Raw genomic sequence first — 112,701 nt, forward strand, 5'->3', positions numbered from 1 at the left:
GGACGTGGTGGGCCGGGAGGTGGACGTGGCCTGGTGGTGCGGGGACCCCTAGGTGGGCCGGTCCGTCGCCTGGGGGGGGGGGGGGGGGCCGCCGGGGGGGGGGGGGGGCGGGGGGGGGGGGGGGGGGCCCCGCGCGGCCGGCGCGGTGGGTCAGGCCCGGTCGCGCTGCGGCGCGGACAGCGGCAGGGGCACCACGAGATCGATGCGGCCGGCGATCAGGGCCAGATGGATCCGGTACGGCCAGGGGTCGGCCGTGACGTCCCGGGCGAGGTCGTGCTCCCAGCCGGCGGGCACGGCGACGGCCACCGGCGTGCCCGTCCGCGCGCGGATCAGCTCGGCGTCGTGCAGGGTGCGCTCCCACCAACCGGCTCTGCCGAGGTCGGCGAGCACCAGGAACATGCGCACGCCGTGCCGGAGCAGCACCCGGGCCCGGTTCAGGAGCACCTCGAGGTCCGATCCGCAGTACAGCGTGGCGAACCGGTGCGCCTCGGTCTCCTCCCCCAGCAGGATCAGCCCGCCCGGGCCGGGACGCATCGTGCCGGTGCGCGGGACCGGGCCGCGGGCCGCCGGCACGGCCAGCCGCCCGGCGCTGTGGATGCCGGCGATGCGCAGCTGCGTGGTGACGGCGTTGCCGGAGCCCACCGGTTCCTGCTCGCCCGCCGCCCGCCGGAACGCGGTCTCCGCCTCCTCGAGACGCTGCGGGCAGCGCCGCCGCAGCCCGAGGTAGGTCATCGCCGGCGTGCGGGTCAGGAAGTTCAGCCCGAACTGCTCCAGCGGCAGGTGGAGCCGGGTGCCGTAGGTCTCCCACCAGCGCATGCTGGGCGCCGCCCAGCGCTGGGTACGCCCGACCGCGGGCCGGCGCCGGCGCTCGTACTCCGCGAACGCGTCGGCCGGGCGGTCGTGGGTGCTCAGCGCCACGCCGAGCGCGAGCGCGTCCTCGAGGGCGAGTTTGGTGCCCGAGCCGACGGTGAAGTGGGCGGTGTGCGCGGCGTCGCCGAGCAGCACGGTGGCGCCGTGCGACCAGCGCAGGTTCTCCACCACCGTGAAACGCCGCCAGCGGCTGCCGGCACTGATCAGCGAGCAGCCCTTGAGCGGGACGGCGAAGACGCCGGCCAGGTAGGCCAGTGCCTTGCCGTCGATGGTGCCGTTGGGTTGCACGGCTCGGTCGAGTCCGGAACGGCGCCAGGTGTCGTCGTCCATCTCGACCACCACGGTGCTCATGCCGCCGCCGTAGGCGTACATGTGCACCGCCATCGGCCCGGCGCTGGTGGGCTCGAAGGCCATCACCGCCGTGTCACCGATGTCGGCGGTGGTGCCGAGCCAGATGAACCGGGCCGACCCGGTGCGGGTGCGGGTGCCGAACTCGTGCCGCAAGGCGTCGCGGTGCGCCGAGGCGGCGCCGTCGGCGACGGCCACCACGTCCCCGTCGGCCTCCGCGGGCCGCAGCTCGTGGCCGTAGTGCAGGCGGGCGCCGACCGCACCGGCCTGGTGCCGCAGCACCGAAAGCAGCGACCGCCGGGAGATCGCGCTGACCTCGAAGCCGGGATAGGTCACCGCCCGCGAGCCGAGCCGCACGGTGATCCCGCGCTGCGCCACGCTCGCCGCGGCGATGAGCTGGTGGGTCTCGGGGTCGTGCTCCGCCACGGCGCGCAGGGTGCGCGCGGACAGCGAGACGCCGAAGCCGGCGGCGCCGGCGGCGCCCAGCCGGTCGTAGACATCAACGACGGTGCCCGGAGACCGGAGCCGCACCGTACGGGCGAGGAACAGTCCCGCCGGGCCGGCACCCACGATGGTGACCCGGCCGCCACCGCCTGTTGAGTCGCGCACGAGGAACCGCCTTCCGAGACGACGTCGTTGGTGATCCTCCCGGGCTGCCGGACACCCGCGCACCTTCCGCGGTGCGCAGCGGACCGGTGTCCCGGTGGCGCATCCCGGAAGGTGCCAGGGCCGCGGCGGCGACGCCACGATCGGTGCCATCCCGTCGCCGCGCCCTGGCGCGGACGACCCGTCTGCATGCCTTGAGCGGAGCACGATGGCCACCGAACGCGACATCACCCTCTCCCGAGCCGACTACCTGCGGATCCTGGTACACGGGACCACCGCGTTCGAGCTGCTGCGGGCCGGGCTCGAACTGGAGCTGTTCGAGCGGCTGGAGACCGACGGCGGGCTCGACGTGCCGGGCGTGGCCGCGGCGCTCGGCGTGCCCGAGCAGCCCGCCCGGGTGCTGCTGCTCGGGCTGGCCGGTCTGCGCCTGATCGAGCTGCGGGAGGGCCGCTACGTCAACACGGACCTGGTCCGCGCCAAGCTGTTGCGAGCCGCACCGCGCTATCTCGGGGCGCTGATCGACGTGCAGGACCGGGTCATCAACGCGGCGATGGGCGAGCTGAGCGAGGCCGTCCGCAAGGGCACCAACGTCGGGCTGCGCCATATCGACGGGCCCGGCTCGACCCTCTACGAGAGACTCGGCGCGCATCCGGAGCTGCAGCACGTCTTCTACGCCAACATGGGCGACGCGTCGCGCAAGTCCATCGGCCAGCTCCTCGACGCCTACGACCTCAGCGACGCACGCCGGGTGCTGGACCTCGGCGGCGGAGACGGCTCCAACAGCATCGCGCTGGCCACCCGCTACCCCGGGCTCGAGGCGACCGTCTTCGACCAGGGCAGCGTCGTCGAGCTGGCCGCGCAGCGCCTGAGCGACCCCGACCTGCGGCGGCGGATCCGTTTCCACGCCGGGGATCTGTTCACCGGCGAGCTGCCCGGCGGGCACGACACCATCCTCGTCTTCCACATCTTCGAGATCTGGTCGCTGGAGCGCAACGTGGAGCTGCTGCGCCGCTGCCACGCCGCGCTCGCCGAGGGCGGCCGGTGCCTGGTCTACAACTTCGTCTCCGACGACGCGGGCACCGGCCCGCTGAGCGCCGGGTTCCTGTCGGCGTACTTCCTCACGCTGGCCTCCGGCGAGGGCATGGCCTACTCCGCAGCCGACATGGAGCGCGCCGTGCTCGCCGCCGGGTTCAGCAGGGCCGAACGGCACGACGGCCTCGGCTTCAGTCACGCCCTGGTCGTCGGCCACCGCTGAGGTGGCCGCCGCCCCTACCAGACCTGGCGCGCCCAAGGAGAACCTGATGCCCACACCCGAGCCCATCGCCATCATCGGCATGTCCTGCCGGTTCGCCGGCGGCGTCACGTCGCCCGAGGACTTCTGGGAGTTGCTGCGCTCCGGCAATGACACGATCGGCCGGGTGCCGGCCGAACGCTGGCAGTTCTACGCCCGGCAGAGCCCCGCGCACGCCGCCGCGGTGCGCGACGCGCCCGCCGCCGGGTCCTTCCTCGACGACATCAAGGGTTTCGACGCGGAGTTCTTCGACATCACCCCGCGCGAGGCGGCGCTGATGGACCCCCAGCAGCGCATCGTGCTGGAGCTGGCCTGGGAGGCCCTCGAGCACGCCGGGGTGCCCCCGGGTGAGCTGGCCGGCACCGACGCCGCGGTGTTCATGGGCGTGGGCGCCGACGACTACGGCCGCCGGCTGCTGGAGGACCTGCCCACCATCGAGGCGTGGACCGGCATCGGCGGCGCGTACTGCGCGGTGGCCAACCGGGTCTCGTACGCTCTCGACCTGCGCGGGCCCAGTGTCGCCGTGGACACGGCCTGCTCGTCGTCGCTGGTCGCCATCCACCTGGCGGCGCAGGCGCTGCGCGCCGGGGAGTGCGAGGTCGCGCTGGCCGGCGGCGTGCTGGTGATGGCCGCGCCCGGTCTGTCGCTGGTGCTCGACGCGGCGGGCGCCACCTCACCGGACGGGCGCAGCAAGTCCTTCGACGCCGCGGCCGACGGCTACGGTCGCGGCGAGGGCGGCGGCGTGGTGGTGCTCAAGCTGCTGCGCGACGCCGAGCGCGACGGTGACCGGGTGCTCGCGGTGGTGCGTGGCAGCGCCGTACGCCAGGACGGGCGGACCAACGGCATCATGGCGCCGGACGCCGACGCCCAGATGTACCTGCTGCGCCGCGCGTACGCCGCGGCCGGGATCGACCCGGCGACGGTCGACTACGTGGAGGCGCACGGCACCGGCACCCGGGTCGGCGATCCGCTGGAGGCGGCCGCCATGGCGTCGGTGTTCGGCGTCGGGCGCCGCACGCCCTGCCTGATCGGCTCGGTCAAGCCCAACATCGGCCACCTCGAGGCGGGTTCCGGCGTGGCCGGGGTGATCAAGGCGGTGCTGGCGCTGGGGCACGGCACCGTCCCGGCGAGTCTCAACGTGACCCGGCCGAACCCGGCGATCGACTGGGACGCCACCGGCCTGCGGGTGGCCACCGAGCTCACCGCGTGGCCCGACGGGCCGGGCCCGCGCCGCGCCGGGGTCTCCGGGTTCGGCTACGGCGGCACCATCGCGCACGTCATCCTGGAGCAGGCGCCGGCGGCGGCGACGGCGGTCGAGACCGATGACGAGGCGAGCGTCTACCCGCTGTCGGCGGCGACCCCGCAGGCCCTGGCCGAACAGGCCGGGCGGCTCGCGGACCGGCTCACCGCCGGCGCCGGCTCGTCGCTGGCAGCCGTCGGCCACACCCTCGCGTTGCGGCGCTCGCACCTGCCCGAGCGCGCCGCGGTCGTGGCCGGCGACCGCGACGAGCTGGTCGCCGGGCTGCGCGAGGTGGCCGCGCAGGCGCGGAACGCCGTGACCGGTCAGGTCCTCCCGCACGCCGGTCGCGGCGTGGTGTGGGTCTTCTCCGGGCACGGCTCACAGTGGACCGGCATGGCCCGGGAACTCGACGCCGGGCATCCCGTCTTCGCCGCGGTCATCAACCGGCTGGAGCCGGTCTTCGCCGCGGAACTGGGCGTCTCGCTGCGCGCCGTGCTGGCCGACGACCGCAGCCAGCCCGTGGACGTGGTGCAGCCGATGATCTTCGCGGTGCAGGTCGCGCTGGGCGCGGCCTGGCGGGCGGCGGGCGTACGCCCGGACGCGGTCATCGGCCACTCGGTGGGTGAGATCGCCGCCGCCGTGACCGCCGGCATGCTCACCCTGGAAGAGGGCGCCCGGCTGGTCTGCCGCCGGTCGATGCTGCTGCGCCCGGCCATCGGCGCGGGCGCGATGGCGATGGTCAACATCGCGCCGGACGAGGCGCAGCGCAGGCTCGGCACCCGCGACGACGTGGTGGTGGCCATCGCCGCGTCACCCGGCTGGACGGTGGTCTCCGGCACCCCGGAGGCCGTGGCGGTGCTCGGCGAACAGTGGCGCGCCGACGGGTTCGCCGTGCGGATGGTCAACTCCGATGTGGCGTTCCACAGCCCGCAGATGGATCCGCTGCTCGACAAGCTCGCCGCGGCCGCGCACGACCTGTCGCCGCGCCCGCCGCGGATCCGGGTGTACAGCACCGCCATGGCGGATCCGCGCTCCACGACGGTCCGCGACGGCGCCTACTGGGCCCGCAACCTCCGCGACCAGGTGCGTCTCGCCGGGGCGGTCACCGCGGCCGCCGAGGACGGCTACCGGCTGTTCCTGGAGATCTCTCCGCACCCGGTGGTGGCTCACTCCGTCGATGACACCCTGGCCTCGCTCGGGATCTCCGACGCGTACGTGGGCATCTCGCTGCGCCGGGGCCGGCCCGAGCTGCGCAGCCTGCTGAGCTCCGCCGCCGGGTTGTACTGCCACGGCGCGGACCTCGACTGGGCCGCGCTGTGGCCGCGCCGCGAGCTGGCCGACCTGCCGGGCACCGCCTGGCAGCACAAGCCGTACTGGGTCGACGAACCGGCGGCACGCCCGGCCGTGACGACCCACGACCCGCTCTCGCACACGCTGCTGGGCCATCAGGTGAGCGTGCGCGGCACCAGCATGGTCGAATCCTGGTCCACAGTGGTCGATCTGGGGTCGAGGCCCTATCCCGGGCGCCATCCGGTCCGCGGGGTCGAGATCGTGCCCGCTGCCGTGCTGCTGGAGACCTTCTTCGCGGCGGCGTCGGCGCGGCGCGCCTGGCCGGACCTGACCGACGTGGCACTGCGGGTGCCGGTGAGCCTGACCCAGCGCCGTGACCTGCAGGTGTCGTTGCAGGACGGCTCGCTGCGACTCAGTTCGCGGATCGCCGACGGCCGGGACGACGACCGCGGCTGGCTGACCCACACGACCGCCACGGTCGCGGCCCACGCCGGGCTGCCGGACGCCGCCGGCGCCGCCGAGGCCGGCGAGGAGCTGGCGCCGGGCTACGTGGTGGACCGGCTGGCCACGCTCGGCGTCGCCGCCATGGGCTTCGCGTGGAACGTGCGTTCGCTGCGCCGGGGCCCGGACGTGCTGACCGCCGAGGTGGACCTGGACGGCGGCTCGTACGGCCCGCACCGGTGGGCGCCGATCCTCGATGCCGCGCTGTCGATCGCGTCGGTCGTCTTCCCCGGCGCGCCGGTGCTGCGCATGCCCGCGCACCTGGGACGGATCACCCTGGCGGCGACGGCGCCGCGCTCGGCCCGGATCACGGTGCGCCGCTCCGGCGCGGAGGTCGTCGACGTCGAGATCACCGACGCCGGCGGCGCGCCGGTGGCCCGCCTCGAGCAGCTGCGCTACGGCCGGATGGAGGCCGGCGACGAGGACGCCCCGCTGGTGTACACCCTCGGATGGCGCCCCGCCGCCGCGACCGCGCCGCAGGACCAGGACAGGGCGGATCTGGTCGTGCTCGGGCCGCCCTCGCCGTTACGCGCCCGGGTGGCCGCCGCGCTCGGCTGTCCCGTGGTCGACAGCCCGGAGCAGCTGAGCACGGCGGCCGGGGTCGTGGTGGTGCCGCCACCGGTCGCGGAGGACGCGGCCTGGCTGCTGGCCCGCGCCGCCGGGCACCCGGCGGTCACCCGGCTGTGGGCGATCACCGAGGGCGTCCTCGAGGGCCACGCCGCCGCGGCGGTGGAGCACGGCACGTTGTGGGGGCTGGGCCGGATCATCGGCGGCGAGCGGCCACAGCTGTGGGGCGGCGTCGTCGACATCGGAGCGGATCCGGCCGACGCCGGTGCCGTGGCCGAGGTGCTGCGCACGATTCGCGGCGAGGACGTGGTTGCCGTACGCGGTGGTGTGGCGAGCGTGCCACGCCTGCGTCCGCGCGTCGGCACGATGGTCAGCACCGATCAGGGTTGTGATCCCGGCGCCACCTATCTGGTCACCGGCGGCCTGGGTGTTCTTGGGCTGGAGGTGGCCAGGTGGCTGGCCGGGCGAGGCGCCCGTCGCCTCGTTCTCGCCGGTCGCGAGGGGTTGCCGCCGCGCGAGCGCTGGGACGGGGAGTCCGACCCGGGCGTGCGGGCCCGCATCGACGGGGTGGTCGCGCTGGAACGACTCGGCGTCACGGTCCGGCCGCTCGCCCTGGACATCGCCGACGCCGCCGCGGCCCGCCGGCTGCTCGACCCGTCCGCGCTCGGGATGCCCGCGATCCGTGGCGTCGTGCACGCCGCCGGGGTGCTCGACAACCGCCTGCTGCGGGACCTTGACGAGGGGTCGCTGCGCACGGTCATGCGTCCCAAGGTGAGCGGCGCGCGGGTGCTGCACGCGCTGTTCCCGCCGGGCAGCGTGGACTTCTTCGTGCTGTTCTCCTCCGCCGGGCAGTTGCTGGGCCTGCCGGGCCAGGCGTCGTATGCCGCCGCCAACGCGTACCTGGACACCCTCGCCGCGCACCGGCGCGCAGCCGGTGACGCGGGCAGCCTGGCGATCGGCTGGACGTCGTGGCACGGGCTGGGCATGTCGACCTCGTCCGAGGCGATCGACCTCGAACTGGCCGCGCACGGCACGGCGGACATCACCGCCGCTGAGGCGTTCGACGCCTGGGAGCTGCTGGCCGGCGGCGACGACGCGTACGCGGCCGTGCTGCGGGTGCGTCCGCCGAACGCGGGTGAGCCGCCCCGGACGCCGTTGCTGCGCGACCTCGCCGCCGTGACGGTGGTGCGGACGGCACCGGCGGAGGCCGACGCGCCGTGGGTCGAGCTCGGGGGCGCAGAGCGGCATGCCGCGCTCGTCGACGCGGTGACCCGCCGGGTGGCCGAGGAGTCGGGGCTGAGCGCCGCCGACATCGACAGTCACCGGCCCCTGACCGAGATGGGTCTCGACTCGCTCATGACCACCCGGGTCCGCCACCGGTTGCAGCAGGACTTCTCCGTGGTGTTGCCCGCCACGTTGCTGTGGGACCAGCCCACCGTCGACGGCATCGCCGCCTACGCCGGCGGTCTGCTGCCGGCGGCGCCGGGTGCCGCGGAAGGAGATTCGTGATGACCTCCGATGTCGTGCCGTGGCCCGCGGACCTGGCCCACGCGTACCGGACGGCCGGATGCTGGCGCGGCGAGCCCCTCGGCGCCCAGCTGTGGCAGTGGGCCGACGATCATCCGGACCGGGTGGCAGTGACCGACGAGACCCGCCGGTTGACCTACCGGGAGCTGGCCGTGCTCGCCGACCGGCTGGCCGAGGGCCTGGACGGGCTGGGGCTGCGCCGCGGTGACAGCGTGCTGGTCCAGCTGCCCAACGGCTGGGAGTTCGTCGTGGTGTTGCTGGCCTGTCTGCGCGCCGGCGTGGCCCCGGTGATGATGCTGCCACCGCACCGGGAGAACGAGCTAGGCGCAATCGGGTCCCATGTGGACGCCCGCGCGGTCATCGTGCCCGGCACCTGGCGTGGTTACGACCACGAGGGTCTGGCCCATCGGGTGCTGCCACGGCTGGCGGGCGGGGCACGTGTGCTGGTCTGTGGTGAGCCCCGCCGGCAGGCCAGTGTCCGCCTCGGCGATCTGCTCGAGCCGGGACCGGCCGACGATGTGCCACGGCGGCGCGAACGGCTGGATGCGTGTGCGCCTACCGGTGCCGACGTCGCGGTGTTCCTGCTGTCCGGCGGCACCACCGCGGTGCCCAAGGTCATCGCGCGGACCCACGACGACTACGAGTACAACATCCGCTGCGTGGTGGCGGCCTGCGGGTTCGACGCGCGGACGGTCTATCTGGCGGCGCTGCCGGCCGGGCACAATTTCCCGCTGGCCAATCCCGGCATTCTCGGCACGCTTGTCGCCGGTGGCCGGGTGGTGCTGGTCGGCTCGCCGCGCCCGGAGGCGGTGTTCGCCGCCGTCGAGGCCGAGCGGGTCACGGTGACGGCGGCGGTGCCGGCGGTGGTGCTGCGCTGGATGGACGCCGCCGCCACGACCCGCCACGACCTCAGCAGCCTGCGGCACGTGCAGGTGGGCGGATCGATGCTGTCGCCGGATGTCGCGGCGCGGATCCGCCCGGCGCTGGGCTGCGGGCTGCAGCAGGTGTACGGGATGGCCGAGGGCCTGATCTGCTACACCCGCCCGGACGCCGCGGACGAGGTGGCGACCACGACGCAGGGAGCGCCGATCAGCCCGTACGACGAGCTGCTCGTCGTGGACCGGGACGGCACGCCGGTGCCGCCCGGCGGGATCGGTGAGCTGCTGACCCGGGGGCCGTACACCCCACGCGGCTACTACCGGGCCGCGCAGCAGAACGCGGTCTCGTTCACCCCCGACGGCTGGTACCGCACCGGCGACCTGGTGCGGATCACCGCGGCCGGCCACGTCGTGGTGTGCGGTCGGGTGAAGGATCTGATCAACCGCGGTGGCGAGAAGATCTCCGCCGGTGAGATCGAGCAGCTGCTGCAGGAGCTGCCCGAGGTGGCCGAGGCCGCCGCCGTCGCGATGCCGGATCCGGCGGTGGGCGAACGGGTCTGTGCCGTCGTGCGGCTGCATCCGGAGCGCTCCCTGACGCTGCCGGACGTGCGGGCGTTCTTCGCCGCCCGCGGAGTGGCGGCGTTCAAGGCTCCGGAGCATCTGGTCGTGGTCGATCAGCTGCCGCACACCCCGGTGGGCAAGCCGGACAAGACCAGGCTCCGTGCCCTGGTGAACGCCTCTTTTAGTGACGCTTGAGGGGTTTCGCGGGAGATTTGTTGGCCGATCACCGATGAGTTCCCGGTCCGCGCATCGTCATAACAGATAGAACCGGTTGGGCCGACCGGTTGTTCTGCGCTCCGGAGTGCGCGTCACACACAGCACGAGAACACCTCTCATCCAGCGAATGGAGCTCACGTGTCCGTGAACAAGATCAAGCGCCGTCTCCTCAGCGGTGCCGCCGCGACCGCGATGGTGGCCGCCACCGTCACCTTCGCCGCCCCGATGGCCGGGGCCGCCGAACCCGCGGCCCTGGCCGCCGCCATCTCGGTCAGCCCGTCAACCGGTCTCACCGACGGGCAGGTCATCGCGGTGACCGCGACCGGCCTGCAGGTCGGGACGACGTACACCGTCGGCCAGTGTGGCGTGGTCGGCGACGTCTTCTCCTGCAACGAAGCGGGTCTGGTCACCGTCAGCCCCGAGGACGACGGCAGTGCCGCGACGTCGATGACCGTGGCCCGCACGTTCCCGGGCACCGTCGGCCCCGACGGTGAGCCGGGCCCGGCGGTCGACTGCACCGTCGTCGAATGCGGTATCGGCATGTTCAACGAGGTCGGCGACGCCGCTGGAACGTCGATCAGCTTCTCCTGACACACCCGCACCGAAGCGCCGGGCCGGCCTCTGCCGGTCCGGCGCTTCGCCGTGTGGGGTGCGCCCGCCGGAAGATGCCGCACGCGCCGGCTACTGCCTACCGTGACGGGACATCTGCTTCCTGGAGGCGCGCATGCCCACCCCGAGAACCGGCCGGCTGAGCCTGCCGGACGCGAGCATCTACTACGAGGTGCGCGGCGACGGCCCACCTCTGCTGCTCATCCCCACCGGGAACGGCGACGCCGCCCCGTTCGCCCCGATGGCCGACGACCTGGCCCGGCAGTACACCGTCATCACCTATGACCGCCGGGGCTTCTCCCGCAGCGCGGTCTTCACCGACGTGGACGACGCCCGCCGCGTCGACGACGACGTGTCCGATGCCACGCATCTGATCGATCAGCTCGCCGGCGGGCACGCGGACGTCTTCGGCAGCTGCTCGGGCGGCATCGTCGCGCTCGCCCTGCTGCAGAGCCACCCCGGGCGGGTACGACGGCTGGTCTCCCACGAGCCGCCGCTGGCCTCGGTGCTGCCGGACGCCGACCACTGGCTGGCCTACTACGACGACCTCTACGCCACCTACCGCAGCGAAGGGCTGGCCGCCGCGAAGGAGGCCTTCAGAGCGCACGTGGGTCTCGGTGCCGAGACCCGCCCACCGGCCGGTTCGGAGCTGCCGCCGGTGCTGCTCGAGCAGTTGCTGGAGCGGCTGCGGCGCAACCTGCTCTTCTGGTTCGAGCACGAGGTTCGCACGTTCCCCGGGCACCGCCTCGACCTGGGCGCGCTGGCGGCGTCGGCGGACCGGCTCGTGCTGGCCGCCAGCACCACCGGCCGGGACCAGTTCGCCTACCGGCCCAATCAGGCCCTGGCCGCCGCGCTGGGGATGCCGCTGCGGCACTTCCCCGGCGGCCACGTCGCCCACGTCACCCACCCGTTCGCCTTCGCCGCGGCCCTGCGCGACGCGCTGGCTGCCTGACCTCCGGGTCCGATACCGGCGCGGTGGCGGGCCTCCCTGCGCGAACGTGCCCGCGCCGGCAACGGCGCGGGCACGTTCCGCACGGCTCAGCGCCGGGTGAAGCCGGCGATGAGGATGCCGCCGACCACGATGTGCATGACCGACAGCCACAGCATGGTGCCGGTCGTGGTGGCCGTGGCGGGGCCGGCGAACGACACCAGCAGCACCACCACCGCGATGATCGTCCAGATCAGGCGGCCCTTGGTGGTGAAGCGTTCGAGCAGGGCCAGCAGACCCCAGCCGACCAGGCCGACGAGCAGCGGGGAGATGATCACCCCGCCGAACGGCACCTCGGCGGGCGGTTTGTCGGCGGCGGTCTCGGTCAGCAGTTCGGCCCCGGCGATCGGGACGGCGATGATCCAGAGCACCACGGCAGCGACGACGGCCGCGGCCACGGTCAGCGCGCGCGTTTTTGTGGTCTTGGCCCCGGTTCCCGAGGCACTTCCTGTGGACACAGTGGAATCCATTCCACATCCTTTGGCTTCGAGATGCCCCCCGGCGCGCTCAGGATATCGCACCAAGCGCAGCTCACCCACCGGCGCACCGCAATTCCCACCGCACATCCGGAGACGACACCGGCGCCGGTGGCCGCCACCCTGAAAGGGCCCTGGCACGCCTGCGGAGCGGAGACCGAGCCATGCGAGACCACGTGACCTTCGTCGATGACCGTACCGAGGAATCCGGACGCGCCGCGGGGGCGCCGCCGGCGACGGACACCGGCACCGAACGGCCCCGGGCACGCTGGCGGCGCCGCAGCATCTGACCCCGCCGCCCCGCTTGCAGAGGAGACAACGATGACTGTTCCGGCCACCGATGCACCCGCCTATCCCATCGGGCGTGAGTGCCCGTACCGGCCGTCGCCGCGCAACGACGCCCTGCGCGCGCGGGGGCCGCTCGCCAAGGTCACCCTGTACGACGGCAGCCAGGCCTGGCTCGTCACCGGTTACGCGCAGGCCCGGCAACTGCTCGCCGACCCGCGGGTGTCCATCGACCCGCACCGCGACGGTTTCCCGTTCGTCAGCCCCGACATGGCCGGGCTGGAGGACACCGGCTACACCGACGCGCTGATCGGCGTGGACCCGCCCGTGCACACCCGGCAGCGCGCCATGCTGATCTCCAGCTTCTCCGCGCGCCGGATGAAGACCCTGCGCCCGGTGCTGCAGACCATCGTGGACGAACGGATCGACGCCATGATCGCCGCCGGCCCGGGCGCCGATCTGGTCTCGGCGTTCTCCGTCCCGGTGCCGTCGATGGCGATCTGCGTGCTGATGGGCGTGCCGTACGAGGACCGGGAGGCGTTCGAGAAGCCCGCCCGGGCGCTGTTCGACCCGGACGCGGCGCACGCCGAGCAGGCGATGGCGGACATGACCGCGTACTTCGACGACGTGGTCGGTGCCAAGTTGCAGCGTCCCGGCGACGGGCTGCTCGACGATCTGATCGCCGAGCAGGTCCGCCATGGTCACCTCACCCGGGCCGAGTTGGTCCAGTACGCGATGCTCATGCTGATCGCCGGGCAGGACACCACCGCCAACGTGATCTCGCTGGGCATCATGGCGCTGCTCGAGCACCCGGAGCAGTTCGCCGCGCTGCGCGACGATCCCGGTCTCGCCGCCGGCGCGGTCGAGGAGATCATGCGGTATGTGTCGCTGATCGAGGCCATCTCCCGGGTCGCGGTCGAGGACATCGACATCGCCGGCGTGCGTATCCGCGCCGGGGAGGGCGTGCTCATCGGTGCGGCCGCCGCCAACTTCAGCACGGACCTGGTGGCGAGCCCCGAGGAGCTCGATGTGCGCCGGGAGCCCCGCCACCACCTGGGTTTCGGCCATGGTGTGCACCAGTGCATCGGGCAGAACCTGGCCCGGCTGGAGCTGGAGCTGGTCTTCCGCGAGATTCCGCGCCGTCTGCCGGGGTTGCGTCTGGCTATCCCCGCCGCGCAGGTGCGTACCAGCGTCACCGGTCCGCTGGAACGGGTGGAGAGCCTGCCGGTCACCTGGTGACCGGACAACGACGACGGGGTACCGCCACCGTGGTGGCGGTACCCCGTCGTCGTGGTGCGTCAGCGGTGGGCCGAGGTGCGTTCTGCCGCGGCGTAGTAGTCGGCCAGCTCGGCGAACGCGAGCTTCGGCTGCCAGGTGTACGCCGAGGCGGGATCGCGGTGGTCGGCACGGACCGTGCGGGTCAGCGCCATGCTGGCGGTGTCGAGGTCCCGGGCGGGGTCGGTCGAGTACGGGTGGGTGGGGTGGATGAACTCGCTGACCGCCACCCCGTGCACGCCGGCCCGCTCGAAGACGTCGAGCATCCGCAGGTGGAAGTCGGCCTGCGCCTGCTCGTCGCGGACGACGCCGGGCACGACCGTGGGTTCCGGGCCGGTGCGGTCGACGACGTCGAAGGACATGAACGCCCGCTGTGCGGCGCCCTCCCAGGTTGCCGTGCCGAACTCGGCGATCATGACAGGCTTGCCCCAGCGCTGGTAACGCTGGATCTCCCGCACGTGCTCCTCCTCGCTCACCGGGTACGCCAGCGTGTAGAAGTGCATCAGCCCGATCACGTCGACCAGGCGCCAGTCGACGTCCTCGAACGGCGCGGCGGCGTAGGCGATGGTGCCCTCGAAGGTCTGCCGAGCGGTCTTCACGGCCCGGTCCAGGTAGGTGTTGAGCCGCTGCGCCGCGGTCTCCAGATCCACGGTGGCGGTCGGCGTGAGCACCCGGTGGTCGGCGTCGGCGAAGATGTTGGCCATCCGCTCGTGGTACTTCTCGCCGGCCACGATGCCGGGCACGAACACCGACGCCACGCAGCCCACCACCAGGCTGATCTCGCCGCCCCTCGCGCGCAGGGACTCGGCGATCGCGGCGGCACGGGTGAGGTGGTCGATCACCTCGTCCTGAGGCCGGTCGACCAGCCGCGGCTGCAGCCAGACGTGCAGACCGCACTCCACCGCGGTCCGCGCGGTCTGCTCCAGGCGCTGCAGATCGCTGCCGTACACGGTGACCGAATTGCAGTGCAGCTGCTCGCGGATGGCCTTGATCTCGCCGGCCATCCGGGCCTCGCTCCAGACCACCCGGGACAGCTCGCCCTGCCCGGTGGCGAAGTTGGTGCCCGTGTCGTAGGTGACGCCGCGGTAGCGCGGCGGCCAGATGGTCCCGGTGGTCGCGCGGTCGGGTTCGCCGGTCATCGTCTCCCCTTCGTCGATGAGCCCATGCGGGCGTCATCGACCCTCCCAGCGGGCCGGGGGGCGGGGCACCTTCGCGCGTGCGCCGGCGGGCACGGCGGGAGGTGCCGGCCCGTACGCGCGGTTGCGAGACTTCCAGCATGGGCGAATTCGACGGCAAGACCGTACTGGTGACCGGGGGCGGCAGCGGCATCGGGCTGGCGACCGCTGATCTGCTGCTCGCCGCCGGTGCCCGGGTGGTGATCGCCGGGCGCCGCCCGGAGCGGCTGGAGGACGCGGCCCGTGAGCTCGGCGCGGGTGACCGGCTGCTGCCGGTCGTGGCGGACGTCGCGGACCCCGCCGCCGTGGACCGGTTGCTCAGCACCGTGCTGGCCCGCTTCGGGGTGCTGCACGGTTTGTTCGCCAACGCCGGCGTGGCCCGCTTCGGCCCGGCCGCGTCTGTGTCCGACGAGGACTACGACACGCTGATGAACACCAACTTCCGGGGTGTCTTCCAGACGGTGCAGAAGGCCATGCCGATGCTGACGCAGGACGCCTCGGTGGTGCTCAACGGAAGCTGGCTGGTGCATCGCGGAATAGCGACCACGGCGCTGTACGCCGCCGGCAAAGCCGCCGTGGTGAACCTGGCCCGCTCGCTGGCCGGCGACCTCGGCGCCCGGGGCATCCGGATCAACGCGATCAGCCCTGGTTTCATCGTCACGGACATGTTCACCGGGATTGCCTCCTCCGCGCAGGAGCAGGAGGCGTCGCGGCTGCAGGTGCCGCTCGGCCGGCTGGGTACGCCGGCGGACGTGGCGCAGGCGGCGCTGTTCCTGCTGTCGCCGCGCTCGTCGTACATCACCGGTCAGGAACTGCTGGTCGACGGTGGGCTGATCGGCTCCGTGCCGCATCGATGACCGCACGGTGCTGCGGTCACGTGGCGAAGGGTCAGTTCACCTTGGTCAGCGTGGCGTGCATGAAGGGCACCCAGGTCCCGTCCGGCAGCGGGAAGTCGCAGTCGTACTTGATGCTGCCGTCCTCCTGCAGGGCCCGGACGTAGCGGGCCGGGCCGACCAGGACGAGCTTGTCGTCCTCGAAGTCGCCCACGTAGTGGCTCTGTTCCTCGTTGTACGGGCCGAAGCTGCTGAAGTAGTGCGAGCGGAACTTGCTCGTCTCCGGGTCGTAGTCGAAGAACTCGTAGCCGACGTCCGGCATGGTGCCGCGCGGGCCCATGTCGATGGCTCCCTCCCAGTGGTGCACCAGGAAGAACCCGCCGGGCAGCCACTCGAAGGTCTCGGTACCGCTCATCTGCGCCGGCGGACCCATCGGGCCCTCCTCGGTCATGCCACTGAGCTTCCAGGTGCCGACCAGGTAGTCGAGCTGCTTGAGCTCGGGCGCGGGCTGCGGGGGCGCAGGCGGCATCGCTTCTTCGGACATGTTGGCTCCTTGCCGTCGTTTTGTCATGGGTCGACGCCGCACCGCCCGAGCCGATCGGCTCGGGCGGCGTGTCCTACCGGGGGTGAAGGACCAGGCGTCGCGACCCGGCGTGGCGGGCCGTGAGGGCCCGTCACTCGGATCTACCTGTTATGACGACGGCGGCTGTGTCAACTCATCGGTGCGCCGGGAAGTTTTTCCCCGGCGGGCCGGGTTCCCTCCTCAGAGGTACGGCTTGCGGGCAGCGATGACGGCGTAGCCGATGTCGGTGCCCCAGCCGAAGTAGTCGTGGTAACTGGCCTTGAGCTCGGCCACCATGGTTTCACCGAAGCCGGCGACGAGCTCGCCCAGCAACTCGTCGGCCCGGTCGACGTAGCGCAGACCCATGCCGTACACCCGCGGGCCGCACTGGGTGTACTCCTCGACGACGAAGCCGGCCGTGCGCAGGGCGTCGGTCCATTCGCCGAGGCTGAGCAGCTGGGCGACCTGGAACTTCTTCGCGAACTCGGTGGCGCGCTCGCCGACGAGCGCCGCCTCCCGGGTGATGTCGCTGATGCCGAGGCGACCTCCCGGGCGCAGCACCCGGCGCAGTTCGTGGAGCACCTCGCCCAGGTCGGTGGCATGCATGAGGGACTCCATGGCCACCACCGCGTCGAACGAGCCGTCGGCGAACGGCAGCGACCGGTAGTCCCCGTGATGGAAGTCGACGCTGTCACCGACCCCGGCCTCGACGGCCCGCGCGGTGGCCTCCGTCGCCTGCACCGCGCTGATGGTGACGCCGCTGACCAGGACGCCGAACTCCCGGTGCAGCTGGACGGCCGGGCCGCCGACGCCGCAGCCGGCGTCCAGCAGCCGCTCGCCGGCACGTAGCCCGATGCCGTCGCCCACCTTTCGGGTGATGCGCCGAGCCGCCTCGATCGCCGGCGTGTCGTCGTGATCGTCGAACCAGTAGGGCAGATGTTCCTGGCCGTCGATGAAGATCTTTGACAGCCCGGCGGATTCGTCGTACATCCGTCCCAGCTCTTCACCTGCGGGTGCCACTGCCTGCGGTGCGGTGGATTCCATCGTGTCTGCCCCTTCGCCGCCGATGAGGATCGCGGGTCCACCCTCGCATCGGCACCGAACGTCGATCACCTTCTCGATTGCGGCTCGATCGAGGCACGGTCGCCCGCCCGGCCAACGTCTATAGTGTTTGCGAACCGCTTGACGTCGGCTCTGGTGCGAAAGAGGAATCTATGGTAGAGGGCGAAGACGCCAGGTTCGGTCGGGGCGCGGGCCAGTCGGTGGCTACCCTCGACGAACCGACATTCTCCCGGATCGCGGAGGGTCATCGCCGCGAGCTGCAGGTCCACTGTTACCGGATGCTGGGGTCCTTCGAGGATTCCGAGGACCTGGTCCAGGAGACGTATCTGCGGGCGTGGCGGGGCCGGGGGAGCTTCGAGGGCCGCTCCAGCGTTCGGGCCTGGTTGTACCGCATCGCGACCAACGCCTGCATCGACCACATCGACCGTGCCGCCCGGACGCCGATCGCGCGCCGCCAGCCGGCGTTCTCGATGGAACCGGCCTCCGACACCCAGGGACTGACCGAGGTGCCCTGGCTGCAGCCGTTCCCGGACCGGTTGCTCGACCAGACGGCTCCGCCGGACGCCGAGCCGGACGCGCTGGTCATCTCCAAGGAGACCATCGAGCTGGCCTTCCTGATCGCGATCCAGCATCTGCCGCCGCAGCAGCGGGCCGCGCTGATCCTGCGTGATGTGCTGGCCTGGTCGGCCAACGACACCGCCGCGGCGCTGGACATCAGTGTGGCCTCGGCCAACAGCGCCCTGCAGCGGGCGCGGGCGACGCTCAAGGAGCGCATGCCGGCACGCCGTCTCGACTGGGGGCCGGCCGTCGACCCGAGCGAGGCCGAGCGGCACCTGCTCCAGGAGTGCATCGAGGCACTGGAGAAGTCCGACCCGGACCGTTTCGCCAAGTTGCTGCGCACCGACGTGCGGGTCACCATGCCGCCGGATGCCTTCTGGATCCTCGGCCGCGACGCGTTCGTGGCCGGCCTGGTGGCTCAGTTCGACCCCGAGTCGCCGGCCTACTTCGGCGAATGGCGCGCGGTCGCGACCAGGGCCAACAGGCAGCCGGCTGTCGCGACGTACGTACGCCAGCCCGGTCAGACGGAGTTCCGGGCGCAGGTGCTCAACGTGTTCCGCGTCGAGGACGGGCTCATCACCGACATCACGGCGTTCCTGCCCGACGTCTTCCCGGCCTTCGAGCTGCCGATGACGATGTAGCGTGCGACGGCCTCGCCCTCACTCACCGCCGGCGGGCGAGGGTGAGGCCGTCCGCGATCGGCAGCATGACAACGTCAAGGCGGTCGTCGGCGGCGAGCCGCGCGTTGAGCGCCGCCATCGTCTGCGCGCAGCGGCGCATCAGCGGGTCACCGGCCAGTTCAGGACTCGCGACGTAGCCGTCCAGCAGCACGTTGTCGAGCAGCAGCAGCCCGCCCGGGCGCAACAGCGGCAGGGCGAGGTCGACGTAGCCCGGGTAGTTCATCTTGTCCGCGTCGATGAAGACGACGTCGGCCCGGAAGTCCACCGGCAGGGCGCGCAGTGTCTTCGCCGCGGGGCCCAGCCGGAAGTCGATGCGTTCCGCCACACCGGCTCGCCGCCAGTGCTCCGCGGCGACGGCGTGCCAGCGGGCGTCGTTGTCGCAGGTGATGACGCGCCCGCCGGGGGTGAGGCCCCGGGCGAACGCCAACGCGGACAGCCCGGTGAAGGTCCCGATGTCCACCACGCTGCCGGCCGCTACCAGCCGGGCCAGCATGGTCAGCAGCGCGGCCTGCTCCGCCTGCACCATCATCCCCGCGGCGTCGCCGGTCGCCGCGGTGCGCGCGATCAGGCTCGCGGTGACCGGGTCCGGCGCGGTGCTGCTGCACGCCAGGTAACGAGCCAGGGCCGGGGTGACCGGCAGGTGCTTGACGTCGACCGGGCCTGCACCGGACATGCGCGGCTCCCCTTTCGGCAGGCGCGAGCGGGCGGTCCCGCCGCGTGCCCTCCAGTCTGGCCGCGGCGCTCCCCCGCCTCCCCTCACAGCGTGCCGAGAGCTGCGCAAGCACGAGGACGAGGCACCCGCGCGGCCGGTGCCATGGTGGGAACACCATCGCCATGAACCGCCCTGAGGAGCCCGCATGCGTGCGATCTGGAAAGGCGCCATCTCTTTCGGACTGGTCTCGATCACCGTGCGGCTGTATGCGGCCACCGAGGAGAAGAGCGTGCGGTTCCATCAGGTGCACCGCACCGACGGCGGCCGGGTGCGCCACCGCAGGATCTGCTCCGCCTGTGACACCGAGGTGGCCATGCTGGACATCGCCAAGGGCTACGACGCCGACGGTGGCGACATGGTGGTCCTCACCGACGAGGATCTGGCCGGGCTGCCGCTGTCGAGCTCGCGGGTCATCGAGGTGCTCGAGTTCGTGCCCGGCGCCGAAGTGGACCCGATTCTCTACAACCGGACGTACTTCCTCGAGCCGGATGCCACGGCCATGAAGCCGTACGCCCTGCTGCGGGACGCGCTGCGCGACACCGACCGGGTCGCGGTGGTCAAGGTGGCGCTGCGCCAGCGCGAGCAGCTGGCGGCGTTGCGGGTCCGGGGTGAGACGCTGGTGATGCACACCATGCTGTGGCCGGACGAGCTGCGCGCCCCGGACTTCGGTTTCCTCGACCACGAGGTGGTGGTCAAGGACTCCGAGCTGGCCATGGCGGCGTCCCTGATCGACTCGATGACCGGCAGCTTCGACCCGTCGAAGCTGACCGACGAGTACCGCGCGGCCCTGCAGGAGGTGCTGGAGGCCAAGCTGCAGGGCCGGCAGGTCACCGTGCCGGCCACGCCGAGCGCCGCCACCAAGGGCACGGACCTGATGGCGGCGCTGCAGGCCTCCGTCGAGCGGGCCAAGCGCGCCCGCGAGGCTGACGCCGCCTGAGTGGCTGGTTCAGCGCACCCGTGAACGACGCGCCAGCAGCCACACCAGGCCGACCATGAGCGTCAGGTCGATCAGGACGAGCACCAGGGTGCTCGCGTTGCGCTCCAGATGGTGTCCACCGTGCGCCTGATCGGCAGCCTCGGCAGGACCCGCGGCAGCCTCCGCGCCGGAGCCGACCGTGAAGGTGGCGAGCCCGGACACCGGGCTGCCGTCGCCGAGCTCCAGGTGGAAACCGACCCGGTAGCGGCCCGGAAGCGCGGCCGTTACCGGGACTTTGACCAGCGTGTCGGCCACGACCGGCGCACCGCGGGTGACGTCAGCCCCGCCGGGACCGACAACCGTGATGTGCACGACCCGCGGCTGCGGGGCGGCGGTGAACCGCAACGTCACCGCGGTGGGCGGGACGGTCACCGCCGTACCGTCGGCGGGCTCGACGGCCAGCAACCTCGCCGGCGCCGTCCCGCCGAAGACCAGGTAGGACACCAGCAGCACCAGGCCGAGCCCGGCGCCGCCGAGAAGCAGGCGGCGCCGGGCTGCAAGCGTGGAGATCATGCCGGCAGCGGACGGCAGCTGCACGCCATGACGCGGGACTCGGCCCGCGAGGGACGCAGGTGGAAGTACATGGCGATGACCATCGGCAGGAACACCACCGAGTTGTAGAACAGGTGCAGCTCGACGCGGGGCAGCACCAGCTGCAGGATGCTGGTCGGCACCGCCCGGCCGGCCAGGAAGTGCCCGCTCTGCGACTGGAGCAGCAGCAACAGGTGCTCGATGTGGTGCCAGAACTGCACGGCGAGGGCGACCGTCCACCAGGTGCGGCTCCGGCCGACGAACCCGGGGCGCAGCAGGAACAGGAAGAACAGCATCACGGCCGCGTAGCCGTAGTGCAGCCACTCGGAGCTGATGAGCCACGGGAACGGCATCCCGAGCACACCGCGCGCCTGCGGCGGCTTCCAGCCCAGCGCCCAGATCTGGTACGCCTGGGTGAGGTGCTCGGCCCAGTGCGCCAGGACGATGACCATGAACACGCCGAGGGCGGCCCGGTGATGGCTGCCGTTGAGCCCCCACGGGCGGCCGGCGCTGGTGGCCGGCGCTGAACGTACGGGGTGGGACACTGTGCCTCCCGGAGATCGGTGAACGCGTCGGCCCCAGCCTGCCGGTCACCGGCACGGGCGGTCTTCTCCGTGCTTGCTCCCTTTGATCCGCCCACCGGGCGGGCGGATCAGCCGCGGCTGAGGGCGTCGGAGGCGGGCGACCACCATTCCCGGTTCTGCCGGTACCAGTCGACGGTCGCCGCGAGCCCGTCCGGGAACGGGACCGTCGCGGCGTACCCGAGTTCCTCGCGGATCTTCGTGGTGTCGACCGAGTACCGGCGATCGTGGCCCATCCGGTCGGCGACCGGCTGCACACTCGACCAGTCCCGGCCCGTCGCGGTCAGCAGCCGGGTGGTCAGTTCGCGGTTGCTGAGCTCCGTGCCGCCGCCGATGTTGTAGATCTCGCCGGGCGTTCCGCGCTCCGCCACGAGCCGCACGCCCGCGCAGTGGTCGTCGACGTGCAGCCAGTCCCGCCGGTTGCCGCCGTCGCCGTACAACGGGATCTTGCGGCCGCGCAGCAGGTTGGTGACGAACAGCGGGATGACCTTCTCGGGATACTGGTACGGGCCGTAGGTGTTGGAGCCGCGGGTGATGCACACCGGCAGCCCGTACGTCCGGTTGAAGGCCAGCGCCAGCAGGTCGGAGGCCGCCTTGGAGGCCGCGTACGGCGAGGTCGGCGCCAGCGGGTGGGTTTCCGGCCACGACCCGGTCTCGATGCTGCCGTAGACCTCGTCGGTGGACACGTGGACGAACCTGGTGACGGCGGCCCCCAGCGCCGCGTGCAGCAGGGTGTGGGTGCCCACCACATTGGTGCGGACGAAGTCGGCGGAGCCGGTGATGGACCGGTCCACGTGCGACTCCGCGGCGAAGTGCACCACCAGGTCGATGCCCCGCATCGCCTGCCGCACCGCCGCCGGGTCGCAGATGTCACCGACGATCAGCCGCAACCGCGGATCGGTCCGGACCGGATCGAGGTTGCGGCGGTTGCCCGCGTACGTCAGCTTGTCGAGGACGACGACCTGCGACGGTGCCGCAGCTCCGGAGTCACCGGCCAGCAGCCGGCGGGTGTAGTGCGAACCGATGAAGCCGGCGCCGCCCGTCACGAGAACTCGCATGATGCCTGCCCGCCCTCCCCGCCGGGCTTGATCCCGGCCGATGCCAAGCGTATGAACGTTCTTCGCTCCGGCCATTTCGCTGTGTGCGCTGTTGGCCGTCGGCGCCCGAGCACAGCGCCCGTTCCGGCGGGCGAGATGCGCACTCCGCGAGACGACAGGAACGCCCCGCCCGCTTAACGTCACGACCATGGTCTCCGCAGGCAACGCCGTGGTGCTCGGCGCGAGCATGGCCGGGCTGATCGCCGCCCGGGTGCTGAGCGAGGCGTACGAAACCGTCACGATCATCGACCGCGACACGCTGCCCGACGCGGCAGCGCCCCGGCGCGGGGTGCCGCAGTCCCGCCAGCTGCACGTGCTGCTGGCGCAGGGCCGGCGCGCGCTCGACGAGCTCTTCGAGGGCCTCAGCGACGAGCTGAGCGCCGCGGGCGCGCCGCAGGTCGATCTGCACGGTCAGGTGCACTGGTGCAACGACGGCTACCCGATGCGTCGAGCCGCGTCGGACCTGGTCGGCATCGGGGTCAGCCGCGCGCTGCTGGAAGGCACGGTACGCGCCCGGGTGCGGAAACTGGACAACGTCCGCTTCTGCCCGCCCGCCGAGGCGACCGCGCTGCTGAGCACCGAGGACCGCAGCCAGATCACCGGTGTGCTCGTGACGCCGCGCACCGGCGCGGTGTACCGGATCTACGCCGACCTGGTGGTCGACGCCTGCGGCCGGGCCTCCCGCAGCCCGGCGTGGCTGGCCGGGCTCGGCTATCCGGTGCCGCCGGAGCAGCGCGTCCCGATCGACGTCACCTACGTCACCCGCACCTACGAGCGCGATCCCGGTCAGCTCGACGGTCTGCTCGGCGCGCTGACCAATGCCGTGCCGGGTCGTCCCCGCACCGGCATCGTCGCCGCGCAGGAGGACGGCCGCTTCGCGGTGGCGCTCAGCGGGGTGCTCGGTGAGCAGCCGCCCATGGACCACGAGGGCTTCACGCGGTTCGCGGAGTCGCTGGGCGTACCGGTGATCAGCCGGCTGGTGCGCGAGGCGGTCCCGGTCGGCAGCCCCGCACGGATGCGCTATCCGGCGAGCGTGCGCCTGCGCTACGAGCGGCTGCGCCGCTTTCCGCTCGGCTACCTCGTGCTCGGCGACGCCATATGCAGCTTCAATCCCCTGTACGGCCAGGGCATGACGGTCGCCGCCACCGAAGGGCTGCTGCTGCGCTCCGTCCTGCCCGGCGGCCCGGATCGGCTGGCCCGGCGGTTCTTCCGCGGCGCGGGCAAGCTGATCGACGGCCCGTGGTCCATCGCGGTCGGCACGGACCTGCGCTTCCCGCAGGTGCCCGGGCCACGCTCGGCGCGGGTGCGGCTGGTCAATGCCTACGTGCACCGGCTGCACGCGGCCGCCCGCACCGACGCCGTGCTGGGCGCCGCCTTCCTGCGCGTGCTCAACCTCGTCGATCCACCGACGCGGCTGCTGCGCCCCGCGATCGTGCGCCGGGTGCTGCGGGCGCGGAGGAACAGCGGTTGAGTGCGGGGAGCGCCATCAGCAACCGGTGACCGCCGCGGTCACCGCCTTTGCCCGCGACGGCTACGCGGGCACCACCACCGATCTGGCACTTGGGCATGCGGGTTTCTGGCGGTGGGCATGCTCCGGGCAGACCGGCGGATGAAAAAAGCGCACGTTGGGAGACGACGGTCGTGATGCCGAGTCCCGAGGATCGGGGGCATGGCTTTCAGGCAGCAAGAATTCATCCTCGCCGAGGCGGCCCCGCCTCGACGTCGTGCCGGGATCGTGCTGGGCGCCGCCGCGGCCGGTGTGCTCCTGGCGGTGCTGTGGTCGTACGAGTTCGTCGACCATGTGATCGGTGACAACGTCGCGAACACCCTGCTGGGCCACGACGCCAAGGCCACCGCGATCTCCGGTGTCGTGGCCGGCCTGGTCTTCGCGTTCGTCTCCGGGCTGGCCGGCACGTTCACCGCATGCAACATCGCCATGGCCGCCTCGGTCGGCCCGATGAGCCAGGCGGGCGCCAGCGGCGGCACTCGGGACGGACTGCGCGGGCTGTTACGGCCGGTCGGTCTGCTGGCGGCGGGAATGATCGCCGTGTCCTTCCTGTACGGCTTCGTCGGGGTGTTGCTCGGCGACCGGCTGCCGCAGCTGTCGACCGGGGTCACCGCCGGCATGCCCGTCCGGCTCGTGCAGTCGATGGTGGTGTTCGGCCTGATCGGTCTCGTCTTCGTCTGGCTGGGTCTGGCGGCGCTCGGGGTGATTCGTGACCCGTTCGCCGAGCGGCCGGCGGCACGGGTCGTCCTGCTCGGCGCCCTCGTCGGCGGCTTTCTCATCGGCCGGCCGTACCCGCTGTTCAACAAGCTGTTCCACTGGGCCGTCGAGACCGGCAACCCGCTCTACGGTGCGGGTGCGTTCGTGCTCCAGTCGCTCGGCAACATCGTGGTGGTGGCGGTGCTGTTCGCTCTCATCGTGGTGCTGAGCAGAGGCCGGTTCGTCTATTGGCTGGCGAGCCGTCCGTCGCGTACCGCAGCGGTGACCGGTGCGCTGCTGGTCGGACTGGGGATCTTCACGGTGGTCTACTGGGACGTGCGCCTGCCGGCGATGTTCGGCCACGGCTGGTTCCCGACGATGCCGTACAACAACTGACTCGTTGCGGCCGGCTCACCGGGACGAGGCCGCCTACGATGCCTCGGCCGACCGCAAGCGTCTTGCTGCCCGGGTGGTGCAGTGCCAGCACCGCACCACCCGGACACGCACCCCGCGGGCCGTAAACGGACAGGGCCGGCGATCGTCAGTTGGCGGCGCCGTCGCCAGACTCGCAGACGAAGTCGACGAAGGCCTGGAAGGTTTCACGGTCGAAGGTCAGCACCGGTCCCGAGCGGTCCTTGGAGTCACGCACATGCACGTGGTTGCCGTCGACGGCAACCTTCACGCAAGCGCCGCCGCTGCTACGGGAACTGGTGCGCCAGTCGAGTCCCTCGAAGTCCCGCTGCGTGCGCTGCAGGTTGATGTCGTCTGCGTTGTTACGGGAAGTTGTTGTCACGGCTCTCATCAGCTTTCGTTAGTTTCCGCGAGCCGGCGCTTGATCCGTTCCACCGTCTGCTCGGGGCTTTCCGCGAGGGATGCGATATTGCTGAAGGCGTCTCGGCACCGGGACACTTCACTTTCCTCGTCCTGGAAGATCTGGCCGAGTTGGCCTTCCGAATACGCGTAACTAGGAACCTTCGGGAAGTCGAGCAGGGTGAACGAACCGTCTTGAGCCTGGCTGGCGGCGACGGAGAAGGGCAGGATCTGGATCGTGATATTTGGATAGGCGGCGAAAGACAGCAGGTCACGGAGTTGATCATGCATGGCGCGACGCCCACCGAACGCGCGGTAGAGCACGCCTTCGTCGACGATCGTGTGCAATGAGGCCCGCTGCGGATCGCGCAGAACCTGCCGACGTTTCATCCGGCTGTCAACGGTGGCGTTGAGTTCGCCGTCCGAGAAGCCGGGTCGCACCGAACTCACGACCGCGTACGCGTAGTCCCTGGCCTGGAGAAGGCCCGGGATGACGGTGAGTTCGAAATTCTTGATCGAGGAAGCGCTCGCTTCGAGGCTCAGATAGTTCCTGGTCTTGTCCTCCAAATTCGGGCTTTGCCAGAAGCCGGACGTTTCGGCCGTTTTGGCCAGGACTCTGAGCTCGTCCGTGCGCTCGCGGCTCCAGCCGTAAAGATTGCTCAGAGCAATGAGGTCGCGAGATTGTGGCCGGCGCTCCGCCTTCTCCCACTTGGTGATCGTGGAGGGATCCACGTCGAGGAACTCGGCGACGTCGACGCCCCTGAGGTTCTTCGCCTCACGGGCCTCGCGCAGAGCGTTGCCCAGCTCCCGTTGCTGCATGGACGGGAGCCGTGAGACGCGGGGCTTGGCAAGCCTTCTCGGCTCGGGCAAGATCCGCCTCCCCTCGGCTACGGCACAGTCGTCAACCCTCAATATGCCAAAACTTATAGCGCCAAGTCTGCGCCTGCCAATTGGCAACACTGTAGTGGACGGTGCACACTCTCAGCTATGAGGCGCTCACGTTGGGCACCCGCATCGGCACGCGACGCTCGCATCCAGGACAACCTCTGCGTCGCGGCGGGTGGGCGGTCGGCACAGCGACCGCAAGGAAGGGCATCTCCGGTTCCCGCCGGAGATGCCCTTTAAGACCAGTCCGCCAGACAGCAGCCACTATCGAAAGGGACCAGCAATGACCAGGTTAGTCCTCGCCCCGCCGTTCGCGCACCTGAGAACGGAGGGGGACTTACCCTCGGCCGCCCGTCGGCCCGCCATCAGCGGGCCCGCACGCGACGCCCGACACGCTCCCCGCAACGAGGTGCTCCTCTACTCGGGCCCGCGCATCGTGGTCACCGACAACCGGATCATCACTCCCGGCCACACCTACCTGACCGCCGAGCTCGGTGTGCTGACCCGCCTGCTCGAATTCGCCCACCCGGCGCGGAAGGTCGCGATGATCTGCGGCGCGATCGAACTCGTGCTGGCAGTCGCTCTGACACCGGGCTTCCGGGCGGTGGGGCTGCTGGGTGTCGGCCTGGCCGCAGCAATCGGATTGGCCGTCGCGATTCTCCTGGACGGCCGGCGCAACCCACGGTGGATGGTCCTTCGCGCGATCCACCATGGTCATCTCGTGACGCTTTTCACCTCGCGGGAACACGACGAATTCGAGCAGGTCCGGCGGGCAGTCATCCGGGCGGTCGAAGCCCACCGCTGGTGAGCCGTGCCCGTCGCGCCCGGGCAGGTGCGCACCTGCCCGGGCGGATGCGCCGCCCGCGGCGTGGTGCTGCACTGCGATCCCTCGGGATTCCGGGGCTCGGAAATATAGTGTTTTCGATATCTTGTGCCTGGTGGCACGTTCCTGTTCTCCTACGGCCAGCCGTGAATCGGCCTCGACCCTAGGAGCCCCCATGAGACTCAGAACGGTGACGGCAGGACCTGCCCTAGCTGTTTTCGCCGCGGCGACGCTGGCGCTCAGCGCGCAGCCGGCGGCAGCCTCGCCCGGTGTGCGACCGTCCGGCTCATCCATGCCGGCACTCAGCGCTTCCCTGTTGGCTCCTCCGCCGGCTGTCGATGTCAACAACGTCAACGGCCACCTGCAGCAACTGCAGACCTTCGCCAGCAACAACGGCGGCAACCGAGCCACCGGCACGGCGGGTCACACCGCGACGACCACCTATCTGCAGCAGAAGCTGCAAGCGGCCGGCTTCACCGTCACCGTGCAGACCTGCACCACCTGCAACGGCTCCGCGAAGAACATCATCGCCGACTGGCCGGGTGGCAACACCAGCAACACCTACATGTTCGGAGCCCATTCCGACAGCGTGTCGGCCGGGCCGGGCATCAACGACGACGGCTCCGGGACGGCCACGCTCCTGGAAGCCGCGCTCCAGCTCGCCGCGAACAACCCGACCATGACCAACCATGTCCGGTTCGGCTGGTGGGCCGGCGAGGAGCAGGGGCTGATCGGCTCCAAGTTCTACGTCAACTCGCTGACCACGGCCCAGAAGACCGCGATCAAGGCGTACGGCACCTTCGACATGGTCGCTTCCACCAACGGCGGCTACTTCGTCACCGGCACCGACGCGATCGCCGGGAAGCTGCGTGAGTACTTCACCTCGATCAGCGTGCCCACCGAGACGTCGACCGAGTGCTGCAGCGACGACGGCTCGTTCCGCAACGCCGGCATCCCGTCATCGATCAACTCCACCGGGGCGAGCTACACCAAGACCAGCGCCCAGGTGAGCAAATGGGGCGGCACCGCCGGAAAGGCGTACGACCCCTGCTACCACAAGGCCTGCGACTCCTACCCGTCGAACATCAACAGCACCTCCCTTGGCCGCTGGGCCAATGCCGAGGAGTACGCCCTCTGGACCCTCACCACGGGCACCGCGCCGGCCAACGACTTCTCGGTGTCGCTCAGCCCGAGCGCGGGCGCGGTGACCCCCGGCTCCTCGGCCACGGCCACCGTGAACACCGCCACGACCTCCGGCGGCACGCAGACCGTCACGCTGACCAGCTCCGGCGCTCCCGCGGGTGTCTCGGTGAGCTTCAGCCCGACGTCGGTCACGTCGGGTGGATCGTCAACCATGACCGTCACGACCACCACGGCCGCTGCGCCCGGTTCATACACCATCACGGTGACGGGAACGGGCTCCGCGGTCCACAGCGCTTCGTACACGTTGACGCTCACCGGCACCGGCGGATGTGCCGGCGCCGGCCAGAAACTCGGAAATCCCGGCTTCGAAACCGCCACAACACCGTGGACCGCGTCGACCGGAGTCATCGGCGCGAACACCGGCGACGGATCGCCGCGAACCGGCACCCGGGACGCATGGCTCGGCGGCTACGGCGCGACCCGCACCCAGACGCTGTCCCAGTCGGTGACCCTTCCCACCGGTTGCAGCCTCTACACGCTGTCGTTCTACCTGAAGATCAGCACCACGGAAACGACCACCACCACCCAGTACGACAAGCTGACCGTGCAGGTCGGCACCACCACCCTGCAGGTGTTCTCCAACCTCAACGTCAGCGCCTACACCCTGCGCTCGTACGATCTGGCCGCCTTCGCCGGGCAGACCGTCACCCTCAAGTTCACCGGGACGGAAGACTCCTCGCTGAAGTCGTCGTTCGTCATCGACGACACCGCGCTCACCGTCAGCTGACAGCAACCGGACGATGCCGCAGGGCGGGCCGCCCTGCGGCATCAAGCCGGGTTCTCGAGGCTCCCGCTGTACCCGCGCGGCAGGCTCCGGCCCGGCCAACCGGCCCGACACGTCACCGGCGCCGTCCGCCGCGTGTCCGATCTGACTCCATGCGCCAACCACCGGTGCGGTGTTCGTCGCGAAACAGCAGGTCATCGTGAACCGGTTAACCATCGCCCGGCGAGCGGCACTCCACAGAGATTGACATCGATGAATAGCAGGCTTAGGTTCAGCTCGGGTAAGCGCTTACCTGCAGGCCGGAGCCTTGCGGCCGAACGGCTCCGCACATTTCCACAAGCGCCAGCCCGGCCCAACCCGCCCGTCACCGAGCGCGCGAGGGCCGGGTCCCCCGCATGCCGCCCCCGGCGGCATCCACTCCCCTCAACGGAGGAATCGCCATGCCCGAAACGGCACAGCCCGCGGCGGCCCGCCCCCACCGCCGCCGCACCGTCATCGCCGCCCTCTCGGCCGGCCTCCTGGCCCTCGGCGGCACGCTGACCCTCACCCAGGGCAGCGCGTCCGCCGCCGAGTCCAGTCCGGTCGGTTTCGCCAGCCTGAACGGCGGCACCACCGGCGGCTCGTCCAGCACCGTGGTGACCGTGACCACCGCGTCGGCGCTCAAGTCGGCGCTCAGCTCGAGCACCTCGCAGACCGTCCGGGTCTCCGGCCTGATCTCCATCTCCGGCATGTACAGCGTCGCGTCGAACAAGACGGTCATCGGGGTCGGCTCCAGCTCCGGGATCACCGGCGGCGGCCTCAACCTCTCCGGCGTCAGGAACGTGATCATCCGGAACCTGGTGTTCCGCAACGCCAGCGATGACTCGATCAACGTCCAGTCGAGCACCAAGAACGTCTGGATCGACCACAACGACCTGGCCAACGGGTACGACGGCCTGATCGACATCAAGCGCGGGTCGGACTTCATCACGGTGTCGTGGAACCGCCTGCACGACCACGACAAGTCCATGCTGCTGGGCCACAGCGACGACAACTCCGCCGAGGACCTCGGCCACCTGCGGGTGACCTACGTGCACAACTGGTTCGACGGCACCAACCAGCGGCACCCGCGAGTCCGGTTCGCCAACCCGGTGCACGTGCTCAACAACTACTACAGCAACATCGGCTCGTACGGTGTCGCCTCCACCGAGAACGCCGGCGTCTTCGTCGAGCGCAACTACTTCGAGAACGTGGCGAACCCGACGGTCACCCAGACCGGCGACTCCGCCTCCGGCAACATCAAGGTGCTGAACAACTACAAGGTCAACTCGGGCACCGAGCAGGTCCGCAACGGCGCCAGCGTCGCGGCGATCCCCTACTCCTACACCCCGCAGGCCAACAACACGGTCAAGGCCACCGTCACCGCGGGTGCCGGCACCGGCAAGATCTGAGGTACGCCGGCGGCGGCGCCCACCACGGGCGCCGCCGTCAGGTCACCGAGAAGGCCACCCCCGACACCACCGGCGAGATGAACAAGCTCCGCCGGTCCAACGGTGCCAGACTGAATACCGTGTCCGACGTTGACGACTTCCTCGCAGACGTTCTCCCCCGCCTGCGGGCCGCCGAGATCGCGCTCCACAACGAGATGCCGGTCCGCGCGGCGAGCTGTGGTCGCACGAAGACCCCGTCACCCTCTTCGGTGCCGAGGTCAACCGCAAAGGCTGGGCGGAGCTGGGTCCCACCTTCGACTGGCTCGCCACCCGGTTCTCCGAGTGCACGTCCTTGGCGTACGAGATCATTGCCGCCGGCGCCGGCGGCGACCTCGGCTATCTCGTGGCCATCGAGCGGATAACCGCGGTGGCCCATGGCAGCCCCGCGACGTACGAACTGCGAGCGACCACCGTCGTCCGCCGGGAAGAGGGAGTGTGGCGGGTCGTCCACCGTCACGGCGACCGCTACCAGCCAGGCTGAAGGTCTTCGTCGAGGCACCTGGGCGCACCTACCACCGGCATCTTGCCCAGTCATGGCTGACAGCGCGGCCGTTCGTGGTCGCAACCGCGATCACCCGGCGGTGGCGGGCAGGTTCGCGCCCGCGACAACGGCCTTCGGCAGCCGCAGGGCCAGGGCCGCGGTCACCGCGGCCAGGGCGAAGCCGGTCCACGGCTGGATCGGCTGCAGAAGGAAACCGGACAGGGCGAACACGGTGACGAGTACGGCGTAGCCGATGCCGTACCAGCGCAGTTGCCTGCTGGTGCGAGCGATCGCGCTACCGAGCACGATCGCCGAGACGATGAGCATGGACGTCGCGCCCAGCGCGGTGGCGAAGAGTGCGGGCCCGTACGCGGTGTCGGCGTTGAGTGCCGGCATGCCGGGGATGCCGTCGAGGTGGGCGCGGCCGATGCCGGGTTGCACGAACGCGGCGCTGCCGAACGCCGAGGCCATGAACACGTTGGTGATCGTGGTGAGCGTCAGGCCGATGATTGCCGCGCGTGCGGCGCGGCCGTGCACCAGCAGGGCGGTGACCGCAACGGCGCCCAGGATGGCCAGGCCGGCACCGAGGATGCTGGCACCCAGGTGACTGATGAGGAAGACGTCGGTCGTGACATAGCGCGCGTAGGCGTCGAAGTCCTCGACCGGGGGTTGGTGGGTCACGGTGCTCAGGCCCAGCAGGAGCCCGTAGACGGGCAGTGCCCATAGTCCGGCCCGGACGGCGGTAGCTGCGGTTGTGGTGGACATGGTGATCATCTCTCTTCGTCGGCCGGCCCGCTGACCGGATCGGCTGAGGTGCGGGCTTGGCGGTGCCGGCCCGGCCGTCCGCGGAGCCACTGGGTGTCGGGCGCCGGCGGACAGCCGGGGGCGCGTACCGATCAGGCGGTTGCCGGCTCCTTCCGCGGTGCGGCCGCGGCCGCACTTCTATGCTGCAGCGTGAGCGCGCTGATCAGGGCCGCCGCGGCGGCGACGCCGGCAGCGCCGAGGAACGCCGCGGAGTAGCCGTCGGTCAGCGCGGGCAGGTCGCCGAGCTTGTCGGCGCCGTGGGCGGCGGCGAGCGCGGTCATGGCGGCCAGGCCGAGGGCGGAGCCGACCTGGTAGCTGGTGTTGACGATGCCGGAGGCCAGGCCGCCTTCCTCGGGGCGGGCGCTGGACAGCGCGGTTCCCAATGAGGGGATGAACGCCAGTGCCATGCCGAGTGCCGCCACCAGGGAGGCGGGCAGCACGTCGATCAGGTAGCTGCCGGTCGGCCGGACCAGGGCGAGCCAGCCCAGCCCGGCGGCGAGCACGGCCAGGCCGGTGACCAGCGTCGGCTTGGGTCCGTACCGGGCGATCACCCGGGGTGCGAGCGCGATCATGCCGATCATGATCAGGACGGTCATCGGCAGCAGCGCCGCGCCGCTGGGGAACGCACGGTAGCCGAGGACCTGCTGGAGATAGAGGTTGAGGTAGAACCACATCGGGATCCACGCCGCGCCGAGCAGCAACTGGGCAAGGTTGGCGGCGGCCAGGTTGCGGTTGGCGAGGATGGACAGCCGCATCAGCGGTTCACGCCGCTTGGCCTGGATGGCGAGGAAGGCGCCGAGCAGGATGGCGGCGCCGGCCAGCGTGATCCAGGTCCGGGCGGTGTGCCAGCCGGTTTCGGGGGCGCGGACGATCGCGTAGACGGCGGTTGCCAGCCCGGCGGTGACGGTCAGCGCGCCGGCGATGTCGAGGCTGCCGCGGCGGGCGCCGCCCGCGGGCATGAGCGCGGGAGCGGCGATCAGGGCGACCACGGCGATCGGGATGTTGAGGTAGAACACCCACGGCCAGCTGAGGTATTCGGTGATGACCCCGCCGAGGAACACCCCGGCGGTGCCGCCGGCCGGGGCCGCCGCGCCGTACAGGGCGAGGGCCTTGGTCAGCTCCTTCGGGTCACCGCCGAACAGCATCATCAGCAACGTCAACGCCGATGGGGCGATCAGCGCGGCTCCGGCTCCCTGCACGGCGCGGGCGAACAGTTCGACCTCGGCGGTGCCGGCCAGGCCGGCGGCGGCAGAGCCGGCCAGCAGGACTGCCCAGCCGGTGACGAAGACGCGGCGGGCGCCGAACAGGTCGGACAGGCGGCCGCCGAGCAGCAGCAGCCCGCCGAACGCGACGACGTAGGCGTTGAACACCCAGGACAGTTCGCCGGGCGAGAAGCCGAGATCCTCGCGCATGCGTGGCAGGGCCACGCCGATGATCGACGTGTCCATGATGACCATGAATTGGGCGAGAGCGATGAGCCCGAGGGCCCACCACCGCTGGGGACTGCGTGACATGGCAACCACTCCTTGGTACCCCTGGGGGGTATAGTAGGTGCCAAGAGGTGTACCCCCAGGGGGTACCTGCTGTCAAGCATTGCCGGGAAACGACGCGCTCGTCACATCGGCTGCGCCGCGTCGAGGGTTCGACGGCCACCCGGCGCACTGCGTGGTCGATGCCGCCAGGAACGGCGGACCGGAAGCAGAGACCAAGCCACACGAGGCGTCGGCGGCCATCGCCCCGCTCGTGCGTTCCTGACCCAGCTCGGGGCTACCTTGACGGTGGCGGGAACCGAGCAGCATGACTGACGGGACGCGCTGTGCGGCACACCGGCGTGTCACCGCTGAGATCGATCTCCAGGTTGCACTGCCGGAGGCCGAGCGGATCCATGATCGCGGTCATGATGACCAGGCTGGAACCGTCCCACCGCACCGTCTTGCACGCCCACACCAGGTCATCACCGTCGCACGACGCAAGAACATCCTTGCTGCGAAAAACCAGCGCGTCGGCACGGGTGGCAACCTCAAGACGAACGCGCCCGATCCCGTCGTCAGCGATGCCGGCCACGGCCCGAGCCCGGTGCCGTCGATCGGGCGCCGACTTCCACGGCCCGTCCCACCGGTAGCGCAGTCCTCGCGCCTCGACGTGTGGCACCACGCCCAGGAGAAGGACCGGATCCCAGCCGCGTGCCCGCGCCAGCTCCAGGACGCCCTGGTGAACAATGCGCAGGCCCAACCGGCGCTGTCGGTCGGTCGGCAGCTGACCTCCACCATGTCCTCGGGCGAGGCGGTCAGCGCAGGCTGCGGTCTGGGATGCCACGTTTCGAGGTTCAGTCGCAAGACGGACGCCCTTGCGACCAGCGCCAGGCTCGGCAGCGCCTGGCTGTACGCCTCACCCAAGCCACGCGCGATCCGAGCGAAGGAGTCAAGGTCGGGTTCGTCGCTCCACGGGCGCTCTGGCCAGCCGCCGCTCGGCCAGACCTCTACCTTCCGGAACTTCGGCACACCCGCACCCTGAGTGACCATCTGACCGCCGGCCGGTCGCCCGCATCCTCCACGACCCTCTCGCCCTGATCGGACAGGCTCGTCCAAACGTCGGACGGCCCCGCCCTCAGGCCGACCCGTCGAGGTCGCGTGCGATCCATCCCGGTGTATCAAAACGGATGGGAGCCGCGCCGACCAATGTCGTCAACTGCCTTTCGAGATTCGCGAACTCAGCAGCGCCCAGCTGCCGTTCCCATTGTGTGCGCAACTCGTCGAAAATTGCCTCACCTTGACGCATGACCTCCAAGCCGAGCGGAGTGACCTGCAGGCGCTTGCGGCGGGCATCGCGGGGATCGGGTTGACGAACGACATAGCCGCGTTCCAGGAGAACAGCGATGGTCTTGGCCGCTGACTGTTTGGCGACCGAGAGGTGACGGCCCAAGTCGGACGCGCTGTCGGCTCCGGCCGCGATGGCGCGCATAGCGAAGTCATGGACGGGCCGCACGTCCTGGTAACCCCGACGGGCGAGCTCGGCCGTCGCGGCATCGACAAGGGCCCGAAAGCCACCCAGCAGCAGCAACGCGAGATCAGCGCCAGAACGAGACATGGCGAAAGGCTACGACACCGCGCCTGGACAAAGACAGCCTGGGTGTCTATCGTCGAGATCGACACCCAGGCTGTCTTTTTGAGGAGAAGCATGGCTACCTTCCGTACGCCACAGGACATCACGCATCACCGCGCTGACGTCAACGGCACCAGCCTGCACTACGTGAGTGCCGGCACCAGCGGCTCACCGATCCTGCTGGTCCACGGCTTTCCCGAAAGCTGGTGGGCCTTCCACAGACTGATTCCCCTGCTGGCCGCCACCCACCGGGTCTTTGCCGTGGACCTGCGCGGCTTCGGCGACTCCGACAACCCTCCGGGTGTCTGCGACAGCGCAACATCAGCCGCCGACCTCCACCACCTGATCGCTCACCTCGACATCGGACCCGTTCATCTCACCGGACAGGACATCAGCGGAGCGACCGTCTTCCGCCTGACCACCAGGCACCCCGAGGATGTGCGCAGCCTCACCGCAATCGAGATGGGCCTGCCCGGATTCGGCCTGGAGGCGCTGGCCGACGTGACGCACGGAGGCGCCTGGCACATCGGCGTCCTCGCCGCCCCCGGCATCCCCGAGCTGCTGCTCACCGGCCGCGAGAAAGAATTCCTCAGTCGATACGCATTCCCCTCCATGACCGCTGTGCCGCGAGCGATCCTGGACACCGACATCGAGGAATTCTCTCGCGGTTACGCCCGACCCGACGGCTGGCGCGGCGCCGCCGGCCTCTACCGGTCAATGCTTCGAGAAGGACCCGAGATCAGGGAACTCGCCGAGTCACCCGGCCTCAACCAGCCCGTACTCGCGGTCGGTGCCGGAGGCGGTACGTTCACCCACGCCACCATGTCGCAGGCGGCATCCACGGCAATCAGCTCAGTTCAGTTGGACGGCGTTGGTCATTACGTCGCCCTGGAAGCACCCGAGCAACTGACCGAAGCAATACTGAGCTTCGTCGACAACGTCGATAAAGCCTCATCCCACGCGTGAACCGGGAAGTGCCGGGCGAGGTTCTTCGCGGCCGGCGGTTCGCGGCACCCGCTGTTGCGGTGGATCACTCGCAGGTCGGGGGCGCAGCAGCCGTTGCCGCCGACGGCTCCCAGCTTCGCCGCCAGGGCGTTGTCCGCGGCCGTTCGCTGGTCGGGGACGCCGCCCGCGGACGGTAGAGCCGCTCGGCGTACCCAGGGAATTCCCGCCCGTCAGGAAGCCGACCACCGTCTCGTTCGCCAGGCGGCGGTAGCGCTCGTCCCACCGCCACTGCCGGGCCCGGCTGACCAGCCCCGAGTCGAACGGCAGCACCCGGCCGCCCGGTCGAACCAGGTCGGCGGCGAGGTTGCGGCTGGCGCCGGCACGGTCCTGCGTCACGTGCGCCGGCCGGCGCACGCCGTACCGTCGAGCACCGCGAGCAGCGCCTCGAGCGCGGCCGTGGTCGCGGCGGGCACAGGACTCCTTCGATGTTGATGTCCTTGGGACGATAGGCGACGGGCGGCGCGATGACGCCACGCGACCGGAAGCGGCCTGTCCGGCCACCTGTATTTGCCGACAGTCGGCAGAAGGAGAGTCAGTGAGCACCACAGAGGAACTGCCCTACTCGTTTCACGGGCTGCACCACACGCAGCTGGCCATTCCGCCGGGTGCGGAGGATCAGATCCGGGCGTTCTACGGCGACATCCTCGGCATGACGGAAATCGAGAAGCCGCCGGTGCTGGCCGCCCGCGGTGGCTGCTGGTTCCGCGGCGGGGCGCTGGAGCTCCACTTCGGAGTCGAGCCGGACTTCACCGCCGCCCGCAAGGCCCATCCCGGTCTGCTGATCGCCGATCTCGACGCGCTGGCCAAGCGCCTGGGTGACGCGGGCGTCGACGTCGACTGGGACGACAACTTCCCCGCGCACCGCCGTTTCTACGCGTTCGACCCGTTGGGCAACCGCCTCGAGTTCCTCGAACCCGAGGCGCCGGCCGGGCGGTAAGCACGCGCACGAGGCAGCAGGACAGTGAGGGCGCCCCCTGCGGGGCGTCCTCATCGCGCGTCCGGGCCAGCTCCAAGGAGCCGTACATGTTCGAGTTGCCGGACGAGATCCTGTGCCGGGGCACCGACCTGGCCGGCACCGAGGCGGAACATCACCCGGATGGACGCCGCCGCTCGGGCGACCGTCCGGTCGGCCGTCACCGGCGGCGGAGCTGCCCACGTGCATCGCCGGCGCGACAGCCCGTTCGGGTACATCGACCTGGTCAACGGGTACGGGTCCACGGAACGTCGCGTGACGCGACGGCTTCCGAATGCGCCAACGACCACGTGGACCACCCGGAGCCGGCGCCCGGCCGGAGCACCCGCATGAGCCGAACTCGGGAACCATGACGTCATAACCGTGGAGCTTCCGGTTGCTCGACATCTGAGTCAAAGTCTGAGCGAAACGGCTGTCCACTCGCGACAATGCAACCATCAACTTCGCGGAGTTCGTCCGCACTGCCGACTGTGGACAGACCGGTGAGTCTATGATCTGATGGCAAATTGATGTATGTCAGGCTAACGGGAGATGGACTCTGCATGAACTTTAAGTGGATGGGCGTTCGCCGCAATCCTGTTCCACTGGCCGCGCTGGTGGTCATTGTGGGAATACCGTCGATGGCAATGGCGTCGTCCGAGCGCGTCGACCGGACCGATGCCGCGAGAAAGGCCATCGTAGGGGGCCATGCCCGCAACGTCATCCTCCTCATCGGCGATGGCATGGGTGACAGCGAAATCACCATTGCCCGTAACTATGAGGTTGGCGCGGCCGGGCGGCTGGCGATGGACAAGCTTCCACTCACCGGCGCATACACCACTTACGCGGTCGAGAAGAGCGATCCTACGAAGCCCGACTACACGCCCGATTCAGCGTCGTCCGCCACCGCCTTCTCCACCGGTCACAAATCGTATGACGGCGCCATCTCGGTGACCCCGGACGAACGGCCGCAGCCCACCGTCCTGGAGCTGGCCAAGCGTGCGGGCCTCCGCACGGGCGACGTCTCGACCGCCGAGTTGCAGGACGCCACGCCCGCGGCGGCCGCCTCACACGTCCCCAACCGCTACTGCCGGGGGCCGCAATCCATGACCTTGTGCCCGGCAAGCTCCAAGGAGAACGGTGGGCCGGGATCCATCTCGGAGCAGCTGATCGAGACGAAGCCCGACGTCTTGCTCGGTGGCGGTATGCGGTACTTCAACCAGACGGTGCAGGCAGGCCCGTACCAGGGCAAGACCGTATTGGAACAGGCTCGGGCCAGCGGATACCGGATCGTGACTGACGGGCAGGCCCTGGCGGCCGCCACGCCGGACGCGCCACTGCTCGGGCTCTTCGCCGACAGCGACCTGGACCGGGAGTGGACCGGTCCGGTGCCGGTCCGCGAGAACACTCCGCCCGCGGCGTGCGCACCGAATGCTGACCGGGCGGCCGGCCAGCCGCACCTGGTCGACATGACACGCAAGGCGATCGAGCTCTTGAGCCGGCAGACCGAGGGCAAGAAGCGCGGCTTCTTCCTGCAGATCGAAGGTGCCGCCATCGACAAGGCCGCCCACACCGCAGATCCGTGTGGCCAGATCGGGGAGACCGTCGGCTTCGACGCTGCTGTCGCCGAAGCCCTCCGGTATCAGCGCCGTCATCCTGACACTCTGGTCGTCGTCACGGCGGACCACGGGCACAGCAGCCAGATCGTGGAGGCGGGTTCGGTCACGTCTGGCCTCACCGCCACCGTGCGCACCCGGGAAGGCGCCGACATGACGGTCAACTACAGCACTGCTCCGGCCCCCGGCTGGGAGCAGCAACACACCGGCACTCAGGTGCGGATCGCGGCCGGCGGCCCGCAGGCCGCGAACGTCCTGGGTATCACGGATCAGACCGAGGTCTTCGTCAACCTGCGTCGCGCCCTGGGAATCTGAGACGACCGCCCGGTGCGGTTCTGGACTCGTTTCCAGAACCGCACCGAGCCCTTCGGTTCCGAAGATTTCGCCCCGTCGGCCCCTTCGCCTCCGGCGACAGCAGCCGAGTCAGACCAGTTGAACGAAGAAGAAGGTGTCTCGGCTGGTGAACGGGCCGCCGTTGGCGAACCTGAAAAAATCGGCGAACCGCAGCGTCACCCCGCGGCCGTCCTTCAGCGTGCCTACGAAGGTTCCGTGCACCGCTGCGGCGTTGCCTTGAACGACCACTTCGGAGAGGCTGTGGCAGCCGTCCTTGATGACCCGCTGATCGCGGTAGAAGCGGGTCAACGCCTCGCGTCCCACCAGCGGGTCGTAGCCGGGACGGCGGTAAACGGCATCGGGGGCGAAGAGTTCCACCAACCCGGGTACGTCGCCGCCGTCCACGAGTTCGTAGTACCTGCGGATCCGGTCCTCCCGCTCCATGCCGATCTCCTTGATCAATCCGGCAGCCGCCCGTTCGAGGTGAAGACAGGTTCGATCTTCAGTTCGGCGTGGAACCAGTCCCGGATCCCCTCGAGACGCCCGAGCACCGTGGCGCGATCGTCGCCCACCGCGACCGCTGTCATCAGCGCGTCGAACGCGCTGGTCGCGGGCTTGATCTCGGTCCCGACGGCGGTATGGACGGCAAACTCGTGCACTCCGTCGAGGGGACAGCCGGTGGGCACCCGCCGCACCCGGCCCGGGATCGGCGGCACGACCAGCCAGCCGGCCAGCCGCGAGGGCTGCAGCCCGGCCGCGAAGCTCATTTCGCCCGTCGCCAGGGCGCGCAGATACTCCCGTCCCAGGGAGACGCCGAACGCCATCTTCATGGCGCTGCCGACCTTCACCCCGCCCATCCGGCTGGCGATCTCGTTCAGCAGCCACCGGCCGTCGGGCGTGTGGAAGACCTCGGCGTGGAAGATGGTCGTGTCGGGCGTCGGAAGCGCCGCCAGTGTCTGCTCGACCAACGCCACCGACGGCTCCCACCGAGGGTCGTCACGATCCAGCATCGAGCTCACGAGGGCCCCGCCGTCCCGGTAGCTGAGCGTTGTCGTGTCGCCGTGGGTGGACGGCCAGATCAGCTGCACCTTGCCCGCGTGCACGAGGCCGTCGACGTGCAGCATCGAGTTCGGCACGTACTCCTCCGCGAGCAGCGCCGCCCCGACGTCGCCGCCCAGCTCCCGACAGGACATCGCGACCCGCTGGACGTCCGCTTCGTCGCGGAGCAGTTCGACCCCGACCGACCCCGCACCCCGGCGGGGTTTCACGATGAACGGATAGCCCGTCCGCTCGGCGAAACCGAGCAGGTCGCTCACCGTCGTGACGGCCGCGAACCGGGTCACCGGCACACCCGCGGCGGCCAGCGTCTCCTTCATGACCAGCTTGTCGCGGTACGCCAGTGCGCTCGCCAGGCTCTGGCCGGGGATGCCGAGCAGCTCCCGGAGCCGGGCGGCACGAAGCACGTCATACTCCGACAGGGCAACGATCGTGTCGAACGGCCGCCGGCGGTGCAGGCGATGCGCGGCGAGCTCAACAGCCGGCGACTCGTTGTAGTCCGGCACGGCGACCAGCTGGTCGTACGGCTCGTCGTAGGATTCGGCCTGCCGGATGGCGCGATCGTCGCCGATGACCGAGACCTGCCACTCCGGCCCCATCACCTGGGCGTAGTTGGTACTGCCGAACGGGCTCCTGCTGAGCACCAGTGCTCTCATGACCGATCCCTCTCCAGGGGTGTCGATTCCTTGTTGCCGGCCGGCTCCGGCGCCGGCCCGGCCGGTGACTCCTGATCAAGATCAGGCCAGCCCCGCAACTTTCCGTCCGGTGACCGCCGCAGTCGCCGGACCCGCGGGATGAACAGCACGATGCCCACTCCGAGGATGACGAACATCGTCGCGATGCCGATCGCCCAGGTGGCGCCGACCCGGTCGGCGACCGGCCCGATGGCCGCGAAGCCCACCGGCGCCAGGGTGAAGGAGATCAGCCAGTCGTACGACGTCACCCGGGACAGCACGGCATCCGGGATGAGCTGCTGCGTCGTGGCCGTCCAGGCGCTGTTCATGAACGTCACGCCGGCGGTGCCGACCACCGCGCAGACGGTCAGCACCGCGATGGGAGCTCCCACCGCGAGCGCCGCGAGGGGCAGCAGCATCAACAGCAGCGAAGCGTGGGCGGCGACCAACGGCCGGTCCGGCCGGAACCGCATCGCTGCCCCACCGCCGACCAGTGCACCGACGGCCGCCCCGGCGCTGACGACGCCCCAGCTCGCCGCGCCGCCGGCCGCCTGGGCCACCAGCACCGGCCCGAGAACGTAGAACGCACTCGATCCCACATTCCAGACGGCGTGGCAGCAGAGCGTCACCCAGTACCACGGCCGGGCCTTCAGCTCGCCCCAACCGGCGGCGATGTCCTTCAGCAGGCTGCTCGAATCGGTTCGCTGCACGTGGGCCAGCGGCAGCATCATCATGGCTACCGCGCACACCAGGAACGTCAGCGCGTCGGCGAGATAGACCCATCCCGGACTGGTCAGGCTCACGGCCACCCCGGCCAGCGCGGGTCCGACCACCAGGGTGGCCCCCCGGGTCATCTCCAGAAGACCGTTCGCCTCCTGCAACCGCTCATCCGTCACCGTCTGGCGCACCAGGCCGGTCAGCGCGGGCTTGGTGAGCGCCGAGGCGCCGCCGTAGCAGACGGCGGCGGCCAGGAGCATCTGCATGTCCAGCCGGCCGGTCAGCAGCAGGATGCCCACCAGCGTCTGCACGACGCCCAGGAACAGCGAGGTGCCGCCGAGCAGCAGGCGACGAGGCAGGCGGTCAGCCAGCGCACCGCCGGCGAGCAGCAGCAACGTCCGGACCACCATGCTGATCGCGAGGATCAGCCCGATCTCGGCCGCACCGCCGCCGATCGACAGCACTGCGAACGTCTGCGTGACCGGCATCAGCGCATCGCCCAGCGCGGACGAGGAGCGACCGATCCACACCAGACGGAACGGCCGGTCGGCGAGCACCCCGAACTTCTTGCTGACGTTCACCGGCGGTCCCGCCGTCGTGGTTCCGCGGCCTCGGTGGTGGCCGGTGGCCTCAGCCCTCCTGCGCCTTCGCCGCGCGCCACAACTCCAGACGCCGCTCCGGCGAGGCGTCGATCGCACCTGGACAGGCGCGCTCGACGTGGTCCAACCGCGCCGTGAATCGGTTCACCGCCTCCTGCAGGGCGACCTCCGGATCGACCCGCAGTTTGCGGGCGACCTGGACGACCGCGAAGAGCACGTCCCCCAGCTCCGACGGGCTCGGATCGTCCCGGAACTCGGCCAGCTCGTCGTCCACATCCGCGAGGGCGGCCGCCAGGTCGGGCATCCCGAAGCCGAGACCTTCGCCGCGGTCCTGGGCGCTCACGGCCCTCGACAACGCCGCCGGGCCAGCTGGCTCCATGCGAACCTCCTGCTGTTCTGGTCATCATGCGGTCCGCCAGAGTCGCATCGGCAGGTGCTTCTGCCCACCCACGACGATCGACGGCAGCGGGGTCGGCGCTCCGGCCGACTCGAACCGTATCCCCGACTCGAGGATCTCCGAGAGCAGGACGGTGGTCTGGATCCGGGCCAGCGCCGCGCCGATGCAGGCGTGGGCTCCGGCACCGAACGCGAGGTGCCGGTTGGGCCGGCGGGCGATGTCGAAGACGTCGGGATCCGCGAAGACGGCCTCATCGCGGTTCGCGGATCGAAGCCACACCACCACCCGGTCACCCGGGCGGATCGCCTGGTCACCGATGCGGCCGGCGGTTGTCGCGGTCCGCATGCTGTGGGTGGCGCTGGAGGCCCAGCGCATCATCTCGCCGGCGGCACCGGGCAGCAGCTCCCGGTGGTCGACCAGCAGTTGCCACTGGACCGGGTTGTCGATGAAGGCGAGCATGCCGGTCGCCATGGACAGACCGGAGTTCTCCGCCGCGCCGGCGATGTTCTCGCAGTTGAAAAGGATCTCCAGGTCGGACAGCGGCGCACCGGCGACCTCGCCATGGACCAGGCGGCTCACGATGTCGTTGCTCGGGCTCACCGTGCGCTCGTCCATCAGCTGGAGCAGGTAGCCCATGAACTCGTGATTCGTCGCAAGCGGCCGCCCGGCGGCGAACGAGGCGTCGATCCACCGGCGGACCTGGTCCCGGTCCGCCTCCGGTACGCCCAGCAGCGCGCAGATCACCGTGATCGTGAGGCGCGCGGCCACGTCATGGGCGAAATCGCAGGTGCCGGCCTCGACGGCCTGATCCAGGACGGCCCGGGTCGACTTCCGCAGATCTTCCTCCAGGGCCCGGACGGCGCGGCCGGCGAACAGGTCGCCGACCAGCGCACGGATGTCGCCGTGCCGGGGCGGATCGGTCAACGCCAGCGCGGCGCCGCCGGCCGGGTCGTCGCCGAGTGCGAGCGGCCGCAGCATGACCCCCTTCGCCGAGCTGAACGTCTCGTGATCGAGGTACACCGCGCGTACGTCGGAATACCGGACCACGGACCAGAACCCGGGATAGCTGCCGGCGTCGTGCCAGTGCACCGGGGCGTGCCGCCGCATCCACGGCCACAGCCGATCCGCCCGGCCGTCGGCGTGCGCGACCGGATCGGTCAGGATCGACAGGTCGGGGGCGCTATCCACGACCATCGCCCCTGAACCGGGCTGCCATCGTCTCGACGTTGTCGAGGAAGGCGCGCGCGACCGAGGTGGCGGTGGCCGTGGTCACGCTCTCCCTGCGGAAGGCGACGTCCAGACGCGCGGAGCCGTCGTCCTCGCACCAGAGCTCGGCATGCAGCTCGACCGGGAGATCGAGGTAGGGCTGCCGGACGAATTCGGTGCGAGCACCGTCGAGGTCCAGACGTGGCACCGGATTGTCCTGCACGGCGAACAGTGCCTGGGCGAGCGGCGGCCGGGAACTGCGCGGCCGCTCCACCGCGTCGAGCACGCTCGTCACGGGGACGTCCTGCGTGCGCATCGCGAGATCGACGATGTCGGTGATCGCGCGGACGGCCGCGGTGTCGCCGCCCAGGGCCTCGTCGCGGAGGCGGAGGAAGACCAGGCTCAGCTGGCAGCCGACGGCTTGTTCCGTCCCGGCGCCGACCCGCTGCCGGACCGGCGTGCTGACGACAAGATCCCGCTGGTCCGTCACGGTGGCGAGCGCGGCGCCGCAACACGCCAGCAGGACCGCGAAGCGGGTCGTCCGGGCGGCCCGGGCGAGCCGATCCAGGGTCTCGAGATCCGAGGCGGACACCCGGTGGCTGAGCAGGGCGATCCCCTGGTCCTGCGGGGCGGGCGATCCGGGCCACTGCAGGTCGGACGCTCCCTTCAAGGAGAGCAGCAGCTGATCGGCCAGGTCCGGGTCGGGGCGCTCGATCCCGGCAGCGAGGGCCGCCAGCGGAACGGGCGGCGCGGTGTGCACCGGCCGGCCCGAACGAGCCAGGTTGTACGCATCGGCCAGGTGGGTCGCGAGCACCGACTCCGACCAGCCGTCGAAGGCGACGTGGTGCACCACCACGCCGAGCACCCAGGCGTCCTCGGACACCGGCAGCAGGGCCACCCGCCACAGGTCGGCCACGGCCGGATCGAGGTCCTCGTCGAAGGCGGCACGGATCGCCGCGACGCCACCCGGCACATCGGCCGCGGCGCCGAGCTCCTCCAGCGGCGGCGGCGGGATCTCCACCGTGACCGCGTGGGGATCGCGCCCCATGACATAGGCGGCTCGCAGCGACTCGTGCCGGTCGTGCACCGCACCGATCGCCGACCGGAGCGCCGTACGGCTCAATGCGCCGTGTATCACCCAGGTCAGGATGCAGTGGTTCGTACGATCGGCCGCCGACATCAGGCCACGGGTCAGGAACAAGGTCTGCATCGGGGTCAGCGGCACAGCCGACCCGCCCGCGGCGACTCGTCCGCGGCTCTCCTCGTCGGCCGTGGCCGCCAGCCACGACGCCAGCCCGGCCGGCGTGGGCTGCTGGTACAGCTTGGACAGCGGGACCGGGCGTCCGGTGTGCCGGGCGAGCCGGGCACAGGCCCGGCCGGCGTCGAGCGAGGATCCGCCGAGGTCGAAGAACGAGTCGCCGTAGGACACCTCGGGCACACCGAGGAGCGAGCGGAACACGTCGGCCACCATCCGGGCCCGCTCGTCCCGGGCCGGTCCGGGCCGGTCCGGGGACGGCCGTCCCGGCCCGCCGACGCCGGCCGCGCTCACCAGCAGCTTCGCCTCGTCGACCTTGCCGTTGGCCGTCAGCGGCAGGGCATCCACGCTGATCACGGCGGCCGGTCGCTCGTATCCGGCGAACGTCCGCCGGATGATCTCGCCGGCCCCGGCCAACGGGTCACCGGCACGCAACGGCACGCAGAACGCGATGAGGCCGTCCGGCCGGCCGTCGGGTCCCTGCCGCGGCACCATCCGGCAGGACCGGATCGGTAACAGCGACTCCAGCCGCCGTTCCAGAGCCACCGGCTCGATCCGGTGGCCGCGGACCTTGATCTGCCGGTCGGCCCGGCCACGGAAGTGCAGGATCCCGTCCTCGTCCTTGAAGCCCAGGTCCCCGGTGCGATAGACCCGCACGGACCGCCGGTTCAGGCATACCTCGACGAACTTCTCCGCGGTCAGGGCCGGGTCCCCCAGATAGCCCACGGCCAGGCCGGCCCCGCCGATGCAGATCTCACCGGTCTCACCGGCCCCGCACGGCTGGTCGCCCCGGAGAACGTAGATCTGCGTCCGGGGCACCGGCCGGCCGAGCGGGATTCCGTCCGGCAGCTCGCAGTCCTGCGGACGGATCCGGTGCATCGTGGCGAACACCGTGGATTCGACCGGCCCGTATCCGTTGAACAGGGCGATCCCGGGATGCGCGGCGAGGAAACGGCCGACCTGCCGCCGCGCCAGCGCCTCGCCTCCGATGATCACTTTGACGAGTCCGGTGAAGGCGTCCAGGTCCTCCTCCACGATCATGTTGAAGAGGCTGCTGGTCAGCCAGGTGGCGGTCGCGCCGTGCGCGCGCACGGCCCGCCGGAGATATTCCCCGGTGATGTACGGCTCGTCGTCGACGAGGGCGGTGCCGCCGTTGAGCAGCGGCCCCCACAGCTCCAGCGAGAACGCGTCCCACGGGGTCGGCGCCCCGACCGGGAACACCGTCCGTTCGCCCAGGTCACCGAGCTCGTCCGACTCGAAGAGGCGGGCCGTCGCGAGGTGCGTCGTCAGGACGCCCTTGGGTGTGCCGGTGGTGCCGGACGTGAAGAAGACGCAGCACGGGTCATCGCCCGCCACGGGCACCGGCCGGCGGTCCACGTGCCGGCCCGACGACCCGCCCGGTGACCACACCCGCTTGGGCCAGGTCGCCCGCGGGGCGCCGGCGCCCACCACGATCAGCGGGCTGTCGAGCCGGCCGCACGTCTGCTCCAGGCGCTCGACCGGCCAGGCGGGATCAAGCAGCGCGTACGCCGCGCCGGCCTTCAGCACGGCCAGCATGGTGATCACCAGATCGGTGCCGCGCACCATGACCACCGGCACCACCTGCCCGCGGCGCACGCCGGAGCTCACCAGGTCGGCCGACCACAGGTCCGCCCGGCGGTCCAGCTCCACGTAGGTGACGGTGTGCCCGTCGGCCTTGAGGGCCGGGGCGTGCGGCCGGGAGCGCGCGAGATCCGCGACGACTTCGTGCAGACCTCTGAGCTGACCTGGCATACGACCCTCCAACGCCCCCGTGAGTCCACGATGCTACGCGCAAACTCCGCATTGGCCGGTACCCTCCGCGCCGCCCGCCAATCGACCGTCCCACGTGGATTCGCCGGAACCACTATGCTGCGGAAGTCGGCTCCCGGAGATGGATCGCTGTGGATCTCCGGGACGTTCTGGACACAAAGGGGACCACATGGACGTTCGCTCGACCGATGCCACCAAGCACGAGTTCTCGCACGACACGGTCAATGTCTGGTGGATGGTGCGACCCGAGGAGATGCGCTCGATCACCGAGGGCGGATACCTCGAGTACGTCACCGAGTTCGAGGTGGCCGGTGGCGACATGGTGGAGGCACACCACCATCCGTCGCACGAGTTCTACTACGTTCTGCGCGGGCGCGGCACCATGGTCGTCGGCGACGACTCCCGGGTGGTCCACCCGGGCGACCTGATCTCGATCCCGTCGAACGTCACGCACAGCCTCACGCCGCTCAGCGAGCACGACTCGATCCGCTGTTTCACCTTTGCGATCTCGGATCCGGGCGAGTCGAGCCAGTACTGACAAAGGAGACCGGTTGATGACCGTCAAACCGCACTTCCCCCCGCTCCTGAAGCAGATTCCGCTCGATGAGGAGTGGGTGGTGAACCCGGGCTGGGCCATCGAGGCGCGCCGGCTCAAGGCCGACGGCTGCGATGTCGTCTTCGCGACGTATCCGGAAGGCATGTCGCTCGAGCCGCACCAGCACGACGACATGAACATCGTCGGAGTGGTGACCCAGGGATGCGTGCGGCTCACGATCGACGGCGTCGAGGGGAAGTACGGGCCGGGAGACTGGTTCCACGTTCCGACGTCCGTCGTGCACTCGGCCTACTACGAGTCGGAGTGCTCGCAGGTCGAGCTCGTGTATCCGCCCGACACGGTGTAGCTCGTACGGGATCGTCGTCCGGGACAGCGGTCTGCTCCCGCTCCGAGGCTGATGTCCCGGACGACGCCGGCGCTCAGGACCGTGGCCTGCAGTGGGTCGCCAGGTCAGCGAGCGACGGGCTGTCCAGCAGCTGCTCGATGTCGACCACCAGACCGTGCTCCTCCATCGCGGTGACCAGCCGGAGCGCGTCCATCGAGTTGGCGCCCAGGTCGAAGAACTCATCGGTGGACTGCACCTTGTCGACGCCGAGAATCGACTCGGTCAAGGTGATCAGCACGGTCAGCGCACGGTCCTCGGTCACAGCAGTCCCCTCTTCGGTCAGCGGCCCGGCCGGCCGCTCACCACGTCGTCACGAACCCAGTTCGCCTCCGTCCAGCCCTCCCATTCCACCAGGGCCGGCCGGAGCGGGGTCTCATAGAAGGTGTAGAGGCGCTGGACCAGCTCCACCGCCTCATCGGCGGTCCGAGGCGGCCCCAGCGGCTCGCCGAACGTCACCACCGGGGTGCCCTCCGGCCCCGCGGCGGCGTAACACGGCACGACCGGCAGCCGCTCGTGCAGGCAGAACAGGTGCCACGAACTGCCGGTCAGCAGTTCCTGGCCGAGGAAGGTGACCCGCTCCGGCGCCGGCCTCCCGCCCCGGTGCAGGTCGGGAAAGACGCTGATCGTGCGGCGGTCCTTGAGGGCCCGGCTCGCCCTGACCAGCACCAGCGGATCCTTGCCGTCCAGCGCCAGCTTGCGCTGCTCCGGCGCCGGGTCGGCGGGCACGTCGGCCGGCGTGTTCACGTCGATGATGGATGCGGTGCGCAGGCCCAGCGCCGTGACGGCCGGGCTGATCAGCGGGAACTGGCGGATATGGAACGGAGCCAGCAGGAAACGTGAGGTTTCGGCGGCCAGCTCGCGCACGGCATCGGCGCCGCTGATCACGACGCGGTCGGCAAGCTGATCCGGAAAGAAGTGGATCATCGCCTTCCAGTACAGGATGTCCGCACGCCAGTTCAGGTAGTCGGCCGTGGTCCGTTCCACCGCGCCCGGCGGGAAGGCCCGCACGGCCGCGAGCTTCTCCGGCCACTCGTGCCTGGTCTTGAAGAGCACGTCAAGGGCCGGACGTTCGGCCTGGTAGATCGCCCGGAGCACAACGGACCCCCGGTCGAGGCCCAGCGCGGTCATCGTCTCCTGAACGGTGCGGCCGGCCGGTCCGCCATGCCGGAAGAGCCCGGTCGGACCCGTCACGGGCGCTCACCCCGGCCCAGCTGCCACACGAACTCCCGGCTGAGGGGGCCGCCGTGGCGCAGGAACTTGCCCAGGTGCCGCACCTCCCCCATGCCTCCGACGAGGCTGAGCTGAGAGGCGTGACAGAAGACCGCGTCACGTTTGCGTGACCACGCCTGGTCCGAGAGGTTCGCGCTGGTCAGCAGCTCCATCCCGTACCGATCCCGCAGATTGCGGTATTCCGGGTCGTGCCGCGCGAGGGTCGTCACGACCTCGTCGGCCGGTGCTGACGTCCAGTCGGGCACGAGCGCGGGCGCGTACGGCTGATCGGCATAGATCCGCACCGTCCTGGTGCCGAGGCCGGCGAGGATGTCCAGCGCCGCGTCGCGGACGGCGATGTGGTCCGGCTGGGTGGTGCCCAGCGGCAGGTAGACCGGAACGTCACTGCCCAGCCCTCGCAGCACCTCGCCGAGCCCGGCGAAGGGGTCCGCCGCGGCCCGATAGGGCCCGTCCGGGTTGGGCAGCATCAGCTGCTCCGCACCGAGGATGGCGCACGCGCGTGCGTCCTCGGCGGACCGCACCGCATGCGCCTCGGCCCCGCTGACAAAGCCACAGTCGGCATCCCAGCCGGACACCTTCAGGGCCGGATCCGGGGGTCCTCCATGGACGGTGACGACGACCGTGGGCCCGTCGATGGCCGGCAGCAGGCCACCCATCGACAGGGCCACGTCGTCGAAGTGGGTTCCGATGACGACGGCCCCGTGGTTGCTGATCATTGACTGATCGCGTTCCTCCCCGTGAAGTGCGACCAGGTCGCACACGCGGCAATGATATGACATGCGCCCGCCCCGGCGAGGTCCCTGCCGGGTGCCGGGTCCCGGCCGCCCCTCGGACACACCGCACCGGACTGTTTCAGTACCTTGTGTCGGAGGCCACCTTCACGCTCCCGGCGCACACGCTCCAGAAGGGACATCACATGACCGATTCGCCAGCGGACAGTACGGCGAGGTTGCTCGCCCGATGGAAGTTCGAGGAAGGCGAGGGAAGCACGGTCGAAGACCTCTCGGGCAACGGCCACACCCTGCACGCCCACGGCCCGGTGAGCTGGACGCGCAGCATCGCCGGCGGGGCCGTCCAGCTGGATGGCAAGTCGCAGTATCTGTCCACCGAGCGGCCGGTGCTCCGCACCGATCAGAGCTTCAGTGTCGCCGCCTGGCTGCGGCTGGACAGCGAGGTGATCGGGGACGAGTTCAAGCTGCCCGACGGATGGTTCGCCCTGACCGCGATCAGCCAGCCCGGGCCGAGGCCGGGGGAGCTGACGCACTCGCCCTTCTACCTGGGCGCCCGGGCGATCGACGAGGTGACGCCGGACGTCGTGAAATGGTGTCTGGAGGCCACTCCGGTCGACGGCGACCCGCCCGGACCGCCGTGGCCGTTCGTCTGGGAGAACGCGTTCTCGACGCAGATCATCGACTCCTCGGCGCTGGACCGGTGGACCCTGCTGGTCGGGGTCATGGACGCCGAGAACCGCGAGATCCACCTGTACGTGCCGGGTACGGACGACCACGGTTCGGCCGAGCTGGTGGATCACTGGCCGTTCTGGTCGGCCGACGCGCCGCTGCACATCGGCAACGCGTACTGGCGGAACGCCCCGGTCGACCAGTGGCATGGTTCCATCGGTCCGGTACGGATCTACCAGGGCGTTCTCACCCGCGAGGATGCGCAGCGGATCTACCACGAGGACATCGCGGAATGAACTCCGCCACGGGGACAGGAGAGGCGCATGGATAGGACCGCGATCACGCCGGAGCTGATCCGGCAGCTGCTGTCGGAGCAGTTCCCGCAGTGGGCGCAGTTGCCGATCCGGCCGGTCGAACGACCCGGCTGGGACAACATCACCATGCGGCTGGGCGACACCATGTCGGTTCGCCTGCCCAGCGCGGAGATGTACTCCTCCCAGGTGGAGAAGGAGCATCGCTGGCTGCCCGAGCTGCGCGAGCACCTGCCGGTGGACATTCCCCGGCCGCTCGCCACGGGCGAGCCCGGGCAGCACTTCCCGCGCCCCTGGTCGGTGTACGAGTGGTTGCCGGGCCACCAGGCGACCGTCGAGCGGGTGCCCGATCCGGTCACGCTGGCGGAGGATCTCACCGGATTCCTGAACGCGCTGTACTCGATCGACGCCACGGGCGGGCCGGAAGCGGGCCTGCACAGCTTCTACCGTGGCGCCAGCCCTTCCTACTGGGACGAGTCGGCACGGACGGCGATCGACGCGCTCACCGAGGTGATCGACGCACCGCAGGCGCTGGAGGTGTGGGAAACCGCCCTGAACAGCAGCTGGACCGGCGACCCGGTATGGTACCACGGCGACATGAGCGCCGGGAATCTGCTGGTGCAGGACGGAAAGCTGAGCGCGGTCATCGATTTCGGCACCTGCGGGGTCGGCGATCCCGCGTGCGACCTGGTGATCGCGTGGTCGTTCTTCCACGGTACGAGCCGGGAGACGTTCCGGCGCGGACTCAAACTGGACGACGCCACCTGGGCCCGGGCCCGGGGCTGGATGCTCTGGAAGGCGGCCATCACGTTGCGGGACGCCTATGCCGAGACACCCGACGACGTGGCCTCGGCGGGGATGCAGTTCGGGTGGCGGACCGGCGCGTTCCAGGTGATGCAAGAGGTGATGGCGGAGCACCGCCTGGCCATGGCCGGTTGACCGGCTCCCGCCTCCACCCGGCGCCGACGGCTCAGAGGAGCCGGCTCAGCTCCCGGTGGAGGTGGGGCCCACCGGCGAGCACCCCGTCGGCCACCGGCGAGACCCGCCCGCCGGCCTCGGTGACCAGCAGGGCACCCGCCGCCCAGTCCCACCGGCCCAGCTCGTCCTCGATGAAACCGTCGAGGCGCCCGGCGGCGGTCCAGCACAAATCGAGGACCGTGCTGCCGCTGGTACGAAGATCGGCCACGCGCGGCGCCAACTTCGCCATCGCCCCGGTCTGACGCGTCCGGCTCGCCACGGAGTATCCGTACTCGGTGCCGATCAGGGCCTGCTCCGCCGGCACCGGATCGGTCACCGCCATCGGCACGCCGTCACAGAAGCTGCCGCCGTCCAGCACCGCGGTGAACAGCTCCCGCCGATGGACGTCCCGGGCCACCGCGACCACCGCCTGCCAGTCCCCGTCGACGTACCGCTCGCAGGCGAGGCTGATCGCGACATTCGGAATCCCGTGCAGGTAGTTGACCGTTCCGTCCAGCGGGTCGGCGACCCACCGCAGCCCGTTGCGGGATTCGGTCTGGTCGCCGTCCTCGCTGAGCAGCCCGTCCTGCGGCCGGAGCCGGCTCAGGCCGCCGTGGATCGCCGAGGCGCTGGCCAGGTCCGCCTCGGTCACCGGGTCGGTGGCCGAGGATTTGTACGACAGCGCGGACCGTTTCCCTGATCGGGCCAGGATCGCCTCGGCCGCGGCCGTCACGACCTCGACCGCCACAGCGAGAAGGGCCTGGTGGTCGACCGCCGCGGTCGTCACTCGACGATCACCGTCCGGGCCACCCGGGACGCCGTCGCGTGGACCTGCTTGCGGTAGTCGTCGGACAGGCCCTGGATGGGCGGGGCGATCCGGCAGATCTCGGCGATTCCATCGGGGTACGGCAGCGCCAAGCCGATCAGGGGCAGGACCTCCCGGATGTCGCCGTACCGCCCCGGCTCGGTCACCTGTCCGTGCTTGTCGAGCGATGCGCCGCAGAACACCGTGGTGACGCCGTCGCTGGTGCCCAGGACGGTCCCCAGGCCGGCGGCACCACTCGGCACCACGCCGGCGAGTGCCGCCTTGAACTCCAGATACCGGCCGTTTGCCTCGAAGTCGCTGAACGCGGCGGCCAACTCGACGTCAGGGCCGGGGAACTTATGCAGGAACTGACGGTATGTCACGCCCTCGGTGACGAAGTTGGCGGCCGTGTCGCGGATGTGCGGCAGGTGCAGGGCCCAGACATCCTTGCGGAGCACGATGGGGATCCCCTCGGCGCTGATCCGGTATCCCCACTCGATGTCGTCCACGCCCCAGCCGCGGAGCGACTCGTCGAAGTACAGATCATGCCTGCGGATCAGGTCAGCCGGGAGCGCGATGAAGCCGGTCCAGGCGAAGCTCCACGGAATCACATGATCCACTTGGAAACGCGGGTCGCGCGGCACGTCCCGGGTGTCAGCCATCTCGATCAGCCGGTCCTGCCAGGTCGCGAACGGCACCTGGTCGACATGCTCGACGTCGCCGTCGTAGTTGTTGCCGTAGCCCAGGACCTGGCCGACGACGCAGGCCGCCTGACCGAAGGCGTAGTGCCGCTCGTACAGGTTGGTCAGCGCGTCGGGTGGGAGCAGCGTGTCGGCGTCGATGTTGACGATGACCTCGCCGGCGGCCTGTCGCATCGCGATGTTGCGGGCGATCGGGATCTCGAAGGCGTCGTTCGTCATCACGGTGACGATGCGGATCCGGTCGGCGACCTCCCGGCAGGCGGTGACGTAGGCCTCGTCGTACTCCATCGCACCGATGACCACCTCGAACTCCGCCGGGTCCATCGTCTGGTGCACCAGGCTCTGCAGGGCCGATCGGAGATTCTCCAGCCGCTGCCGGTAGGGGATGATCAGGCTGAGCTTGGGTCGGGGCATCATGCTCCTTGCGGGTGCGGCCGCGTTGGCCGGGCGTTGTCCAGGACGCGGCGCAACCAGGCCAGCCTGGCCTTCACGGCCGAGTCGGAGACCACGGCGCCGGGTACCCACTGATCGAAGCTGTGGAATGCTCCCGACCACACGTGCAACTCGGCCGAACCACCGACGCGCCACATCTCGAGCGCGAACTGCACCGCCTCGTCGCGCAGCGATTCGACGGATCCGACGTCGATGAAGGCGGGCGGCAGCCCGGACAGGTCGGCGGCCCGGGCCGGCGCGGCGTACGGCGACACCTCGGCGCCGCCCCGCCGCTCCCCCAGCAGCGCTGTCCAGCCGGTGCGGTTGGACAGGGTGTTCCACAGCCCGACGTGCTCCATCTGCCGGGCCGATTCGGTGTCGCAGCGGTCGTCCAGCATCGGGCACTGCAGCATCTGCCCGATCAGGTCCGGTCCGCCGCGGTCCCGGGCGATCAGCGCCACACCGGCGGCCAGCCCCCCGCCCGCGCTGTTGCCGCTGACGATGATCCGATCGGGGTCGATGCGGAGTTCCGCGCCGTGCTCGACGACCCAGCGCAACGCCGCATAGCAGTCCTCGACCGGAATCGGGTCGGGGTGCTCCGGAGCCAGCCGGTATTCGACCGAGATCACCGCCAGCTGGAGGTGCTCGGCGCGGTCCAGCTCTCCGATCAGGTCGGCCGTACGGGCGTCGCCGGCGACCATGCCACCACCGTGGATGGAGAAGATCACCGGGTGCGGCCCGGGGGTCGCGGTGGGCCGGCAGATCAGCAGGGCCACCCCGGCGCCGTCCGCATACCCCGGGATCTGCCGCTCGACCAGGTCGAAGGCACCGTTCCGGCGGATCTGCTCGTCCGTCAGCCGGCCCGCCACCGTCCGGGCCCGCCGGTCGGGGATCTGATCGGCCGTCATGGACGGCAGGCCGGCGAGGATGCCCTCGAGCGGGCCCGCCAGTTCCGGATCGAACGGTGGTGGCTGACCCTTGCTCATGCCGATACCGCGACCTCGGCCGGGTGCCGCAGGTGCAGGCTGCGGTAGAGGCAGCGCCGGCTGCCCGCCCGGTCCTGGTAGGCCGCGCGTCCGTGCGAGATCCGGGTGTTGTCCATGATGATCGCCTCGCCCGCGGCCAGCGTGAACCGCAGCACGTGCCGGCTGCCGTCCTGCCGAGCATTGTCGAGAAAGGACAGTCCACGCCGGACGGACTCGCCGAGCTCGCCGTCCGGGATCATCCAGCTGTCTGTCTTGTCCACGCAGTAGCGGCACAGCAGCTGCTCGTCGTCAACCGTGAACACCGGCCCGGCGTTCTCCTCGTTGGAGCCGTTCATCGTGGCCCGGCGGACCAGCAGCCCCGGCGCTGTCAACGCCTGCGCGGCCGACGGGTCCGTCGCGGCCAGCTCGGCGAAGGCGCCGTGGGCGTTGAACACAGTGGTCTCGCCACCGCTCTCACCCTGTGACTCACACAGCAGGATCGCGCTGCGCACCACCCCGATGTCCTGCAACGTTCCGTCGCAATGCAGATCCTGACCGTCCGTCGTCTCGAATCCGGCGTGCACCGTCGCTTCCGGCACCGTCGGCGCGGCGATGCGCGAGATGCCGGTGGTGACGTACGCGCCCATCGTGTAGAGCGGGGGTACGAACGGCTCGCCGAGCCCCAGCGCCTGCGCAAGCCGCCGCACGGTGTCCTCGGTCCACGGCCCCGCGGCGAAGCGCGCCACGGCGAAGCCGTTGGCCCGGTATCTGCGGGCGATCTCGGCGGCGGCAGCCGCCGGGATGTCCTGCGGGTCGGCGATGACGGCCGGTTCGGCCGGCACGGTGTCGAAGGAGATGTCGCCTCCCGCGATGCCGCGGAGCAGGCGATCCACCGGAACGATCGAGGTCATGGGTCGTGCTCCGATCAGAAGACTTGATGAACGGCCGGGGGCACGGGCGGAACCTCATCCCCCAGGGTGAACGCCGATTCGATCAACGCCGCGGCGCCGTCGACGTCGCCGGAGTCGTAGTGCAGCTCCGCGACGATGTCGCCGCGTTCCACCCGATCGGCCACCCGGCGGTGCAACACGACTCCCGACCCGTAGTCCAGGGCCGCGCCGTACCTCAGCCGGCCCGCTCCGACCAGGAGCGTGGCGTTGCCGATGGCCCGTGGCTCCACCCCGACGACCCAGCCGGACCCGGTCGCCCGGATCTCCCGCCGGAGTTTCGCCGACGGCAACCGCTCGGGATGCTCCAGGACCTGGCGATCGGCGCCCTGCGCCACCGCCCAGCGCAGGAACATCTCGTAGGCCGAGCCGTCCTGCAACACCCGCTCGACCTTGGCGTCGGCGTCGGCGTCGGCCAGATCCACGTCCACGCTCTGCAGCATCAGCCGCGATATCGTCGCGCACAGATCGGACAGGCCGGGTATCCGTTCGCCACGCAGCACCGCCAGCGCCTGCTTGATCTCCAAGGCGTTGCCGACCGCGGGTGAGAGCGGCTGGCTCATGTCGCTGAGAACCGCCCGGCAGCTCAGACCGAACGAGGTGGCGAGATCCCGCATCGTGTGGGTCAGCTCGAGGGCCAGCTCCCGGTCGGGTATCAGCGCTCCCGCCCCGGTCTTGATGTCCAGCACCAGGCCGTCGGCGCGCACCGCGACCTTCTTGCTGATGATGCTGGCCGCGATCAGCGGAACACTCTCCACCGTGCCGGTCACGTCCCGCAGCGCGTACGTCGCTCCGTCGCCCGGGGTCAGGTTCCGGCTCTGCCCGGTGATCACCATGCCGACCTTGCGCAGCATGGGTACCACCTCGTCGGCGGACAGATAGCTGCGCAGACCGCTGATCGATTCGAGCTTGTCGAGCGTGCCACCGGCGAAGCCGAGCGCCCGGCCGGTCATCTTGGCCACCACTCCGCCGCACGCCGCCACGACCGGCACCACGATCAACGTGGTGGTGTCGCCCACCCCGCCCGTGCTGTGCTTGTCGATGACCGGTGCGTCCAGCCCGGAGAAGTCCAGCGCCTCCCCACCGATGGTGTACGCGCGGGTCAGCGAGTGCACCTCGGCCACGGACATCCCGCGGCAGGCGACCGTGGCCAGCCATGCTGACATCTGGTAATCCGGAATCCGGCCGGCCACGAAGTCGGCGACGACCGCCTCGATCTCCTCGGCGCCCAGCTCGGCACCCGTACGTTTGCGGTTGACCGAGGCGGTCACCCGGGCCGAGGCCACCGCCTCCGTCGACTGCTGCTCACTCACGCCGCCACCTCCTTCAGCGCGGCGGCGAACCGGTCGGCGATCGACTCGAGCGCGGCATCGTCGACCGTCAACGGCGGCACCAGCATCACGACCGCCCCCTGCCGGCGCAGCAACAGCCCCCGCGCCTCGGCCTCGGCGACCACCCGCTCGGCGTCGGGCTCGCGGGTGAACTCCACCGACACGAACAGGCCGAGGCCGCGCACGTCGGCGACCGTGTCACCGTCGGCCACCGAGACAATCCGGCTCGTCAGCAGCCGACCGGCCCGATCGGCCCGTTCCACCAGACCGTCGCGCTCGATCACGTCGAGCGTGGCCAGGGCGGCCGCGCACGAGATCGCATGACCCGACGTGGTCTGGCCGAACCGCAGCCCGCCGACCAGCGGGTCCTGCTCGAACTGCCGATAGATCGACTCCCGCACGCTCACCGCGGAGATCGGCGCGTAGCCGGCGGCCAGACCTTTGCTGGTGACGACGATGTCCGGCACCACATCGTCATGCTGGAAGGCGAACATCCGGCCGGTCCGGCCGTAGCCGGTGGACACCTCGTCCAGCACGAGCAGCGCGCCGCTCTCGTCGCACAGCCGGCGCACCTCGGTCAGGAAGCCCGGCGGCAGGACGACGCCACCGCCGACGTTCAGCAGGGGCTCGATGAGCACGGCCAGCGGTGGCGGCTCGACGTCGAGCAGCGCCCGGCGGAACTCCTCCACCAACGCCGGGAGGCCGGCGACATCCCGGGTTTCCCGCGCCGACAGGGGCAGGTCGATCCGGGTCACGTCGAGCGGCGAGGCGAACGGGTGAGCCAGGTGCGGCAGGCCGGACATCTCGCGGCTCAGCAGGGTCGAACCGTGGTAGCCGCGGGCGAACGTGACGACCCGGGTGCGTGGCTCGCCGCTGAGCTGGGCGTACATGCCGGCGATCAGCAGTGCCGCCTCGATGCCCTCGGTGCCGCTGTTCGTGAGCAGGGTCCGGGAGAGCTCCGGCGGCATGAGGCCGGCGATCCGCGCGGCCAGCGCCCCGGAGGTCTCGTGACCGTGCACCGAGATGTCATAACCGTGCAGCCGGCCGACCTGCGTCTGCACGGCCCCGACCAGGTCGGGGTGGGCGTACCCGCAGGAGAGATTGAGCGACGAGGCGTCGATGTACGAGCGCCCGTCGATGTCCCGTACGGTGTGCCCGGTCCCGCTGGAGAGGCACAGCCGAGCCAGGTCGGCGCGCACCGGCGACCAGATGTGCCAGAGATGGCGACGGTCACGGTCCCGCACTGTTGCCGAGTCCTGGTCCGATCGTCGGGTGAGGTCAGTCAAGGGACTCACCGCCTTTCATCAGCAGCTCGAAGGGTGGCTCGTCGATCAGGTAGAAATGGCCGCCCCGCACTGTCGCCTGCCGGACGGGCCCGGTCGACAGCGTGTTCCAGGGCCGGCGGTCGGCGTCGTCATCCGCGTCGCCGACGATGGCGGTGATCGGGCACCGGAGCATCGGCGCCGGTGCCATCTCGTACGAGTGGAAGAGGTCGGCGTCCGCCTGCATGTACGGCAGCACCAGCTCCAGGAAGTCCGGGTCCGCCAGCAGCTCCGGGTCGGAACCGCCCATGCGCAGAAGGTCCGCGACGATGTCCTCCTCGGTGGTCTCACCGGATGAGGGCTGCGGCTCGGGCAGTGCGGCGATCCGCGAGCCGGATGCCCACAGGTGCCGGACGTCGATGCCGGAGGCCTCGAGCGCGCGTGCGGTCTCGAGTGCGACGGCAGCGCCCATGCTGTGCCCGAACAGGGCCAGCGGCCGGTCCGCGAGGTCTCTCAGCGCGGTCGCGATGTCCGCGGCGAGGGTGCGCAGGTCGGTGGCGAACGGTTCGGCGATCCGCTCCGCGCGCCCCGGATATCGAACGGCGTGCACCTCCACGCCGGGCAGCATCTTGGCCCAGTCGTCGAAGAAGCTCGCCGATCCGCCGGCATGGGGAAGGCAGACGAGCCGGAACGCCGGGTCGACCAGGCGATGCCGGCAGTGGAGCCATTCGCTCACGTTTCCTCACTCCGGAGTGCCCGGCGTCGCCGGGCGTTTCGCAGGGCCAGCGCGCGGGCCGCGGTCGACTGCTGCTCCTCGCCACGGTCCGGCGGGCCGGCCTCGGCCTCGACCAGGGCGACCTGCTCGGTGACCGTCGTGTGACGGAACAACGCCACCACCGACGGGCGGACGCCGGTGTGCCGCTCCAGCGCGCCCTGGAGCAGGATCATCGCCATCGAACTGCCGCCGAGATCGAAGAAGTTCACGTTGCTCGGCACGTCCTCACGGTTGAGGACCTCGCGCCAGGCCGCGATCACCCGGGAGCTCGGGTCGTCCGCTCTGCCGGGTGCCGCCGGTACGTCACGCCGGGCGATCTCGCTCAGCCGGGCCCGGTCCAGCTTGCCGTTGGCGTTGACCGGGAATTCGGCCACGACATGGATCACCCCGGGCACCATGACCGCCGGGAGGTTGTCCGCGAGGTGGGCGCGCAGTTCCTCCGGCGGCACCGGATCCGCCAGGACGACGAACCCGACCAGCCCGAGGTGATCCGCGGTCGGCACCACGACTGCGTCCTTGACCTGCGGCACGGACCGGAGTCTGGACTCGACGGCACCCAGCTCGACCCGGTGGCCCCGGATCTTCACCTGGTGGTCGCGGCGCCCGACGAAGCGCAGCTCGCCGCGGCCGGTCCAGCTGACGATGTCCCCGGTGCGGAACATGCGCGCCGACTCCACGGGCGAGAACGGGTCGGGCAGGAACGCCCTCGACGTCGCCGCGCCCCGGCCCAGGTAACCCTGGCTGACCCCGGCGCCACCGATGTAGAGCTCACCGTCCACGTCCGGTCCGACCGGCCGGCCGTCCTCGTCGAGAACGTAGAGCCGCGCGCCCGGGATGGGACCGCCGATCGTCACCGGCGCGGGTTCGGTGTACCGGCGGTAGCTCGCGAAGACCGTCGTCTCGGTCGGACCGTACTCGTTCACGAGCTCGATGCCCGCCGGGTAGGTCTCGAAGTGCCGTCGCAGCAGGGGCTCGGTCAGCGCCTCGCCGGCGACGATGACCGTCCGCAGTGACCGGAGTCGTTCCGGCCGGCCCCGCTGCACGACATCCAGCAGGAACGAGTACAGCGACGGCACACACAGCAGGTGGGTGACTCCGTGCCGCTCGACCAGATCCGCGAGCGGCTCCGGATCACGCACCTGGTCGGCCGACGCCACCACCAGGTGGCCCCCGGCGCTGAGAGTTCCCCAGATCCCGGCCACCGAGGAGTCGAACGCCAGCGGCGACACCAGGAGGAACAACGGTCGGCCCGGGTAGATCAGATGCCGTGCGTGAGTGGCCGCGGTCAGGTTGGCGTGGCTCACCACCACGCCTTTCGGGTCACCCGTGGTGCCCGACGTGTAGATCACGTAGGCGGCCTCCTCGGACAGGTGCCGCCGGCCCTCCGCCGCCGCCGGCACCACGGAGAGCCCAGCCGGCCGATCTCCGCCGTCACCGAGAAGGTCACCGCCCCGGCGATCCGCGACGGTCGCGACCACGCCGGCGTCCGCCAGGATCTCCATGGTCCGAGCCCGGGGCACCGCGGGGTCCAACGGCACGTACGCCGCCGACGCGCCCAGCACACCGAGAACCGCGACGATCATCGCGCTCGACGGCTCGCACAGCACCGCCACCCGGTCCCCGGGCCGGCAGCCCGCCTCGAGGAGCTCCCTCGTCAGGGCCGCGGCCTCCGCCACGAGTTCGCCGTAGGTGAGGCTCCGGTCGGCGCCGGACACCGCGAGGCGGTCCGGATCTCGTGCGGCGACGGCGTCGACCAGCTCATGGACCGGCTGCCGCGCTCCGACGGGCAGGTCCGGTCCGATGCCCGACGCGACCGGTTCCGTTACCGAGGAGTTCGGCGTCGTCGTCACCGATGCACCGCCTCGCTCAACTCGGCGCCGGCACCGGCCGTGGCCAGGTGCGCCACGAGCTTGTCCACGGTCCGCAGGACCGCCTGGTAGTAACGCTCGTCCTCGTCCTCGAAGCCGGACGGCCCGCACGGCACCGAGATCTTGAAGGTGCGGCTCGCCAGTGCGTCCGCGACGGGGAAGTCCGTTCTGATGCAATCCCGGTCATAGGTCGTCACCGGTGAGATGGGCCGCTGGAACAGGTGCAGCGTGTGCAGTGGCGAGGTCGCCTTCGGGATGTCGACGTCGTCGATCCCCTCGGCGTTGCACGCCCGGACCAGCCAGTCCCGCCCGCCGGGCAGCAGCTCCGGGTCCACGTCGAACAGGAGCGCATAGTGCGCCGACACACGCTCCGGATCGGACATCGTCAGCGGCGTCACGCCAGGAAGACGACCGAAGCAATCCGCGATCCTCGCCGCGTACGGCTGCTTGCCCCGGACCCAGCCGTCCAGCTCCTCGATCTGGCCGACGGCGAAGGCGATGCCCAGCGGGTGCGCCCGGTACTTCAGGCCGATGCCGGTGCTGGCGTAGTCGTAGAGCGGTCCGGCCGGATCCATCTCCTTCATCGCCCGCTTGTTGAAGTGCCCCAGCAGCTGGGCCCGGTCATAGACGTCGCGCCGGCGGGTCGACAGCACGCCGCCCTCGCCGGCGGCCACCAGCTTCTGCGTCTGCAGGCTCCAGGCTCCGGCCGCGCCGAAGGTGCCGACCAGCCGGCCCCGGTAGCGCGCCCCGTGCGCGTGCGAGCAGTCCTCGACCAGATCAAGACCGTGCGCCGCGGCGAACTCGACGATCGCGTCCATGTGGCCCGGGAGGCCCCACATGTGAGTGATCACCATCGCCTTGGTCCGCTCGGTGACCAGGGCAGCCGCCGCGGTGACGTCGAACGACCCGTCCGGCAGGCTGTCGACCAGCACCGGTAGCGCGCCGAGCTGGAAGAGCGGCGCCGCCGTGGCGAAGAACGTGTACGTCGGGCAGAGCACCTCGTCGCCGGGGCCCAGCCCGATGCCGTAGAAAGCGGAGTGCAGGGCCGCGGTTCCCGAGTTCGTCACCAGGCTGAAGTCGATGTCGTGCAGTTCCGACCAGGAGTCCTCGAACTCGGCGATGACCCCGGACTTGTCGTAGACGGAAAGCTTCCCGCTCATGAACTGCTGCATCATCCGGTCCTGCCACGCCGCACGGCGCTTCGGCCAGGGATAGGACGCCAATTCCTGGATCTCCGGCACACCACCGTCGATCGCAAGCATGGGTTCAGGCACAGTACTCCTTCGGTCTCACTGGCCCGACGGGAACCGCCGTGGAGATCGAGCGGTACAACGCGTCGATGATCGCCGTGCTGCCGAGGCCGTTCGCGACCTCCTGCCGGACGATGTCCGGATTGGACAGTTCGGCGATCATGCTGCGCAGCACGTTCAGCGCGGACGCCCCGTCGGGCTCACCCTTCTCCTGCTCGACCAGGACATCGGCGCGGTCGTAGCGCTCGAGGGACTTCTTGGTCAGGAGGATCTGCCCCGCACTGCCGGACACGGCCAGCCACTCGTCCTTGCGCGCCTCACACAGCGACAACCGGAGAATTCCGGTCGCCCCACCGGGGTAGGTCAAATTCGCCAGGACGGTTTCCTCGATGTCGTATTCCGCCGTCGGGATGAGTTTCGGGGCGGAGGTCGCATAAACCGTCGACGGCATACCGAAGTACCAGTACAGCAGGTCGATCAGGTGATAGCCCATGTCGATGATCGCCCCGCCGCCGGAGGTCTCGGACTGCGCCCGCCAGCCCTGCCGGTAGGCTTCGGCATTCAGCTGATAGGCCGCGTCGAAGTGTCGCAGAGTGCCGATGCTGGCCAGCGACTGCCGCGCATGAATATAGAGCGGGTGGTGCCTGCGCTGGACACAGAGCCGCAGATGTCCGTCATAGGTTTCGATCACTCGGGCAAGCTCGCCGGCCTGTTCGATGGAAATGGCGAACGGCTTTTCCTTGAGGATCGCGATCTTCCGTTCCAAGAGGTCACGTGCGATGTCGAGATGAGTGTTGTGCGGCGTCGCGACGATGGCCAGATCCGGTCGCTGCGCGTCGAGCGCATGTCGCCGGTCCGTGAAGTACTCCGGGACGGGCAGCGATGGGTAATTCTTCAGCGCGGCCAGGAATCGCTGATTTGCCGCAGGGTCGACGTCGCAGACGCCGACGAGTTCGACTTCCTCGGAAAGTGCCGCAAGAGCCGGCACGTAGTCGCCGAGCGCCCGTTGACCGAGGCCAATCAGGACAGCACGCAACCTGGGCACCGTGCTCAATAACTTCCCCGTTCTGATCACGCGGTTCAGGTCACCGCGAGCGTGAGGCCACCATACGACACTCGGCACATCGCGGCGACCCTTCGATCGTCGGGGGCCGATCCGAGTGATGTCGTGATCGGACGGTCCAGTGTGGGGCTGCGAAGCCCGGCACCGTTCGCTAGTCTGGCGACCGATCAGCAGGTGTCAGGCATCAACGTGGAGCGTCACGCCGACCACAGGGGGCCATGTTGGCAATCGATCATCTCGCGGTCTCCCGCGACCTCGCGGAGCTGCGACGGCTGGCCGCGGCCAAAGTGGAGCAAGATCGGCTGCCGACCGGCATGGCGGCCGCCCTCCAGGTGCGCGAGGATCTCCGGCAGTACGGGCTCGAGGGCCATGCGGCGGATCTGGAGACCCGCGGATACACGGTCATGTCGCCCGATGTCGCCGGATCGGCCGGACTGTGGCCGCGGGTCCGCGACGCCATCCTCGCCATCAACGACGAGAACAACCAGGCCCCGGACGGTATGGAGCGGTCCCGCGGACGCAACCTGTGGCACCTGCTGCCGCAGGACCGCATCTTCGAGCAGGCCCTCATGGCCCCGCCTCAGCTGGCCCTGATCGCCTACCTGATGGGTTACCGCGCCAAGCTCAGCCAGTTCCGGGGGATCGTCAAGGACAACTCCTCGGTCGAGCCGATGGAGATCCACGCCGATCACAGCCGTAAGGTGCCGGCGCCGTGGCCGAGCGACGCCCAGTACTGCACCGTGACCTGGGTGTTGAGCGACTACAACCGCGAGAACGGTGCGGTCTGCGTCGTTCCCGGAAGCCACAAACTGGGCATGGACGTGCCGCCCGAGTTCGTGATGGCCCACGACCACCCCGATCTCGAGGTCGTCGAGGCGCCCGCCGGTTCTGTCATCGTCTGGCACGGTGGCCTCTGGCATGGCGCTGTGCCCCGTACGGCGCCCGGCCGGCGGGTGACCCTGGTCATGCCCATGGTGCGATTCCACCTGCTGCCGCAGGAGTTGTTCTGGGCATCAACGACGCCCGAGATGCTGGAGCGCAACTCGTCGCGCTTCGCCGCGCTGGTGGGCCTGCTCGGGTCGTGGCCGTGGGGACCGGAGGGCCCGGACACCGCCTACAAGCGGCCCAGCTGGCTGTCGACCTGGCAGGAGAACCGTTTTGCCTGACCGGCGGCTGACGCATGTCGCAAGCCCGGCGGGGGTCTTCCCCAGCGACGGTTACACCCATGTCGTCCTCGGCCCGGGCCAGGTGGCCGCCATCGCCGGTCAGATGGCCTTCGACGAGCACGGCGAGCTGGTGGGCGTGGGTGATCCGGCGGCTCAGGCCCGTCAGGTGTTCGTCAACATGCGCAACTGCCTGGCGGCGGTGGGCGCGACCTTCGCCGACGTCATCAAGCTCAACTACTTCCTGACCGACATCTCCCACCTGCCGGTCATTCTCGCCGTGCGGGACGAGTTCATCGACGTCGAACGCCCGCCGGCCAGCACGGTGGTGCAGGTGGTGGCGCTGTACCGGCCGGATCTCCTGCTGGAGGTCGACGGTCTTTCGCTAGTGCCACAGCGGATCGGCTGATGTCCGCGGCGGTATCGGCCGGCTCGGACTTCCTTCCCCTACCCGGCGGGAATTGGCGGATCTGGCGGGGCATCGTGCTCCGCAGCGCCGGCTTCCCGATCCGGATGGTGACCGAGCTGGCAGATCCGCACCTGTCCGACGTCGCCGACCGGGCCCTGGCCGAACCCGGCAGCAGCTGGATCACCGCCGCCACATCGGCGGGGTACCGGGCGGAGTTCGCCGCTGCCGGCACGAGGGTGGCGGCGACGGTGCGCTCCGCCGCGGTGTTCCCGCCGTTCCGCGAGGCCGTTTCCTGGCAGAACCTGCCATTCGTCGCGAACTGCCTGGATCGGGTAACCGACATGCCGGCCGGCCGCGACAGCCGGTGGCGCAAGCGGGAGGGGGCGATCGCCAACTACCTGCAGCGATACACCACCAAATGCGAATCGATCGGGTTCTTCGGGCCGGTCGGCTGGGCGTCGTGGGCTCCGGACCGTACGGGATCCCGGGTCGTCGCAGGACCCGAGCTGCTGTCCCGGCGCACCGTCTACTTCGAGTCGTGGGCCATGGACGTGGTGGCCACCGCCCTGGCGTCGCGCCCGGAGCTGAGGCACGGCGTTCCGCCGCGGAGAAACCCGGCGGTCTGGTACGGCACGGACGACGCCCGCCTGCCGAGCGGCAGGCGGGTCCAGCTCTCCGACGCCGAGGCCGCCGTTCTGCGCCGGTGTGACGGGCACCGGACGGTACGCGACATTGGGCAGACCCTGGCGTTGCCCGAGGAGGAGCTGCTCGCTCTGCTCGACCGGCTGCAGAAGTCGCAGCTGGTGAGAGTGGACTTCACCGGGCCGATCGAGTCCCGCAGCGAGCGCCGGCTCCGGGACCGGCTGTCCCGGGTGCCGGAACCGGCGGCGCGCGATCGGGCCCTGGCCGATCTGGACCGGTTGGTCGAATCGGCCGCCGCCGTGGCCGCGGCGGCGGGAGACGCCGAGCGGCTCGGCCCGGCAATGGCGGCCCTCGGCGACGAGTTCACGCAGATCACCGGGGAGAACGCCGTCCGCGGCCACGGACGGGCCTATGCCGGGCGCACCGTTGTCTTCGAGGACACGGTGCGTGATGTCTCGGCGGAGTTCGGCGGGGACGTGCTGCGCGCCCTGGGCCCGCCGCTGTCGCTGCTGCTGGACAGCGGCCGGTGGCTCGCGGCCCGGACCGGCCAGGACTACCTCGCCCGTTTCGAGGGCTACTTCGAACGCCGGCAGCGCACCCCGGGCGCCGAAGTGCCACTGGCGAGCCTGTTGGCGCTCGCCACCCGCGACCTGTACACCGGCAGTGGCATGCCGGCCGCGGCCGCCGCCGCGATCGGGGAATTGCGGCAGAAGTGGGATCGGATCCTGTCGGTGCCGGCGGGCGTACGCCGGCACTCGGTGACACCTGACGAGATCGCCGAGCGGGTCCGGGTCGAGTTCGCGACCGACCGGCCGCCCTGGGCGAGTGGCCTGCAGCACTCGCCGGACATCATGATCTGCGCCGAGTCGGCCGACGCGGTCAGCCGGGGCGATTTCTCCCTCGTCCTCGGCGAGCTGCACCTGGGCTTCAACACCGTGGAGAGCCGTGCCCTGGTCGATCAGAGTCCTGATCCGGCCCGGCTCCTGGCCATGGCCGAGTCCTCGGCGGGTCCCGGCCGCATCGTGCCGGTGGCGCCGCGCGAATGGGGCACCCTGACCCGCACCGTGCCGCCGTCGGCGCTGATCTCGCCCGGTTACACGTACTGGGCGATGAGCAGCGATGACGTCGTCAACCTTCCCGGTGGTGCGGTTCCGCTCGGCTCGCTCCACGCGGCCCGGGGCCCGAAGGGAATCGAGGTCCGGTGCCTCGCGGACGGCCGTACCTTCCCGCTCGTCGAGGTGATCGGCGAATATCTGTCCTGGGTGCTGCTGAACGCTTTTCGGATCCTGCCGCCCCGCCGGCATGTTCCCCGGGTCTCCATCGGCCGGCTCATCGTCGCCCGGGAGACCTGGCGGTTCGCGCCCCGCGCCTGTGACTGGGTCAACCAGCTGGACGAGTCCCGCCGCTATCTGCAGATGCGCGAATGGGTGCGGCGCGCCGGCCTGCCCCGCGAGGCCTTCTGCGTCACGGCGATCGAGCGGAAGCCGATCTACGTCGACTTCACCAGCTTGCCGCTGACCAGCAATCTGGCCGCGGTGATCCGCCGGATGGACCGCGACGGCGCGGACGGGCAGGTCACCATCTCGGAGATGCTGCCGGACCGCGACTCGTGCTGGCTTACGGACGCCGACGGGGAGAAGTACGCCGCGGAGCTGCGGATGGTGGTCACCGAGCATGTCGCCTAGCCACCCCCTGCTCGACCAGGTCCGGGCCGCTGCGGCGGTGCGGCCCGGCGCCGCCGCGGTCGTGCACGACTCCACCGCGCGCACCTACCGGGAGCTGCTGGCCGACATCGACCGGCTGGCCGGACAGCTGCGCGCCGAAGGCGTCGAGCCCGGCGACACGGTGGCGCTGCCCGCGCGCCGGGACGCGCATCTGCCCGTCTCGATGCTGGCCCTCTGGCAGGCCGGGGCGACCATCGCCCTGATCGACTCCACGTTGCCGCCGGCCGTCATCGCCGCACGCGAGGCCGTCGTCCGGCCCGCCTGGCGCCTGGCCGGCACCACCCCGGTACGGCTGGCGGACGATCCCCGGCCCCGCGCCGCCGGCGGCAGCCACATCCTCTTCACCTCCGGCTCCACCGGCCGGCCGGCCGCCGTCGAGGTGGGGGCGAGTGCCCTGGAGGGTGGCCTGCGCTGGTACCGGGAGACCTTCGCGCCCGGCGCGAGCGATCGGGTCGGGCTGTTGTCCGGGCTGGGGCACGACCCGGTGCTGCGGGACATCCTGGTGCCGCTGGTCTCCGGTGGCACGCTGCTGGTGCCGCCGGACGGGGTGGCTGCCCGCCCATCGGACCTGGCCGGCTTCCTCGATTCGGCCGGCGTCACGATCCTGCACACCACGGCGGCGATGCTCGAGCTGCTGGTCGCGGCCGGTCGGCCGATGCCGCGGCTGCGGCTGGTCGTCGCCGGCGGGGCGCCGCTGCCGGCCGGGCTGGTGCGCGGCTTGCGCCCGCTGACGCCGGCCGCCGTGGCGAATGCGTACGGTGCCACGGAGACGCCGCAGATCGTGGCCTGCTCGGTGGTGGCCGGAAACACGCTTCCGGACCCGGAGCTGCCGGACGAAACGTCGATGCCCGTCGGCTCGGGAGTGGGCGGCGCCGAATTGCTGGTGACGGGCCCGGCCGGCGAGGTCGTGGTGTGCAGCCCGTACCTGGCGGACGGCTACCTGCCGGGCACGGGCCGTCCGGAGCGCTTCGGCGACGACCCGCGGGGCCGGCCCGGCTATCGGTCGTACCGCACCGGCGACCGGGGCGAATGGGGACCGGACGGACTGCGGATCGCCGGCCGCATCGACCGGGAGATCTCCGTCAACGGCTTCCGGATAGCTCCCGAGGAGGTCGAGAGCGCGGCTCGGCGGCATCCGGCGGTGCGCCAGGCGCGCGCCGGTCGCTACGCCGGACCGGCCGGCGACCTGATCGAGCTGAGGGTGTCCGTGGCCGGAGCCGAGGCCACCAGCACCCGGTCCCTGCGTGCTCATCTGCGGGCCCAGCTGCCCGGTCACGCGGTGCCGGCCCGTATCCGGATAGTGCCGGATCCCGGCCTCGACGCGAACCACAAGACGACACTGATGAGGAGCACCGATGACGACTGACCGATCGTCCACCGGCCGACGGGTGATCGACCTGTGGCAGGGGGTCCTGGGCATCGACGACATCCAGCCCGACGACGACTTCTTCGACCTGGGTGGTAACTCCATCACGGCGATCCGGATGCTGCCGCTGGTCAGTGAGACCTTCGGCGTGGAGGTCGATGTCATGTTCATCTTCGACAACCCGACGCCGGCGGAGTTCGGCGAAGCGCTGTCGGGAATGCTCGCCGATGCCTGAACGCGTGGTGGTGGTCGACCCGTACTCGTCGGGTTCCGCCTTCGCCGGCGCGCTCAGAAAGGGCGGCTTCGAGCCGGTCGGGGTGCTGTCCTATCCGCCACCGCCGCCCAGATACGCCGGCTCCCTCCGCACCGGCGACTACCCCCGGTTCCTCACCGCGACCGAGGACCCGGACAGCCTGCTCGGCGAGCTCGCGGCGTTGTCTCCGATCGCGGTCGTTCCCGGTGCGGAGAGCGGCGTGCTGCTGGCCGACCGGCTGGCGGCCAACCTGACCCCGCACCGGGCCAACGACCAGCGCCGCTCATCGGCCCGCCGGCACAAGGGCGCGATGGTCGCGGCACTGGCCGAGCAGGGCATCCGGACCATCCGGACCCTGTGCACGTCCACCCCCGCGGATGCGCAGGTGTGGCGCCTCGAGCAGGGTCTGGCCGACCGCGATCTGGTCGTCAAACCGGCGATGTCCGGGGCCACGGACGGCGTCCGGCTGGTGCGGGCGGGTCAGGATCCCGCGGCCGCCGTGGCGGAACTCCTCGACGTCGAAGTCAACATCTTCGGGCTGCCGAACACGGACGTGGTCGTTCAGGAGCGGATCTTCGGTACGGAGTACGTGGTGGACACGTTCAGCCGGGACGGGCGCCACACGGTGACCAACGTCTGCCGCTACCACAAGGTCGACAACGGTCACAACTTCGCGGTTTACGAGAGCATCGAGTTCCTGCCGCCGGACGCACCGGAGAACGCGGCCCTGATCCCCTATGTGGAATCCGTTCTGGACGCCCTGGGCATCCGGTTCGGACTCGCGCACAGCGAGGTGATGATGACCACGGACGGCCCCACTCTGATCGAGACGGGTGCGCGCCTGGCCGGCGCCGGGTTACCCGGCTTGTGCGAGCTGGCGACCGGCGAGAACGGCGTCGGGCGCCTGATCGACGACCTCGCCGGCCGGGCGCCGGGCCGGACGGGCTATCAGCTCGTCTGGCACGTCTCCAGCGTCTTCCTGATCATGCGCGAACACGGCACGGTGGCCAACGCCGCCGCGTACGAGAAGATCCGGGCCTTGCCGAGTTGCCGGTTGCTGCAGCTCAATGTCCACGACGGGGACCTGGTCACGCCGACGTCCGATCTGATGTCCACCATGCACACGGGGTGGGCCGTCCTGGCCCACCGCGACGCCGCCCAGATCCGCCGGGATCACGAGGCGTTGCGGGCCATCGAGCAGGAGGTGCGGCTCGTCCGGACCAACGGGCCGGGGTAACGGATGCTCGAGGTCCCGATCGCAGCGCTCGACCCGGCGACACGGCTGGCCGGAGCGGGGCTGCACGACTCCGCGGTGTGGTTGGCCACGAACGGCCCGGACGTCGACGCCGTCCAGACGATGGTGATCGACGCGGCACCGGACGGCACCGGCGCGCACGAGGGGATCTACCGGGCCCGGTTCCGCGCCGGCCCCACGCCCGCCACGTTGCATCCGGTGGTGTTGCTGGGGCTGCCGCTGGCCGAGGCCGAGCAGTGGGAGCCGACCACGGTGCTGGGCAGCCTGAGCGGACCGGTCCGGACCGAGTTCGACGATTCAAGGGCGGCTGCGGTGGCCGGCCTCGTCCGCGCCGCCGCGGCGTCCGCACCCGGTGCGGTCATCCTGCCGATGATGGGGCACCGGGCGGCGCTGGCCCTGGCCCCGCTCGTGCCGCACAGCACCCTCGTGCTCGGCCCGGTCGTGTCCGGTCACGAGGCGCTGCCCGTAACCGAGACGCAGTACCTGCGTCAGCTCGGCCCCCGCAAGCGTGCACTGTGGCGGACGGAGGACCGCATGCTGCGCGACGGCGGCCGGGAGATCGTCGAAGGCCGGCTGACGCCGGACCTGGTCGAGGACCTGATCGCGCTGCAGCGGCAGACCCAGCGCAGGCACCTCGCTCCGGGCGGCACGCGCATCGTCCGGGCACGCATGCTCGCCCTGCTCAAGTCTCCCCTGGCGCCACACACCACCATCTTTCGGTGCCTGGCGGGCGGTGCCCTGGTGGGCTACGCGATGACGGTCGAGTACGGCGACACGCTCCACCTGCTGTCCATCGGCCTGGACTATGCGTCCATCGGCCGGCACGCCGAGTATCCGCATCTCATCAGTCATGCCCCGGTACGCCATGCGATCGCCCGCGGCCTGCGGCGGGTGGACCTGGGCATCGGCGGCACCCACCAGAAGTACGTACGGGGCGCCGTGCCGCAGCTGACGTGGACATTGCTCGCCAACTCACCGCCCGGATGGTCGGCCGAGTCGGCACGGAGCATCTCCCGGGCTCGGGCGCTGGCAACGCTCGCGGAGGTCGGCCGGCGGCTGCCCCCGGAGCAGAGGGCCGCGCTCGCATCCTACGAAAACGCCTCTCCGAGGCTGACAGGGAGTGACTGATGACCCGCGACCGTGCGCTGGACATCGCCGTTGTGGGAGTCGCGGGGCGATTCCCGGGTGGCGTTGATGCCGACGGGCTGTGGTCCGCGATACGCGCCGGCCGGGTGCTGGTGGCCCGGCACGAGCGTGCTGCGCTGCTGGCCGCCGGGATCCGCGCCGACCTGCTCGAGGACCCGGACTACGTGCCGGTCAGCGGCTACCTGCCGGACGCCGAGCGGTTCGACAACGAGGTCTTCCGGATCAGTCCCCGGGACGCGGAGATGATGGACCCGCAGTACCGGCTCATGCTCGAGACCGCATGGACGGCGCTGGAGGACGCCGGCATCCCGATCAAGGCTCCGGGGCACACGACGAGCGTCTTCGCGTCGACCAGCGGCAGCGGCTACCTGCGCACGATGCTGTCCGGCGGACCGCTGGACCCGGTGACCCTGGACCAGGCGCTGCACGGCACCGAGCCCGACTTCATCGCGAGTCTCATCGCGTACAAGCTCGGTCTGACCGGCGCCGCGATCGGTGTGCAGACGGCCTGCTCCTCCGGTCTGGTCGGCGTCCACCTCGCCGCGCAGGCACTGCTCAGCGGCGACTGCGACCACGCCGTGGTGGTGGCGGCCGGCATCCCGTTCCCCCAGGGCGGGTACGTCAGCGTCCCGGGCGGCGTGCTGTCGCCGACCGGTATGTGCCGGCCGTTCGACGCCGGCGCCGACGGGGTGGTCCCGGGGGCCGGTGTCGCCTGCGTCGTGCTCAGCCGGCTGGGCGACGCGGTCAAGGAAGGCCTGCGCCCGCACGGGGTCATTCTCGGCTCGGCGGTCAACAACGACGGCACGGCCAAGGCCGGCTATTTTGCGCCCTCGCTGACCGGGCAGGAGCGGGTGATCACGTCGGCCTACCGCGTCGCGGAGGTCGACGCGGCGTCGGTCGGTTACCTGGAGACGCACGGCACCGGGACCCGGATCGGTGACCCCATCGAATGGGCCGCGGCGTCCGCGGCGTTGACCGCCCTCGGCGCCGAGCCGGGCCGGATCGCGGTCGGAGCCCTGAAAGCCACCATCGGCCATCTGGATTCGGCAGCCGGCATTGCCGGATTGATCAAGGCTCTGCAGGTCGTCAAGCGGGGCGAGATCCCGCCGGTGGCCGGGTTCGCCCGGCTGAATCCGCTGCTGGGCACCGACTCACCGTTGTTCGTGCCGACCGGGCGGCAGCGGTGGACGGGCCCCGGCCCGCGCCGGGCGGGCCTCAGTTCGTTCGGTATCGGCGGCACCAATGTGCACCTGGTCGTCGAGGAGCCGCCCCCGCCGGCGCTCCGGTCCGATCGGCCGGCCGGACCGCGGCTGATCGCCGTCTCCGCGCCTGATGCCGCCGGGCTGGCCCGGTCGGCCCGGCGCCTCGGCGAGCACCTCGGCGCGAACGATGTCGCGCTCGACGATGTGGCGGCGACGCTCGCCGCCGGCCGAGCGGAGTTCGACGCCCGGACGGTGGTTGTCGCCGAGACCCGCGCGCAGGCGGCGGCCGCGCTGACGGCTGGTACCGAGGAGCTCCGGACATGCCTGGCCGGCGACGACATCCGGCCGATGGTGTTCCTCTTCCCCGGGCAGGGCGCCCAGCGGCCCGGGATGGCGCTGCCCTTCACGGCCGCCGTCCCCGGACTCGCCGATCACCTGGACCGTTGCCTGAGCCACTTCGACGCCGGCCTGCGGACCCGGCTCCGGACCGCCCTGTACGACACGTCCACGCCGGCTCCCGTGGTGGCCGACACCGCGGTGGCACAGCCGGCCCTGTTCGCGCTCGAATACGCGCTCGCGGCCGGCCTGGGCGACCTCGGCCTGGTCCCGTCCGCGGTGGCCGGGCACAGTCTCGGCGAGGTGGTCGCGTACTGCGTGGCCGGATTGCTGGATCTCGGCGCGGCTGCCGAGTTCGTGGTCGCCCGGGCCCGGACGATGAGCGAGTGCCCGCCCGGGGCGATGCTCACGGTCGGCTGCTCCGCGGCCGACGCCCGCCGCCTGATCGCCGAGTCCGGCCTGCCGGTGGAGCTGGCCGCGGTCAACGCACCGGAGCTCAGCGTTGTCGCCGGGCCGATCGATGCGGTCAAGTCCTTCGAGGCCGGGCTGGACGCCGACGTGTGGACCAAGCCGCTCCGGGCCAGCCACGCCTTCCACACCAGCCTGATGGACGCCGCCGTGGCGGACCTCGCGGCAACGTTCCGGCCGGCCGGGTTCACCGGCGCCCGGGTGCCGCTGGCATCCGGTCTCACCGGCGAGTTGATTCACCCAGGTGGCACAAGCGACCCGGACGCCCTGATCGAACAGGTCCGCGCACCGGTCCGATTCGGTGATGCGCTCGACCGGTTGAGCCGGTGGCGCGGCGACGCGATCGCGGTGGAGCTCGGGCCTGGGCGGTCGCTCAGTGTTCTGGCCGAGATCGCCGGCATGACGAGCGTGGCGCTGGATGCGGACAACGGCGCCGGCCCCCTGGCCGCGCTCGGCCGGCTGTGGACCCTCGGCCAGCCGGTGCGTCTGGCCGCCCTCACCGCGGGTGGATCTCGCGTGCACCTGCCGGGGTACGCCTTCGGCGGAGATGTGCATGTCGCTCCCGAGGTGCTTCGCGCCCGCACCGACGCCGCGCCGGCCGCCGCGGCTGCCCCGGCCGTGACGGATCCGCCGCCGGCGCCACCGGTCGCCGCGATCGACTCCCCTCGCGTCGAGGCGGCCGCGATCGTCCTTGAGGCGTGGCGCGGGCTGCTCGGCCACCAGGACCTGGACGGTGACGCCGACTTCTTCGCCCTGGGCGGGAACTCGATGCACGTGACCGTTCTCGGGCGCCGCCTCCGGGAGGCCGTCGGGGTCCGGGTCCCGCTGCGCGACCTGCTGGCGGCGCGGACCCTGGACGCGCACATCAGCCTGGTCACCGGGCTGATGTCGCGATCGGCCGGTGACGTCAGCCGGCGGTGACACACCGCCGGACGATGGCCTCCGTCAGTTCCTCGACCAGGCCCGGGTCGTACATGCCGTCCGGGTAGCCGGCCACGATCGAGGCCGCACCGGCACCGCCCAGGCTGACCTCGACGGAGATGCCCGGCGGGGTGTACCCGTCGGGCCGGACCGGCATCGGCACCTTCGTGCCGGGCAGGCCGTCGAGGTGGAATGCGGGCCCGTCCTCGGCATCCACGACGTTCAGATGAAGGAACGGTATCGACGGCATGCGGTCGTAGGCCTCCGGGAACCTGATCCTCAGGAACTCGTCATGGCCGAGCATTCCGTGCAGTGCCGCATGCATGGCGGCCGAACGCACCTGCCGGTACAGCGTGGTGACCGGCTCGTCCCGGCCGACCGCCACGCGCAGCTGACACGGCCCGGCGAGGGACCCCACCAGATCCACGGCGACCGGCCAGGTCCGGCGGGAGTACCCGAAGAGCAGCGCCACGTCGTCGGAATCGGCATGGTCACGGACACTGGCGGCGCCAGCCGTCGCCAGCAGCACGAACGATGAGGCGCGCAGGGTGCGCATCCGCTGCCGCATCGTCCGCACCTGCTCATCGGTGATGGCGAGGGTGTGGTGCCGCCGGCCCGCCGCCGGGTCGTACGCTCCGGCGGTCGGCACCGTCAGCCGAGGGTAGGCCGCAAGCCCCTCGTTCAGCCCGTCCCAGTGCGACAACGCCGCCGCACCCTTGTCACCGGCCAGCCACTGCCGTTCCTCCCGGGCGAACGCCGCCGCATCGGACCGCACCTGATCGAAGGCCGCCGGATCCTCGGCGGCCAGTCCGTTGTAGACATACTGCAGGTCCGCCAGCAGCAGGGGTTCCGATTGGCAGTCGAAGACCGTGGTGTCGACGGCCAGCCCGAGAAGATCGCCGGCGGGTTGCCGGACCACCGACGCACGGAGCAGCGGCCGCTCGTACGGCTGGAAACCGGAGCCCAGCCAGGCCAGGGCCGCGGACTGCTCCGCCGCCGCCACCACGGGATCCGGGCTGAGGCGAACCACCCGCAGCGGCCACCGGGCCGCCGCCGGTGGCAGGCACACCGCCACCTCGATCGGTTGGTCGGGGGCGAAGCAGGTACGCAACGCGCTGTGCCGGCGAGCCAGGAGCCGCAAGGCGGTCTCGAGGCGGGGAAGGTCGAGTCGCCCGGCAAACCGGTAGCCGATTGTCTGCGGCTCCTTCCACAACCGGTCCGGGCCGCGCAGGACGGCCAGGCGTCGCATCTGGCTCGAGTTCGTCGGCACGGACCGCGCCTGACCTGTGCTCATGCGCTGTCCGATGCTCTCATCAGCTCGGCTCGCAGCGCCGCGCGCGCCGGCTCGCCCGCGCCGGCCCGGCGCAGCGCCTCGATCGCCGCCCCGCTCGCGGGTGGCAGGTCGAGAACCCGGACGGACGCAGCGGGTGCGACCGCCGCGATCCCCTGCCGGATGCGCTCGTACAGGCGCTCATCGCCGTTCTGGAGCACGCTGCCGCCCAGGACGACCTCGGCGTCGGACCGCACCAGCCGCAGCCGGCGGAGCAGCGCGCCGGCCATCGCGGCCACCTCATCGCCGAAATCCTCGATGAGCCGCACCGCTACCGGGTCGCCGTCCGCGGCGGCGCCGGCCAGAACCGGCGTCAGCGCGGCCACGGCGGTCACCGGCAGCCGTCCCAGCTCGATGGCGACCGCCACGTCAGCGGCCCGGCGATGCCCGAAATGGGACGGCACCGCCCGGGACAACAACGTGGCCGGTCCCCGCCCGTCATCCGCCCGGACGGCGGCGCCGAGGGCGTGCAGTCCCAGCCAATGTCCCCCACCGATGTCCCCGCTGTGAAAACCGAAGGCGAGGAATCCGGCCGTACGGCCGTCCGCCCGTACCCCGATCGCATTGATGCCCACCCCGGCGACGACGGCGACGCCCCACGGACGGGTCGCTCCGGCGTACAGCACGGCGAGCGTGTCGTTGTGCACGAAGGTGTCCTCCGCGAGCGGGGCCAGCTCCCGGGCCGCGAGCCGACGCTCGTCCGGCAGGTCCAGATTGGCCAGGAGGAACACCGCGGACGACGGGCGGACCGCGGCCAGCCCGGCCTCCCGACGCGCCGCCGCGACCAGGTCGTGCAGGTGGGCCCGCCAGGCGGCCGGATCAGCCCGGGGTGAACCGACCCCGGCGCCGCGCACCCGGGTCAGCAACTCGCCGGTGACCGAGACGACCAGCACCTCCGTCTTCGAGTTGCCGCCGTCGACGCCGATGACATAGCCGGTCATCGGCGGCCGCCCGCGAATCGCGGCAGGTGCGCGCTGTTGGCGTCGAGCAGGGCGTCGAGCAGCGGCACCGCGACATCCCACTGCCGGACCAACGGGTTGGCCAGCAATGCCCGCAGGGCGGTGTCCCGGTCGCCGGTGGTCGCCGCCTCGATCGTCAGGACCTCGTACGCGGTCACCGCCTGCATCAGGGCGAGCATGTCCGGCGCCGGTGGGGCGACGCGGACCGGATGGGCACCGTCCTGATCCACGTACGCCGGCACCTCGACGACCGCCTCGTCGCTCAGGCCGGCCACGGTGCCGTTGTTGCGGACGTTGACGTAATGATGGGCGCCGTCGCCGGTCAGCAGCGACGTGGCCAGTGCCGCGGCCGCTTCGCTGTAGTAGGCGCCGCCGCGCTCCTCGAGCAGTGCGGGTTTGTGGTCGAGCGCCGGATCGGCGTACATGTCGAGCAGTTGCCGCTCGACCTCGATCACTTCGACGGCGCGGTGCTCGCCGCCGCGCTGCGCCTGCACGGCCAGATCGGTGCGGTAGTAGTAGTTCAGGTAGGAGGACGGCACCGCGCCCAGCGTGCGGATCAGCTCGATGGGGTGCTCGGTGAGCTGGGGAAGCACCCCGGCCGGACCCGCGGCGATCAGCGCGGGCAGCACGTCGACACCGTCGTGCAGAACCCGCCGGACCCAGGTCAGATGGTTCAACCCGACGTGGTCGAGGCGAATCCGGCCGGTCGGGATGCCGAGCGCGGCCGCGACCCGGCGGTGGAACTCGATGGCCACATTGCACAGACCGATCGCTCGATGGCCCTCGTCGAGCAGCGCCCGCGTGACCATCCCGACCGGGTTCGTGAAGTCGATGATCCAGGCGCCCGGCAGCGCGCGGCGCCGGACCCGCTCGGCGATGTCGAGCACCACCGGCACGGTCCGCAGCCCCTTGGCGAACCCTCCCGGCCCGGTCGTCTCCTGACCCAGCTGGCCGAACTGCCCGGGCAGCGTCTCGTCGACGAGGCGGGTGCGCTGGCCGCCGACCCGGAGCTGCACCAGGACGGCCGCGGCGCCGTCGATCGCCGCGTCCAGTGTGGACGTCGTGGTGAGCCGTCCCGGCCAGCCCTGCCGTTCCATGATCCGCCGGGCCAGACCGCCCACCACCGCGAGCCGATCCGCGGCGATGTCCTGCAACACGAGCTCGTCGACCCGCATCGCCGCATCCCGCCGCGCGAAGCCCTCGATGAGTTCGGGGGTGTACGTGCTGCCGCCGCCGATCACCGCAATCTTCACCCGGGCATCCTCGCAGAACCCTCGCCCGCGCGTCCGCCCGCGGCGCCGGACGACGACGATCGCCGGCCCGCTCGACATTTATCGGACTCAATGGAAACCTAAACGTTACGCACATTTTCCCCCTTTCGTACCGCGACCCACGAGGATCACATGCATCGACAGGCATATATGCCTGGGATCGTGGGGAGGAAACACGTGAGATTTGCTGTCGCGCTGGCCGGTGCCATCGTTCTGGCCAGTGGGGGCCTGGTGGCCACCGCCACAGAGGCAACGGCTGCGCCCGTCACCCCGGGCTCGTCGCTGCTCGACCAGGCAGGACCGGCGATCAAGAAGTCACCCAAGGACCGCTATGCGATCCACAGCAGCAAGAAGGGGATCGTCCGCTACGCCCGCACCTACGACGGCCTGCGCGTCGTCGGCGGCGACCTGGTCATCCGCACCAAGCCGGACGGCACGTACGCGGCGTCCTCGGTCGGCCTGACCAAGCCGCTCAGTCTCGGCACCAAACCGTCGGTCAGCACCGCCGCGGCAACCGCCACCGCGAAGAACGAGTTCCGGGGCACTGTCACCAGGACCGGCAAGCCCGAGCTCTTCGTCGATGCCACCAGCGGCCTCGGCAAGCTCTCCTACGAGACGGTGATCAGCGGCTGGGCGCCGGACAAGCAGACGCCGTCGGTGTTCCACGTCATCACCGACGCGCTGACCGGCGCGGTCGTCGGCTCCTACGACGAGATCGAGAACATCGCCGGCACGGGCAACAGCGTCTACGCCGGCGAGGTCGCCATCGAATCCACCGCGTCCGGCGCGTCCTACACGCTGGTCGACCCGGTGCGCGGCGGCGGCTCCACCTGCGACATGAACAACCGCACCTCGGGCACCTGCACCACGTTCACCGATGACGACAACACCTGGGGCACCGGCGCTCCCACCGACCGGCAGTCGGCCGCGGTGGACGCGCACTTCGGCGCGGCGGTGACCTTCGACTACTTCAAGACAGTGCACGGCCGCAACGGCATCTTCGGCGACGGGCGGGGCGTGCCGTCGCGCGTGCACTACGGCAACGCCTACGTGAACGCGTTCTGGGACGGCGCCCAGATGACCTACGGCGACGGCAGCGGCAACACCAAGCCGCTGGTGGCGCTGGACGTGGCCGGGCACGAGATGTCCCACGGCGTCACCGAGAACGTCGTACCGAACGGGCTCACCTACTCCGGCGAGTCAGGCGGCCTGAACGAGGCCACCAGCGACATCTTCGGCAGCATGGTCGAGTTCTACGCCAACAGCACCGAGGACGCCGGCGACTACGACATCGGCGAAAAGATCAACATCAACGGCAACGGTACGCCGCTGCGCTATATGGCCAACCCGGCGCTCGACGGCCGCTCGCACAGCTGCTGGTCCACCTCCACCGGCGGCGTCGACGTCCACTACTCCTCGGGCGTGGCCAACCACTTCTTCTTCAACCTGGCCGAGGGCAGCGGCGTCACCCCGTACGGCACCTCGCCGGTCTGCGGCACCGCGGACGCCGTCGCCGGCATCGGCAGGGACAAGGCCGAGAAGATCTGGTTCCGGGCGCTGGACGCGTACTTCGTCTCGAACACCAGCTACGTGAACACCGCCAATCCGGCGAACACCGCCCGCGCGTACACCCTCGCGGCGGCCACCGACCTCTACGGCCTCTGCGGCACCGAGTACAAGGCCGTGCAGGCGGCGTGGACCTCGGTGAACGTGGCCGGCAACGACGAGGAGTGCTTCGACGGCAACAACTTCTCGCTCACCCTCTCGGCGGCCACCGCGGCCGTCGGCCCCGGCGAATCGACCACGATCACGGCGACCACCGCACTGGTCAACGGCGAGGCCGAGCCCATCACCTTCTCGGCCGGCACCGCACCGAGCGGCGTGACGATCTCGTTCGAGCCGGCCACCGTCACCGCCGGCGAGTCCACCACGATCACGATCAGCGCCGCCGAGAACGCCGGGCGGGCCGGCGCACCGGTCACCATCAGCGCGGTCGCACCCTCGATCACCCGCTCCAAGGCGCTGACCGTGACGGTGGGCAGCGTCGCCGCCTGCACCGCCACCAGCAGCACGGCGGTCGCCATCCCCGACAACACCACGGTGACCAGCACGGTCGCGCTCACCGCGTGCGCGGCCACCCCGTCGGATGCGAGCACGGTCGAGGTGCACATCCAGCACACGTACATCGGCGACCTGGTGGTCAGCCTGGTCGCACCCGACGGCTCGGCGTACGTTCTGCACAACCGGACCGGCGGCAGCACCGACAACATCGACCGGGCCTACCCGGTGAACCTGACGAGCGAGACCGCGAACGGCACCTGGACCCTGCGCGTGCAGGACGCCGCCGCGATCGACACCGGCAGACTGACCGGCTGGACCCTGTCTCTCTGACGCCCCGGCGATGCCCGTCCCACCTCCCGTGGGGCGGGTATCGCCCTCCACCCACCTGCCGGTCGCCCGGGTCAGCCGTGCAGCGAGGCGAGCAGGTCGTAGACCAGGTACGCGGGCCAGACGAACGCCTTGAGCACGCCCAGCACCCCCGACCACAGTCCGTCGGCGTGGCCGAGATAGTAGATCAGGGCGCCGATGAAGCCGAGGCCGTACACGGCGTCGCCGCCGCTGCGGTTGCTGCCCCAGGTGCGGTTGCTGCCCCAGGTGCGGCTGGTGTCGTTGGCGGTCATGTGCGGGCTCCTCCGGGTGGCGGTCACAGGTGTTCGGCCAGGAATCGTTCGACCGCGGCGTAGTAGGTCTCCCGGTTCGCGGGCCGGACCAGGCCGTGGCCCTCGTCGGGGAACAGCAGGTACTCGTACGGCTGGCCGTTGTCCCGCAGCGCCGCGACGATCTGCTCGGACTCCGCCCGGGTGACCCGGACGTCGTTGGCGCCTTGCACCACCAGGACCGGGATCCGGATGTCACCGGCCCGCGACAGTGGCGACCGCGCCCAGAGCAGGTGCTGGTCCCGGTCCGGGTCGCCGACCTGGGCGTTCATGAAAGCCCGCAACGGCGACCGGTACGGCGCCCCGGTGGCGAGCAGGGTCAGCAGGTTCGACGGCCCGCACAGGTCGACCGCGCAGCGGAACACCTCCGGGGTGAACGCCGCGGCGGCCAGGGCGGCGTACCCGCCGTAGGAGCAGCCCATGATGGCGACCCGGTCCGCGTCGATCGGCCCGGTCAGGTGTGCCACCGCGTCCAGCAGGTCGTCCTGCATGGCGGCGCCCCACTGGCGGGCGCCCAGGTTGCGGAAGTGCTTGCCGTAACCGGTCGAGCCGCGGAAGTTGACCTGGACGCAGGCGTAGCCGCGGTCGGCCAGCCAGAGGGCCTCCTCGTCGAAGCAGAACGAGTTGCGCGCCCAGGGACCGCCGTGCACGTTGACCACCGCGGGCAGCGCGCGGCGCTCGGCGCCGTGCGGCCAGGTGACGTAGCCGTGCACCTCGACGCCGTCGCGGGCGGTGAACACGAACGGTTCCATCCGGGCGAGCTGGTGGCCGTCCAGTTCCGGCTGGTGGGTGAACAGGAAGTCGAGCCGGCCGCCGGCGCGGTCGTACCGGTGGTACTGCACCGGGCCGTCGCCGCGGACCACGGAGACGATCCACCGCTCGCCGGACCGTTCGGTGCGCTCGACGTAGACCTCGGCGTCGACGCCGCGCAGGATCAGCTCCGCGCGGATGCGGTCCACGTCCTTGGCGAAGTCCTCGTCGAGGAACACCCATTCGTCGCGGTCCTTGGCGAACACGACCGCCTGCGGCACCCGGGTCACCGGGTCCAGCTCGACCTGTTTGACGTCGTAGGTGGGGTCCTCGGCGAGCAGCCTGCGGTGGCCGGTCGCCACGTCCACCGCGAAGAGCCGGCTGGCGTTGGCACCGATCGACGACAGCAGGTACAGGGTGGCGCCGTCGCGGGCGTACCCGATCACCCGGGTGCCCAGCACGTCCTCGTACGGCACGTCGAGCCACGGCTCGCCGTCGAGGTGGACGGTCATGCCCCCGCCGGCGTTCATCGCGGTGCCGCCGCGGACCCGCAGCTCGGTGTCGATCACCCAGCTGAGGTATCCGGGGTTCTCCGCGACCCGGGTGAGCCCGGCGGTGGACAGGTCCAGCAGGTACACGTCGTGCAGATCGCGGCGCTCCCGGTTGAGCCCGATCACCATGGTCCCGGGGTGCCAGCGGTTGTGGGCCAGGACCCGGGTCTGCACCCCGTCGAAGGGGGTCGCACACCGCTCGGCGCCGGTGTCCAGGTCGAGCAGGTACAGCCGCCAGCTCTCGTCGCCGTCGACGTCGCGCAGGTAGTACAGGGTGCGGTCGTCGTGGCAGAGGCCGTAGGTGCGGATGCCGCGGCCGCGGTCGTGGGTGACGGGCTCGGCCTGCTCCGGCCGGGACAGCGGCGCCGACCAGACGTTCATCACGCCGTCGTCGGGGGCCAGGAAGTACAGGCGCTGCCCATCCGGTGAGATCTCCGGGGCGAGGCGGGCCGGATTGCCGAACAGCACGGTGCGGGGTATCAACGGAATGTCCTTTCGCCGGTGACGGACGCGGCAAGCTCGGGGAACTGCGCGATCGCCTCCCCCGCCGACAGCGGTGGTCCGCCGCCCGCGGGGGGCCGGTGGGCCGCGGGGGCGAGCAGCGTCTGGGCGCGGAACAGGTCGGTCATGAGCCGTGGGCTGGTCAGGGTCGCGCGGGCGATCAGCTCCCGGGCCGGTCCGGCGCCGCCGGTCGTCCCGGGCCCGCCGGGGCCGGTCGCCAGCTGCCAGGACCGCTCGGACTCCTGTGCCATCGCGGTCTGCAGCAGCGGCGCGACGGCGGCGTCGGTGCCGTGCCGGTCCAGTTCGGCGGCCAGCCGCAGCGCGCTCATCGCGGCGACCGACATGCCGTGCGAGTAGACCGGGTTCACCGCCATCAGCGCGTCGCCGAGGACCACCAGGCCGTCCGGGCGGGGGCCGCGCTCGTAGAAGCGCCGCCGGTTCACCGTGCCACGGAACGGGCGCAGGTCCCCGACCGGTTCGGCGCGGGCGATCAGCTCGGCGATGACGGGGCTGCTCAGCCCGTACGCCCGGGCGGTGAAGCCGGCGGGGTCGCGGGGCGGGCGGGGACCGACCAGGGTGACCATCCACCGGCCGTCCTCGATCGGGAAGAGCGTGCCCCCGGTGGGCAGCGCGGCGGCCGGGTCCGGATGGATCATCACGGCCGGGGTCGCCGGGTCGGCGTCCCCGGGCGCCCGGTACATCCGGGTGGCGTAGGCCAGGTGCGGATCGATGCTGACCTCGTCGACGCCGGCCGCGCCGAGGCCGGCCAGCCAGTGCCCGGCGCGGGAGCGGCGGCCGGTGGCGTCGACCACCAGGTCCGCGGGCAGCGTCGTGACGCCGCCGCCGGCGTCGCGGACCACCACGCCGGACACCCGGGCGGGGTCACCGGTCAGGCCGATCACCTGGGTGCCCTGGCACACCCGGACGGCCCGGCCGGCCAGCGCCCGGCGGCGCACCACCCAATCGGTCAGCCATCTGCTGCAGGAGATGAGGTAGGCCCCGGTGTCGTAGCGCCGGAACCAGCCCTCGGCGCTGCGGATCAGCGAGTCGCCGGGCAGCCCGCGCCGGTGCGCGCCGCCCGCGAGCAACATGTCCACCACCCCGGGCAGCAGGGTGTCCAGGGCCCGGGCGCCGGCGGTCACCAGCAGGTGGCTGTGGAACGCTTGCGGCAGGCCGGACCGGGGTCCGGGCCGCTGCGGGTACCGGGCACCCTCGATGAGGACCACGTCGCCGGTGTGCCGGGCGAGCACGTTCGCCGCCAGCACGCCCGCGAAGCCCCCGCCGAGGACCACCGCTCTGGTCATCGCTCAGGCCGCCACGCTCTCGGCGAGCAGCCCGTCCCGGATCATGTCGTCGATGAAGGCGTCCACATCGGCGCGGATGCGGTTCCTGATCGTCGTGCTGGGCCCGCCGAACAGCAGGCACAGCCGGTTGATGACCGACTCGCGGTCACCGTCGGCGGCCAGCAGGACCCAGATCTGCGCGCCGGTCTCGTTGAGGGTGAGGAACTCGCCGGTGTCGGTGTGGTAGAGCGAGACCCCTCCCGCCGTCTCGTTCCAGATCACCGATTCACTGATGTGCAGGGACAACGTCCGACCTCCTCGGTACCGGCATGATGGGCAGCAGTTTGCGGACCTTGGCCGCGCGTTCGGGCGACGGCTCCCAGGTCTGCCACTGGTCGAACACGGGGTGCACGTCACCGCCGGCGACCAGCCGGGGGACGGTCATCTCGAGGTTGTGGTCGGCGATCTCGGCCAGCGGGACCCCGCTCTCCTGCCACAGCTGGGTGACCACGCCGTGCCGCAGGATCCGGCACAGGTGCCGGCTGTTGCGCTTGAGGTCGCCGGACTCGGACATGTGAGCCGCGCGGCAGCCGCCACCGCAGGCCGCCTTGATGTAGCACTTGTCGCAGTCGGCGTGGTAGTCACCGCCGTAGACCGTGCTGCGCCGCATGCCGGCCAGGACCGGGCTGGCGAAGATCTCGGTGAGCCGCTGCCGGCGGATGTTGCCGGCGTGGTCGGCGTCGCCGGTGACCAGCTTGCACGGGTAGACGTCACCGAGGGAGTTGACGTAGATCTCGTTGCCGCCCATGCCGCAGTTGCCCTTGACCGAGCACGGTGTCACCGGCTTGGGGCCGTCCGGGCGCAGTTTGCCGGCGGCCGGTGAGGTCCACACGATCTGCTGGACCCGCAGGTGGTCGCTCCAGCCGAAGTCGTAGTTGTCGCCCTTGCCGCGGCCCAGGTCGTTGTGGTTCATCAGCCGGATGCTGTGCACGTCGATGCCGGTCATGAAGGACGCGAAGTCCTCCAGCTCGTCGACGTTGTCCGAGGTGACGATGTGGTTGATCGCCGGGGCGACGCCGGCCTCGTTGAGCAGCCGCAGCGCCTGGTAGGTCTTGGCGAACGCGCCCTTGCCCCGGGTCCGGTCGTGGGTCTCGGCGGTGCCGCCGTCCATGCTGATGGTGACGGCGGTGAAGAGCTCGGCGAACCGCTTGGCCTGGTGCGCGTTGCGGATCATCGTGGCATTGGTGATGATCTTCGACTGCAGACCGAGGCTGTTGGCGTGCTCGACGATCCGGAACAGGTCCTTGCGCAGCATCGGCTCGCCACCGGTGAACACGATGGTCTTCGCACCGAAGTCGGCGATCTGGGTGACCAGGTCCAGCGACTCCTCGGTGGTCAGCTCCCCCGGCAGGCACTTCTCCGAGGAGGCGTAGCAGTACGGGCACCGCAGGTTGCAGCCGTCGGTGATCGCGTAGTAGGCGATCGTCAGCGGGGGCTCGGTGACGCGGACCGTGGGCCGGTTGCCGTTGAAGTAGACCAGCCAGGACAGGATGAGCTTGGCCAGGGCGCGCTCGGTCGCCGCGGTCGCCTCCAGGGCGGCGCCGCCGGCCAGCGCCCGCAGCACGCCGAACTCGGCCGGGTCGAGGACGCATCGCGCGCCCGCCTCGGGGTTCACCACGAGGTGCTCCTCGCCGCGAACGAAATAGGTCAGGCCCTTCGGCACGTCGAACAACGAGCGTCGCTGGGCCAGGCTCTCGCGCATCCGTCTCCTCCTCACCGGTCCGTCGCGGGTGCGGCCGCTTGGCACGGCCGCACCCGCGACGTGTGCGGACCTACTTGTTCGAGCCGGAGCCGGACCAGGCGCCGCAGGCGCACAGCATCGCGGCGTCGAAGCCCTGCTGCGTCGCCTCGGGCTTCGTCCAGTCCTGCGAGTGCGCCTCCACGTCCGGAAGGATGGCGGCGAGCCGGTTCCGGGTCGAGATGAGCACGTCGGTCTCGTTCTGCGTCAGGCTGCTGTAGAACGCCTCGAGCTCGGGCGACATCGTGCCGCCCAGGATGCCGGCTTCGCGCAGGGCATCTGCCGAATTGAACGCCATGCCTGTCCTCCTCTTTCGGTGCAACGGTCGGGTTGAGATCGAGCCTGCGGGGTGCCGGTGAGCCGTTCAACCCCACGAATGTGGGTTGCGGTGCCGGCCTCACCAGAGGTTGTCTGAGGTGGTCGCACACCTGCGGGGCAGCAGGAAGGCGCGCAGCAGGTTGGGCACGTGCAGGTCGGTCGCCGGGTCGCCGGGCGAGACGCGGACCAGGCCGGATCCGATGAGGACACTCAGCACGTCCACCATGTCGTCCGGCGGCCGGCCCAGCACCGCGGCCGCACCCGCCGCCGTCCAGGACCGGGGCAGCCCGGCCAGCTCCCGCAGGACGGTCCGGTGCCCGTCACCCAGCGAGGCGACGGTGGAGCCGATCAGCCCGCCGATGGTCTGCGCGGGAGCACCCGAGCGGGGCGGCACCGGCAGATCCAGCAGGGCCCGCACCGGCACCTCGAGGAGCTGCCGCAGGCTGAGCACCCGGAACCGCCCGGCCACCACTTCCAGGGCCAGGGGCAGCCCGTCCAGCCGGCGGCACAGCTCCGCGGCGGCGCCGACGTCGGCGGCGCCGAGCGCGAGACCGGGCCGGACCTCGGCGAGGCGGTCCAGCAGCAGGCGCACCGACGGTACGCCGCCGAGCGCGTCCACGGAGGCGGCCGCCGCCCAGTCCCGTCCGGGGGTGGCCAGCGGCGAGATCACCGCGGCCTGCACCCCGGGCACGTGCCAGGGCGCCCGGGAGGTGCTGATCACCCGCAACTGCGGGCAGTACGCGAGCAGCTCCGCCACCCCGGCGGGCGCCCGGACGTCGGCCACCCCGTCCAGCACCAGCAGCACCTCGTGCCGGCCGATCACCTGCGCCACACGGGACACGTCGGCCGCACCCGAGCCGAGCAGCAGGCGCAACGACCGGGCCAGCGGGCCGAGGGCGCCGGCTTCGTCGCCGGTTCGCGGCTGCGCGCCGAGCCAGAGCACCGGCCAGCCGCGCCGCGCGGCGAGCCGGGCCGCCACCTCGGCTGCCAGGCGGGTCTTGCCCACCCCGGGCAGCCCGGAGATGGAGATCATCCGCCGCCGCCCGGTCTCCAGCACCTCGACCATCGTGCGCACCTCGGTGTCGCGGCCGAGCATGGCGTTGACCGGTTGCGGGACGGCCGGTCCGGCCTCGGCACCGGCCGGCGCCGGCCGCCGGCCGCACAGCCCGGCGTGGATGAACAGCTCCCGCATCAGGCCCTGCAGCCGCAGACCGTCGGCGAGCAGCTGGATCGTGCGGGTCCGGGCGTTCGCCCGCCCGGACTCCAGATCGCGGATGGCGCGGGGGCTGATCGTCGAGAGATCGGCCAGGGCCCCCTGCGTCAGGCCGGCCCGTTCCCGGTACGAGCGCAGCAGCTCGGGAAAGGACCGGTCCGGCAGGGTGGCCGGTGGGGCGACGATATCGGTCACAGTGCCTCTTCCTGACGGCAGTCTTCATCCACGGACCGGCGGATCCCGCCCGGCGACGGGCCGGCACCCGGCCATGGCCGGACACCGGTGAACCGGACGGTGGGCACGGCGGTGGCCGCGACCACACCGATGACCCCGCATACGACATCCGCCTCGTGGGCGGAACCGGCGGTCACGAACAGGACCGCGTGCAGGCAGTCGCACCGCCGGCGGACCCGGACGTGCTCGATGTGGCCGGACAGGTCCGCCGGCGCCCGCAGCAGTCCTGCGAGCAGCACGCCGGGGGCCGGCGCGCGGTACCGGTCACAGATCGAGAACCGTAATTCGACGGCATACACGGAACCTATTCGACAATGCCCGGAACGGTCATGGGCGCACCCCATTCGAAGGTGCGCTGAATGGAATGGGTGCCCGCGTGCACCAGCGGTCCGAATGCCAACACGGAGGTCACGGCGAGCACAATAGCCACTACCAGCACCTTCATTTTTTCCTCCTGGGTAAGGGGCCGGAACCCGGCGCCGCCAGTCAAACGCATCCCTCACGAAGTGTCATCAGAATCTGACGTGAAGTAGTTGCCAGGCCACATCCGGCCACGTCGGACATCCGAAAGTCGCCGGTAAGAGCTGGTTTCCGGCCTCTTGTACGGACATCACGCCGACATCGCCGACCGGTCGGCAAATGCACGTGCATTCGACCGGACGCCGGGCCCGTCCGAACTGGACGTAAAGGATGTAAACGAACCTTACGGGTAATTACCTTCGACCTACCCCAATATCGAAACGGCCCTGTTTCCACCGGACGGCCGAGCTGTCTAGAATGCAATTCGCGACATCGATTTCAGCCAATCAGCAATGGGGGGCACTGTTGCTGCACCGCCAGCCACCCACGCACGATCGGGTCACGGTGGCGTACGCGATCCTGCGCACGAGCCCGGACCTCAATCTGGACGGCTTCGCCACCCGGCTGGGGATGGCCGTACCGGAGGCGGCGGCGCTGCTCGATCAGCTCGTCGACCTGTCGCTGGTACGCCGCAACGAAGAGTCGGGCCGGTTCTACGTGCCGACCACTCCCCTGATGGCCATGCAGCAGATCATCCAGCGGGAACGTGCCGCCCTGGACGCGCGGCGCCGCAGCCTCAACGAGAGCTACGACATGCTGGCCGACTTCATGGCCGACCTGCCCGAGGACCTCGATGCGCCCACCGCGGCGCCCGCCCCTGACCGCAGCCCGTCCGGCGCCTACGCCACCGCCGAGCGCATCGAGGGCGTGACGGCGGTCCGCGAGCGTCTGCAGGAGCTGGCGGACCAGTCCCGCCAGGAGGTGCTGTCGTTCGCCCCACCGGCGCGCGACTCCGGCGCCGCCCGGCGCGCCAGCCGGCGCCCCGACCAGGAGGTCCTGGCCCGCGGGGTGATCACCCGCACGCTGTACCTGGACACCATCGTCAGCGAGCCCCAGGCCCTGGCGTACGCCCGCGAGCTGATCGCCGCCGGCGGCCAGGTCCGGCTCGTGCCCACCCTGCCGATCCGCCTGATCATCGTCGACCACGTCGTCGCGGCGATCCCGATCGATCCGAGCGACGGCTCGGTGGGCGCGCTGATCCTGCACGACGCGAGCACCGTCAGCGCCATGGAAGCGCTGTTCGAGGCGTACTGGCGCGACGGCCGCCCCGTCCCCGGCACCGCCACGGCGGACGAGGCCAGCGCGACCGACATCGCCATCCTGCGGCTGCTCGCCACCGGGGCCAAGGACGAGGCGGTGGCCCGTCAGCTCGGTGTCTCCGTGCGCACCGTGCGGCGGGCCATCGCCACCATGATGGGACGGCTGAACGCCGAGTCCCGCTTCGAGCTCGCCGTCCGGGCCGCGGCGCGTGGCCTGCTCGACTGACCCTCGGTCACCTCGCCGCTGCTCGCGCGCGGGTGCGCTGGACGTCGTAGGCGAAGAACCGCCGGACCGCGCCGCCGAGGTCCTCCTCGCCGGTGAAGCCGCGCCGGGCCATCTCGACCAACGGCGTCGTGCCGGCGCCCTGCCAGTGCCGCAGGAAGATCCTGGCGCAGAGCGCGGGCGGCGGGATCGGCGTCCGGTAGCGGGTCTGCTCGGCCGCCTCGTCGGCCTCGCTGACGATCGCCGACCACCGCGCCCAGCTGTCCGAGCAGCGCAACCGGGCCAGCACGGCCGGCCGCCAGTCGACCGACTGCCAGGACGGCCAGACCCGCACCATGATCTGCCGCAGCCGCTCGGTGCCCGGCAGGCCGGCCGCCTCCGCCGGGGTGAGCCAGGACGCGAGCCCCGCGGGCAGCGGATCGGCGACCGCGCCGAGCCGGGACGCGACATAGCCGTCCGGAGACACCCCGGCGGCGTCGGCGAGCTCCGCCAGCAGGCCGGTCAGCGCCCGGGCGTGCACCTGCGGGTAGTCCTCGTCGAAGAGCCGGGCGGCGTCCAGCACGTCCAGATCGGACATCCACCGGCCCGGGGCGTACTCGCGCCGGGTGGCCCGGCTCAGCGCCTGGTCGCGGCTGATCCCCGTGGTCACCGCGGTCGTGACCGGCACCGGCGGCAGGTCGCCGGCAGCCACCGCGCGCAGCGCCGCCATCGCGTCGAGGCGTTTGCGGTCCCACTCGCCCGTGCCGATCAGCTGGTCCAGCAGGTCCAGCGTCTGCCGGTGCGCGCCGCCGAGCGCCCGCCGCAGGTCCGGCCAGCTCCGGAGGACAAACGGCAGCGCGCGGGCGGTCTCGATGACCCGGGCGGCGGACCCGGCCGGGATCAGGCCGCGGCGGATCCCCTCGCGGCAGCCGTACCGCAGGTTGACCAGGGCCACCGTCTGGGCCGGGTAGCCCATGACCGCGGGCCCGTGCACCACGCCGACCTCGTCGTCGCCGTCGATCTCGCCGCCGGCGTACATGGCGTGGACCTCGCCCAGGCCGCGCATCCCGTACGGCGACAGCTCGGCCGCCCGCAGCGCACCCATGCTGGCCGTGCCGATCACGTCCACGCCCGCGCCGAGCAGCCCGAGGATCTCCTTGTGGCCCACTGAGCGGCGCTCCCGGAAGAAGCCGTCGATCAGGACCGCCGTGTCCCCGGGTCGCCACGGGCCGGCGTGCAGGTCACCGCGGGCGACCGGGGCACGGACCTCGGCGTCCGGCAGCACCGTGTGCACCTCGTCGGCGGAGACGGTCGGACCGGCGTAGACGACCACTGTGGATCGGCTCATCACAGCACCTCCGGGCAGATCCGGCTGCCGGGCGCCACCACCTTGACGACCGGCACGGCGATGTCCTCCCGGGTCAGGTCGACCACGAGCGGCGGGTACGAGAACGCGGCGGTCGCCCGGGCCGTGACGTCCTCGAGGTCTTCCAGCAGGCTGCCGTGGCAGGTCGGCGCGGGCAGCAGCGGGCCCAGGTCCGCGGCCGGTCCGGAGGGTTCGCGGCGACGGACCGCGCCGGGCTGGTCGATGGAGTCCTGCAGGTCGTCGCGGGCACCGGAGATGTAGGCCAGCCGGGCCTGGGCGGCCTCGGTGACGGCCCGGCTCAGCGCGATGCCGGCGTCCAGGTGGCAGCCGAAGCCGTACATGGCGGCCGGGTAGTCGTCGCAGGACACCCAGGCCAGGAAGCACGGGAGCCCGGTGGGCGAGGCGACCAGCCGGGTCTCCAGGGTGACCCCGGCGGTCGCGATCAGCGCGCACAGGTCGTCGACCACCACCGAGCCCAGCGAACCGGGGTCCACCCGGACGCCCGGCTCGCCACCGGCCCGCACCGCGGCGGTCAGGCTGTCCCGTTCGATCACCTCGTACAGCGCGTGCAGGGTCGCCTCGACCAGGGTGTTCCCGCTGGCCAGCCCGTTGGTCGACTCGAAGAAGGCCGGCGGGTTCCAGCCCGAGCGCTGTTCCAGGGTGAGCCGCACCGTGGGCAGCGGGACCAGCGTGGCGGACCCGTCGGCCAGCGACCGGGCCGCCAGCCACTCCAGCGGCAGCCCGTCGTGCAGCACGCTGAGCGTGCCGGCCGGCAGCGCCGCCACGTCGTAGCCGAGCTCGTGCCGCAGCTCGCGGGGTGACGCGGTCAGCACCGGCGTCATCGGCTGCTCGACGTGCCAGGTCTCCACCGACTCCAGCAGCGCCGAGAGCTTGGCCAGTTCCGGGGTCACCCCCTTGCCCTGTGACACCGCCAGGGTCCGCGACAGGGGACGGACGGCCTGGTAGGTCGGGATCGCGAGGGTGTCCAGACGGGTGATGTCGGCGACCCGGGTCACCCCGACCTTCGCGGCGGCCTCCCGGGCCATCCGCAGGGTCGCCGCCGGCGGCCGGGCCCGGTTGGTGCCCGGCAGCCGTACGGTGGTCAGGTCGCGGTCCGTGGCGAGCCAGGACAGTGCGGAAGTCGTCGTCGGCATGTCCGCTCCGGTCTCAGAGGTTGCGGGTGCGGCGCAGCAGCGCGTGCCCGGCCAGACCGTTGGCGACCACCGCGACCACGAACAGGACCACCAGGCTGGGCCAGGCGGTGCCGATGCCGAACAGCGCGGCGTCGCGCATGCCGTTGACCGCGTAGGTCACTGGGTTGACCACTGAGATCCACTGCAGCACGACCGGCAGTTGCTGGGTCGGCGACAGCGACGGCGCGGCGAACACCAGCACCGTCATCGACAGCGTGGTCAGCACCATGAACGTGCGGTAGTCGCTGATGCTGATGGCCGCGGCCATGTAGATCCCGTTGAACGCCACCGACGCCAGGATCAGCGCCAGCAGCAGCCAGCCCCAGCGCGCCGGGTCGAACGGGTAGTCGAAGACGATGGCGGCCACGATCAGCGCCAGGATGCTCTGCGCCAGCACCAGCGATACCCCGGCCAGCACCTTGCCGAGCAGGAACCGCGAGCGGCGCAGCGGCCACGACCACAGCTGGGTCGACACGCCGCTCATCTCCTCCTGGAACAGCGCCATGCCGGTGGTGCCGGACGCGCTGATCACCGACATCGCGAGCACCATCGGCAGCAGGAACACCGCGTACGGCAGCACGGTGCCGCGGTAAGTGATGTCACCGACCACGTTGCTCAGTGAGGTGTTCACCAGCAGCAGGTAGACCAGCATCGGCGCCAGCCCGAGGATCAGGTTGACCCGGTTGCGGGCGAGCAGGGCGTACTCACGGTAGAACACCGCGGACAGGTCGGCCGCTTTCGTCGATCCCACCGGCGGAGTGGTCTTGAACGCCAGGTCGGTCACGACCCTCATCCCCTGTTCTCGGTCATCCGCAGGAACACCTGTTCCAGCGAGTCGGTGACGGTGCCCACGCCGGTGATCGCCACCGCCGAGTCCTGGCAGTACCGGGCCAGCTCGGGCAGCACCTCCCGCACCTGCGCGTCCTCGATGCGGACCTCGAGGTTGTCCACGGCAGCGGTGTAGCCGGCCGACTCGGCCCACTCCAGGACGACCTTGCCGGCGACCGCGTCCTCCACGGAGACCAGCAGGTGCGCGCCGCCGTACTCGCGGACGAGCTCACGCGGGTGGGCGAAGCGCAGCACCTTGCCGCGGTTGATCACCAGCACCCGCTGGCAGTTGCGCTCGATCTCGTCGATGTGGTGGCTGGTCCACAGCACGGTGACACCGCGCTCGTCGCGCAGCCAGCGCACGAACTTCTCGACCTCGTGCCGGCCCGCCACGTCCAGCCCGGCGGACGGCTCGTCGAGGATGAGCAGGCGCGGGATGGTCAGCAGCGCACGGACCATCTGCAGGCGCTGCCGCTGGCCGCCGGAGAGCTGGAAGACCAGCTGCGGCAGGGCCTCGGCCAGGCCCAGGTATTCGGCCACCTCCATCGCCCACGGCCGGACCGCGCGCCAGGAGACACCCCGGAACCTCGCCGCGATCTGCAGGTTGTCCAGAGCCGACAGCATCTCGTCGTACGGCCCGGACTGGTGCATCGCGCCGATGCCGTTCTTGGCCGCCACCGGCTCGTGCACCGGGTCCGCCCCGAAGACCCGGATCCGGCCGGTGGTGGGAGGGGTCACTCCACAGATCATCTTCATCAGGGTGGTCTTGCCGGCCCCGTTGGGCCCGAGCAGCCCGACCGTCTCGCCCTGGGCGATATCGAACGAGATGCCGTCCACCGCCGGGGTGTCCTTGCCCCGGTAGCGTTTGGTCAGCTCCACGGCTGTCACCACATCACTCGACACGATTCCTCCCTCCATTCCTCATGCCATTTTCCGGCTTCTTTCCCCGGCATTCACCCACCCGGTGAACGGGCGGCGGAAAGAAATGACAGGCCACCGGTGAACGATGCGAATGTGCACTTCGGACCCGGATCGGACCCTACGCGCCGGGCGGAAGCGCGGCGGTCGCGTCGCCCGAAGCTGCCGCTGAACTGCCGCTGATCTGCCGTTGGGGCACCGTTGGCGTCACTAGCATTCGGTCATGGCCATCACCGGTTCGGCGAATAGCATCGGCGCGCAATCCGCCGTTGTTCTCGTCAATGGCGCCGGGGGCCGCGAGCTGGACACCGTGCACGATCTGCTCACCCGGGCGCTGGGCACCCCCGCGGTGCTGCTGAACCACCGGGACCTGGCCCGGGTGCCGCTCTCCCTCGACCTCGCCACCGGCGTCCTGCACGTGCACGGCCGGCGGGTGCGCCCGGTCGTGGTCTGGGCCCGGCACACCTCCGCGGCCGCGCTCGCCGTCCAGGTCCCCGGATTGCGGGTGCTGGACGCGGTGTCCTGGTCGGGACTGTTCACCCACCTGGCCGCCACCGCGGACGCCGCCCTGCCCGGCAGCGCCCCGGCCGGCCCGGGCCAGCTCACCGATGCCGAACGCCTCGGCGTGCGGGTGCCGCGCACCGTGCTCAGCACCGCACCGGAGCGGGACGCCGGACGGGTGACGGCGGTCCGCGCCGTCGTCAAGACCCAGGACTTCCGGCTGTACGAACCGGACCGGCGCCGCTGGCCCGGGGCCCGGCCGCGGCTCGCCGGCGACGCCGCGGGCCCGGACCAGGGCCGCCCGATGGTGCTGCAGGAGTACGTCGCCCACGTCCGGGAGCTGCGCGTCTACTACCTCAACGGCGGGATCTGCGCTTTTGAGATCGACAAGCCGGGGCCCGCCAGCCCGTGGACCGAACCCGATCGCGTCACCGTGACCCGGGTGGACTGCCCGGCCGAGGCGCGCACCGCGGTAGGCGTCCTGTGTGCCGCCTGGAGCCTGCGGTTCGGCGCGTTCGACCTGCTCGTCTCGCACACCCGGGAAGTGGTGTTCCTGGAGGTCAATCCCGACGGTGACTGGCTCTGGTTCGAGCACCGGGCGCGGTGGCACGGTGTGTCGTTCATGGCCGCGGTGATGGTGCGTGAGTTGTTCATTCAAGGCACGTCGTCAGGAGCTCACGCAGATGACCACAGCACTGGGTAAGTCCGTGTCGGCCCGCGAGATGCAGCTGCTGACCATGCTGGCCCGGGGCCACACCACCGACCGTGCGGCCCGCGAGCTGCGCCTGAGCCGGCACACCGTCGGCGAGGAGATCAGCATCCTGCTGGACCGGTTCAACTGCCGCAACCGCGCCGAACTGGTCGCCTACTGCTACGTCCACCGGCTGCTGCCGATCGGCATCTGGCCGCCGTCCGTCTCCCACCCGTGAGGTGCACGATGCGCGATCCCCTGACCGAGCTGCGCGCGGCCGGTTTCCCCGTCGACCAGCTCAGCACCTCGCAGCGTGAGGTGCTGGCCGCGCTCACCGAAACCGAGCTCACCGTCCTGGTCTCGGTGCAGTCCCGGCTCCAGCAGGCCGCCGGCGAGGTCGTGGCCCACGACGTGAAGATGCTGTGACCCCCGGTGAGCCGCAGGTTGGTGGTGGTCCTGTTCCTCGACCTCGTCGGGTGGACGCGGCTCGCCGAACGGGTCGACCCGGAGCCGTTGCAGATGCTGATGGAGCGGTACTACGAGATCTGCTCCAGCGCCGTCGAGGACCACGGCGGCGTGGTGGAGAAGTTCATCGGTGACGCCATCATGGCGGTGTTCGGCGCCGACACCGCCCAGGAGGACGACGCGCTGCGGGCCCTGGGCGCCGCCTTCGAGATCCGCACCGACGTGGGCGAGCTGCGCGACCCCGGCGCCACCGTCCCGCCGTTCGAGATCCACTGCGGCATCGCGGCCGGGGAGGCGCTGGTGGCCCGGTCCCCGCGGGCCGGGTTGCGGGTGGTCGGTGACGTGGTGAACCTGGCCGCCCGGCTGCAGTCCGCCGCGGTGTCCGGTGAGATCCTGGTGAACGACACCGTGGCACGGCTGGCCCGTACCCGGATCGCCCTCATGCCGGTGACCCCGCTGACCCTCAAGGGCAAGACCGACCCGGTCCCGGCCTGGCGGGTGACCGGCGCCGACGACGACCACCGGCCGGCCGACGGGCAGATGGTCGACCGCACCGTCGAACGGGCCCGCATCCTGGACAGCTATCGCTGGGTCGCCGACCGGCGCCGGGCCCGGACGGTGGCGGTGCTCGGGCCGCCCGGGATCGGCAAGACGCGGCTGGTCCACGAGGCGCTGGGTGAGCTCGACGCGGTGGTCGCGGTGGTCGGCACCTGCCCCTCGTACGGCCCGCACGGCGCCTGGGTGGCCCTGAACCAGATCCTCGAGGCGGTCACCCGGCAGGCTCCCCGCAGCCAGCAGCTGGTCCTGGCGGACAGCCGGATCGCCACGGTGCTGGCCGGGCTGCGCGACGCCGCCCTGTCCCGGCGGCCCGGCGCGGCACCGGGGCCGGCGGTCGACGAGGTGTACTGGGCCGCCCGGGAGGTGCTCGCCGCGGCCTGCGACCGGCCGCTGGTGGTGGTCTGGGACAGCCTGGAATGGGCCGGGGAGACGCTGTTGCGGCTGATCGGCGAGCTCATCGACGGCCTGCCGGACCTGCCACTGCTCACCGTCTGCGTGGCCCGTCCCGAGCTCACCGTCATGGACCTGCCGTGGCTGTGCGGGCTGGGCGAGCGCGACCTCATCGAGGTCGGCGCCCTGGCTCCGGCCGACAGCGCGGTCCTGGCCGCCTCGCTGGCCGGCGCCACCGACGACGCCGAGGTGCTGGCGCACACCCTGGACCTGGCCGACCGGGCCGCGGTCTACGGCGCGGGCAACCCCCTGTTCATCAAGCTGGTCCTGGAGGCGGTGCCGGGCGGGCCGGTCGAGCAGATCCCGCCGACGATCACCGCCATGGTCGGCGCGATGATCGACCGGCTGCCCGCGGCCGCCCGCCAGCTGCTGGTCGCCGCGTCCGTCGTCGGGCTCAGCTTCACCGTCGAGGAACTGGCCTGCATCGGTGAGCCGGTGCCCGCCGCCGCGTTCGACGCCCTGCTGCGGCGGTGGCTGATCTCCCCGGCCGAGGACGGCCACGGCTACCGCTTCGTCCAGCAGCCGGTGCACGAGGTGGCGTACGGCCGGCTGGAGAAGGAACGACGGCTCGCCTGGCACCGGCGCCTGGCCGAGCACGACGTCAGCCCGGCGTTCCACTTCGAGGCCGCCACCCGGCTGCTCAACGCCCTGCGCCCGCGGGACCCGGAGCTGGGCGCCCTGGTCGAGCGGGCCGCGACGGCCCTGCTGGCGGAGGGCACCGCCGCGCTGCGCCAGCGGGACATCCCGACGGCGGTCGGCGTGCTCGGCCGGGCGGTGAACCTGCCCGGCGGTTCCCCGCGGTGGCGGGTGCTCGCCACGATCCGGCTCAGCGACGCGCTGATGCTCTCCGGTGAGCTGCCCCGGGCAATGCGTGCCGTCGCCGCCTGCGCCGATCACCTGCCCTGCCAGGTGCAGCAGCACCTGCTGGCGGTCCGCGCCGGCCGGATCCCGGAGGCCACCGTCGCGGCCCTGCTCGCCGCGTTGCGGGCCGACGAGACCGATCGGCTCGCCTGGTGCCGCTTCGAGCAGCTGCGCATGCTGCTGCTGCTCAACAGCGGCAGCTTCGGCGCCGCCGAGCAGGCCGCGGTCACCGCCCTCGGGCACGCCCGCGCGATCGGCGACGTCTACGAGGAGGACCGGCTGCTGGCCGCCGTCTGCGAGATCCGCCAATGGTCGCCCACCCCGGTCCGCGACACCCTGGCCGGCTGCCAGGAACTGCTCGTCCGCTTCGCCGCCGACCGGTTCCTGCTGGTGCCGGTCCTGGCCGTGCAGGCCCGCTGCCTGGCGCTGACCGGCGACCACGCCGGCGCGCTGGCCGCGCTGGCCGAGGCGGGTGCGGCCGCCGACCAGCTGCGCCTGAGCATGGGCCGGATCCTGATCGACCAGGCCGCCGGGATGGCGTGCTCGCTGCGGGGCGATCACGTCGGCGCGGAACGCCACCACCGGTGGGCGGCCGACCGTCTCGTGCGGGGCGGGCACGCCACCGCCGCGCTGACCAGCCAGGTCCAGGCGGCCCGCGCCCGCGCCCGGCAGCAACCGCCGCACGGCACCGCCGCGGAGATCATCACCCTGCTCGACCGCCGGGACGACATGGACGTCCGCGGCGAGATCCTGTGCCTCTCGGCCGCGGTCCGCCTGGCCGCCCGGGACAACCGCGCGGAGACCCTGATGGGCGACATGCTGACGCTGCTCGACCGGACCGACGACGCCTGCCTGCGCGGCGAGGTCTACTTCGACCTCGCCCAGGCCCACCGGCACCTGGGTCACCACGCCGAGGCGGACGCGATGGCCGGCGCCGCGATCGACAGCTTCGCCACCGTCGGCGCGACCCGCCCCCTGGCCACGGTGACGGCATGGCGATGAGCGGCCACCCCTGGCGGCAGGACCGCCCCCGGCACGCCACCGGGCTGCCCGCCTGGAGCATGCCCGCCGAGCACTACCGCGACCAGCCGGTGCCGGCGAACGTCTTCCACGGCATCGACCCGGACTGGGCGTGGGGCGGCGCCGACGGCCGCGGCATCCGGGTGTGCGTGCTGGACAGCGGTGTCGACGGGTTCCACCCGATGGTCGCGCCGGTGGACCAGGCGTGGCAGGTGGTCACCGGTGACGACGGGCGTACCCCGCGGGTCGAGGCGTGCGAGCCGCGCGATTCCGCCGGGCACGGCACCGCCTGCGCCGGCATCATCCGCGGTCTCGCCCCGGCGGTCTCGCTGAGCTCGATCAAGGTGCTGGGTGACGGCCGTTCCGGCAGCGGCGCCGCGCTGATCGCCGGGCTGTCCGCCGCGATCGACGAGGGTTTCGACATCATCAACATGAGCCTGTCCACCGCCCGTCCGGAATACCGCAACCGGCTGGCCGAGCTGTGCGACCGCGCCTACTTCCGGCGCTGCATGCTCGTGGTGGCCGCGCACAACCTGCCGATCGAGAGCTTTCCGTGGAACTTCGCCTCGGTCATCTCGGTCGCCAGCCACGACCAGCAGGAGTCGCTGCGGTACTACTACAACGCCGCGCCGCCGGTCGAGTTCTGCGCACGCGGGCTGCGGGTGCCGGTGGCCAGCCCCGGCGGCGGCACGAGCTGCAGCACGGGCAACAGTTTCGCGGCACCGCACATCGCCGGGATCGCCGCGCGGATCCTCAGCAAACACCCGTGGCTGACCCCGTTCCAGCTCAAGAGCGTCCTCTACCACTGCGCTGACAACATAACGAGCAAAGGAGTCGACGGTGGAGTCCTCGCCACACGAAACACTTGACGGCGCCATGGAACGCCGCCTGTTGCAGTCCATCGTGACGGTGGCCCGGCACGTCTACGGCGCGGCAGCCTCCTCGGTCTTCATGGTCAGCCCGGACACCGGTGAGCTCGTTTTCGCCGCGGTGGCCGGGGCCGGCCAGCAGAGCCTGATCGGCATGCGGTTCGCGCCGGGCACCGGCATCGCCGGCTGGGTGGCCGCCAGCGGGCAGACCCTGATCGCCGACAGCGTCGCGGAGACCGACCGCTTCGCCCGCGACGCGGCCTCCTCGACGGGCTACCTGCCGGCCAGCATCATGGCCGCCCCGCTGATCGCCGAGGGCGAGTGCATCGGGGTGCTCGAGGTGCTGGACCGGCACACCGGTGAGCACGAGCGCGACTTCGACGACATGGAGCTGCTCGGGCTGCTGGCCACCCAGGCCGCGCTCAGCCTGGCCCTGCTGCGCCGCAGCCAGGACGGCCACGGCTCGGCGCCGCGGCTGGGCAGTCTGCTGGCCCGGTTGTCCGCGCACGCCGAGGCCGACCGGGACGACCCGCTCGCGGTGGCTCTGCTCGGCGTCTCGCTGGACCTGCTGGAACGTTCCGCCCAGCCGAACTCGCTGGTCGGCTGACCCGGTGACCGCGCCGACCTCCACCGGATCGCCGGTGTTCGACCTGGACGCGCCCGAGCACCGCAGCGACCCGCATCCGCTGCTGCGCCGGATGCGGGAACGGGACCCGGTGCACCGCCGGGTCAACCGGGTCACCGGGCTGTCCACCTGGTACCTCACCCGGTACGCCGACGTGCAGCAGGCTCTGCACCACCCGGACATCGGCCGGCAGCCGGAGCGGTTGCCCGCCGGCCTGGCCGCGCGGCACCGCCGCGGCGACGCCGACCCGCTGGCCGTGGTCCGCCGCAACGTCTTCCACCTTGATCCCCCTGACCACACCCGGCTGCGGCGGTTGCTGGCGCCCTCCTTCGGCCCCCGTACGGTCGCCGCGATCGACCGGCGGCTGCGGCAGGCGGTGCTGGCCATGGTGGACGACATCGCCGCCGCCGACGGGGAGGTCGACGTCATCGAGGCGCTCGCCCTGCCCCTACCGGTCCGGGTCGTCGCCGATCTGGTCGGTTTCCCGCTCGACGACCTGGCCACCCTGCGCCGGTGGAGCGACGAGATCTGCCGCAGCGGGGACATGGCCCGGGTGCACCGGGCCGGTTGCGAGTTCGTCGGCTACGTCAACCGGGCGATCGACGCGCGGCGCCGCGACCCCGGCGACGACCTGCTGTCGCGACTCATCCAGGCCCAGGGCGCCGGCGAGCTGAGCCGCACCGAGCTGGTCTCGTCGGTGTTCCAGCTGCTGCTGGCCGGGGACGAGACGACGGTCAACCTGATCGGCAACGGCGTGCTGGAACTGCTGCGCCACCCCGACCAGCTGGCCCGGCTGCGCGCCCGGCCGGAGCTGATCGACTCGGCGGTCGAGGAGGTCATGCGGTTCAACGGTCCGGTCGGCCACGCCCGGCACGGCTACGCGCTGGCGGACGTGGAGATCGGCGGGACCCGTATCCCGCAGGGCGATCTGGTGATCCCCGTCCTGCTGGCCGCGAACCGCGACCCCGCGGCGTTCCCCGCACCGAAGGTGTTCGACATCGCCCGCACGCCGAACCGGCACCTCGGCTTCGGCCACGGCATCCACTTCTGCATCGGTGCGGCCCTGGCCCGGCTGCAGGCCCGCGCCGCGATCGGCACCCTGCTGCACCGGTTCCCTCGGCTGCGCCTGGCCACCGACCCGGCAGACCTGTCCTGGACGCCGACGCTCTTCCTGCACGGGGTGCGGCGGCTGCCCGTGCTGCCGTACGGACGCTGAGAGGAACCACCTTGACGAACGCGAACCTGTCCCGGATGGCCTACGGCTACGCGACCTCCCAGATCCTGTACGCCGCGGTCCGCCTCGGGGTGCCGGACGCGCTCGCGGCCGGGCCGGTCCCGGTCGCCAAGCTCGCCGACGCCCTCGACTGCGACCCCGGTGGGCTCAGCCGGCTGATCCGCGCCCTGGTGGTGCTGGGGCTGGCCGCCGAGGGCGACGCCGATCAGGTGGAGCTCACCGAGGTGGCCCAGCCCTTGCGCGCCGACCACCCGCGGTCCATGCGCTCCAGCGTGCTGCTCTACGGTCACCCGGCGATCTGGCAGGCGTGGGGCGCCCTCGCCGACGGGGTGCGCACCGGCGGTTCGGCGTTCGGCCAGGCGCACGACCGGCCGTTGTTCGACCACCTGGCCGAGGATCCGGAGCTGTCCGGCGTGTTCAACAACGCCATGCGCGAGGGCACGGCCACGGTCGCCGCGGAGGTCGCCCGGGCGTACGACTTCACCCGCGCGCGCACCGTCGTCGACGTCGGCGGGGGCAACGGCACGTTGCTGGCCGCCGTCCTGACGGCCACGCCGCACGCCCGGGGGATCCTGTTCGACAGCGTCGCGGGCGCCGCGGACGCCCCGGACACCTTCCGGCGCGCAGGCCTGACCGGCCGCTGGTCGATCGCGCACGGTGACTTCTTCACCGGCGTCCCGGCCGGCGACACGCTGCTGGTCAAGGGAATCCTGCACGACTGGGACGACACGCGATGCCACACCCTGCTGCGGCACTGCCGGGCGGCGGTCGCCGCGGACGGCCGGCTGCTGGTCATCGAACCGGTCATGCCGGACCGGCTGGACGCCCCGGAGGCGATCGGCGTCGTGCTCAGCGACATCGCCATGCTGGCCTACACCACCGGACGCGAGCGCAGCCGCACCGAATACCGGCAGCTGCTGGCGGCAGCCGGTTTCACGCTGGAGTCGGTGACCGCGCCCCTGGCGGGCTCGGCGGTCCGGATCCTGACCGCCGTCCCGGTGAGCTGACCGTGCCCGCCCGCGGCCGCCCACCAGCCGTGCTCGTGTTCGGCGTGATGCTCGGCTACCGCTACCCCACCCTGGTGCCCGCCGCCCGCCGCCGCGGCCTGACCGTGCTCGGCATCGACAACCTGAACCCGCGCAACGCGAGCATCGACGCGGTCCGCCGCCGCGACCCGGACCACTGCCTGGCCGGGATCGCCGAGGTCGCCTGGATCCCGGACCACCGCGGCCAGGACATCGGCGACCGGGTCGCTGCCTGGTCCCGCGACCACGACATCCGCGCGGTGCTGGTGCTGGGCGAGCCGTACGTCGACGTGGCCGCGACCATGACGGACCTGCTGGGCCTGCGCGGGCCCGGGCTGCGCGCCTCCCGGGTCTGCCGCAACAAACTGCTGCAACGCCGCTACCTGGCGGCCTGGAGCCCGCCTTCGCGGCTGGTGCCGGCGGAGGCCCGCGCCGCCGCCCTCACCGACTGGACCACCTTCCCGGCCGTCGTCAAGCCGATCGGCCGCACCGCGAGCTCGGGGGTACGGCAGGTGCACAGCACCGAGGACCTGCGCGCCGCACTGGACGAATACGCCCCGATCGAACCCGCGGTCGTCGAGCAGTACGTGCCCGGCCCGGAGCTGTCCGTGGAGTCCCTGGTCGCCGGGCACACCGTGGTCTTCGCCGAGATCACCGGCAAACGCACCAACGAGGACGACGGCGTGCACTGCGTGGAGACCGGGCACACCACCCCGGACCCGCGGCTGACCCCGGCGGTGCGCGCCGCCGTGCTCGCCGCCAACGCCGCCGTGCTGGACCGGCTGGACTTCGCCGACGGCGCGGCCCACGCCGAGTTCCGGGTCTCCCCCCGCGGCACGATCACCCTCATGGAGGTCGCCGCGCGGCCGGCCGGGGACGCCATCGACACCCTGTACCACCTGGCGACCGGGGTGCCCCTGGTGGAGACGCTGCTGGCGATCCTGCTCGGCGAACCGGCGCGGCACCCCGGTCCGTACCGGCACGCCCGTCAGGTCTACCTGCCGCACGCCCCCGGCATCCTGCGGGCGGTGCACGCCGACGGGCTCGGCGTACCGGTATCCGGGTTGGACAACCGTCCCGCCTGGCCGGCCGTCACCCCGCTGCCCGCCGGCGCACCACCGACCGTGCACTACGTGCTGGCCGGTCGGGTCCCCGGGACCCGGCTGCAACCGGTCCGCGAGTCCGCGGACCGGTCCACAATGGTCATTCTCGACGCCCCGGACGCCGCCGGGCTGGACCGCCTCGAACGCCGGTGCCACGAGACCATCCGGATCGAGGTGGTGCCGGATCAGCCCGCGACGCTCCGGCAGGTCGCGACCGTGACCACCGAGGGAGGCTGAGCATGCGATCGGTGCTGTTGCTGGGCGGTGTGGACGCCACCACGAACCGGCGCTATCTGGATGCCGTCACCGGTCGAGGCCTGACCCCGCTGGTCGTCGACACCCGTACCGGGAACTGGCCCGGCGGGGTGCCGAGCGCCCCGCTCGAGGCGATCCGGATCACCGAGATCGCCGACCAGGCGGCCACCTGGTCCGGCCGGCACACCATCGCCGGGGTCTGGGCGCCGGACCCGCACTACACCGACGCCGCGGCCGTGGTCGCCGACCTGCTCGGGCTGCCCTCCCCCGGGCTGCGGGCGGCCGCCGCCTGCCACCACCCGCACCTTCGCCGGCGATACCTGCCCGAGTGGAGCCCGGTGGACCCGCCTGCGGGGCCGGCGTACGCCGTCGAGTCGCTCAGCGTCCAGGGCGTGGTGCGCCGGGTGGACGTGTTCGATCCGGAGGTCACGGCCGGTGACCGCCGGCTGCTGGTCGCGGCGCACCGGACCGTGCTGGCCCGGATCACCTTCGGCACCGGGGCGATCCGGGCGGCCTATCGCCAGGAGCCGGGCCGGGTGCCCGCACTGACCGCGCTGGCCGTGCAGGCCACCGAACGCCCCGGGGCCGAGGACGAGGTGATCGGTCTGTGCCTGGGCGTGCCCTCCCTGACTGGGTGATCACCCCGCGCGAGGCGCGAAAGGCACCGTGTGGGTGGTCGGTGGCCGGGCTTTGCTGCTACCTGCCCGGCCACCGACGCCCGCTGGACCGAAGTGTCAGCACTTCTTCCAGGCGACGTGGTAAACGGTGTCGAGATTGCCGTCGGTGGAGTCCATGGTCAGGAAACTGGTCGTCCTCCTCTTGTTGGACCAGCCGGCGCTCACCCGCAGTTCGGTGTTGACGTTGAGGTAGCGCTGCTCGCCGCAGGGCAGGAACGACAACGAGCTGATGCCGATGGTGTCGGTGCGCTGCCAGTTGCCTTCCACCGGTCCGCGGAAGTTGTGCCGGATGCGGCTGGTCCGCGGCTCGCCCTGGAAGTAGTAGGAAGCGGTCTGGGAGGCGAACGCACCGCGTTCCAGGTGGGCGAAGCCGCGGTGGTCGGTGCTGGCGATGGCATAGGTGTAGCCCTGCGGAACATGGACGTTCAGGCCGAGCTGGCAGTTCTTGCGGAAGTCGGTGGGCCTGGCGCCGGCACCGACCTGGGCGGTGAACTCGCTGTAGGCCACAGTGAACGCCTTGCTGTCCGGCGACACCGTTACCGCTGCGGTGCCCCACGGACAGCCGGAGCCGTTCGCCGAGACCACGTCGATGGACATCCTGTCGCCGGCCGGCGGTGCAGGCGTCGCATGCGCGGGTGCGGCGATGCCGGTGAGCGCGGCGACAAGCGTGGCGCCGGTGGCAAGTGCTTTCAGCATGAGGATCCTTCACAGGTGAGTCGTCGTCGTGGGCTTACGGCTGTACCAGGACAAAACGAAGCCGTGCCGACAACGTACGATCTGCGCCTTAAGTCCGCTGTGTACTTGGCGATGAAGGCGATATCGTAAGGGTGAAGAGTGCCCATGTTTAAGCCGATTGGTTGATCATGGAGTTGGACCTTCGGCCGCTGTTTCGCCCATAAGGACGAGTTTGTCGGGCTCCGCGGCGCCTGGCCGGCTTCCGCCGGCTGCACCGCTACACACCGTCCGCCGCCACTCCCGGCTCGGACACAAGACCCCGATCAACCACGAGAACAGCACTCAGCGACGGTAGGCGCAGTCCAGGAAGAACAGGGTGGCTGCCGCGACCGCGACGCCGACGACGGTCAGCAGGACCTGGCCGTACCAGTGGCTGAGCAAGTCGGCAGCCACCGCGCCGGACTGGATCAGCTTTCCTCCGGCCAGGCCTGCTCCGCCGACCAGCACCGCCGCGCCCGTCCACCACCGGCGCCGAGATTGGTTGTTCGTCATGGTCATGAGCATCGCCGACGCGGGCAGCGGCACACATCTGCCGCGTGATGGACCCCGGCTATACCTATGGGCGTAGCCCTGCTCTCCCGCCGGGGGCCCGTACCACGGGTCCGGAGCCGGCTTGGGTTCCAAGCCTGTGCGGTATGGCCGGGGGTGTTCGCTTTTTGTCCTGTTCGGACGTCGGGGCGGGTGGGCGGCCGGTGGTTGCGGCAACCGGGTGGACGTCCGGGACAGGCTGCCCCGCACTATCGACAGATCACGCGGCCCGGGACGCGCCAACGTGCCGGAGCCGGTGATGGGCGACGCCCGCGGCGGTGAGCCGGCCGGCGACGGCCGCTGAGGAATTGTCGAGGAAGACGGCGACCTGGTGGTCGTCGCCGAGGTGACAGGCGGCGGCGAGCGTGCCCACGTTGATCGCGTCGACGTCGTGCACGTCTTGCATGTCCAGGATGAGGCGCAGCGGGCGCAGATGCCGCACCGCGTGGACCAGGGCGAGGCGCAGCTCGACGGCTTGATCGGCGTCGAGCAGGCCGTGGGGCCGGATGACGAGGCTGCCGTCGGGAGTGGTGACCATATCGACCGCCGGTTCGGCCATGATGCTGCCTTTCGTCACCTGCTGTTTCCTGGGCGGTAAGAGTAGAGCCTCGAACATCCGCAGGTCGAGTGCTCGGTGAAGAGTTCACCACGTCACGGCCAGGTCACGACAAGCCGGCGGCAAGTCAGCCCCCGGTCTCGCGGAAGACAGCCGGTGTGCACGTTGGCCAGGCTGCTGGACGTCAACGCCGACGTGGTCGTCGCGACGGCCTGGTTGCACGACATCGGCTACAGCGACGCGGCCAGGGCCCCGGGATTCCACCGCTCGGGTGTCATCGATCGTCCCAGGATCGGATGCGGCGCAGCGGCCGCCAGCGGCGTGCGTCGCGCCGGGCCACGGTCGCCGTCGGGCGAGGCGCCGACGAACGTCGGCATTCGGAATCGCCCCGCCGGAGGTACGGCGGGGGCGGCCACCGCCGCGCGGGGCAGGTCCCGTCGACCCACGGCCATGACTATGCCGAGGACACCGCGGCGGGGGGCTCGTCGTTCGCATCCGGGTCGTCGAATGCGGCCAGGAGAACCCCGAGGGAGACGGCGAGAAGCACGACCAGAAGGGTGATCATGTATGGCACTCCGATGAACGGGCAGGAACCCTCAGGGTGCCGTCGACGGGCGTGCGGGACGCCAAGCCCCGATGTCCAGAACGTGAATGGATCGACACCTCTGAGCAGTTCCTGGAAACGCTCCGGCACACTGTCACCTCGCGTCGCTCCGGTCGCCACGCAGGTCGTTTGCGGAGCGTTCACGACCCTCACACGCCACGTCCACGGCCAGGCGCTCAAAGCCTGCCTAACGTGGCCGGATCAGCCCAGCCTGACGAACCGAGGTTTTGATGTCTCTGCGCCATCTCCTGGCGGGCCTGGCCCTCGCACCGGCCCTGATCGTCGCCGCGCCCGCGTCCGCAACGCCCGGCCACCGGAACCACTTCGATCTGCAGGCGCACCGCGGCGGGATCGGCCTGACGACCGAGGAGTCCCTCGAAGGATTCGGCAAGGCGATGCGACTCGGGGTCAGCACCCTGGAACTGGACACCCAGATCAGCCGGGACCGCAAGGTCGTGGTCACCCACGACCGGAAGGTCAACGCCCAGAAATGCCGCGACACCGCACCCGCCACGCCGGGTGACCCGCAGTTCCCGTACGTCGGCAAGTACATCAAGGACCTCAGCCTGGCCCAGATCAGGACGATGGACTGCGGATACCAGCAGCTACCCGGTTTCCCCGAGCAGGAGCAGATCAAGGGCTTCCGCCTCGTCGAGCTACGCGACGTGTTCGCCCTGGTCAAGCGGTACCGTGCGCACCAGGTCACGCTCAACATCGAGACGAAGGTCGAGGCCGGCGCCCCGGAGCAGACCGCGCCCCGCGAGGTGTTCGTGCGCCGGGTCTTCGAGGAGGTCAGGGCGTCCGGCCTGGAGCGTCAGGTGACGATCCAGTCGTTCGACTGGGGTGCCCTGCGGCAGATGCACCGGCTGGCACCGCGGTGGCCGCTGGTGGCGCTGACCAATTACGACTTCCTGCAGGTGGGGCAGCCCGGCGCATCGCCGTGGCTCGGTGGCATCGACGCCGACGACTACGACGGTGACCTGGTCCGGGCGGCCGACGCGATCCCGGGCGTCACCGCGGTGTCACCGAACTACGGCTTCCCCCAGAACGGCACCGTCGCCGATCCGGGGTTCCGGTTCTATCCCGACAAGGCGATGGTGGCCAGGGCGCACGCACGCGACCTGAAGGTGATCCCGTGGACCTGCGACGATCCGGCCACCGTCGAGGCCCTGATGGACATGGGCGTGGACGGCATCATCACCAACTACCCGGACCGGGTACGCACGATCATGGCCGAGCGCGGCATGCGGCTCCCCCGGTCGTACCAGCCGCGCTGACCCGCGGCCACCCTTAACGTTCGTTAAACAAGCGGCGCGCGTTAACGGGTCGGTCACATGCCGGTCGCCTGAGCATCGCACCGTCGGCGGTGGACGGTGGTCAGGTCCGGCCGCTGGTTCCGTGGGTTCAGCCTGAGGTGATCCGGTGGGCGCATCGATCGTCCAGGCCGCCGGTGGGGCGGTCTGGCGCAACAGCGGCGGCACGACCGAGGTGGCCGTGGTGCACCGGCCCAGGTACGACGACTGGTCGCTGCCCAAGGGCAAGGCGATCCGGGGCGAGCATCCCCTGGCCACCGCCTGTCGGGAAGTGCGGGAGGAGACCGGCATCCATCCGGTGCTCGGGCCACGGCTGCCCACCCAGCGGTACCGGTCACCCGCAGGGGCGAAGGTGGTGCGGTTCTGGGCCATGTCCGGGCGGGACGGCGGCTTCACCCCCACAGCCGAGGTCGACGAGGCGCTCTGGTTGCCGGTGCTCGAGGCACGTGCCGTGCTGACCCATCAGCGCGACGTCGCAATTCTCGATGCGCTGTCCAAGGCCGTCATGGTCGACGCTGTGGTGCTGCTGGTCCGCCATGCCAGCGCCGCGGCCCACCGCGGAAGCGGTGCGCCCACGCTCGACGGCCCAGGGCGCCGGCAGGCCCGGGCGCTGCGCCGCCTGCTGCCCGGCTTCGGCCCCAACCGGCTCGTGTGCGTACCCGACAACCCGCGCCGCGACACTCTCGCGCCGTTGGCCACCCGGTTGCGCCTGCCCATCGGGGACGGGCGGGCCCTTCCCGAGGCGTACGGCTGTCACCGGCGGGCGGGCAACGTCCACAGTTTCCGGCACCTCGCCGCCGAGGGCGGCACCACGGTGGTTGCCGCCCCCGGGTCGATCATCCGTGAGGTGATCACCGCGCTCGCTCGTGACGACGCAGTCGCGCTGCCTCACGTCCGCGCCAAGAAGGGCAGCCTCTGGGCACTGTTCTTCTCCCGCGCCCACCTGATCCGCGCGGACTACTACCCCAGCCTGCTCGGGCCGAACCGCTGACGCGAGCGCGAGAAAAGAGGCGTCCGTCAACAGTCCCCCGTGTTGCGAAGGGAGAACGGTAATCGACCACAGTGAACGTTTGTTGGACCGCGCGTGACGTCCCGTCGCCGCGGTACGGAAACGGCGTTTCGCTGCCCGTTGCCCGTTGCCTGGTGGCCGCCGGGCGTTGTCGTGCCGCCGGCATATTGACGTCCGTGGAACGACGGAATCTGCTACGAGCGGCCGTGGCCGCCCCCGCGGTAACGATGATCACCGCGGCACCCACCGCCAACGCCCTCGCCGCCCAGGCGGCACCGAGACGCTTCGACTCCACCGATCCGCGATTCGCCGTGGCGGTACTTCCGGACACGCAGTATCTGTTCGATGCCGACAGCGCCGACCCGGCGCCGCTGCGGGCGACGCTGCACTATCTGCTGGAGCAGCGGGCCGAGGACAACATCGCCTTCCTGACGCATCTCGGCGACGTGACCGAACACGGCACGGAGCAGGAAATCGCCCTCGCGGGCAGGACCTTCAGCACGATCGACGGCAAGCTTCCGTACAGCGTGCTGGCCGGCAACCATGACATCCGATCGTCCACCGACGACCAACGTGGCGCCTCGGCCTATCTGGACACGTTCGGCCCGAGCCGGTTCGCCGGCGACCCGACGTTCGCGGGAGCCAGCCCGGACGGCTACAACCGGGCCCACCTGATCCGCGCCGCGGGCCGGCAGTGGCTGATCCTCGCGCTCGACTGGCGCATCTCCGACGGTGGCATCGGGTGGGCGCAGGACGTCCTCCGCCGGCATCCCACGTCGCCGGCGATCGTCACCACCCACGACCTCGCCTACGCCGGCGAGAGCGGCGAAGCCGTCCTGTCCGACAACGGCCGGCGGCTGTGGGACACCCTGATCAAGGACAACGACCAGATCTTCCTCACCCTGAACGGCCACTACTGGCCGCCGGGACGTGCCGTGCTGCGCAACGCGGCCGGCCATGACGTCCACGTGCACATCACCAACTACCAGGACCGCTACTACGGCGGCGCCGCCATGATCCGGCTCTACCGCTTCGATCTGGCTCGCGGGCGGATCGACGTCGAGACCTTCGCACCCTGGTTCCTGGCCCGTGACCCGCGCAAGCGCACCCCGCTCGAGTCCGAGAACATCGAGCTGACCGGCGACGCGGACCGGTTCAGCCTGGAGGTCGACTTCGCGCAGCGGTTCGCCGGCTTCGCGCCGCCGGCGCTGCCCGCCCCGCGGCCGGCCGCCCGGGTCATCGACCGGCGGACAGTCGCCTACTGGCGGTTCGACACGGCCGGGCAGTCGGTGATCGACGGCGCCGTGATCACCGATCAGACCGGGAACGGCAACGACCTGACGGTACGGCGACTCGCGAACAGCGGTCCGGAGACACTGCGGCTGTCCACCGACCACCATGTCGGCGCTCCGGCGCACGCCAGCCTCCGGTTCGACGGCGGCCAGGGCCCGGACCGCGGCGCGATCCTGCACACCGGACCCGGCGCCGCGCTGAACAGCATGAAGTTCCTCGACGGGTACACCATCGAGACGTTCATCAAGCTGCCCGATCCGTTCACCGGCAACCACGCGTGGATGGGCGTCTTCAGCTGGGAGGGCCGCAGCGGCGACGCCGGCAAGCAGAGCGGCTGGTCACCGCTCGAGCCGACGTGCAGCCTGAACCTCTCCCCGGAGCGCTTCCTGCAGTACGTGCTCTACAGCCACATCGGCGACCACAACCCGACGTCCTGGAGCCACACACTCCCGGTCGGCACCTGGCAGCACGTCGCGATCGTCAACGACGGCCGGCGCAGCACCGTCTGGGTGAACGGCTCGGTGATCGCGCGCAACCCCACGCAGCCGGCCCGGGGCATCGCCACGCTCGGTCGCCCGTTCGTGATCGGTGCGACCTCCTTCGACCTGCGATACGGCCAGGGCTTCTACGGCTGGATCGGCGACGTGCGGATCACCGGCCGCCCGCTGCGAGCCGACCAGTTCCTGACCTGACGGCCCGGGTGCCGCCCCCGCGCACAGACCGCCACCTGTCCGATCTCGTGGACTCACCGTCCGTACATCCGGTGGCCCTGTTCGGCCGCCACCGTGAACGCATGCCGCATGTCATCGATGTCCTGACCGCCGGCCCGTGGGTGCTGGTGCTGGTCCTCATCGTCGCGGGCCTCGACGCCATCCTGCCGTTCATGCCCAGCGAGTCGACGGTGGTCGCGGCCGGGGTGGTCGCGGCGGCGACCGGGCGGCCGAACCTCGGCCTGCTCATCGCCGCCGCGGCCCTCGGCGCCTACGCCGGGGACCTGTTGTCGTACCGGATCGGGCGACGGAGCAACCGCGCGGTCGCCGCGCGCACCGCCCGCGGTCGCCGCGCGCAGCTCGTTCACGACTGGGTCCACCGCATGCTGCACGGCCGCGGCGGGCTCATCATCGTGTCCGCGAGGTACGTGCCGGGCGGCCGCTCCACAACGGCCTTCTCCGCCGGCGTGGTCGGCTACCCCCTGACGCGGTTCCACTGCTACACCGGGCTCGGCGTGCTGATCTGGGCCGTGCAGGCCGCCCTGCTCGGCTACCTGGGCGGAGCGGTCTTCGCGGACCGGCCGTTGCTGGGCCTGGCGCTGGGTTGCGTCGGCGCCCTGGCTCTCAGCGGGCTCGTGGTGGCGGTATACCGCCTCGACCGTCCAAGCCCCGTCCAGCGTCAGGCGCGAATCGTGCCGTCCCCGAGGTCATGACCGTGCCCGGCCTGAGGACGATCCGCTATGGCGGCCTGCTCGCGGCAGGTGTGCTGGCGCTCGCGGGCTGGCTCGGTGGCGCGCTCCCGCACGGAGACCTCGCCGCCACGCCGGCGAGTGTCTGGCGGGGTCCGCACGGCCCGCTCATCCTGGGCGGCTGGTTGGCCGCCGCCGCCACTCTGGCCTACCTGTGGTGGGCGGTCAGGGACCGGGTGCCCTCGCCACGGTGGGCCATGACGACGATCACGCTCTGGGCGGCACCGTTTGTCGCCGTTCCGCCGATGGGCAGCCGCGACGTCTACTCGTACGCGTGCCAGGGGCATCTGTTCGCCAACGGCCTGAACCCGTACGAGGCCGGGGTCGCGTCGCTGCCGTGCCCGTGGCTGGACGCCGTTTCGCCGATCTGGCGCGACACGCCCGCACCGTACGGGCCGCTGTTCGTCCTGATCGCCGCGGCGGCGGTCCTGCTCGGCGGGTCGCTCACCACCGTGCTCCTGATCCTGCGCCTGCTCGCCGTCGCCGGTCTGCTCACCATCGCGGCCTGCGTTCCTGTCCTGGCGCGCCGCTGCGGCGTACCGGTGCAGCGCGCCCTGTGGGTGGCGCTGGCCGGACCGCTCGTCGGGATGCACCTGGTCGGCGGTCCGCACAACGACGCGCTCATGATCGGTTTGGTCGTGGCCGGCCTCGCCGTGCTGGTGGCCGGCGCCCGCCACCCGGCGACGCAGGCGGCCGCCGGCGCGATCCTGGGACTCGCCGTCGCGATCAAGATAACCGCCGTGGTGGTGGTGCCGTTCGCGATTCTCATCGCGGTGCGCCGGCCGGATCAGCGGGCTGCCGCGTGGCCGGCGGCCGGCCGGGTGGCAGGGGCGACCGGCGTCACCATGCTGGCGCTCACCTGGGCCAGCGGCCTCGGCATCGGGTGGATCTCCGGCCTCGCGCACACCCAGGACCTGATCCAGTTCACCTCACCGCCCACGGCGATCGGCATGACCCTGACGTATGCCGGGCAGCCTCTGCTTCCCGGATTCGACGCCGTCCCGGCTGTCCGTTTGCTCGCTCTGTTCCTGCTGGCCGCCGTCCTGGCCGGGCTGTGGCTGCGTAGCGCTTCGGACGCCGGCGACCCGGTCCGCGGCGCGCTCCATGGTGCGGCGCTCGCCAGCGCCGCCCTGATCGCCCTCGCACCGTCCTTTCATCCCTGGTATCTGGTGTTCCCGCTGGTGCTGCTCGGCGCGACCACCACCCGTACCGACCTGGTCATGGCCGCCGGCGCTGCGGCCGCGCTCCTGGTCCTGCCGGACGGCGGGGGCCTGGCCCGGTTCGCCAAGTTCCCCGGCGCGCCGCTGATGACCATCCTGCTGGTTGTCCTCGTGGTGCACCGCCTCCGCCGCGTCCCTCGGGGAACTCGCCGGATTCCGGCGTTCCGCAACCCCGCACGGCGGAGCGAGCCGGTCGGCGCGGGTGCCGGGACGGCGGGTCCGCCCGCCGTCGAACCCGGTCCGCAGAAGCCGAACCTGCTTGTCTGAACGCCACTTGCCGGCAGGCACGGTAGGTGCGGGACAGCCGCCATCGGTCCTCGATCTCGGGTGCACAGATCCTCGCGCCGCCGTGGGTCGGCGCGGGAGACCACCGGGTCGGACCCGGGCATGTCCGAAAGATCAACGCACGCCGGGCAAACCCGGACAGCGTTCAGCACCTTGCCGATGGCAATCGAGGTGTTGGCGCGGATCCCGTCGGCGGGGTGGCGACTCTCGATGATGGGCGCGTCGCGTTTGCCTGTCGGTTGGCAACGCCGGGTCGCCTGTCGACAACGCGGCGTTGCAGGTACGGTGATCGGCGGTACCGTCCACACGGGGTTGGCGAGGCGGAGGTAGGGAGTGCCGGTCACAGGCCAGCGCGTCGTGCGACGGACATTGGGACGGCGACTGACGCGGCTACGGACCGCATCCGGAATGAGCCGCCGTCAGGTGGCGGAGGCGCGCCTGGGTATCTCGGAGCCGACGCTGCACCGCATCGAGACGGGCAAGGTGCCGGTCACCGGGGCCAATGTGCGCGCGCTCTGCTGGCTCTACGGTGCGGACCAGAGCATCACCGATGCGCTCGCCGAGCTCGCGCTCGGCACGTCGCAGCAGGAGTGGTGGGACGCCAGCCCGGTGATCCCCGAGTGGTTCAAGTTGTACGTCGGGCTGGAGGCGTCCGCGTCCCGCATGTTCGGCTACGACGGCGAGGTCATCCCCGGCGAGCTGCAGACCCCGCAGTACGCGAGGGCCATCTTCGCCGCCGAGCAGCCGGTCGATACGGAGGCCGCCGAGCGTCACATCAAGCTCCGCATGCA

At 71.2% G+C, this 112,701-nt stretch carries 101 protein-coding genes and 1 pseudogene (1 of these 102 only partly in view); 50 read left to right on the forward strand and 52 right to left on the reverse strand.

Annotated features, from left to right (window positions below; translation table 11 throughout):
• Window positions 1–150 precede the first annotated feature (150 nt).
• The gene (locus tag ACIBQZ_RS25650; RefSeq protein WP_396091319.1) at window positions 151–1,827 is read right to left on the reverse strand and encodes an FAD-dependent monooxygenase; all 1,677 of its coding nucleotides are present in this window, start codon (window positions 1,825–1,827) and stop codon (window positions 151–153) included.
• 205 nt (window positions 1,828–2,032) lie between these two features.
• On the opposite strand from ACIBQZ_RS25650, the gene ACIBQZ_RS25655 reads away from it, so the two are divergent.
• From ACIBQZ_RS25655 to ACIBQZ_RS25675, 5 genes are all read left to right on the forward strand, one after another.
• Entirely contained in the window at window positions 2,033–3,079 is a 1,047-nt protein-coding gene (locus ACIBQZ_RS25655; RefSeq protein ID WP_396091320.1) for a methyltransferase, read from the forward strand.
• Between the two features lie 46 nt (window positions 3,080–3,125).
• Window positions 3,126–8,222, forward strand: coding sequence for a beta-ketoacyl synthase N-terminal-like domain-containing protein (locus tag ACIBQZ_RS25660; protein ID WP_396091321.1), 5,097 nt, complete (start codon window positions 3,126–3,128; stop codon window positions 8,220–8,222).
• Window positions 8,222–9,874 carry a (2,3-dihydroxybenzoyl)adenylate synthase gene (locus ACIBQZ_RS25665; RefSeq protein WP_396091322.1) on the forward strand — a complete coding sequence of 551 codons (1,653 nt, stop codon included), beginning with the start codon at window positions 8,222–8,224 and terminating at the stop codon, window positions 9,872–9,874. The genes ACIBQZ_RS25660 and ACIBQZ_RS25665 overlap by 1 nt, the downstream gene beginning before the upstream one ends.
• Window positions 9,875–10,033: 159 nt before the next feature.
• Window positions 10,034–10,486: an enediyne antibiotic chromoprotein gene (locus ACIBQZ_RS25670; protein WP_396091323.1), complete on the forward strand. Its 453-nt coding sequence runs from the start codon at window positions 10,034–10,036 to the stop codon at window positions 10,484–10,486.
• Between the two features lie 133 nt (window positions 10,487–10,619).
• The gene (locus ACIBQZ_RS25675) at window positions 10,620–11,456 is read left to right on the forward strand and encodes an alpha/beta fold hydrolase (protein ID WP_396091324.1); all 837 of its coding nucleotides are present in this window, start codon (window positions 10,620–10,622) and stop codon (window positions 11,454–11,456) included.
• An 86-nt stretch (window positions 11,457–11,542) separates the two neighbouring features.
• On the opposite strand, the gene ACIBQZ_RS25680 is transcribed toward ACIBQZ_RS25675, so the two are convergent.
• Complete coding sequence (locus tag ACIBQZ_RS25680; protein WP_396091325.1) at window positions 11,543–11,962, reverse strand: DUF6069 family protein; 420 nt, start codon at window positions 11,960–11,962, stop codon at window positions 11,543–11,545.
• Window positions 11,963–12,132: 170 nt separating this feature from the next.
• Between ACIBQZ_RS25680 and ACIBQZ_RS25685 the strand changes: the two genes are divergently transcribed.
• Window positions 12,133–12,258: a hypothetical protein gene (locus ACIBQZ_RS25685; RefSeq protein WP_396091326.1), complete on the forward strand. Its 126-nt coding sequence runs from the start codon at window positions 12,133–12,135 to the stop codon at window positions 12,256–12,258.
• A gap of 31 nt (window positions 12,259–12,289) precedes the next feature.
• Window positions 12,290–13,492 (forward strand): cytochrome P450, encoded by a 1,203-nt coding sequence (locus ACIBQZ_RS25690; protein ID WP_396091327.1) that lies wholly within the window; start codon window positions 12,290–12,292, stop codon window positions 13,490–13,492.
• Between the two features lie 59 nt (window positions 13,493–13,551).
• On the opposite strand, the gene ACIBQZ_RS25695 is transcribed toward ACIBQZ_RS25690, so the two are convergent.
• Window positions 13,552–14,667 carry an abortive infection protein gene (locus ACIBQZ_RS25695; protein ID WP_396091328.1) on the reverse strand — a complete coding sequence of 372 codons (1,116 nt, stop codon included), beginning with the start codon at window positions 14,665–14,667 and terminating at the stop codon, window positions 13,552–13,554.
• Window positions 14,668–14,804: 137 nt separating this feature from the next.
• On the opposite strand from ACIBQZ_RS25695, the gene ACIBQZ_RS25700 reads away from it, so the two are divergent.
• A complete protein-coding gene (locus tag ACIBQZ_RS25700; protein WP_396091329.1) occupies window positions 14,805–15,560 on the forward strand; it encodes an SDR family NAD(P)-dependent oxidoreductase in 756 nt (251 codons plus the stop codon).
• A 31-nt stretch (window positions 15,561–15,591) separates the two neighbouring features.
• Here ACIBQZ_RS25700 and ACIBQZ_RS25705 read toward each other — a convergent pair whose 3' ends face one another.
• Together ACIBQZ_RS25705 and ACIBQZ_RS25710 are read right to left on the reverse strand one after the other, a co-directional pair.
• Window positions 15,592–16,080 carry a DUF1579 family protein gene (locus tag ACIBQZ_RS25705; RefSeq protein WP_396091330.1) on the reverse strand — a complete coding sequence of 163 codons (489 nt, stop codon included), beginning with the start codon at window positions 16,078–16,080 and terminating at the stop codon, window positions 15,592–15,594.
• 219 nt (window positions 16,081–16,299) lie between these two features.
• Window positions 16,300–17,088, reverse strand: coding sequence for an SAM-dependent methyltransferase (locus ACIBQZ_RS25710; protein ID WP_396091331.1), 789 nt, complete (start codon window positions 17,086–17,088; stop codon window positions 16,300–16,302).
• Between the two features lie 224 nt (window positions 17,089–17,312).
• On the opposite strand from ACIBQZ_RS25710, the gene ACIBQZ_RS25715 reads away from it, so the two are divergent.
• Window positions 17,313–18,359 carry an RNA polymerase subunit sigma-70 gene (locus ACIBQZ_RS25715; RefSeq protein ID WP_396091332.1) on the forward strand — a complete coding sequence of 349 codons (1,047 nt, stop codon included), beginning with the start codon at window positions 17,313–17,315 and terminating at the stop codon, window positions 18,357–18,359.
• Between the two features lie 22 nt (window positions 18,360–18,381).
• Here the strand turns inward: ACIBQZ_RS25715 and ACIBQZ_RS25720 are convergent, their stop codons facing one another.
• On the reverse strand, window positions 18,382–19,071 hold the full coding sequence (locus ACIBQZ_RS25720; protein WP_396091333.1) for an O-methyltransferase: 690 nt from the start codon (window positions 19,069–19,071) through the stop codon (window positions 18,382–18,384).
• Between the two features lie 184 nt (window positions 19,072–19,255).
• Between ACIBQZ_RS25720 and ACIBQZ_RS25725 the strand changes: the two are divergent.
• A pseudogene (locus tag ACIBQZ_RS25725) lies at window positions 19,256–20,029 on the forward strand (Ku protein); the annotation flags it as partial.
• Between the two features lie 27 nt (window positions 20,030–20,056).
• On the opposite strand, the gene ACIBQZ_RS25730 reads toward ACIBQZ_RS25725, so the two are convergent.
• From ACIBQZ_RS25730 to rfbB, 3 genes are all read right to left on the reverse strand, one after another.
• Window positions 20,057–20,599 (reverse strand): copper resistance CopC family protein, encoded by a 543-nt coding sequence (locus ACIBQZ_RS25730; protein ID WP_396091334.1) that lies wholly within the window; start codon window positions 20,597–20,599, stop codon window positions 20,057–20,059.
• Window positions 20,596–21,162: a hypothetical protein gene (locus ACIBQZ_RS25735; protein ID WP_396091335.1), complete on the reverse strand. Its 567-nt coding sequence runs from the start codon at window positions 21,160–21,162 to the stop codon at window positions 20,596–20,598. The genes ACIBQZ_RS25730 and ACIBQZ_RS25735 overlap by 4 nt, the downstream gene beginning before the upstream one ends.
• Before the next feature lie 107 nt (window positions 21,163–21,269).
• The gene (gene rfbB / locus ACIBQZ_RS25740; protein WP_396091336.1) at window positions 21,270–22,256 is read right to left on the reverse strand and encodes a dTDP-glucose 4,6-dehydratase; all 987 of its coding nucleotides are present in this window, start codon (window positions 22,254–22,256) and stop codon (window positions 21,270–21,272) included.
• 187 nt (window positions 22,257–22,443) lie between these two features.
• Here rfbB and ACIBQZ_RS25745 point away from each other — a divergent pair, with 187 nt between their 5' ends.
• Together ACIBQZ_RS25745 and ACIBQZ_RS25750 are read left to right on the forward strand one after the other, a co-directional pair.
• On the forward strand, window positions 22,444–23,766 hold the full coding sequence (locus tag ACIBQZ_RS25745; protein ID WP_396091337.1) for an FAD-dependent oxidoreductase: 1,323 nt from the start codon (window positions 22,444–22,446) through the stop codon (window positions 23,764–23,766).
• A gap of 198 nt (window positions 23,767–23,964) precedes the next feature.
• Entirely contained in the window at window positions 23,965–24,894 is a 930-nt protein-coding gene (locus ACIBQZ_RS25750) for a hypothetical protein (protein WP_396091338.1), read from the forward strand.
• Between the two features lie 145 nt (window positions 24,895–25,039).
• Here the strand turns inward: ACIBQZ_RS25750 and ACIBQZ_RS25755 are convergent, their stop codons facing one another.
• On the reverse strand, window positions 25,040–25,300 hold the full coding sequence (locus tag ACIBQZ_RS25755; protein WP_396091339.1) for a DUF397 domain-containing protein: 261 nt from the start codon (window positions 25,298–25,300) through the stop codon (window positions 25,040–25,042).
• Window positions 25,300–26,127: a helix-turn-helix domain-containing protein gene (locus ACIBQZ_RS25760; RefSeq protein ID WP_396091340.1), complete on the reverse strand. Its 828-nt coding sequence runs from the start codon at window positions 26,125–26,127 to the stop codon at window positions 25,300–25,302. The genes ACIBQZ_RS25755 and ACIBQZ_RS25760 overlap by 1 nt, the downstream gene beginning before the upstream one ends.
• 475 nt (window positions 26,128–26,602) lie before the next feature.
• Between ACIBQZ_RS25760 and ACIBQZ_RS25765 the strand changes: the two genes are divergently transcribed.
• The 4 genes from ACIBQZ_RS25765 to ACIBQZ_RS25780 all read left to right on the forward strand — a co-directional run bounded on the left by ACIBQZ_RS25765 (window position 26,603) and on the right by ACIBQZ_RS25780 (window position 30,893).
• Complete coding sequence (locus tag ACIBQZ_RS25765) at window positions 26,603–27,001, forward strand: DUF6232 family protein (protein WP_396091341.1); 399 nt, start codon at window positions 26,603–26,605, stop codon at window positions 26,999–27,001.
• Between the two features lie 190 nt (window positions 27,002–27,191).
• On the forward strand, window positions 27,192–28,946 hold the full coding sequence (locus ACIBQZ_RS25770) for a M28 family peptidase (protein WP_396091342.1): 1,755 nt from the start codon (window positions 27,192–27,194) through the stop codon (window positions 28,944–28,946).
• Window positions 28,947–29,383: 437 nt separating this feature from the next.
• The gene (locus ACIBQZ_RS25775; RefSeq protein ID WP_396091343.1) at window positions 29,384–30,373 is read left to right on the forward strand and encodes a polysaccharide lyase family 1 protein; all 990 of its coding nucleotides are present in this window, start codon (window positions 29,384–29,386) and stop codon (window positions 30,371–30,373) included.
• 214 nt (window positions 30,374–30,587) lie between these two features.
• Window positions 30,588–30,893 carry a nuclear transport factor 2 family protein gene (locus ACIBQZ_RS25780; RefSeq protein WP_396091500.1) on the forward strand — a complete coding sequence of 102 codons (306 nt, stop codon included), beginning with the start codon at window positions 30,588–30,590 and terminating at the stop codon, window positions 30,891–30,893.
• A gap of 90 nt (window positions 30,894–30,983) precedes the next feature.
• Here the strand turns inward: ACIBQZ_RS25780 and ACIBQZ_RS25785 are convergent, their stop codons facing one another.
• A complete protein-coding gene (locus ACIBQZ_RS25785; protein ID WP_396091344.1) occupies window positions 30,984–31,658 on the reverse strand; it encodes a hypothetical protein in 675 nt (224 codons plus the stop codon).
• A 131-nt stretch (window positions 31,659–31,789) separates the two neighbouring features.
• Complete coding sequence (locus tag ACIBQZ_RS25790) at window positions 31,790–33,211, reverse strand: MFS transporter (RefSeq protein ID WP_396091345.1); 1,422 nt, start codon at window positions 33,209–33,211, stop codon at window positions 31,790–31,792.
• Between the two features lie 283 nt (window positions 33,212–33,494).
• On the opposite strand from ACIBQZ_RS25790, the gene ACIBQZ_RS25795 reads away from it, so the two are divergent.
• Entirely contained in the window at window positions 33,495–34,211 is a 717-nt protein-coding gene (locus tag ACIBQZ_RS25795; RefSeq protein ID WP_396091346.1) for a hypothetical protein, read from the forward strand.
• Between the two features lie 93 nt (window positions 34,212–34,304).
• Here the strand turns inward: ACIBQZ_RS25795 and ACIBQZ_RS25800 are convergent, their stop codons facing one another.
• Window positions 34,305–34,784, reverse strand: a complete 480-nt coding sequence (locus ACIBQZ_RS25800; protein ID WP_396091347.1) for a MarR family winged helix-turn-helix transcriptional regulator — start codon at window positions 34,782–34,784, stop codon at window positions 34,305–34,307.
• 42 nt (window positions 34,785–34,826) lie between these two features.
• On the opposite strand from ACIBQZ_RS25800, the gene ACIBQZ_RS25805 reads away from it, so the two are divergent.
• The 3 genes from ACIBQZ_RS25805 (at window position 34,827) to phoA (ending at window position 38,687) form a co-directional block, all read left to right on the forward strand.
• The gene (locus ACIBQZ_RS25805) at window positions 34,827–35,765 is read left to right on the forward strand and encodes an alpha/beta fold hydrolase (protein ID WP_396091348.1); all 939 of its coding nucleotides are present in this window, start codon (window positions 34,827–34,829) and stop codon (window positions 35,763–35,765) included.
• 574 nt (window positions 35,766–36,339) lie between these two features.
• Window positions 36,340–36,741 (forward strand): VOC family protein, encoded by a 402-nt coding sequence (locus ACIBQZ_RS25810; RefSeq protein WP_396091349.1) that lies wholly within the window; start codon window positions 36,340–36,342, stop codon window positions 36,739–36,741.
• 578 nt (window positions 36,742–37,319) lie between these two features.
• Complete coding sequence (gene phoA / locus ACIBQZ_RS25815) at window positions 37,320–38,687, forward strand: alkaline phosphatase (protein WP_396091350.1); 1,368 nt, start codon at window positions 37,320–37,322, stop codon at window positions 38,685–38,687.
• Window positions 38,688–38,795: 108 nt separating this feature from the next.
• Here the strand turns inward: phoA and ACIBQZ_RS25820 are convergent, their stop codons facing one another.
• From ACIBQZ_RS25820 to ACIBQZ_RS25845, 6 genes are read right to left on the reverse strand one after another with little or no spacing between them, the layout of a single operon-like run.
• Window positions 38,796–39,149 carry a nuclear transport factor 2 family protein gene (locus ACIBQZ_RS25820; RefSeq protein ID WP_396091351.1) on the reverse strand — a complete coding sequence of 118 codons (354 nt, stop codon included), beginning with the start codon at window positions 39,147–39,149 and terminating at the stop codon, window positions 38,796–38,798.
• Between the two features lie 14 nt (window positions 39,150–39,163).
• Window positions 39,164–40,417 carry a hypothetical protein gene (locus tag ACIBQZ_RS25825; RefSeq protein WP_396091352.1) on the reverse strand — a complete coding sequence of 418 codons (1,254 nt, stop codon included), beginning with the start codon at window positions 40,415–40,417 and terminating at the stop codon, window positions 39,164–39,166.
• A complete protein-coding gene (locus tag ACIBQZ_RS25830; RefSeq protein WP_396091353.1) occupies window positions 40,414–41,733 on the reverse strand; it encodes an MFS transporter in 1,320 nt (439 codons plus the stop codon). Before ACIBQZ_RS25830 ends, ACIBQZ_RS25825 begins: the two co-directional genes overlap by 4 nt.
• A 49-nt stretch (window positions 41,734–41,782) precedes the next feature.
• Window positions 41,783–42,130, reverse strand: coding sequence for a MazG nucleotide pyrophosphohydrolase domain-containing protein (locus tag ACIBQZ_RS25835; RefSeq protein ID WP_396091354.1), 348 nt, complete (start codon window positions 42,128–42,130; stop codon window positions 41,783–41,785).
• A 24-nt stretch (window positions 42,131–42,154) separates the two neighbouring features.
• Window positions 42,155–43,336, reverse strand: a complete 1,182-nt coding sequence (locus ACIBQZ_RS25840) for a cytochrome P450 (RefSeq protein ID WP_396091355.1) — start codon at window positions 43,334–43,336, stop codon at window positions 42,155–42,157.
• On the reverse strand, window positions 43,329–46,382 hold the full coding sequence (locus ACIBQZ_RS25845) for an AMP-binding protein (RefSeq protein WP_396091356.1): 3,054 nt from the start codon (window positions 46,380–46,382) through the stop codon (window positions 43,329–43,331). The genes ACIBQZ_RS25840 and ACIBQZ_RS25845 overlap by 8 nt, the downstream gene beginning before the upstream one ends.
• 187 nt (window positions 46,383–46,569) lie before the next feature.
• Here ACIBQZ_RS25845 and ACIBQZ_RS25850 point away from each other — a divergent pair, with 187 nt between their 5' ends.
• Together ACIBQZ_RS25850 and ACIBQZ_RS25855 are read left to right on the forward strand one after the other, a co-directional pair.
• On the forward strand, window positions 46,570–46,938 hold the full coding sequence (locus tag ACIBQZ_RS25850; RefSeq protein WP_396091357.1) for a cupin domain-containing protein: 369 nt from the start codon (window positions 46,570–46,572) through the stop codon (window positions 46,936–46,938).
• 16 nt (window positions 46,939–46,954) lie between these two features.
• On the forward strand, window positions 46,955–47,302 hold the full coding sequence (locus tag ACIBQZ_RS25855) for a cupin domain-containing protein (protein ID WP_396091358.1): 348 nt from the start codon (window positions 46,955–46,957) through the stop codon (window positions 47,300–47,302).
• Window positions 47,303–47,375: 73 nt separating this feature from the next.
• Here ACIBQZ_RS25855 and ACIBQZ_RS25860 read toward each other — a convergent pair whose 3' ends face one another.
• The 3 genes from ACIBQZ_RS25860 to ACIBQZ_RS25870 are packed head-to-tail and all read right to left on the reverse strand — an operon-like array spanning window position 47,376 to window position 49,287.
• Window positions 47,376–47,603 carry an acyl carrier protein gene (locus ACIBQZ_RS25860; protein WP_396091359.1) on the reverse strand — a complete coding sequence of 76 codons (228 nt, stop codon included), beginning with the start codon at window positions 47,601–47,603 and terminating at the stop codon, window positions 47,376–47,378.
• A 17-nt stretch (window positions 47,604–47,620) separates the two neighbouring features.
• A complete protein-coding gene (locus ACIBQZ_RS25865) occupies window positions 47,621–48,532 on the reverse strand; it encodes a hypothetical protein (protein WP_396091360.1) in 912 nt (303 codons plus the stop codon).
• Window positions 48,529–49,287 carry a PIG-L deacetylase family protein gene (locus ACIBQZ_RS25870; protein ID WP_396091361.1) on the reverse strand — a complete coding sequence of 253 codons (759 nt, stop codon included), beginning with the start codon at window positions 49,285–49,287 and terminating at the stop codon, window positions 48,529–48,531. The genes ACIBQZ_RS25865 and ACIBQZ_RS25870 overlap by 4 nt, the downstream gene beginning before the upstream one ends.
• Before the next feature lie 200 nt (window positions 49,288–49,487).
• Here ACIBQZ_RS25870 and ACIBQZ_RS25875 point away from each other — a divergent pair, with 200 nt between their 5' ends.
• On the forward strand, window positions 49,488–50,267 hold the full coding sequence (locus tag ACIBQZ_RS25875; RefSeq protein WP_396091362.1) for a LamG-like jellyroll fold domain-containing protein: 780 nt from the start codon (window positions 49,488–49,490) through the stop codon (window positions 50,265–50,267).
• A 27-nt stretch (window positions 50,268–50,294) separates the two neighbouring features.
• Window positions 50,295–51,221: an aminoglycoside phosphotransferase family protein gene (locus tag ACIBQZ_RS25880; protein ID WP_396091363.1), complete on the forward strand. Its 927-nt coding sequence runs from the start codon at window positions 50,295–50,297 to the stop codon at window positions 51,219–51,221.
• A gap of 31 nt (window positions 51,222–51,252) precedes the next feature.
• Here the strand turns inward: ACIBQZ_RS25880 and ACIBQZ_RS25885 are convergent, their stop codons facing one another.
• The 10 genes from ACIBQZ_RS25885 to ACIBQZ_RS25930 are packed head-to-tail and all read right to left on the reverse strand — an operon-like array spanning window position 51,253 to window position 62,611.
• On the reverse strand, window positions 51,253–52,026 hold the full coding sequence (locus ACIBQZ_RS25885) for an inositol monophosphatase family protein (RefSeq protein WP_396091364.1): 774 nt from the start codon (window positions 52,024–52,026) through the stop codon (window positions 51,253–51,255).
• Window positions 52,023–53,162, reverse strand: a complete 1,140-nt coding sequence (locus ACIBQZ_RS25890) for a glycosyltransferase family 2 protein (protein ID WP_396091365.1) — start codon at window positions 53,160–53,162, stop codon at window positions 52,023–52,025. The genes ACIBQZ_RS25885 and ACIBQZ_RS25890 overlap by 4 nt, the downstream gene beginning before the upstream one ends.
• A complete protein-coding gene (locus tag ACIBQZ_RS25895; protein WP_396091366.1) occupies window positions 53,159–54,163 on the reverse strand; it encodes an alpha/beta hydrolase in 1,005 nt (334 codons plus the stop codon). The genes ACIBQZ_RS25890 and ACIBQZ_RS25895 overlap by 4 nt, the downstream gene beginning before the upstream one ends.
• Window positions 54,160–55,053, reverse strand: coding sequence for a TauD/TfdA family dioxygenase (locus ACIBQZ_RS25900; protein ID WP_396091367.1), 894 nt, complete (start codon window positions 55,051–55,053; stop codon window positions 54,160–54,162). Before ACIBQZ_RS25900 ends, ACIBQZ_RS25895 begins: the two co-directional genes overlap by 4 nt.
• Window positions 55,054–55,067: 14 nt before the next feature.
• Window positions 55,068–56,402 (reverse strand): thymidine phosphorylase, encoded by a 1,335-nt coding sequence (locus ACIBQZ_RS25905; RefSeq protein ID WP_396091368.1) that lies wholly within the window; start codon window positions 56,400–56,402, stop codon window positions 55,068–55,070.
• Window positions 56,399–57,706, reverse strand: coding sequence for an aspartate aminotransferase family protein (locus tag ACIBQZ_RS25910; RefSeq protein WP_396091369.1), 1,308 nt, complete (start codon window positions 57,704–57,706; stop codon window positions 56,399–56,401). The genes ACIBQZ_RS25905 and ACIBQZ_RS25910 overlap by 4 nt, the downstream gene beginning before the upstream one ends.
• Entirely contained in the window at window positions 57,699–58,418 is a 720-nt protein-coding gene (locus tag ACIBQZ_RS25915; RefSeq protein WP_396091370.1) for a thioesterase II family protein, read from the reverse strand. The genes ACIBQZ_RS25910 and ACIBQZ_RS25915 overlap by 8 nt, the downstream gene beginning before the upstream one ends.
• Window positions 58,415–60,307 carry a non-ribosomal peptide synthetase gene (locus tag ACIBQZ_RS25920; protein ID WP_396091371.1) on the reverse strand — a complete coding sequence of 631 codons (1,893 nt, stop codon included), beginning with the start codon at window positions 60,305–60,307 and terminating at the stop codon, window positions 58,415–58,417. The genes ACIBQZ_RS25915 and ACIBQZ_RS25920 overlap by 4 nt, the downstream gene beginning before the upstream one ends.
• The gene (locus ACIBQZ_RS25925; protein WP_396091372.1) at window positions 60,304–61,587 is read right to left on the reverse strand and encodes a DegT/DnrJ/EryC1/StrS family aminotransferase; all 1,284 of its coding nucleotides are present in this window, start codon (window positions 61,585–61,587) and stop codon (window positions 60,304–60,306) included. Before ACIBQZ_RS25925 ends, ACIBQZ_RS25920 begins: the two co-directional genes overlap by 4 nt.
• Window positions 61,588–61,591: 4 nt before the next feature.
• A complete protein-coding gene (locus ACIBQZ_RS25930) occupies window positions 61,592–62,611 on the reverse strand; it encodes a Gfo/Idh/MocA family protein (protein ID WP_396091373.1) in 1,020 nt (339 codons plus the stop codon).
• 245 nt (window positions 62,612–62,856) lie between these two features.
• Between ACIBQZ_RS25930 and ACIBQZ_RS25935 the strand changes: the two genes are divergently transcribed.
• The 8 genes from ACIBQZ_RS25935 to ACIBQZ_RS25970 are packed head-to-tail and all read left to right on the forward strand — an operon-like array spanning window position 62,857 to window position 73,523.
• Window positions 62,857–63,804: a phytanoyl-CoA dioxygenase family protein gene (locus ACIBQZ_RS25935; protein ID WP_396091374.1), complete on the forward strand. Its 948-nt coding sequence runs from the start codon at window positions 62,857–62,859 to the stop codon at window positions 63,802–63,804.
• A complete protein-coding gene (locus ACIBQZ_RS25940) occupies window positions 63,797–64,210 on the forward strand; it encodes a RidA family protein (RefSeq protein WP_396091375.1) in 414 nt (137 codons plus the stop codon). Before ACIBQZ_RS25935 ends, ACIBQZ_RS25940 begins: the two co-directional genes overlap by 8 nt.
• Window positions 64,210–66,537, forward strand: a complete 2,328-nt coding sequence (locus ACIBQZ_RS25945) for a lantibiotic dehydratase (RefSeq protein WP_396091376.1) — start codon at window positions 64,210–64,212, stop codon at window positions 66,535–66,537. The genes ACIBQZ_RS25940 and ACIBQZ_RS25945 overlap by 1 nt, the downstream gene beginning before the upstream one ends.
• Window positions 66,527–67,942 (forward strand): AMP-binding protein, encoded by a 1,416-nt coding sequence (locus ACIBQZ_RS25950; RefSeq protein WP_396091377.1) that lies wholly within the window; start codon window positions 66,527–66,529, stop codon window positions 67,940–67,942. The genes ACIBQZ_RS25945 and ACIBQZ_RS25950 overlap by 11 nt, the downstream gene beginning before the upstream one ends.
• A complete protein-coding gene (locus tag ACIBQZ_RS25955; RefSeq protein WP_396091378.1) occupies window positions 67,932–68,177 on the forward strand; it encodes an acyl carrier protein in 246 nt (81 codons plus the stop codon). The genes ACIBQZ_RS25950 and ACIBQZ_RS25955 overlap by 11 nt, the downstream gene beginning before the upstream one ends.
• Window positions 68,170–69,432 carry an ATP-grasp domain-containing protein gene (locus ACIBQZ_RS25960; protein WP_396091379.1) on the forward strand — a complete coding sequence of 421 codons (1,263 nt, stop codon included), beginning with the start codon at window positions 68,170–68,172 and terminating at the stop codon, window positions 69,430–69,432. Before ACIBQZ_RS25955 ends, ACIBQZ_RS25960 begins: the two co-directional genes overlap by 8 nt.
• Window positions 69,433–69,435: 3 nt before the next feature.
• Complete coding sequence (locus ACIBQZ_RS25965; RefSeq protein ID WP_396091380.1) at window positions 69,436–70,578, forward strand: GNAT family N-acetyltransferase; 1,143 nt, start codon at window positions 69,436–69,438, stop codon at window positions 70,576–70,578.
• A complete protein-coding gene (locus ACIBQZ_RS25970; RefSeq protein WP_396091381.1) occupies window positions 70,578–73,523 on the forward strand; it encodes a type I polyketide synthase in 2,946 nt (981 codons plus the stop codon). Before ACIBQZ_RS25965 ends, ACIBQZ_RS25970 begins: the two co-directional genes overlap by 1 nt.
• On the opposite strand, the gene ACIBQZ_RS25975 is transcribed toward ACIBQZ_RS25970, so the two are convergent.
• The 3 genes from ACIBQZ_RS25975 to ACIBQZ_RS25985 are packed head-to-tail and all read right to left on the reverse strand — an operon-like array spanning window position 73,510 to window position 77,065.
• Window positions 73,510–74,817, reverse strand: coding sequence for a condensation domain-containing protein (locus tag ACIBQZ_RS25975; protein ID WP_396091382.1), 1,308 nt, complete (start codon window positions 74,815–74,817; stop codon window positions 73,510–73,512). The genes ACIBQZ_RS25970 and ACIBQZ_RS25975 overlap by 14 nt on opposite strands.
• On the reverse strand, window positions 74,814–75,794 hold the full coding sequence (locus ACIBQZ_RS25980; RefSeq protein ID WP_396091383.1) for an N-acetylglucosamine kinase: 981 nt from the start codon (window positions 75,792–75,794) through the stop codon (window positions 74,814–74,816). Before ACIBQZ_RS25980 ends, ACIBQZ_RS25975 begins: the two co-directional genes overlap by 4 nt.
• Complete coding sequence (locus ACIBQZ_RS25985; RefSeq protein WP_396091384.1) at window positions 75,791–77,065, reverse strand: 6-phospho-beta-glucosidase; 1,275 nt, start codon at window positions 77,063–77,065, stop codon at window positions 75,791–75,793. Before ACIBQZ_RS25985 ends, ACIBQZ_RS25980 begins: the two co-directional genes overlap by 4 nt.
• Window positions 77,066–77,260: 195 nt before the next feature.
• Between ACIBQZ_RS25985 and ACIBQZ_RS25990 the strand changes: the two genes are divergently transcribed.
• The gene (locus ACIBQZ_RS25990) at window positions 77,261–79,474 is read left to right on the forward strand and encodes a M4 family metallopeptidase (RefSeq protein ID WP_396091385.1); all 2,214 of its coding nucleotides are present in this window, start codon (window positions 77,261–77,263) and stop codon (window positions 79,472–79,474) included.
• Window positions 79,475–79,545: 71 nt separating this feature from the next.
• Here ACIBQZ_RS25990 and ACIBQZ_RS25995 read toward each other — a convergent pair whose 3' ends face one another.
• From ACIBQZ_RS25995 to ACIBQZ_RS26035, 9 genes are all read right to left on the reverse strand, one after another.
• Window positions 79,546–79,764, reverse strand: a complete 219-nt coding sequence (locus tag ACIBQZ_RS25995; RefSeq protein ID WP_396091386.1) for a hypothetical protein — start codon at window positions 79,762–79,764, stop codon at window positions 79,546–79,548.
• Between the two features lie 23 nt (window positions 79,765–79,787).
• Window positions 79,788–81,584 carry a S9 family peptidase gene (locus tag ACIBQZ_RS26000; protein ID WP_396091387.1) on the reverse strand — a complete coding sequence of 599 codons (1,797 nt, stop codon included), beginning with the start codon at window positions 81,582–81,584 and terminating at the stop codon, window positions 79,788–79,790.
• Window positions 81,581–82,906: an NAD(P)/FAD-dependent oxidoreductase gene (locus ACIBQZ_RS26005; protein ID WP_396091388.1), complete on the reverse strand. Its 1,326-nt coding sequence runs from the start codon at window positions 82,904–82,906 to the stop codon at window positions 81,581–81,583. Before ACIBQZ_RS26005 ends, ACIBQZ_RS26000 begins: the two co-directional genes overlap by 4 nt.
• A 3-nt stretch (window positions 82,907–82,909) precedes the next feature.
• Window positions 82,910–83,191, reverse strand: a complete 282-nt coding sequence (locus tag ACIBQZ_RS26010) for a PqqD family protein (RefSeq protein ID WP_396091389.1) — start codon at window positions 83,189–83,191, stop codon at window positions 82,910–82,912.
• Complete coding sequence (gene stsB, locus ACIBQZ_RS26015; protein WP_396091390.1) at window positions 83,172–84,647, reverse strand: StsB family radical SAM/SPASM domain sactipeptide maturase; 1,476 nt, start codon at window positions 84,645–84,647, stop codon at window positions 83,172–83,174. Before stsB ends, ACIBQZ_RS26010 begins: the two co-directional genes overlap by 20 nt.
• 70 nt (window positions 84,648–84,717) lie before the next feature.
• Window positions 84,718–84,981, reverse strand: a complete 264-nt coding sequence (locus ACIBQZ_RS26020) for a StsA-related sactipeptide RiPP (protein ID WP_396091391.1) — start codon at window positions 84,979–84,981, stop codon at window positions 84,718–84,720.
• Window positions 84,982–85,080: 99 nt separating this feature from the next.
• The gene (locus ACIBQZ_RS26025; RefSeq protein ID WP_396091392.1) at window positions 85,081–86,409 is read right to left on the reverse strand and encodes a helix-turn-helix domain-containing protein; all 1,329 of its coding nucleotides are present in this window, start codon (window positions 86,407–86,409) and stop codon (window positions 85,081–85,083) included.
• Entirely contained in the window at window positions 86,406–86,747 is a 342-nt protein-coding gene (locus ACIBQZ_RS26030) for a hypothetical protein (protein ID WP_396091393.1), read from the reverse strand. The genes ACIBQZ_RS26025 and ACIBQZ_RS26030 overlap by 4 nt, the downstream gene beginning before the upstream one ends.
• Window positions 86,748–86,752: 5 nt before the next feature.
• The gene (locus ACIBQZ_RS26035) at window positions 86,753–86,893 is read right to left on the reverse strand and encodes a hypothetical protein (protein WP_396091394.1); all 141 of its coding nucleotides are present in this window, start codon (window positions 86,891–86,893) and stop codon (window positions 86,753–86,755) included.
• Window positions 86,894–87,312: 419 nt separating this feature from the next.
• Between ACIBQZ_RS26035 and ACIBQZ_RS26040 the strand changes: the two genes are divergently transcribed.
• A complete protein-coding gene (locus tag ACIBQZ_RS26040) occupies window positions 87,313–88,293 on the forward strand; it encodes a LuxR C-terminal-related transcriptional regulator (protein WP_396091395.1) in 981 nt (326 codons plus the stop codon).
• Between the two features lie 7 nt (window positions 88,294–88,300).
• Here the strand turns inward: ACIBQZ_RS26040 and ACIBQZ_RS26045 are convergent, their stop codons facing one another.
• From ACIBQZ_RS26045 to ACIBQZ_RS26060, 4 genes are read right to left on the reverse strand one after another with little or no spacing between them, the layout of a single operon-like run.
• Complete coding sequence (locus ACIBQZ_RS26045) at window positions 88,301–89,617, reverse strand: TfuA-like protein (RefSeq protein ID WP_396091396.1); 1,317 nt, start codon at window positions 89,615–89,617, stop codon at window positions 88,301–88,303.
• The gene (locus tag ACIBQZ_RS26050; protein ID WP_396091397.1) at window positions 89,617–90,789 is read right to left on the reverse strand and encodes a YcaO-like family protein; all 1,173 of its coding nucleotides are present in this window, start codon (window positions 90,787–90,789) and stop codon (window positions 89,617–89,619) included. Before ACIBQZ_RS26050 ends, ACIBQZ_RS26045 begins: the two co-directional genes overlap by 1 nt.
• A 13-nt stretch (window positions 90,790–90,802) precedes the next feature.
• Complete coding sequence (locus ACIBQZ_RS26055) at window positions 90,803–91,621, reverse strand: ABC transporter permease (protein ID WP_396091398.1); 819 nt, start codon at window positions 91,619–91,621, stop codon at window positions 90,803–90,805.
• On the reverse strand, window positions 91,618–92,559 hold the full coding sequence (locus tag ACIBQZ_RS26060; RefSeq protein ID WP_396091399.1) for an ATP-binding cassette domain-containing protein: 942 nt from the start codon (window positions 92,557–92,559) through the stop codon (window positions 91,618–91,620). Before ACIBQZ_RS26060 ends, ACIBQZ_RS26055 begins: the two co-directional genes overlap by 4 nt.
• A gap of 238 nt (window positions 92,560–92,797) precedes the next feature.
• Between ACIBQZ_RS26060 and ACIBQZ_RS26065 the strand changes: the two genes are divergently transcribed.
• The 10 genes from ACIBQZ_RS26065 to ACIBQZ_RS26110 are packed head-to-tail and all read left to right on the forward strand — an operon-like array spanning window position 92,798 to window position 102,869.
• Window positions 92,798–93,778, forward strand: coding sequence for a hypothetical protein (locus ACIBQZ_RS26065; protein WP_396091400.1), 981 nt, complete (start codon window positions 92,798–92,800; stop codon window positions 93,776–93,778).
• Window positions 93,759–94,004, forward strand: coding sequence for a response regulator transcription factor (locus tag ACIBQZ_RS26070; protein WP_396091401.1), 246 nt, complete (start codon window positions 93,759–93,761; stop codon window positions 94,002–94,004). The genes ACIBQZ_RS26065 and ACIBQZ_RS26070 overlap by 20 nt, the downstream gene beginning before the upstream one ends.
• Before the next feature lie 8 nt (window positions 94,005–94,012).
• Window positions 94,013–94,192, forward strand: a complete 180-nt coding sequence (locus ACIBQZ_RS26075; RefSeq protein ID WP_396091402.1) for an aroma-sacti cluster domain-containing protein — start codon at window positions 94,013–94,015, stop codon at window positions 94,190–94,192.
• Window positions 94,193–94,198: 6 nt separating this feature from the next.
• Window positions 94,199–97,102, forward strand: coding sequence for an adenylate/guanylate cyclase domain-containing protein (locus ACIBQZ_RS26080; protein ID WP_396091403.1), 2,904 nt, complete (start codon window positions 94,199–94,201; stop codon window positions 97,100–97,102).
• Entirely contained in the window at window positions 97,093–97,989 is an 897-nt protein-coding gene (locus ACIBQZ_RS26085; RefSeq protein WP_396091404.1) for a S8 family serine peptidase, read from the forward strand. The genes ACIBQZ_RS26080 and ACIBQZ_RS26085 overlap by 10 nt, the downstream gene beginning before the upstream one ends.
• 7 nt (window positions 97,990–97,996) lie before the next feature.
• On the forward strand, window positions 97,997–98,596 hold the full coding sequence (locus ACIBQZ_RS26090; protein WP_396091405.1) for a GAF domain-containing protein: 600 nt from the start codon (window positions 97,997–97,999) through the stop codon (window positions 98,594–98,596).
• 4 nt (window positions 98,597–98,600) lie between these two features.
• The gene (locus tag ACIBQZ_RS26095) at window positions 98,601–99,830 is read left to right on the forward strand and encodes a cytochrome P450 (protein WP_396091406.1); all 1,230 of its coding nucleotides are present in this window, start codon (window positions 98,601–98,603) and stop codon (window positions 99,828–99,830) included.
• 11 nt (window positions 99,831–99,841) lie between these two features.
• Window positions 99,842–100,855 (forward strand): methyltransferase, encoded by a 1,014-nt coding sequence (locus ACIBQZ_RS26100; protein ID WP_396091407.1) that lies wholly within the window; start codon window positions 99,842–99,844, stop codon window positions 100,853–100,855.
• Window positions 100,856–100,857: 2 nt separating this feature from the next.
• Window positions 100,858–102,213, forward strand: coding sequence for an ATP-grasp domain-containing protein (locus ACIBQZ_RS26105; protein WP_396091408.1), 1,356 nt, complete (start codon window positions 100,858–100,860; stop codon window positions 102,211–102,213).
• Between the two features lie 2 nt (window positions 102,214–102,215).
• The gene (locus tag ACIBQZ_RS26110; protein WP_396091409.1) at window positions 102,216–102,869 is read left to right on the forward strand and encodes a hypothetical protein; all 654 of its coding nucleotides are present in this window, start codon (window positions 102,216–102,218) and stop codon (window positions 102,867–102,869) included.
• Window positions 102,870–102,965: 96 nt separating this feature from the next.
• On the opposite strand, the gene ACIBQZ_RS26115 is transcribed toward ACIBQZ_RS26110, so the two are convergent.
• From ACIBQZ_RS26115 to ACIBQZ_RS26125, 3 genes are all read right to left on the reverse strand, one after another.
• Window positions 102,966–103,604, reverse strand: coding sequence for a DUF4360 domain-containing protein (locus tag ACIBQZ_RS26115; protein ID WP_396091410.1), 639 nt, complete (start codon window positions 103,602–103,604; stop codon window positions 102,966–102,968).
• Window positions 103,605–103,925: 321 nt separating this feature from the next.
• On the reverse strand, window positions 103,926–104,135 hold the full coding sequence (locus ACIBQZ_RS26120) for a hypothetical protein (RefSeq protein WP_396091411.1): 210 nt from the start codon (window positions 104,133–104,135) through the stop codon (window positions 103,926–103,928).
• Between the two features lie 256 nt (window positions 104,136–104,391).
• The gene (locus tag ACIBQZ_RS26125) at window positions 104,392–104,748 is read right to left on the reverse strand and encodes an STAS domain-containing protein (protein WP_396091412.1); all 357 of its coding nucleotides are present in this window, start codon (window positions 104,746–104,748) and stop codon (window positions 104,392–104,394) included.
• Between the two features lie 813 nt (window positions 104,749–105,561).
• Here ACIBQZ_RS26125 and ACIBQZ_RS26130 point away from each other — a divergent pair.
• The 6 genes from ACIBQZ_RS26130 to ACIBQZ_RS26155 all read left to right on the forward strand — a co-directional run.
• Window positions 105,562–106,608 (forward strand): glycerophosphodiester phosphodiesterase family protein, encoded by a 1,047-nt coding sequence (locus ACIBQZ_RS26130; protein WP_396091413.1) that lies wholly within the window; start codon window positions 105,562–105,564, stop codon window positions 106,606–106,608.
• A 145-nt stretch (window positions 106,609–106,753) separates the two neighbouring features.
• The gene (locus ACIBQZ_RS26135; protein WP_396091414.1) at window positions 106,754–107,635 is read left to right on the forward strand and encodes an NUDIX hydrolase; all 882 of its coding nucleotides are present in this window, start codon (window positions 106,754–106,756) and stop codon (window positions 107,633–107,635) included.
• A 194-nt stretch (window positions 107,636–107,829) separates the two neighbouring features.
• Window positions 107,830–109,638, forward strand: a complete 1,809-nt coding sequence (locus ACIBQZ_RS26140; protein WP_396091415.1) for a LamG-like jellyroll fold domain-containing protein — start codon at window positions 107,830–107,832, stop codon at window positions 109,636–109,638.
• A 101-nt stretch (window positions 109,639–109,739) separates the two neighbouring features.
• Window positions 109,740–110,369 (forward strand): DedA family protein, encoded by a 630-nt coding sequence (locus tag ACIBQZ_RS26145; protein ID WP_396091416.1) that lies wholly within the window; start codon window positions 109,740–109,742, stop codon window positions 110,367–110,369.
• Window positions 110,366–111,892 (forward strand): polyprenol phosphomannose-dependent alpha 1,6 mannosyltransferase MptB, encoded by a 1,527-nt coding sequence (gene mptB, locus ACIBQZ_RS26150; protein WP_396091417.1) that lies wholly within the window; start codon window positions 110,366–110,368, stop codon window positions 111,890–111,892. The genes ACIBQZ_RS26145 and mptB overlap by 4 nt, the downstream gene beginning before the upstream one ends.
• Window positions 111,893–112,267: 375 nt before the next feature.
• Window positions 112,268–112,701, forward strand: the 5' portion of a protein-coding gene (locus ACIBQZ_RS26155; protein ID WP_396091501.1) for a helix-turn-helix domain-containing protein. It continues 364 nt past the right edge of the window; 434 of the gene's 798 nt are visible here — the first part of the coding sequence; it begins with the start codon at window positions 112,268–112,270; its stop codon lies off the right edge, out of view.

The organism is Actinoplanes sp. NPDC049599, assembly GCF_044465625.1.
Lineage (GTDB): Bacteria > Actinomycetota > Actinomycetes > Mycobacteriales > Micromonosporaceae > Actinoplanes.

What these genes read in the sequence shown, in the direction of transcription:
- ACIBQZ_RS25900 (WP_396091367.1), bottom strand. Translation starts at nt 55,053, where the DNA reads ATGACCTCGATCGTTCCGGTGGATCGCCTGCTCCGCGGCATCGCGGGA.
- ACIBQZ_RS25770 (WP_396091342.1), top strand. Translation starts at nt 27,192, where the DNA reads ATGAGACTCAGAACGGTGACGGCAGGACCTGCCCTAGCTGTTTTCGCC.
- ACIBQZ_RS25785 (WP_396091344.1), bottom strand. Translation starts at nt 31,658, where the DNA reads ATGTCCACCACAACCGCAGCTACCGCCGTCCGGGCCGGACTATGGGCA.
- ACIBQZ_RS26120 (WP_396091411.1), bottom strand. Translation starts at nt 104,135, where the DNA reads ATGACGAACAACCAATCTCGGCGCCGGTGGTGGACGGGCGCGGCGGTG.
- ACIBQZ_RS25950 (WP_396091377.1), top strand. Translation starts at nt 66,527, where the DNA reads ATGTCGCCTAGCCACCCCCTGCTCGACCAGGTCCGGGCCGCTGCGGCG.
- ACIBQZ_RS26075 (WP_396091402.1), top strand. Translation starts at nt 94,013, where the DNA reads ATGCGCGATCCCCTGACCGAGCTGCGCGCGGCCGGTTTCCCCGTCGAC.
- ACIBQZ_RS25800 (WP_396091347.1), bottom strand. Translation starts at nt 34,784, where the DNA reads ATGTCTCGTTCTGGCGCTGATCTCGCGTTGCTGCTGCTGGGTGGCTTT.
- ACIBQZ_RS26110 (WP_396091409.1), top strand. Translation starts at nt 102,216, where the DNA reads ATGCGATCGGTGCTGTTGCTGGGCGGTGTGGACGCCACCACGAACCGG.
- ACIBQZ_RS25660 (WP_396091321.1), top strand. Translation starts at nt 3,126, where the DNA reads ATGCCCACACCCGAGCCCATCGCCATCATCGGCATGTCCTGCCGGTTC.
- ACIBQZ_RS26085 (WP_396091404.1), top strand. Translation starts at nt 97,093, where the DNA reads ATGGCGATGAGCGGCCACCCCTGGCGGCAGGACCGCCCCCGGCACGCC.
- ACIBQZ_RS25755 (WP_396091339.1), bottom strand. Translation starts at nt 25,300, where the DNA reads ATGAGAGCCGTGACAACAACTTCCCGTAACAACGCAGACGACATCAAC.
- ACIBQZ_RS25820 (WP_396091351.1), bottom strand. Translation starts at nt 39,149, where the DNA reads ATGGAGCGGGAGGACCGGATCCGCAGGTACTACGAACTCGTGGACGGC.
- ACIBQZ_RS25955 (WP_396091378.1), top strand. Translation starts at nt 67,932, where the DNA reads ATGACGACTGACCGATCGTCCACCGGCCGACGGGTGATCGACCTGTGG.
- ACIBQZ_RS26055 (WP_396091398.1), bottom strand. Translation starts at nt 91,621, where the DNA reads ATGAGGGTCGTGACCGACCTGGCGTTCAAGACCACTCCGCCGGTGGGA.
- ACIBQZ_RS25790 (WP_396091345.1), bottom strand. Translation starts at nt 33,211, where the DNA reads ATGTCACGCAGTCCCCAGCGGTGGTGGGCCCTCGGGCTCATCGCTCTC.
- ACIBQZ_RS25995 (WP_396091386.1), bottom strand. Translation starts at nt 79,764, where the DNA reads ATGACCGCCAACGACACCAGCCGCACCTGGGGCAGCAACCGCACCTGG.
- ACIBQZ_RS25695 (WP_396091328.1), bottom strand. Translation starts at nt 14,667, where the DNA reads ATGACCGGCGAACCCGACCGCGCGACCACCGGGACCATCTGGCCGCCG.
- phoA (WP_396091350.1), top strand. Translation starts at nt 37,320, where the DNA reads ATGAACTTTAAGTGGATGGGCGTTCGCCGCAATCCTGTTCCACTGGCC.
- ACIBQZ_RS26020 (WP_396091391.1), bottom strand. Translation starts at nt 84,981, where the DNA reads ATGGCGTTCAATTCGGCAGATGCCCTGCGCGAAGCCGGCATCCTGGGC.
- ACIBQZ_RS25980 (WP_396091383.1), bottom strand. Translation starts at nt 75,794, where the DNA reads ATGACCGGCTATGTCATCGGCGTCGACGGCGGCAACTCGAAGACGGAG.
- ACIBQZ_RS25665 (WP_396091322.1), top strand. Translation starts at nt 8,222, where the DNA reads ATGACCTCCGATGTCGTGCCGTGGCCCGCGGACCTGGCCCACGCGTAC.
- ACIBQZ_RS25855 (WP_396091358.1), top strand. Translation starts at nt 46,955, where the DNA reads ATGACCGTCAAACCGCACTTCCCCCCGCTCCTGAAGCAGATTCCGCTC.
- ACIBQZ_RS25700 (WP_396091329.1), top strand. Translation starts at nt 14,805, where the DNA reads ATGGGCGAATTCGACGGCAAGACCGTACTGGTGACCGGGGGCGGCAGC.
- ACIBQZ_RS26145 (WP_396091416.1), top strand. Translation starts at nt 109,740, where the DNA reads ATGCCGCATGTCATCGATGTCCTGACCGCCGGCCCGTGGGTGCTGGTG.
- ACIBQZ_RS25880 (WP_396091363.1), top strand. Translation starts at nt 50,295, where the DNA reads ATGGATAGGACCGCGATCACGCCGGAGCTGATCCGGCAGCTGCTGTCG.
- ACIBQZ_RS25760 (WP_396091340.1), bottom strand. Translation starts at nt 26,127, where the DNA reads ATGCAGCAACGGGAGCTGGGCAACGCTCTGCGCGAGGCCCGTGAGGCG.
- ACIBQZ_RS25895 (WP_396091366.1), bottom strand. Translation starts at nt 54,163, where the DNA reads ATGAGCAAGGGTCAGCCACCACCGTTCGATCCGGAACTGGCGGGCCCG.
- ACIBQZ_RS25825 (WP_396091352.1), bottom strand. Translation starts at nt 40,417, where the DNA reads ATGAGAGCACTGGTGCTCAGCAGGAGCCCGTTCGGCAGTACCAACTAC.
- rfbB (WP_396091336.1), bottom strand. Translation starts at nt 22,256, where the DNA reads ATGCGAGTTCTCGTGACGGGCGGCGCCGGCTTCATCGGTTCGCACTAC.
- ACIBQZ_RS25960 (WP_396091379.1), top strand. Translation starts at nt 68,170, where the DNA reads ATGCCTGAACGCGTGGTGGTGGTCGACCCGTACTCGTCGGGTTCCGCC.
- ACIBQZ_RS26115 (WP_396091410.1), bottom strand. Translation starts at nt 103,604, where the DNA reads ATGCTGAAAGCACTTGCCACCGGCGCCACGCTTGTCGCCGCGCTCACC.
- ACIBQZ_RS26065 (WP_396091400.1), top strand. Translation starts at nt 92,798, where the DNA reads ATGGCCATCACCGGTTCGGCGAATAGCATCGGCGCGCAATCCGCCGTT.
- ACIBQZ_RS25975 (WP_396091382.1), bottom strand. Translation starts at nt 74,817, where the DNA reads ATGAGCACAGGTCAGGCGCGGTCCGTGCCGACGAACTCGAGCCAGATG.
- ACIBQZ_RS26070 (WP_396091401.1), top strand. Translation starts at nt 93,759, where the DNA reads ATGACCACAGCACTGGGTAAGTCCGTGTCGGCCCGCGAGATGCAGCTG.
- ACIBQZ_RS25890 (WP_396091365.1), bottom strand. Translation starts at nt 53,162, where the DNA reads ATGATGCCCCGACCCAAGCTCAGCCTGATCATCCCCTACCGGCAGCGG.
- ACIBQZ_RS25705 (WP_396091330.1), bottom strand. Translation starts at nt 16,080, where the DNA reads ATGTCCGAAGAAGCGATGCCGCCTGCGCCCCCGCAGCCCGCGCCCGAG.
- ACIBQZ_RS25690 (WP_396091327.1), top strand. Translation starts at nt 12,290, where the DNA reads ATGACTGTTCCGGCCACCGATGCACCCGCCTATCCCATCGGGCGTGAG.
- ACIBQZ_RS25925 (WP_396091372.1), bottom strand. Translation starts at nt 61,587, where the DNA reads ATGCTTGCGATCGACGGTGGTGTGCCGGAGATCCAGGAATTGGCGTCC.
- ACIBQZ_RS25935 (WP_396091374.1), top strand. Translation starts at nt 62,857, where the DNA reads ATGTTGGCAATCGATCATCTCGCGGTCTCCCGCGACCTCGCGGAGCTG.
- ACIBQZ_RS25745 (WP_396091337.1), top strand. Translation starts at nt 22,444, where the DNA reads ATGGTCTCCGCAGGCAACGCCGTGGTGCTCGGCGCGAGCATGGCCGGG.
- ACIBQZ_RS25850 (WP_396091357.1), top strand. Translation starts at nt 46,570, where the DNA reads ATGGACGTTCGCTCGACCGATGCCACCAAGCACGAGTTCTCGCACGAC.
- ACIBQZ_RS25715 (WP_396091332.1), top strand. Translation starts at nt 17,313, where the DNA reads ATGGTAGAGGGCGAAGACGCCAGGTTCGGTCGGGGCGCGGGCCAGTCG.
- ACIBQZ_RS25845 (WP_396091356.1), bottom strand. Translation starts at nt 46,382, where the DNA reads ATGCCAGGTCAGCTCAGAGGTCTGCACGAAGTCGTCGCGGATCTCGCG.
- ACIBQZ_RS25945 (WP_396091376.1), top strand. Translation starts at nt 64,210, where the DNA reads ATGTCCGCGGCGGTATCGGCCGGCTCGGACTTCCTTCCCCTACCCGGC.
- ACIBQZ_RS26005 (WP_396091388.1), bottom strand. Translation starts at nt 82,906, where the DNA reads ATGACCAGAGCGGTGGTCCTCGGCGGGGGCTTCGCGGGCGTGCTGGCG.
- ACIBQZ_RS25750 (WP_396091338.1), top strand. Translation starts at nt 23,965, where the DNA reads ATGGCTTTCAGGCAGCAAGAATTCATCCTCGCCGAGGCGGCCCCGCCT.
- ACIBQZ_RS25720 (WP_396091333.1), bottom strand. Translation starts at nt 19,071, where the DNA reads ATGTCCGGTGCAGGCCCGGTCGACGTCAAGCACCTGCCGGTCACCCCG.
- ACIBQZ_RS26090 (WP_396091405.1), top strand. Translation starts at nt 97,997, where the DNA reads ATGGAACGCCGCCTGTTGCAGTCCATCGTGACGGTGGCCCGGCACGTC.
- ACIBQZ_RS25675 (WP_396091324.1), top strand. Translation starts at nt 10,620, where the DNA reads ATGCCCACCCCGAGAACCGGCCGGCTGAGCCTGCCGGACGCGAGCATC.
- ACIBQZ_RS25730 (WP_396091334.1), bottom strand. Translation starts at nt 20,599, where the DNA reads ATGATCTCCACGCTTGCAGCCCGGCGCCGCCTGCTTCTCGGCGGCGCC.
- ACIBQZ_RS25795 (WP_396091346.1), top strand. Translation starts at nt 33,495, where the DNA reads ATGACTGACGGGACGCGCTGTGCGGCACACCGGCGTGTCACCGCTGAG.
- ACIBQZ_RS25685 (WP_396091326.1), top strand. Translation starts at nt 12,133, where the DNA reads ATGCGAGACCACGTGACCTTCGTCGATGACCGTACCGAGGAATCCGGA.
- ACIBQZ_RS26035 (WP_396091394.1), bottom strand. Translation starts at nt 86,893, where the DNA reads ATGAAGGTGCTGGTAGTGGCTATTGTGCTCGCCGTGACCTCCGTGTTG.
- mptB (WP_396091417.1), top strand. Translation starts at nt 110,366, where the DNA reads ATGACCGTGCCCGGCCTGAGGACGATCCGCTATGGCGGCCTGCTCGCG.
- ACIBQZ_RS25875 (WP_396091362.1), top strand. Translation starts at nt 49,488, where the DNA reads ATGACCGATTCGCCAGCGGACAGTACGGCGAGGTTGCTCGCCCGATGG.
- ACIBQZ_RS25655 (WP_396091320.1), top strand. Translation starts at nt 2,033, where the DNA reads ATGGCCACCGAACGCGACATCACCCTCTCCCGAGCCGACTACCTGCGG.
- ACIBQZ_RS25710 (WP_396091331.1), bottom strand. Translation starts at nt 17,088, where the DNA reads ATGTACGACGAATCCGCCGGGCTGTCAAAGATCTTCATCGACGGCCAG.
- ACIBQZ_RS25965 (WP_396091380.1), top strand. Translation starts at nt 69,436, where the DNA reads ATGCTCGAGGTCCCGATCGCAGCGCTCGACCCGGCGACACGGCTGGCC.
- ACIBQZ_RS25680 (WP_396091325.1), bottom strand. Translation starts at nt 11,962, where the DNA reads ATGGATTCCACTGTGTCCACAGGAAGTGCCTCGGGAACCGGGGCCAAG.
- ACIBQZ_RS26130 (WP_396091413.1), top strand. Translation starts at nt 105,562, where the DNA reads ATGTCTCTGCGCCATCTCCTGGCGGGCCTGGCCCTCGCACCGGCCCTG.
- ACIBQZ_RS25835 (WP_396091354.1), bottom strand. Translation starts at nt 42,130, where the DNA reads ATGGAGCCAGCTGGCCCGGCGGCGTTGTCGAGGGCCGTGAGCGCCCAG.
- stsB (WP_396091390.1), bottom strand. Translation starts at nt 84,647, where the DNA reads ATGCGCGAGAGCCTGGCCCAGCGACGCTCGTTGTTCGACGTGCCGAAG.
- ACIBQZ_RS25970 (WP_396091381.1), top strand. Translation starts at nt 70,578, where the DNA reads ATGACCCGCGACCGTGCGCTGGACATCGCCGTTGTGGGAGTCGCGGGG.
- ACIBQZ_RS26045 (WP_396091396.1), bottom strand. Translation starts at nt 89,617, where the DNA reads ATGAGCCGATCCACAGTGGTCGTCTACGCCGGTCCGACCGTCTCCGCC.
- ACIBQZ_RS25775 (WP_396091343.1), top strand. Translation starts at nt 29,384, where the DNA reads ATGCCCGAAACGGCACAGCCCGCGGCGGCCCGCCCCCACCGCCGCCGC.
- ACIBQZ_RS25870 (WP_396091361.1), bottom strand. Translation starts at nt 49,287, where the DNA reads ATGATCAGCAACCACGGGGCCGTCGTCATCGGAACCCACTTCGACGAC.
- ACIBQZ_RS26050 (WP_396091397.1), bottom strand. Translation starts at nt 90,789, where the DNA reads ATGCCGACGACGACTTCCGCACTGTCCTGGCTCGCCACGGACCGCGAC.